Source organism: Leucobacter weissii, from assembly GCF_017565745.1.
GTDB classification, from domain to species: Bacteria; Actinomycetota; Actinomycetes; order Actinomycetales; family Microbacteriaceae; genus Leucobacter; species Leucobacter weissii.
The window spans coordinates 1-86723 of record NZ_JAGDYM010000002.1 but is presented as its reverse complement, the minus strand read 5'-3'; the positions used below and the strand labels follow the sequence as shown (position 1 = coordinate 86723).

Here is an 86723-nt window from a genome sequence, read left to right as displayed (position 1 = left end):
CCCCTGGCCTTTGCCCGGGCTGTATCCGCTCGCCGCCCCGGGGCTGCGTATCCGCCCGCCCGGGTGGGGCGCCGGATCGGCGCCCCACCTCCCCACCCCGATACGCATCGGATACAGAGGAATGACGTGACCACCCAGCTCTCGCTCACCAGCAAACCGAAGCGACTCTCCTCGAGCCTCTACCGGCACCCGAGGGGACGCCTGGCGTCCCTGCTGACGCTGCCGATGGTCTGGCTCGTCGGCGTCTACATCCTGTCGCTCGCGCTGATGCTCATCACCGCGTTCTGGCTGACGGACCCCTTCACCTCGAAGGTGAAGCCCGGGTTCACCCTCGACAACTTCATCGATCTCTTCACCGTGCCGGCCTACCTCGCCGCCTCCGGGCGGACCCTCGGCATCGCCGCCGCGGTCACGGTGATCTGCGCGGTCTTCTCGGTGCCGCTCGCGATCTTCATGGCGAAGATCGCCCCGATCTGGTTGCGCTCCGTGCTCGCAGTGGCCGTGACGCTCCCGCTCTGGGCCGGCTACCTCGTGAAGATCCTCTCCGTCAGGATCGTGTTCAGCGACGGCGGATTCTTCAACTGGCTGTTCGGGCCGCTGGGCGTGCAGAGCCCGGGCTACGGCGTGACCGTCACGATCATCACGCTCGTCTACCTCTGGTTCCCCTATATGGCGATCCCGGTCTACGTCGCCGTCGCGCAGATCCCGGCGAACCTCTTCGACGCGTCGTCGGATCTCGGCGCGCGCGGCCTGCGCACCATCCGCACCGTGGTGCTGCCGCTGCTCAAGCCGGCGCTCATCGCCGGCTCGATCTTCACGTTCTCCCTCAGCCTCGGCGACTACATCGCCGCGAAGTTCGTCGGCGGATCGACGCAGATGATCGGCACGATCATCGCGCAGAACATCAATCTCAACCCGCCGGTCGCGGCCGCCTTCTCGGTGGTGCCGATCGTCATCGTCCTCGTCTACCTGCTCGCCGTGCGCCGTACCGGCGCGCTCGAGAACCTCTGAACCGGAAGGCGGATCCTCATGCTCCGACTCGGTCGCGGAACCAAGATCACCCTCTCGGTGATCGCCGCCCTCGTCCTCATCAGCACCTACGTCCCGCTCATGGTGATCGTGCTGAACTCCTTCAACGCCAGTCGCGTCGCCGGCTGGCCGGTCTCGGAGTTCTCACTCGAGTGGTGGGGGAAGGCGCTGGGCAACCCGGCCGTGCACGCCGCCGTGTTCCACTCGGTCGTGGTCGCGCTCTGCGCCACCGCGATCGCGCTGCTGCTCGGCACGCTGGCCTCGTTCGCGCTGCAGCGCTTCAGGTTCTTCGGCCGCGATGTGGTGAACCTGCTCATCATCCTGCCCATCACGCTGCCCGGCATCGTCACCGGTGTGGCGCTGTCGAACACCTTCTACAGCGTGCTCGACCCGATCGGGATCCAGGTCGGCTATGCGGGCATGATCATCGCGCACGCGACCTTCTGCGTGGTGATGGTGTTCAACAACGTGATCGCCCGGCTGCGGCGCATGAACCCCAACCTCGAGGAGGCGTCGATGGATCTGGGCGCGGGCATCGGTCAGACCTTCCGCCTGGTCACCTTCCCGCAGTTCCGCAGCGCGTTCATCGCCGGCGGCCTGCTCGCCTTCGCGCTCAGCTTCGACGAGGTCGTGGTCACGATCTTCACCGCTCCCCCCGGCATCGAGACGCTGCCGCTGTGGATCATGAACCAGATGGCGCGGCCGAACGAGGCGAACCAGGTGAACGTCGTGGCGACCCTCATCATCCTGCTCTCGCTGATCCCAGTCTACTTCTCGCAGAAGGCGTCCGAGAAGGCCGTGCCGTAGGACGTCCGAGCGAGTCCGCTCACTTCCGCAGCGTGATCAGACCGTATCCGTACGATCTCGCCCTGCCCAGTCCGGTGACGAGGGTGGCCCGGAGAGCGTCTTCGTCGGTGACCCTCAGCTTGCCTTCGAATACGCTCTTCCTCAGCGTCACTCTCCGCCGCTGTTCGCGCTCCGCCTCTCCCTTGAAGAACACCTGTTCCCGATTCTCGATGAGCCTGAGTTCGGGAGCATCCTCCGCTTCGTCAGCACCCGCTCCCGGTGCAGCAGTCACTTCGAACCCGGATCGTGACGCTCGCGCGAGCAGCCACTCCACCTGCTGGGCCTCGGTGACGAGAGGAATCACCTTTCCTCGCGCGTTGGGCCCCTCCCCCTTCTTCTGTTCGCGCACCGCTTTGGTCGGGTTCGCCTGAACGCGGAAGAGCCACTCGGAGCCATTGGTCACCTGACGCAGGAATCTCGCGTATTCGAGGCTCTGCCCCGGGCTGGTCTCCCATCCGGCACTCTCGACCAGGTGCGCGAAGTCGGGCCGCTCCGGGCTGACGACGTAGAGGGTGTGATGGGGATGATCGCTGTCGAGTCGCCACAGCACGCGCTCCTCACGCGCAGCGGAAGGCGGAAACAGCGAGAGGACGCTCGCATGCATGGCCTGGGGATTGGCGAGAATCCTGCGTGAGTCCCTGCGCTGCGGATTGATCTCGAACCTTGAGAAGTACGTCATGCTCGTGCCACCGCCTCGAAGAAGGAGTCTCTGCGCTCGCGCCCCTCGGCATTCTCGATCGAGGCCGGTTCGTCGGGCACGACCTCCCGCCACTCATGGATGCGCTGTTCCTGGGAGAAGCTGACGGGCACGTCCCGGCGCCGGTCCCCGCTCTCGCCGGCCGCGGCGTCGCGGAGGATCGGCAGGGCGACGCGTTTCAGCCGCGATTTCCGGTGCGCTTTGCCCGCTTCCCAGGGTTCCTCACGCAGGGCATCGGCTGGGCTTCCGTCGCGCAGGCCGAGCACGAGGTCGACAGGTGCGGGGCAGGATCTCCGTCCGAGGAACAGCGGATATCGTGGACTCCGAAGAGCCTCCTCGAGCCCCAGCAGCAAGTCGCGATCGCCTCCGAGCGCTGCCAGGAACACCGCGTCCGAGAGGTAGAAGCGGGTGCTGAGCTTCGGGTTGCGATCGTTCTTCGAGGTGGCTTTCCAGTCGATCGCGGTCTGGTAGTCACGGATCAGGCGACCCGGCTGATCGACCCGCACGGCGAAATCGAGCTCTGCAAGCTCTCCTAGAGGCTCGCCGCGTTGCAGCCCGAGCGCCGACGCGACGAGACCGATCACGCCAGACTTCGTCGGCTCGGTCTCCGTGCCGCGCTGGGTGAACCTGCTCTGCGAGCCCCAGGCCTGCAGGGGCCCTGCTAGCTTGAGCAGCAGGGACGACATACGAATCACTCCCCCGCAGCAGTCAGCGCCGCCCCGAGGCGGTCCGCGATCTCAGTGAACGGAACGGCCTCGCCCAGCTCCGCCGCGACACTCGCGGTCTCTCCGACACCGATCACGAAGGTGTGCTTCGCGGTGAGGCCGTATCCGCGTTCGACGGCCCGCACTTCATCGACCAACTTCTCGGCTGCGGCCTTTCTCCGGCCACTGTCGGAAACGATCGGCTCCTCGAAGGCGTTGACGTATGAGATCGGTCGGTCCGTGCGAACGCTGATGAGCACGAGCTCGGGCAGGGTCTGGTTGGCAAAGGTGTTCTGCTTGCCGGTCGGCTGCGAGGTGATGAATGCCTGTGCAAAGGCGATCGCCGCCTGCTTCGCGGCCGTCGCATCCCCCAGGTTCTCCGCGAGCCCGTCGAGGTGCACCGTGGCGTAGCGGTAGAGGGTTGAGGAGGCGAACTCGATCGTGCCGATCATGCCGGCCCCGGTCTCCTCTTCCGAGCTCTCGATCACGTCATCGACCGCGGTGTAGTAGTCGTGCTCCGAGGTGCTCTCGTGAACGCTGATCGCATGGGCCACCTGCGCCGCGGCGTCGACGTTGAAGTCCGGTGCGTCCGCGATCATCCGGCCGAAGAGCGCGATGTCGACGCTCTGCTCGGTGTCGAGGATCGCTTCCAGTTCTTTCTTCGGGATCTTGCCGCCGGGCTCCAGGGCGAGCAGTGCACGCGCGAGCTTCTCGATCTGCCGTGTGCTGAAGAATGCGAGATAGCTGCTTCGCACGTAGGGGTAAGCGTTCTCCTCGGTCTCTTCCTTGGTCTTGGGCGCCTCGAGTTTCCACTTGAACTGCGCGAAGGAGGCGACCAGCGACTTCTCGAGTTCCGCGATATCGACATTCGGTTCGATCGCTTGCGCCCGCTTGAGCACGAGTTCCCCGACCCGCCTGGTTCGCTCTCCGAGCGCATCCGCGTCGAGATAGTCCGGGAATACTTTGCGGATCGCGCGCTTCCAGGCCTGACTGGAGACGCGGTGGCGCTGCACGCCGCCGTAGAAGGCGGTCTTGGGCGCGCCGGTGTCGTCCCGATTGATGTTGCTCGGCGGCACGGTGTGGAGCGCGTGAAGGTCGATGAAAATTGACATGGATCTGCTGCTTTCCTGATGAGGCGGGTTGAGTGGTTCTGGTCGCTTGGTGTGGTCCGGGCGGCGGTTCAGGCGGCCGAATCGGATGCCTCGGGTTTGCGCGGCTGGTATCCGTTGACGAAGTCTCGGCTCCATCGGATCAGCACTCGCTGCCTGGTTCGTGCGTGTGAAAGCCGCTTGAGGTCCACCGCGAGCAACCCGTAGTCGAAGCCGATCTCGGCCGAGCGCAGCAGGGTGACGAGCGAGCGGAGGTGGTATGCGGTCGCGTCGGCCTCCTTTGCGTTCGCCAGGGAATCGAATCGCGTCTTCACCGAAGGGGTGGTGTCGCGCACCAGTTCACCCACGGCGGTGGCGAAGCGCTTGCCGGGCTGATGCATCCGCTTCTGCTGCGACTGCTGATGAATCGCATACGTCACGATCGCCGTGTAGGCGGCGCGCTCGTGTTCGCTCGCAGAGTTGGAGCTCCCCTGCAACTCTGCGGGAAGCAACTCATCGTCTTCTTGCGCAATCAGGCCGGTGCCGCCGAGCACCAGTTGCCAGGCCTGGGGGTCGAACTCTCGCTGACGCGACGCCGCCTTTCTCAGCTTGGCAAGGATCGCTCTGGCTCTCGCCTGGGTCCTCGGGTTCTCACCGAGCAGCGCGCCCTGAATCCGGGAGATCTTCGACGAGACGGAGTTGCGAAGCAGTTCATCCCTCGTCGTCTTTCTCTCCACGACTTCGTCGGCACTGATGTCGTGCGCTCCAGTCATTGCGCGCTCTCCTTGTTGGGTGCGGGATTCGGTGCTTGAAGGGGCAGATGCTTGTTGAGCTGGGTGAGCAGCCAGATTCTGGCCGTTCCGGCCGAGTTGAGCCGCGGACGAGCATCGGCGCTGCGCTCGGCGTCGGGCACGACGATCCTGCCCTGGTAGGCCTGCGGACCGGCGTCGCGGATGAGCGCGTCGGCGTGGTCGAGGATCACCTCGCGCGCGGTCCGGCGCCACTCCAGCGCGGGCTCTGGCCCTGGTTCGGCCGCGGGCAGTTCGAACAGCCAGTTGCGAAACTCTGTTTCGAGGGCCGCCAGCACTTCGCGGCTGGCATCCGCGTTGTGCGCGTACTCGCCCCCGGCGGCTTGCACGAGCATGCCGGCGAACGATCCGACGGCGGATGCGGCCTCGAGCGTCTTCCGGACACTTTGCACGATCACTTCTGACCACCTGCTGCCCTCTGCGGTGAGCAGAGTGAGCGTCACTGGTATTTCCGTGTGGACGATGTCGGTGATCACGGAATCCTGAGTGCCGTAGTCGATGCCGACCAGTTCGACATTCACTCGTCTCTGGAGCGCGCCGGAGTCGTGTCGGCTGAGTCGGGAGAGCGCCTCGACATTGTCCGGTAGTTCCGCGGGTACCTTTTCTTGCAGGTCACGGGAAAGTACCCCGTGACGGTAGAGCAGGCTCTCGACCCCGCGCCAGAATGTTCGCTGACTGTAATGCCTTCGAGGTAGGAACACCGTGTCGGTCTTCGATGACAGGTTCTTGCTGTGCTGCAGCCCGAAGAACGGGTCGGCGCGGTTGTTCTTGAGTTCCAGCTTGTCGCCGTTGGTGATGAGCACACCTGCGATCAGTCCGTCCCGGGGGAACAGCCTGAGCCGACGACTCTGCCACGTCAGTGCGTCGAGAGCACCGAGTGGGATGGAGGCCTCCTCGTTTCGCGCCTGAGAGGTGTGCGGTGAGAGTTCCCATGCCGGGCGGTCTTCATCTCGGCCATCCGCCGCCGCTCGTGCGGTTTCGGCGATTCGTGGGCTCGGCAGGTTCAGGATGAGCGTCTCGATAAGGTTTGCGCCGTGGATGATCACGCCGCCGCCCCCGCCCGCAGCGCCGACACCGATGGGGTAACCTTTCCCGTTCTTCGCCCGTGCGTCGCCCACAGCGGCAGGTTTGATCCCCGAATAGTCGTAGCTTTGAGCATGCAGCAACCAGCGGGCGGCTTCCGCATAGCTCAAGTTATAGAGTCTTTTCCCCGCTCGCGAGGAGAAATAGTCGGACTCCGCGTCTGCGATCAGACGCTCGACCGCCGAATGTTCCCCGCTCGAAGTGCTCAGATCCGCCACCTGATAAAAAGGCTGGGTCGGGTGGATGAGCCAGAATCGATCGTGCTGCTCATCGAGGTAGCGCTCGATGTTCTCCAGCGCCAGCTCTCCCGTTTCGAAGGTTTCGGCCCACCACTCCTCGGCGGCGTCGATGCCTGCCCCGGGCAGCGTGCCGTCCCGCGTGTAGGAACGCCAGAGGATCGCGGTCAGGAGTCGGAGGACGGCGAAATCCTGGGTGGGAAGCTCGCCCGAGATTCGTCTGACGCTGCCGGCTTCGCGGAAGACATCCCGGATAGAGAGGTGTCTGGGCTCGTTGTCCGTCGTGATGACTCTGATCCAGGGCTCGTCGAGGAGGTTGAAATCCGGGGCCACGAACTCCGCCGGCGCGGAATCCGGCTCGGCGAGCGTGCTGGTCATGTGTCCTCCGGAGCGGCGTCTACGAGGTTGGCGAGGTGCTGAAGTCCGAGTTCGCTGCTGTAGCGCAGGCGCTGTCCGGCGAGCTCGACCTCAAGCTTCTCATCAAGGGGCAGGATGAGTTGACTCCGGAGGTAATGTGACTGCTGCCAGGAGTCGATGAAGTACGATCGCTCGAGTTCGTCGAGCGCCGCATCGAACGCTCGAGGTCTCGAGAAGTAGTAGGGAAGTCGGACGCTGTTCAGCGCTATCGCCTTGGCAATCTCTTCGTCGGGCGGCAGAGCGATACTGATGACTTCGTCACTGCGCGGGTGGCCGGGCAGGAGCCGATACTCGCCCGCAACACGCTGCACGAGCAGCACCTCGAGCGCCGGGTCGATGTCACGTACTTGCGCCGCTGCGCGAAGTTCATCGACGTGCTCCTTCACCCTCGCTTCGCGGTAAGGCATGATCTCGGCGATGGTTCGATGGCCGCGATGATCCTTGAGCAGGAATCCGCTCGCCTTGGCCTGTTTACGGTGGATCTCTTCGACGAGTTTCGTGCGTGCCTGGCGGTAGGCATCTGCCCAGGCCTCCGGGATTGCAGGGGCCGATCGATACGTATGCTGCACGAGGGCGCTGATCTCGTCGGGAATGCGGAGTTGCTCGCCCTGTTGGAATTTGGGTAGGAGCAGCGCGTATGAGGCGAGCAGAATCGCTTCGGCGTAGATGGCACGGTAATCACTACTGAACACCGGCGGCTCGTTCTCGTCTCCCGCCTGTTCGATGCCGCGGACATAGATGGTCGGCTGACGTGACCATCCGGGACGGTCTTCTGCGGGACGCCGGTGTCGGTGCAGGCGCCCGGCGCGCTGCAAAAGCAGATCCGCGGGACAGAAGTCGGTGATCATGAGATCGAAATCGAGATCGAGCGATTGCTCCACGATTTGGGTCGCGACCAGCACCCGACGCTCAGGACGCCCCGATCCGCGGTTCGAGCTGGAACCGAAGAATGACAGCAGCGTTTCTTCCTTCTCTTTCCGATCGATCGCCGTGAATCTTGCGTGCAGCAGTGAGACGTCGTCGCCGAAGATCGGTTTCAGTCGCTCGTACACAGCCTGCGCCCGTTTGACGGTGTTGCAGATGACGACCGCACAGCCACCGTCAATACGCACGGGTTCGAGTTTCTCCTCGAGCGTCCCCAGGGAGTCGTCGATCTGATGCAGCGTGACGTTTTTCGTCTCCGAGTCGATCGACACGGCGTGCTGATGAGTTCCTGCGACGTCGACCTGGGTGATCAGCGGGTAGCTCAGCTCGAGAACGATCTTTTCGGGTTCCTGGTTTTGAGCGCGGTGACCTTCGGGTTCACCCCTGGGCTCCGCTCCCAGTCCGGTTCGGTAGGCGTTGCTCAGCTCAACGCGCACCGACTGCGGCAGGGTTGCGGAGAGCAGAATCACCGTGACGCCGTACGATGCAAGCCACTGCAATGCACGCTGCAGGTAGATCTGCATATAGGAGTCGTAGGCATGCACCTCATCGATGACCACGACCTTGCCGGAGAATCCAAGATGTTTCAGCATGACGTGCCGAGTTTGGAGAGCCATCTGCAGCACCTGATCGACGGTTCCGATGACGATGTGGGAGAGGATCCCCTTCTTGCGCCCGTAGAGCCAGTCGTGCGAGATGGCCTGACCGCGGTTGGATTCCTCTTCGGTTTGCTCGGCTTGGGCTCGTTCGTAGCGCAGACGCATGAAGCTGTCGCTCAGCGTGTTGCGCGAGTGCGCCAGGAACATCGAGGTGAGGCTGCCGCCAGGCTGAGTGTTTCTCGCCCAGGTGAGGGTACGCCCGAAAAGCCCATCGGAGGTCGCGGTAGTGGGCGTGGCGAACATGAGGCCACCAACGCCGAGTTGCTGGGCGAGGAGGTCCGCCAGCGCCAAGCCGGCCTCGGTCTTGCCGGTGCCCATCGGTGCCTCGATGATGAATAGGCCGGGCGATATCGCCTCAGAACCGAGTTTCGCGGCCACACGCTGCAACTGGTTCGGGTGAAAGTCCTCGGGCCAGTCGAATCTCTGCCGGTAGAAGGCGGCCGTGTCGCCCTGCTGCTGGGCCGGACGCCAGGGATCCGGAAGTTGCAAACTGTCGATCCCAGCCCGTCCGCGGTCCTGAGCAGCAGCTGCGGTGATCGGCGCTTCAGGGCGCGAAAGCGGAAAGAACTCGGGGTTCGAGGCGATCCAGTCGCTCATGATCACGAGACCGGTCAGCACCATCTGCGCGTTGACGGGGATCTTCAGCTTCGGGTGCCCGCGCAGGATCTCCTCGGCACCAGTATGGGCGGTGATGTCGCTGAGGAGTTCCCGCCACGCCTGCTGCCAGTCTTCGCCGTGTGTGGCCAGGAGACTGGAGTGGAGCTTCGAGAGTTGATCCTCGGTCGGCGGCAGCCCGTGGTGGGCCCCACTGATCCCGGCGAGCCGCTCCGCGCTGTATGAGTTCCAACCGAAGGTTTCGCAGAGCCACCACGTCTGGATGCCCTGCGAGTAGACGGAGTGCGGCAGATCCTCGACCTCGATGCCAAGCTCGCTGAACCGGTTCGAGTCGAATCCCGTGTTGCGCACCCGCTCGGAGAGCCACCTGTGATCCGGGCTCTGATCGAGTTGGAAGGCGAATGGCTTACTCGCCTTGCCGATGTCGTGGGTGCCCGCCAGCCAGGTGACCAGAGGGCGCAGTTCCGCCTCCTTGAGGCTGGAGTGTTCGATGAGCGTGCGCTTCACATCAGCGGAAAGCCACTCATCCCAAAGGAACCCGGCCGCATCGGCCGAGTCGCGCATGTGCTGCTGCAAGCTCAGCCACCTCCGATCTTCGCCCGTCTTCGCCCACAGCTGCCGTGTGCGTTGAGAGATGGTGTCGAGCATGACTCCCCCTGGATTGAGCCGGTGGTGGGTGACGTTCTCAAGCTACAACCCACCACCGACGTCGCCGCCCTTTCACAGCTTTCAATCAGATCAAGTAACAGTAAAACACAAGGTTACCTGTTGTTTAACATAAATGTTCCCTGCGAAGGCAGGGCGTTCTCCCATGAACAATGAAAACCGCAAGGTTGCCTGGGTGCATCTCTGCTAATAGTGACTGCAGAGCACCCCATCGATTCTATCGAAGATCACTCAGGGCTGTTCGGTCACGAATCGGACGACTCTTCAATTCCGCTGGCAGCAGCACCAGCAGATCACCAGGCCGCGGCTTGAAGCCGTAGCGGCGGTAGAAGTCGGCTGCACCGTCATTCTTCGCCTGCACCAGAATACCCTTGGCTCCGACGATACGACCGGCCAGGTTCGCTCATTTCACCGCGTCCTGCAGCAACGAAACGCCCAGGCCGCACCCCGATAGCGTCGGTCCACAGCCAGTCTGCCGATGACCAGCACCGGGATCGGATCGGGCGAGTTTCTGCGGAACGCCGCGGAGACCGCGCGGGCCTCAGCACTTCCGGCATGAAGGAAGACTGTAGACGCGACAACACGGGCGAGATGACCCTCTATCGTGACCACATAGCTACGAGAAACAGAGTCTTCCTGGTTATTCAACGCTCGCCGGAGCAGCCAAGTTTCGATCGGGGCTCTCCGGAGTCGAACGAATCGAATTCGTGCTGATCCGATGCCCGATAGCCGGGCCTTGCCGTCAGGGGGCCTGTCTTCGGCAGCTCCGTCACCGGGCGAGCACCGCATCCACCTCAGCCCACTGGGACTCGCTCAGAGCAAAAAAAGACTGCTCGGCCAGCACGTCCTCGGCGCACTGCAGCAGCGCTGGTCCGAGAACTCCGTCAGGTTGGAGCTCTGGGTGCGCGAGGCACGTTCAATGGTCTGCTTCTGCGCAGTGGTCATCCGGAGGGCGATCCGCTCGTTCTTCACTCCGTCGACAGCCATACAGCTACTGCACGCCCATGAGGAGTATGTGATCGGGCTCGCCTCACCCTCTCCCCCGCCGGTACCGGGACGCATTACTCCACCCGGTCTTCCGCGCGTTCGTCACCTGCTTCGCGCTGCTGTTCGGACGCATCATCAACGAGATGCCCTCGAAGTCGGTCGGAATCCACTCGTGCCCGTGCACCTTGAAATCGAGTTTCTGCTCGGTATTGGTCTGGAACACCATGATCGCCCGGCCGGCACCGATATTCTCGAGGATCTGGTCCCAGAGCAGATCCCTCACCCTCGCCGTCACCGAGCCCACGAACACGCCAGCCGAAATCTCGAGCACCCATCTCGTCAGATGCCCGCGCAACTTGGCCGGGCATGACGAGAGCACGACGACGATCACTGTTGACCGCCCTGATAATTTCTGCCTGAAGCGACGTTCTCGTTGTTCATTCCACCCCAAAGCTGCACCACGTCGCGGCTCAGCTCATCTTCGAACTCGACCTCGATTCCCGCCTCGTCTGTGTCCTCGAGCATGAGTTGTCTGATATCGGATGCGCACCGCTGCATGAAGCCCCCGCGTTTCATCGCGTCGCGCACCGCTCTGCGGGCTGCAGACCCGACATCGTCGGGTTGCTGCGAAGCGATATCGAATGCCAGCGGGATCGTGAAATCGGCCTTGTAGAGATCGGCTATGTCGAAGACAAAGCTGCGCTCATTACCCGTGTGGATGAAGCCGAGCCCGGGCGAACAGCCCAGCGCCACGATCACTGAGTGCACGACGCCGTACAACGACACGTTGAGCGCTGAGAGCGCCTGATTGACGGGATCCGCGTCCTCGAAATCCTCGACCTTGTAGCTTCTTCCCCGCCAGTCGACACCGGTCCTCTTTGCGTTTTCCACATAGGCTTGCCGAACTCTTGTTCCCTCCTTGCCTCGCAGTTGCTGCATGGTGTTTCCCGAAGTGTCCTCGCCGGGGAATCTCAACGCGTACATCGCCTTCGCGATCCTGAGCCTCGATCGCGTCGTGGAGACCAGCCGGGCTTGAGCTTCGAGAAGACGACTCGATCGTGCGAGCGAGCGGCCATGGCAGTAGTATCTGACGCCTTGCTCACCGACCCAGACAACCGTGGAGCCGGATTCGGCGATGAGCACCATCGCCTGCTGAGTGACCGTGGTGCCCGGCCCCAGAAGCAGCGCGCCCAGCGAGGCCGCTGGGATGTGTACTGTGCCACGTTCGTCCGTGGCGGTTATCGCGTTGGAGTCTCGGCTGATAACGCTGCGCTCTAGGTATATGAAGGTCAAACGGTCTCGTGCGCGAACCAGTTCAGGAAGTTCTGGAGGACGCACCCCTGGAACGGCGGCGGATGACATGAAGATCCCTTCTCTCACCTCAACTCGGGTCTGGCCCAATAAGCCGCTCCAGTGCCATTGTTGAAAGTGAAGTTTTTGCTGGTTCCAGCCCCTCTTGTTCTTAGGATAATGGGAGTGTCCGCCCCGCACCCGCGGGGATGAGCCCGAATACTTCAAGCTCGCCCACGAAGCCGGCCAGTCCGCCCCGCACCCGCGGGGATGAGCCCATCTGGGGGACGACGACGGGGAAGCACCTGAAGTCCGCCCCGCACCCGCGGGGATGAGCCCCGCTACACGGCGATTGATGTTACAATCTATTGGTCCGCCCCGCACCCGCGGGGATGAGCCCGTGATCATGCGCCGCGGGGGGCGTATCGGGCAGTCCGCCCCGCACCCGCGGGGATGAGCCCTGACAGGCCGGACGGACCCTCAATCCCGCCATGTCCGCCCCGCACCCGCGGGGATGAGCCCGTCTCCATGGGAGAATTGCTAGCGTGGATCAGGTCCGCCCCGCACCCGCGGGGATGAGCCCCTATGGCCCGAGAAGCGCGAGCCGCTGATCTTGTCCGCCCCGCACCCGCGGGGATGAGCCCGGCTCGGAACGCGCCCGGCGGCGAGCGCCGGCGTCCGCCCCGCACCCGCGGGGATGAGCCCGCCTGGTCGCCGACCGTGACGCGCGCGGGATAGTCCGCCCCGCACCCGCGGGGATGAGCCCGACGCGACTCGGCGACACGGCCGCGCGGGTCTGTCCGCCCCGCACCCGCGGGGATGAGCCCAGCTACCCGGCGATTGATGTTACAATCTATTGGTCCGCCCCGCACCCGCGGGGATGAGCCCGCGACCACGATCGTGCAGATCGACGCGCCCGCGTCCGCCCCGCACCCGCGGGGATGAGCCCGAAGGAGCGTAGAAGAATGAAGGCGATCGAATGTCCGCCCCGCACCCGCGGGGATGAGCCCAGCTACCCGGCGATTGATGTTACAATCTATTGGTCCGCCCCGCACCCGCGGGGATGAGCCCGTCTCCATGGGAGAATTGCTAGCGTGGATCAGGTCCGCCCCGCACCCGCGGGGATGAGCCCGTCTGGTCGCCGACCGTGACGCGCGCCGGATAGTCCGCCCCGCACCCGCGGGGATGAGCCCGCCTCATTCCCGCCGACTCCGAGCCGGGGAACGTCCGCCCCGCACCCGCGGGGATGAGCCCCGCTACCCGGCGATTGATGTTACAATCTATTGGTCCGCCCCGCACCCGCGGGGATGAGCCCCGACAGGCCGGACGGACCCTCAATCCCGCCATGTCCGCCCCGCACCCGCGGGGATGAGCCCCCTGCCCCGACGCCCGCCGACGTGCGCCGCGAGTCCGCCCCGCACCCGCGGGGATGAGCCCCAGATGGAGCAATAGAACGTCTCCATGGGAGAGTCCGCCCCGCACCCGCGGGGATGAGCCCGATGATCTGCGCTCTAAGACCAATCCCTTGGGGTCCGCCCCGCACCCGCGGGGATGAGCCCGGCTGGCACGCGCACCTTCACGTGCTGTTCCTGTCCGCCCCGCACCCGCGGGGATGAGCCCGGCGGTCGCGTAGTCCTCTATGCGTGGGCCGGGTCCGCCCCGCACCCGCGGGGATGAGCCCCCCGGAGAAATAACGTGCTTACCGACTGCCCGGTCCGCCCCGCACCCGCGGGGATGAGCCCGCCCCCCGTGGGCGTCGCGCAGATTGGCATTCGTCCGCCCCGCACCCGCGGGGATGAGCCCCCCCGCTCGCGCGGGCGCTCGCCGTATCCGCAGTCCGCCCCGCACCCGCGGGGATGAGCCCGGCATCGTCTCCGATGTGCGCGCCGCCTATGGGTCCGCCCCGCACCCGCGGGGATGAGCCCAACCTAACAGCGAAAACGCTGCAAGAAACGTCGTCCGCCCCGCACCCGCGGGGATGAGCCCCAGAAATTCGGTTTGCAGGTTTCGGTTGATTAGTCCGCCCCGCACCCGCGGGGATGAGCCCCTGATGCAGATTCCCGCGAGTAAACTCATTCAGTCCGCCCCGCACCCGCGGGGATGAGCCCTGCGGCATCGGTCGTCTCCTTCGAGGGGGTGGGTCCGCCCCGCACCCGCGGGGATGAGCCCGTGGAACCCCTTCCCGAGATGACGCTCGCGAAGTCCGCCCCGCACCCGCGGGGATGAGCCCATGACCCAGGAAACCGGCACCAGCCTGGCCCTGTCCGCCCCGCACCCGCGGGGATGAGCCCTTCGGTCGACGGCGCAGGAACAGCAGCGCCGTGTCCGCCCCGCACCCGCGGGGATGAGCCCGACGAGCGACCGTTCCCTCCCAACCACTCGGAGTCCGCCCCGCACCCGCGGGGATGAGCCCCAGGCCCTTGCCGACGTGCGCAGCGGCAAGCGGTCCGCCCCGCACCCGCGGGGATGAGCCCTGGCCGGCCTGCCGGTAGGTCCAGCCGTAGCCGTCCGCCCCGCACCCGCGGGGATGAGCCCCGGGGCGGCCCGCACGGCTCAGCCCCGCCGCTGTCCGCCCCGCACCCGCGGGGATGAGCCCAGCCACGCCAGCCGCCCGAGCAGCTCGCCCTCGTCCGCCCCGCACCCGCGGGGATGAGCCCGCGCTGGAAACCGCCGGGCACCGCGTGTTCAAGTCCGCCCCGCACCCGCGGGGATGAGCCCCTCATGCTCCGATGATCGAGCTGCTACAGACCGTCCGCCCCGCACCCGCGGGGATGAGCCCCACGTACGGCTGAGCCGTCGCTGGTTCTGATCGTCCGCCCCGCACCCGCGGGGATGAGCCCTTGCCCGAGTCGCCGCGCTGTTTCGTGCGCACGTCCGCCCCGCACCCGCGGGGATGAGCCCGACAATGCCCGCACGCACCGCGATCTACCTCGGTCCGCCCCGCACCCGCGGGGATGAGCCCATCGAGTACGCCGAACTCGCCACCAACACTGTGTCCGCCCCGCACCCGCGGGGATGAGCCCCCTTGCAGGGCGCGCATGTCGAACAGGTGGCCGTCCGCCCCGCACCCGCGGGGATGAGCCCTGGCCGGCCTGCCGGTAGGTCCAGCCGTAGCCGGGCAGCGCGCGCATGAGCGCGCCACGGCCGATCCCGTCCGCCCCGCACCCGCGGGGATGAGCCCGCGGACAGGGTGCCCGCCGAGGCGTCGAAGATGTCCGCCCCGCACCCGCGGGGATGAGCCCGGCGTCGCCGAGTTCGCCGGCGGTGACCTCCAGTCCGCCCCGCACCCGCGGGGATGAGCCCGGGCTCGCGCTTTTTGTCGGCGACTTTCTTGAGTCCGCCCCGCACCCGCGGGGATGAGCCCGACATCATCGCTCGCGGCCTGCAGACCCAGGCGTCCGCCCCGCACCCGCGGGGATGAGCCCTCGACCTCCTCCGCCTCGGTCAGACGCGGACGGTCCGCCCCGCACCCGCGGGGATGAGCCCTCGAAACGGCAGAACCTCGCGATCAGCGGTGCGTCCGCCCCGCACCCGCGGGGATGAGCCCGTGCGCCCCGAGCTGTTCAGCGATCGCGGCTGGTCCGCCCCGCACCCGCGGGGATGAGCCCCCGGGCCGTGCGCGTCGGCATCCCACGAACCTGTCCGCCCCGCACCCGCGGGGATGAGCCCGTGCTCGCCATGTCGCCGCACCAGCGGATGCTGTCCGCCCCGCACCCGCGGGGATGAGCCCTTTGTCGCGGGTCAGTTGTCTAGCATTGCGCTGTCCGCCCCGCACCCGCGGGGATGAGCCCATCCCCGCGTCGAACGGATCGGACGCCGTGCTGTCCGCCCCGCACCCGCGGGGATGAGCCCGCGCGGCCAGGAGGGGTGAGGATGAGCGTCGAGTCCGCCCCGCACCCGCGGGGATGAGCCCCTGCGTCCGGCCTGCGCACGCTGCAACTCGAAGTCCGCCCCGCACCCGCGGGGATGAGCCCGCTGCGGCGTCGAGGTCGCCATAGGCGACGAGGTCCGCCCCGCACCCGCGGGGATGAGCCCGACATCGTCGGGTTCTTCACCTCGATCCCGGAGTCCGCCCCGCACCCGCGGGGATGAGCCCGAGCTGCTGGAGCGCGCCTACACCGGCGGCACGTCCGCCCCGCACCCGCGGGGATGAGCCCCGTTCTTTCTGCCAGACCTTGGCCATGTTGTAGTCCGCCCCGCACCCGCGGGGATGAGCCCATCACCGCCACAGCCCACCGCTGGGAGCACGGGTCCGCCCCGCACCCGCGGGGATGAGCCCCATGGCGAGAGACTTGCCGCCGCCGTTCTCACGTCCGCCCCGCACCCGCGGGGATGAGCCCGCCACTCCACCACGGCATCCTCAGTGAACAAAGTCCGCCCCGCACCCGCGGGGATGAGCCCTTCGAGCGACTGGCGTTCGATGCTCTCGACCGGTCCGCCCCGCACCCGCGGGGATGAGCCCCAGCCACCAACTCACGGCAGGCACGCAGGGCCGTCCGCCCCGCACCCGCGGGGATGAGCCCTCGCGAGCCTCCTCGAGCAGCCAATCACGTGAGTCCGCCCCGCACCCGCGGGGATGAGCCCACCGTTGAGAACACGTATTGCCTGCGGCACGGGTCCGCCCCGCACCCGCGGGGATGAGCCCGCTGCCTCGGCCTCGGCCAGACCCGTGAGGTGGTCCGCCCCGCACCCGCGGGGATGAGCCCACCCCCGTCACCAAGTAACGCATTGTAGGAACGTCCGCCCCGCACCCGCGGGGATGAGCCCTTCGGGCCGGTCTCCAGCGGCCAGAACTCGACGTCCGCCCCGCACCCGCGGGGATGAGCCCGGACGCCTTCGGGTGGCGGGCCGGTATCAAGGGTCCGCCCCGCACCCGCGGGGATGAGCCCGCGTGGATCTGGCGCCCGGGCTCCTGGGCTGAGTCCGCCCCGCACCCGCGGGGATGAGCCCGTGTCGGCGTGGGTGTACAGCACTCAGGCGACGTCCGCCCCGCACCCGCGGGGATGAGCCCGACGTCGACAAGGTGCAGGCCAAGGGCGACCTGTCCGCCCCGCACCCGCGGGGATGAGCCCGCGAGCGTCGCACCGGGCTCGGAGCAGGCCGAGTCCGCCCCGCACCCGCGGGGATGAGCCCCGAAGACGCGGCCGACGTAGCGGGTGACAGCGGTCCGCCCCGCACCCGCGGGGATGAGCCCTCCCACAGGTCGCCCTCGATGCGGGTGTCGATGTCCGCCCCGCACCCGCGGGGATGAGCCCTCATGTCCTACCCCTTTCAAAGAGAAAGACCCGTCCGCCCCGCACCCGCGGGGATGAGCCCCCGCGCCGGCGCATCCGACCAGGACCGGCAGGGTCCGCCCCGCACCCGCGGGGATGAGCCCGATCAACCATGGACGCCTCCTAGAAGCACGAAGTCCGCCCCGCACCCGCGGGGATGAGCCCCATCCCTTGACGGAGTTCGGAAGCATGAGGTGGTCCGCCCCGCACCCGCGGGGATGAGCCCAAACTCTCCCTGCATAATCTTCGCTTCAGCTTGTCCGCCCCGCACCCGCGGGGATGAGCCCGGGCTCCTCGCCGCGCTCCCGAGCTTCATCGAGTCCGCCCCGCACCCGCGGGGATGAGCCCGCGCCGCGGGCCCCTCCTCCGGATATGCCAAGGTCCGCCCCGCACCCGCGGGGATGAGCCCGTCGCGTTCGGATGGTTAATGACGCGGATCGCGTCCGCCCCGCACCCGCGGGGATGAGCCCGCGGGCCGCTTCATCGGCGTGCACGTCTACAAGTCCGCCCCGCACCCGCGGGGATGAGCCCTGCGAGACAGTTGGCGCCTGGCGTCGTAGCGAGTCCGCCCCGCACCCGCGGGGATGAGCCCGACTTCATGCGTCCTCCAGAGTGAGATCGATCGTCCGCCCCGCACCCGCGGGGATGAGCCCTCCCGCCGCGTCGCCTCGGTCGTGACCAGCTCGTCCGCCCCGCACCCGCGGGGATGAGCCCGTTACGCGAGTGTTATGGAATGGGGATACCCCGTCCGCCCCGCACCCGCGGGGATGAGCCCTGTCAGATCGCGCGCCCAGCTTGTGATGAACAGTCCGCCCCGCACCCGCGGGGATGAGCCCCCCACCCGCGCCGAGAAGACCGTCTACCGGGAGTCCGCCCCGCACCCGCGGGGATGAGCCCCTTATCGAGTACGCCGAAACCGAGCAGGGAGCGTCCGCCCCGCACCCGCGGGGATGAGCCCAAGGGGTTGCCGGACAACTGGCTCGGGCAGCTGTCCGCCCCGCACCCGCGGGGATGAGCCCTCCGTCCGAAGCTCGGGCGTATCGTCCAGTTCGTCCGCCCCGCACCCGCGGGGATGAGCCCCCATCGTGACCGCCGCCGACCTCCGGCTGTATGTCCGCCCCGCACCCGCGGGGATGAGCCCCATGTCTGTTGAAATCACATTCGAGGAGGCGAGTCCGCCCCGCACCCGCGGGGATGAGCCCGGGCCGGCCTTCGCCTCGCCGGCGGTGCCCGAGTCCGCCCCGCACCCGCGGGGATGAGCCCAGGGGAGCGTAGTCGAGGGTGCAGAGGGTCCGGTCCGCCCCGCACCCGCGGGGATGAGCCCCGGCCGCTGCCGCGGTCCATGCTGCGCTCCTCGTCCGCCCCGCACCCGCGGGGATGAGCCCAAGCCGCCGGCAGTGATCGCGAGCACGGTCGAGTCCGCCCCGCACCCGCGGGGATGAGCCCCATGCCGCAGGTGGGGCAGCGCCGGCCGAGGCGTCCGCCCCGCACCCGCGGGGATGAGCCCGGCTGGCACGCGCACCTTCACGTGCTGTTCCTGTCCGCCCCGCACCCGCGGGGATGAGCCCAACGAACTCAATAAGATGCATGACTCGGGTGCGTCCGCCCCGCACCCGCGGGGATGAGCCCAATTCGTTTATCTCCGTCGATACAAGGAAGAGGTCCGCCCCGCACCCGCGGGGATGAGCCCTACATTAGAGTCTCCAATGCGGCACAGCCTACGTCCGCCCCGCACCCGCGGGGATGAGCCCGCGTTCTCCCGTTTACACTCCCGTGGGAGTGTGTCCGCCCCGCACCCGCGGGGATGAGCCCAGGTTCGGTCCCATCGAAACCTTTACCATTCCGTCCGCCCCGCACCCGCGGGGATGAGCCCCGGCCCTCCTCGGAGAAGCCGACCATGCCGAGGTCCGCCCCGCACCCGCGGGGATGAGCCCTACCGATCCGGCAGATTGTCGTGTTTGGTCATGTCCGCCCCGCACCCGCGGGGATGAGCCCTCTCTATTGTGCGAACGCGAATATGGAATGAGGTCCGCCCCGCACCCGCGGGGATGAGCCCCACGTACGGCTGAGCCGTCGCTGGTTCTGATCGTCCGCCCCGCACCCGCGGGGATGAGCCACAGTCATATGACACGTTCGATGCGGTGGAGAACGTCCGCCCCGCACCCGCGGGGATGAGCCCCGTATCCGAAGAAGGTCACCGTGAAGTCCAAGGTCCGCCCCGCACCCGCGGGGATGAGCCCTCGCGCACGGTGCCCGTGTAGATGGGCATCAGGTCCGCCCCGCACCCGCGGGGATGAGCCCGCGGCGGTCGGGGTGAGCCCCTTGAAGGTCGCGTCCGCCCCGCACCCGCGGGGATGAGCCCCGTTTCCGGCCCGCCTTCCCGGAGGTGAGGGTGTCCGCCCCGCACCCGCGGGGATGAGCCCCCGGCCCGCCCGGCCGTGTATCCCGCGCTCGTGTCCGCCCCGCACCCGCGGGGATGAGCCCCCCCTCGACTGAAAGGACCACCACCATGTCCCGTCCGCCCCGCACCCGCGGGGATGAGCCCGCCGCGTGGCTGTCGTCCCCGATCACCTGGATCGTCCGCCCCGCACCCGCGGGGATGAGCCCTCGAACAAGCCGTCACTATGGGTGCGGGACATGTCCGCCCCGCACCCGCGGGGATGAGCCCAGGCAGAACAGCGTCGTGGACTTCGACGCGCGGTCCGCCCCGCACCCGCGGGGATGAGCCCACGATCCGCGTCCGGGTGCGCGCGGTCAACGAGTCCGCCCCGCACCCGCGGGGATGAGCCCGACGTCCCAGCCGGAGGGGTTCCCGGCGTCGTGTCCGCCCCGCACCCGCGGGGATGAGCCCGTCCCCGATGCGATCCAGTCGCTTCTCGTGCCGTCCGCCCCGCACCCGCGGGGATGAGCCCTGCGAACTACCTTTGATTTGAATGCAGGGAAGGTCCGCCCCGCACCCGCGGGGATGAGCCCAATCCAATCAGATACAACAATGCGAGGCATAGGTCCGCCCCGCACCCGCGGGGATGAGCCCGGCTACGGAGCAAATCTGTGCGTTGCAATCACGTCCGCCCCGCACCCGCGGGGATGAGCCCCCGCCCGCGGAGCCTTCCTCCAGGCCGAAGCTGTCCGCCCCGCACCCGCGGGGATGAGCCCAGGGTCCGACGTCGGCCGTCCGGGTGAACGAAGTCCGCCCCGCACCCGCGGGGATGAGCCCTCGTCATATTGAGACGTGTTTCCGCGTTGCTTGTCCGCCCCGCACCCGCGGGGATGAGCCCATGATTCCCGAGCGGTATCGGCATCTTCGAAAGTCCGCCCCGCACCCGCGGGGATGAGCCCACTACTCGCGACGCACGGAACTAAGATCCCGAGTCCGCCCCGCACCCGCGGGGATGAGCCCGGCAACCTCGTCCGCGAGAAGACCACCACCAAGTCCGCCCCGCACCCGCGGGGATGAGCCCTCGGCAAGCTACTCGAAGCCGAGCAGGAGCGCGTCCGCCCCGCACCCGCGGGGATGAGCCCTCCGTCACGGAGACCGGCTTCAGTATTCAGGTGTCCGCCCCGCACCCGCGGGGATGAGCCCAGGCTGATCCTGCCGTTCTGCACGGTCTGGTAGTCCGCCCCGCACCCGCGGGGATGAGCCCATCGACATCATCGAACTGCAGCGGCAGTCCGGGTCCGCCCCGCACCCGCGGGGATGAGCCCTCAGCAACTACCTCGTTGCCGCCGTCCGCGATGTCCGCCCCGCACCCGCGGGGATGAGCCCACCGCGCCGGGGCGAACGTCGTTAAACGTGAGGTCCGCCCCGCACCCGCGGGGATGAGCCCTGTAACCCGTGGCGGGCACTGCCACGATGGTGGTCCGCCCCGCACCCGCGGGGATGAGCCCGAACCTCTGCCTGAGTGTAATTCACTCCCGAAGTCCGCCCCGCACCCGCGGGGATGAGCCCCCGATGAGGAAGCGGCGGCGCTCGGCGAGCTGGTCCGCCCCGCACCCGCGGGGATGAGCCCAGCACCCTTGCCGCCCGGAAAGTTGCGTCGCTGTCCGCCCCGCACCCGCGGGGATGAGCCCCGGCACTTGGATAATCCGGTAGAGCCTGAGCGGTCCGCCCCGCACCCGCGGGGATGAGCCCTCGTTGGCGTTCGCGTCGTATGACACGCTGGAGTCCGCCCCGCACCCGCGGGGATGAGCCCGAGCTGAGCGTGTCTGCGCCCCACAGGCCGAAGTCCGCCCCGCACCCGCGGGGATGAGCCCCGGGTGATCGAGAAGCTCGCCGGTCGCCCCCTGTCCGCCCCGCACCCGCGGGGATGAGCCCTCGGCCCGAAGCTCGGGCGTATCGTCCAGCTCGTCCGCCCCGCACCCGCGGGGATGAGCCCGCGACCCGGCTGGGCCGGTCGGGCCACTTCTCGTCCGCCCCGCACCCGCGGGGATGAGCCCGCACGCCAGGTGCCGTCACAGTCGGCGCAGACGTCCGCCCCGCACCCGCGGGGATGAGCCCGCCGGTCGAGACTGTCGGGGTCGGTGACGAGGGTCCGCCCCGCACCCGCGGGGATGAGCCCTTGCTTGTCACGTTCGGATTGCTCGCGAACTTGTCCGCCCCGCACCCGCGGGGATGAGCCATCGTCGATTTGGCAGACAACACGCCCGTTTCGGTCCGCCCCGCACCCGCGGGGATGAGCCCTGCTGCGATTCGAGGAATTGCACGTCGGCCGGGTCCGCCCCGCACCCGCGGGGATGAGCCCGACCTCAGCACGGTCGACGAGCACTCGGGGGCGTCCGCCCCGCACCCGCGGGGATGAGCCCGCTGCGGGCATGACCTCGAGCAGGCCCAGAGGGTCCGCCCCGCACCCGCGGGGATGAGCCCCCTGAGAGGACACACCCATCATGACCACCGAGGTCCGCCCCGCACCCGCGGGGATGAGCCCCCTGAGAGGACACACCCATCATGACCACCGAGGTCCGCCCCGCACCCGCGGGGATGAGCCCCGCGTCCCGGATGCGGTCGGCCGGATCGTGAAGTCCGCCCCGCACCCGCGGGGATGAGCCCGTCTCCCGCCTCAGTCGTGAAAAGCACAGCCGGTCCGCCCCGCACCCGCGGGGATGAGCCCTCACGATTCACCGTGAACTGTCGGGCGATCGAGTCCGCCCCGCACCCGCGGGGATGAGCCCCCGGCGATGTTGTCCCAGGCATCGCCGAGGAAGTCCGCCCCGCACCCGCGGGGATGAGCCCCGCGGGTCGTCACCTCCACCGCGATCTCACCGGTCCGCCCCGCACCCGCGGGGATGAGCCCTCGGCGAGTGCCTCGGCCTTCCTGCGGCCCAGGTCCGCCCCGCACCCGCGGGGATGAGCCCGTCGGCCTGGATGGGAACGAGTGGGAGCGGCAGTCCGCCCCGCACCCGCGGGGATGAGCCCGCCGCGAATAAAATGTGCGCTTGCTGCGAGCGGTCCGCCCCGCACCCGCGGGGATGAGCCCCAGTCCGGGCATCCCGCCTGGAGGTCGAAACAGTCCGCCCCGCACCCGCGGGGATGAGCCCGGCGACGTGCTGCTCGATGAGATCACGGGCATGTCCGCCCAGCACCCGCGGGGATGAGCCCACGGGCCAGCCCGATTCGTGGACGGAGGCGTGGTCCGCCCCGCACCCGCGGGGATGAGCCCACGAGGCGGATGAATCGGCTCCGCGATGAGTTGTCCGCCCCGCACCCGCGGGGATGAGCCCGTGCTGTTGCGAGCCATGAAGCGCCTGATGCTGTCCGCCCCGCACCCGCGGGGATGAGCCCAAGTCGGACGACGATCCCACCATTGACGATCTGTCCGCCCCGCACCCGCGGGGATGAGCCCAAGTCGGACGACGATCCCACCATTGACGATCTGTCCGCCCCGCACCCGCGGGGATGAGCCCAGGGCTTGAAGGTAGTAGTTTCGTTCTACAAGGTCCGCCCCGCACCCGCGGGGATGAGCCCGGCATCGATGACGCCCGGAACACGATCGAGAAGTCCGCCCCGCACCCGCGGGGATGAGCCCGTCTTTGTAGGGTTCTCACGAAAGAACCTGCCGTCCGCCCCGCACCCGCGGGGATGAGCCATAAGCAATTGCAATGCTTGTTTTGACAAGCAAGTCCGCCCCGCACCCGCGGGGATGAGCCCTCGACCACTCACCCTGCGGCCGTCATCGAGCAGTCCGCCCCGCACCCGCGGGGATGAGCCCGCCGCGTGGCTGTCGTCCCCGATCACCTGGATGTCCGCCCCGCACCCGCGGAGATGAGCCCGCGGAGGAGATGACCTCGCAGATCGCCGCCGGGTCCGCCCCGCACCCGCGGGGATGAGCCCTGATCGAGGAGGAAACCCGTGGGTAAGAGCCTGTCCGCCCCGCACCCGCGGGGATGAGCCCGTCCAGCTTGCAGTAGCCCCGTTCGGGAAGCTGTCCGCCCCGCACCCGCGGGGATGAGCCCGATGAGCAAGTCGATTCCTTCAAGTTCATAAAGTCCGCCCCGCACCCGCGGGGATGAGCCCCGTCTCCGGGCGTCGGGTGGAGACTCTGAATGGTCCGCCCCGCACCCGCGGGGATGAGCCCTCCAAGCCTCCCGCACGGAACCCCTCGACTATGTCCGCCCCGCACCCGCGGGGATGAGCCCACCAGCAAACCCACCACCGAAAGCGAGTAACCGTCCGCCCCGCACCCGCGGGGATGAGCCCCGTCCGGGCCACGCTCACGGTCACTGCACCAGGTCCGCCCCGCACCCGCGGGGATGAGCCCCCCGCCGATCTGCTGAATCCGGGCGCGCAGTGGTCCGCCCCGCACCCGCGGGGATGAGCCCTCGAACGCAGCTTCAAAGACCTCGCGGACGGCGTCCGCCCCGCACCCGCGGGGATGAGCCCCGGGTCGTGCCGATCAGCGCGAAGGCGGCAGCGTCCGCCCCGCACCCGCGGGGATGAGCCCTCGATGCACGCGCAGGGTTTCGGGGAGGGTGCGTCCGCCCCGCACCCGCGGGGATGAGCCCGACTCAGGGGCCGTGATCGGCCGAGAGACCCGGTCCGCCCCGCACCCGCGGGGATGAGCCCGCGTGGCTCTGGCGACCGGGCTCCTGGGCTGAGTCCGCCCCGCACCCGCGGGGATGAGCCCGTCGGCGGAAGGCGGATCAGTCGCTGTACGCTGTCCGCCCCGCACCCGCGGGGATGAGCCCCCGAGGTTGTGCGGCGCTGAGGTTCCGCATCCGTCCGCCCCGCACCCGCGGGGATGAGCCCGTCACCGGTCGCAGAGCGAGCACTCGCGCCGGGTCCGCCCCGCACCCGGGGGGATGAGCCCGGCAGTTCCACGCCGGCGTTGTTCGCGGCCCAGTCCGCCCCGCACCCGCGGGGATGAGCCGCTCCGCGTTCTCGTCTGCCTCTGCCTGGAGCAGTCCGCCCCGCACCCGCGGGGACACACCACTCTGCATGAGGCTGAACCGTCACACCATCGAAGACGAAGCGGTCTACCCGCCACGTTCCGCCCGCCTACAACTGGCCGAAACAAACGGAACACTCCCTACCGGACCCAGCACTCACTCAGAGAAGGAATGTCTATGAGCGCAGGCATTATTCACCCACCGAGGTTCGTGTCACCGTTCTCAGCAGGGGCCGTTACTCAAGATACGAGCGCCAAGTGACTTCGAGTCGTTCAACCTGGGCACGCGGGTCAACTCGCGCGTCTCCGATCATGTCGAGATCCCCGTCACGCTTGGCCTACCGCAGCTCCGATTCAAGGCCGCGCAACTCATCACGGTCCTGTTCTTCTGCCACTCCCAAGTCAAGTACTTCTCGGGTCAAGCCTTTGGGCTAACGTCCTGCTGGCCAAATCTGAGTAGGCCGGCCAGACATCACGGGTGGCCAGCATTTCCTTGAGGTTATCGGCCGGGCCGGCACCCTGACAACGCCGAGGCATGGGCTTCTTGAACACCGCGGGTGCCACGCCGGTCGATACACCACCACAATAGTGATCGCACCGCCCGGATAGACATGGAGATCTCTAGCGCTTCATCAAAGCTGAGAGCATGCTCCCCTCGACACCTACAGCCGCTCCCTATGCTGCTCGCGGAGCTGCGCCACGGCCCGCTCCAGCGCCGGGTCATCGCCGCGGGCCAGCGCCGCGTACTGCAGCACCACGCCGCCGTCGTCGGTCTCCGCCTTGACCCACATGCGACGGCGCGGCACGAACAGCGACAGCAGCAGACCGCCGATCGACAGCAGCGCGAAGACCAGCACCCACTCCTGAGCCGGATTGCGCATCACGTCGAAGGACGCGTAGCGCGGTGCGGCCTCGAAGGTGAGATCGCCCATGCCGTCGGGCAGCTCCACGGTATCGCCGATCCCGAGTTCGAGGGACTCGACGTCGACGGCGCGGCCGGTGAGCTGCTCCATGTTCGCCGTGTCCAGCGCATATACCGATTGAGGCATGCCGCCGTCGATCCCCAGGTCCCCGACGAAGACGTCCAGAGTGAGCACCGGGTTCTCGAGGTCAGGATGGCTCGACGTGTAGGCGCGGGTGTCGAGTTCGGCCTTGGCCGGATAGAAGAACCCCCTCAGACCCAGCTGCGTCTCCGCTCCCCCGTGCTCGAGCCCGTAGGGCACCTTGAGCACTCCCAGCGAGGTGAGGTTCTGGTCCTGCGGGATGAACGGCACCGACTCGCTGAACACGATCTCGCCGTCCGCGTTCCGGATCGTGATGGTGGGCGCGTAGCCGTTGGCGATCAGGTAGATGGGCGAATCGTGCACGCGCAACGGGTGGTTCACCCGGATCAGACCGGGATGCTCGCCCTCCGCGTCGATCAGCGTGACGTTGGCGCGATAGTCGCGGACCTGCCCCCTCGCGTCGACGTTCCCGTCATCCGACGAGATGTAGTCGATCTCGAGGCTGTCGAGGCGCAGACCGAAGGGTTCCAGACGATCCTCGTCGAACCTGGTTCCCGAAGTCCGGGAGTCGTAGTCGATCAGCTGATTGACCATGGTCTCGCCCTCGACCAGCACCTTCTGGCCGTTGAAGCTGAAGAGCCCTCCGACGGCCACGCTCACCAGAACGCCGACGAGCGCCAGGTGGAACAGGAGGTTGCCGGTCTCGCGCAGGTAGCCGCGCTCGGCAGAGACGGAGACCGCGCTGCCCCCGCCCCGGACCCGGACGCGCTGGATCTCGGTGCGGTATCGCTGCCCCCGCAGCAGCCTCTGCGCCTCGCGGATCGCCTGCTCGGCGAACTCCTCGCGCTCCTCCGGCGACGCCGCGGGATTGGATATCCGCTGCTCCGCGTACCCCGCCATCCGCTTCAGCCGGGCCGGCGTCCGCGGCGGACGGCCGCGCAGCGCCCGCCAGTGGTGCGCGATACGAGGCAGCACGCAACCGACGAGCGAGATAAACAGCAGCAGATAGATCGCCGAGAACCAGACGGACGAATAGACGTCGAACGCCTGGATCGGGAACGAATCGAGGATCGCATAGAGTTCGGGATGGTTGTCCTCGTACTGCAGGACACCGTTCGGGTCGGCGCCGCGCTGCGGCACCAGCGAACCCGGGATCGTCGCGACGGCGAGCAGCAGCAGCAGGATGAGCGCCACCCGCATGCTGGTCAGCTGGCGCCAGAACCAGCGCAGCCAGCCCCGGATGCCGAGCTCCGGTCCGGCGGGTGCCGCCTCGCGGCCGGAGCCGCTGCCGTCGTCGTAGTCGTGGGGCCGATCGCGGACCTCAGAGGATCGTGACATAACCGCCGATCACCGCCTGCAATTCGAACATCATCCTGCTCCAGAGACCCGTCACCATCAGCACGCCGATCAGGATCATCAGCGCACCGCCGATCACGTTCACCGCACGTATATGCCGCTTGAAGAATGTCATGGTCTGGGTCATCCAGGCGAAGCCGAAGGCCGCCAGCACGAACGGGATCCCGAGCCCGAGGCAGTACACCACGGCGAGGATCACGGCGCGCGCCACCGAACCCTGCTGCAGGCCCAGCCCCATGATCACCGTCAGGGTCGGGCCGAGGCACGGCGTCCATCCGATCGCGAACACGACCCCCAGCACCGGAGCGCCGACCAGCCCGAGCCGCGGCCTGATCCGCAGCTTCCTGGTGCTCTGCATCATGCCGAAGAACCCCATGAACACGAGGCCCATCGCGATCACGAACACTCCGATGACCCGGGTGAGGACGCCCTCCCACTCGAGCAGCCAGACGCCGACGGTGCCCGCGGCCGCGAGAAAGGCGACCAGCACCGCAGTGAACCCCAGCACGAAGAGCAGCGCCCCGACCACCAGCCGGGTCCGCGCGGGCGTCTCGCCGGGACCGGATCCCGCGCTCGCGCCGACATAGGCGAGGTAGCCGGGGACGAGCGGGAGCACGCAGGGCGAGAGGAAGGAGACGAGCCCCGCAGCGAGCGCGATCAGCGCCGCGACGAGCAACTGCCCGTCGGCGACCACCTCGCCCACATCCACCGCTACTGCTCGGTGCTCTCGGAAGCGGCGCCCTCGGGCTCGGCACCCTCCGTCTCGGCCAGGGTCTCCTTGATGAGCGTGCGCAACTGAGACTCGCCTGCGAGCTGACCCAGCACCCGGTGCGCCACGCGCCCCTCGACATCGAGCACGAGCGTGGTCGGCACCGCGTTGAGCGGCACCTGTCCGGCGAAGGCACGCTGCACCGCGCGTCCGCCCTGATTGTCCATGATCGAGGGGTACTCGACGCCGAACTGCTCGGCGAACTGCACGGCCTGCGCCTCCTGGTCGCGCGTGTTCACGCCGAGGAACTGCACGCCATCCGATCCGAACTCGGCGTGCGCCGCGACCAGATCCGGCGCCTCGGCCCGGCAGGGCGCGCACCCGGCATACCAGAAGTTGACCACGGTGACCGAACCGGCAGTGTCGCCCGAGCCGATCGTCTCGCCGTACTCAGTGATCCCCTCGAAACGCACCGGATCGGTGCGCTCGGCGCGCGGAATGCTGATCGAGGAGCGATCGCCCGAGACGAACCCCTGATCGCTCGTCTCCTCCCACTGCTCCGCCAGACCGCCCTCGGATCCCGAGCACCCCACCAGCACCAGCGCAGCGGCCAGCGCCGGCGCGACCAGCGCGCGATGCGCCCTCAGCGCACGACTCCTCCCGGGCACGACCCGGGCCGCCCCGTTCACACCGCCCCCACGTCGATCGAGCCCTCGGCGAGCCCCGCGCCCGGCGTGCGGTAGTCGACCTCGTACCAACGGCCGCCCCGGCGCTCGAAGGTGGTGATGCTCGAAAGCTCGCAGCGGCGCTTCGCCGGGTTGTGGAACAGCGGCTCGCCGCCGATATCCCGATGAGCAGCCCAGATGACCGCCTGATGACTGACCATGACGATGTCGCCCTCCCGCGACGCCTCCCAGGCGTCGTCCATCGCCGCGCGCACCCGATTCGCGATACGGCGGTACGGCTCCCCCCAGCTCGGCAGGAAGGGATTCCAGAACCGGTGCCAGTAACGAGGATTACGGAAGGCGCTGCGCCCACCATCGCGCACCAGCCCCTCGAAGGCGTTGGTCGGCTCGATGAGCCGCTCGTCGATGCGCGTCTCGAGGCCGAGCAGCTGGGCGATCGGAGCGGCCGACTCCTGAGCGCGCTGCAGCGGCGAGGCGACGAGCTGCGCGACCGTCCGGTCGGACGCCCGCAGCTCGAGAGCGGCCGCCTCCGCCATCCGCCGTCCGCGCTCGCTCAGGCCGAACCCCGGCAGCCGACCGTAGAGGACGCCATCGGGGTTGTGCACCTCGCCGTGGCGCACCAAATGCAGCAGTCTGTCGCTCACACCACCATTCTACGATCGACCCGTCTGGGAGTTCCCGTGCGTTCGGTCCCCGTCCGCGAGCGGATACGCATAGGTCAAGAGGTCGAGGACCCGCCGGCCGCCGATCCACAGCCCGTCCCGCTCGGGAGCGCGCACGAAGCCGAGGCGGTCGTAGAGCCGGTGCGCACCGCCCATATCCGGATGCGTCTTCAGGATCACCGCGCGGAACCCCTGAGCCCTCGCCCGGTCGACGACGAAGCGCATCAGGGACGCCGCGATGCCCCGGCGCCGGGCATCGGGCGAGACCCCGAGCAGCCTCAGATCGAGCTCGTCGTCCCCGAAGTCCTCGTGCAGCGCCGGCCCGCCGGGCCGCCGCGTCGTCACGCTGCCGAGCAGGGCATCGCCCTCGACCGCCACCCAGAGATCGTAGTCCCGGGCGCGCACCTCGGCGCTGCGCACGGGATCGCCGTCAGAATCCCCTGGCCCGTAGTCGTGCGCGTAGGCGTCGGCGATCAGCCGGTCGATCTCCGCGTACTCGTCTGAGCGCGCCTTCCGGATGACCAGGCTCATGCGGCTTCCTCCGTGCCCCGCACGTCGGCCGAGCGCGTCACCGCGCTCGGCGGCAACCGGGGCAAAAGCCCCGGCACGCCTCCCACGAGAACGCGATGCGTTCTCGTCTGAACTCGACGTGCGCAAAGCGCTGCTTTGCTCATGCGGCTGGCCGCCATCCAAGCGCGGGGCCGATCCGCGTCGCCAACTGCTCGAGCATGTGCTTCCAGTCGGCGAGCTCGAACTCGAAGGGCAGCTCGAAGAGGTAGTCGTCTGCGGCCTGGAAGGAAACATCGCCGCGGATGAACTCCACGATCTCATCGAGCGAGCCGAGCACGTCCAGGGCGATGATCGTGTTCCTGCCGTGCACCTGCCTCGTCCGCGGGGTGCGCGCCTCGGCGTACTCCCGATACTTGCGCACCTGCTCGGGCGTCGCGCCGTCGGTCGGCACGATCACGCGCGCGACCGAGGCGCGGGCGCCCTCGCCCTCGGGGTGGGCGGCGCGGAAGGCGTCGATCTGCGCCCGCTGCGCCGACGAGAAGTCGCGGATCCCGTTCTCGGTCGTGCTGATGTTGCTCACGAGCCAGTTGAGGCCCGCGGATCCCGCCCACTCGGCCGAGCGGAGCGATCCGCCGCCGTACCAGAGACGCTCCGAGAGGCCCGCGCTGTACGGCTCGACCCGCTCGGAGTCGAAGTCGCCGCCGATCCCGTTGTAGGGCGGCACCTCGCGCACCGGGTCGCCGGCCAGCAGCCCGCGCAGCCGCTCGATCCGCCCGTAGCCGTAGTCCTCCTCGCGCCACCCGGTGTCGTGGACGATATCGTTCACCTCCGGCTCGTAGGCCGGCGGGTGCACGCTCAGGCCGGGCAGCAGGCGCCCGCCGGAGAGCACATCGGCGGTGGCGAGATCCTCCGCGAGCCGGAACGGGTTCTCGTGGCCGACCGGGATCACCGCCGTGCCCAGGCCGATCCGCTCGGTGTGCTGCGCCGCCGCGGAGAGCAGCGCGGCCGGCGAGGGCAGGCCGTACTGCAGATGGCGGGTGCGCACCCACCCGCTGTCGAGGCCGAGCTCCTCGGCGAAGCGGAACAGCTCGATGCCGTCGGCCAGGCCCTGCGCGGGGGCCTCCCGGTCGAACGGCACCAGATGGATGAAGCCGAGGTGCCGCAGCGGGCGCGGGGAGGCCGGGGAACTGACCATGACTGGGGACTCCTGTGAGAGTGGCGGTGACGAGTGAGGGCGTGCCCGGAAAATTGTAGACCCGGGGCGGGGAGGCCGGAGAACCGTGACCCCCTATTACGGGATCGGCCCGCCGGGCGGCAGCGGAGGAGCCGCCCGGCGCGGGAAGGGTCGCCGGCCCGCCTCCGACTGTTACCTTCTGTGACCCTCGACGCCCGCTCCGAGGGCCCCAGCCGTTATGTTGCATAGTGCTCTACCGAGCAGAAAGACCGAGGTTCCATGCGCCCGCTTCGCACCGGCGTCGGTTCACCGACGCTCCGCCGCGGCTGGGGCGCACCCGGATTCCGCGGCGCTGGCGCGCTGCGACTCGCCGGGCGACTGCTGTTCGTCGCATGGGCGGCCTTCACGCTCACCTTCTTCCTCATGCGCCTGCTGCCCGGCGACGCCGCCACGGCGCGACTGACCGCGAGCAACCTGCTCACCGACGAGCAGGTCGCCGAGCTGCGCCACCAGTACGGCCTCGACGAACCCCTCGTCGTCCAGTACCTCACTCAGCTGCTGCGGCTGATCACCCTCCAGTGGGGACGCTCCTGGTCGACCGGGGCCGACGTCGCCGAGACGGTCTTCGCCGCGCTCGGCAGCACCGCGACGCTCGCCGCCGCGGCCCTCCTGCTCATCTCCGCGGCCTGCCTGCTCCTCGGCTACTACGTGACCACCACGCGCCACCGGTTCGGGCGCCGCCTGGCGAGCGCGATCAGCATTCTGGGGGTCTCGATGCCGACCTTCTGGGTGGGCATCATCCTCATCCAGATCTTCTCGTTCCAGCTCGGCTGGTTCCCGGCCCTGGGCGACGACGGCGCACACTCCCTCGTGCTCCCCGCCATCGCGATCGCGATGTTCGGCACGGGGGCGATGTCCCGCGTGCTGATCCGCAGCCTGAGCGCCGAGTGGCAGAGGGACTACGCCTCGGGCGCGCGACTCCGCGGCCTCTCGAACCGGCAGGTCTTCTTCGGCTTCGTGCTCCGGGGAGCCGCGGCCCCCTTCGTGACCCAGCTCGGCATCGCGGCGGCGACGCTGATCAGCGGCGCGATCGAGACGGAGGTGGTGTTCTCGCGCCCCGGTATCGGGCGCCTGCTGCAGACCTCGATCATGACGAACGACCTGCCCTACATCCAGGTGATCACCGTGCTGGTGGCGGTCGCGTTCGTCCTCGTGATCTCGGCGACCGATCTCGTGGTGGCGCGCCTGCAGCCGCGAGGCGAGCGAACGGGAGCCGCGCGATGAGCGTCACCGCCGGAACGACCGCGACCCGGGCGATCCGGGCGCCGCAGCAGACCGCTCTGCTCGCCCTCGTGGTCGCGCTCGCCTATCTGGTGTGGGTCTCCTTCTCCGGCATGCTGCTCCCCGGCGTGCCGCTCGCGGATCCGCTCACCGTCGACCTCACGCAGAAGTTCCTCCCGCCCGGCGGCGGGCACTGGTTCGGCACCGACTACCTCGGCCGAGACGTGCTGAGTCGAACGCTCCTCGGCGTGCGCGAGACGTTCCTGGGCTCGACCGCCGCCCTGCTGCTCGGATACGCTCTCGGCGTCGCCCTGGGCACCGTCTCCGGGCTCGGCGGAGCCGCCGTTCGCGCGGTCGTGTTCCGCTGCCTCGACGTGCTGCAGTCGATCCCGGGCATCGTGCTGCCCATGGTGATCGTCGCCGCGCTCGGATTCGGCACGCTCAACGCGTCGATCGCCGTCGGGATCGCGCTCGCCCCGAGGATCGCCTACGTCCTCTACCGCACGGTGCCCGAGGTGCTCGGATCCGCCTACGTCGACGTCGATCGTCAGATGGGCGCGTCGCGTCTCAGCACCATGGTCAGGCATGTGCTGCCGAACGCGCTCTGGCCCGCGCTCTCGCTCGCCCCGGCCCTGCTGGGCGAGGCGGTGCTCGGCCTCGCCGCACTCGGCTTCCTCGGCCTCGGGGCGCCGCTGCCGACGCCGGAGATCGGTTCGATCATCGCCGAGGGCCGTCAGTACATCACCCAGGCCTGGTGGATCTCGGCGCTGCCGGGAGCCGTGCTCTGCGCGATCCTCGTCGCCCTCGCGGTCGTGGGGCAGTCGCTCGAGGAGCGGGGGCAGCATGTCTGAACCGGGCTCGCGGATCGTGATCGAGGACTACGCGCTCACGCGGCACCGTCGGGCGGGCGAGGCGGAGGCGGAGCAGACCCTCTTCGCGGGCCTCGACTTGCGCGTGGACTCGGGAGCGTGCGTGGCGATCACGGGCCCGTCCGGCCTGGGCAAGAGCACGCTGCTCCGCGCCGCCCTGGGCGCGCTGCCGGCGGCCTTCGCCTCCACCGGCAGGATCGAGCTGCTGGGCACGGATCTCTCGCGTGCGAAGGCTCGGGAACTCCGCGCCCTGCGCCGACGCACCATGCTGATCCCGCAGAACCCCTTCACGGCGTTCAGCCCGAACCTCAGCGTCTGGCGGCAGAGCGCCCGGCTGCTCCGCGACAGCGGTTCGGCGCCGGCGGCGCAGCTGCGGGACGGACTCGCGGAGGCGCTCCGCTCGCTGCGCTTCGACGACCCCGAGCGCGTCCTCGACGCGCTGCCCCAGCAGCTGTCGGGCGGACAGCTGCAGCGCGTGCTCATCGCGCAGGCGCTCGTGCACGCCCCCGAGGTGATCCTGGCCGACGAGCCGACCAGCGCGCTCGACGGAGCCGCGAGGGAACTGGTGCTCTCGGCTTTTCAACGGCTGCAGCAGCAGCTCTCGCCCGCGCTGCTGGTGGTCACGCACGACCGGGAGGACTTCGCCGCCATCACGACGCGCGTGCTCGAGCTCGACGCCTACGCGCCGCGCCGGGACGCCGACGACGCGGAGACGCGCCCTCCGGCGGCCGCACCCGAACCGCCGAGCCGACGGACGGACCAGTCCGGCACGGTCGTCCCGGCCGTCGCGACGACCGGCGTCGCGAAATCCTACCCCTCCGGCGGCAGCGTGCTCGACGGCGTCGACCTGCGTATCGAGCCCGGCACGGTCGTCGGACTCACGGGCCCCTCCGGATCGGGGAAGTCGACGCTGGCCCGGATCCTGTGCGGTCTCGAATCGTTCGACTCGGGGAGCGTCTCGTATCCCGGGGCCTCGTTCTCCGAGCGCGTGCCGCCCCGCGGCCCGGAGCGCCGCCGGGTCGGCTTCTACGTGCACCAGGACGCCCGCTCGTGCGTCGACCCGCGCTCCCGCGTGTCGCACATCCTGCGCGAGGCCGAGCGCCGCGGGCGGCGCCTCCGCGGCGAGGACGCCGACGCTGCGCGGTCCCGTCCCGAGGAGATCATGGCGCGACTCGATCTGGGGCCGGCGCTCGCCGGCCTTCGGGCCGCGCAGCTCTCGGGGGGGCAACTGCAACGCGTGTCCATCGCGCGGGCCCTGCTCTTCGGCGCACCGCTGACCGTCCTCGACGAGTCGCTCTCGGGCCTCGACGACCGCAACCGTCGGCGTGTTCTCGAGATGCTCCGCGAACACGCTCGGACGCGCGGCTCAGCCTTCCTCCTGATCACCCACCGCGAGCAGGAGATCGCCGCCTATCTCGACCACTGCCTCCGCCTCTCATCCGCAGAGGCGGGCGACTCCCACCCGATCGAAAGGAACTTCCGTGTCTAGAACCATCCGTCGCTCCGCGCTCACCGCCGGAGCGCTCTCCGTGTTGCTCGCGCTCACCGCCTGCACCGGAGGGGATCCCGGTGCCGAGGGGACCGGTGAGACCGCCGAGTCGGTCACCGTGCAGGTCGAGCTGGTCGAGGGCGCTCCCCTGGACCCCTACCAGACGGATCAGCCCGCCTCGATCGCCTACCTGGCCAACGTGGTCGACTCCCTCACCTACCTCAACCCGGAGTCCCGAGAGCTCGAGCCCTCCCTCGCCACGGCGTGGGAGGTCAGCGACGACAGCCGGGTGTTCACCTTCCAGCTCCGCGAGGGCGTCACCTTCAGCGACGGCGAGGCGCTCGACGCCGAAGCCGTGAAGCGCAACTTCGAGGGCGCCCTCGAGCTCGGGGCCGCCGCGGTTCGGGCGAACTACCTGGCCGGCCTCGAGAGCGTCGAGGCCACCGGGCCGCAGGAGGTGCAGCTGACCTTCTCCGAGCCGAACGCCCCCTTCCTGACCTACACGGCCAGCACCTATCTCGGGATCCTCTCGCCGCAGACCTGGGAGCTGGCGCCCGAGGAGCGCAGCAGCGAGGGCGTCGTGGGCACCGGCCCCTTCGTGATCGACGACTACGCGGCGAACCAGTTCGTCGAGCTGGCGGCGCGCGACGACTACGACTGGGCGCCGGAGTGGGCCGGTCGCACCGGGGCCGCCGCGATCAAGGAGCTGCGCTTCGAGTTCGTGAGCGACTCGTCGACCCGGGCGCAGTCCCTGAGCGCCGGACAGGCGGACATCGCCCAAGGTCTCACCGTGGACGACGCCACGACGGTGGAGAGCGCCGGCGGCAGCATCGAGATCGCGACCGTGCCGGGCATCCCCACCTCGATCGCGCTCAACACCGACGACCCCGTGCTGCAGGATCCCGCGGTCCGCGAGGCGCTGAACCTCGCCATCGACCGCACGACGATCTCCGAGGGCATCTTCAACGGCGCCGTCGCCCCGGCCTACGGGCTGCTCACCGAGAGCCTGGTGCAGTACGTCCCGTTCGAGGAGGAGTTCACGGCGGACGTCGCGCGGGCCAAGTCGGTGCTCGATGAGGCGGGCTGGACCGAGACCGCGGACGGCGTGCGGGAGAAGGACGGGACCCCGCTCCAGCTCACGCTCGACACGGTCAGCCCCTACAGCTACACGAACGCCCTGGTCCAGCTGGTCCAGAGCCAGTTCGCCGAGATCGGCGTCGGCCTCGAGGTGGTCGACCTCATCGCGACCGGCGAGGTGGGCGACGTCCTCCAGAACGGCGGCTTCCAGGCGCTCATGTCGAACACGACCGATCTCGACGGCAACGTGCTCTACGGCAAGGTCTCGGGTTCGGAGGCGGGCGAGCCCGGCGCATCGAACTCGTTCGGCCTGCAGCCGGGCAACGAGCTCTACGCCCTGCTCAACGAACAGCGCGGGCAGAGCGTCGAGGCGGAGCGCACGGCGACCCTGGAGGAGGCCCAGCGCCTCATCGTCGACGAGAACCTGCTGCTCCCGCTCACCGCGGTCCCGCAGGTGTACGGACTGCGCGAAGGCGTCAGCGGGATCATCTACAACGCCGAGTCCCGGCCGCTGTTCTACGCCGCCACGGCCTGACCCCGGCGAACGGAGGAACTCGATGAGGATCAGCTTCTTCTCGCAGGTGCAGGATCAGTTCCTGCCGCCCGCGGAGCGCTACGGGCACACGCTGCGCGAGATCGTGCGCGCCGATGAACTGGGCTTCGACACGGCCTGGGTGTCGTCGATCCATTTCAGCGGCGACAGCGGGGGCGGCCTGCCCTCGCCGCTGATCCTGCTCTCCGCGGCCACGCAGCTGACCGGCCGGATCCGGCTCGGCACGAGCGTGATCACGCTCTCGCACGAGAATCCGATCCGGGCGGCGGAGGACGCCTCGGTGGTCAACCACCTCTCGGGCGACCGGCTGCGCATCGGATACTCGATGGGCGGGACCGTCGTCAGCCTGGAGCCGTTCGGGCTCTCGTTCGATGATCGCAAGGCCATCGGGGCCCGTTCGCTGCAGCGCTTCCGCGAGGCGCTGCGCGGGGAGGCGCTGGGCAGCCGGGGACAGCGGATGTTCCCGCCCGGGCGCGAGCTGACGCGGCGGATGTCCCGCGCCTGCCTCGACCCCGCGAGCAGCTTCCGGGCCGGCTCCGATGGCGACGGGCTCTTCCTCTCCTGCTGGCAGCCGCGCAGCTCCGCCGATGATCTGCGCACGCTCGCCGACTACCAGAACCCGATCATCGACGCCTACGAAGAGGGACTCGCCGAGTACCGCTCGCGCACCGGGCACGACGCCGAACCGGACATCGCGGTCTCTCGCACGGTGCTGGTCTTCGAGGAGGAGCATCGGGAACGGCTCGTGGAGTCCTCGCACCGGGCGCTCGCGCGCTGGGCCGGCGGCAAGGAGTTCGTGCCCGAGGGCACCGAGCTGACGCGCGAACGGATCTGGAAGGAGGGGCACGCCGTCATCGGCACGCCGGACGAGGTCGCCGAGCAGTTGCTGGCCGACACCGCTCTGGCGCGCTCCACCGAACTCGCGGCGCAGGTGCAGCTGATCGATCCGCCGCACCAGGACACCCTGCGTTCGCTCGAACTGCTCATCGGTCCCGTCGCTCGTGCGGCCTGGGATCAGGAGGGCTCCCGGGCGGGCTGACGCGTCGCGGTGCCGGGGGCGCCCCGGCACCGCGACCCCGTCTCACGGTCGCTCATGAGGCGCGCCGCACTACTAGACTGGCGGGGTGACTGAACGTGTGTTGATCAAGGATCTCGCCGCCCGCGAAGACGGCCCGGTGCGCGTCGCCGGATGGGTCGAGAAGGTTCGCGACCAGAAGTTCGTGCAGTTCGTCGTGCTGCGCGACGAGAGCGGGGCCGTGCAACTGGTGAACGGCGGCGTGCTGCGCGAGCCCGACGCCGACAACCCGCGCAGCGAGATCCTGCTCGAGCGCACCTCCGCGATCGCCGAGCTCACGCTCGGCACCTTCGTCACGGTGACCGGAGAGCTGCAGCACAACGAGCGGGTCAAGCTCGGCGGGGTCGAGATCCAGATCGACCGGCTCGAGGTCGTCACGAGCGCGCTGCCCGACAACCCCGTCGCCAACGACTCCGGCATCGACGTGCGCCTCGACTGGCGCTTCCTCGACCTGCGCCGCCCCGAGCAGAACCTCGTGTTCCGCGTGCAGACCACCTTCGAGCACGCGCTGCGGCAGGTGTGGATCGACCGCGACTTCATCGAGATCCACACCCCCAAGCTCATGGCCTCGGCGTCGGAGTCGCGCGCCGAACTGTTCGAGGTCGACTACTTCGAGGGCACCGCCTACCTCGCGCAGAGCCCCCAGTTCTACAAGCAGATGGCGCAGTCGGCCGGCTTCGGCGGCGTCTTCGAGATCGCCCCGGCGTTCCGCGCCGACCCGTCCTTCACCTCGCGGCACGCCACCGAGTTCACCTCGGTCGACACCGAGTTCAGCTGGATCGACTCGCACGAAGACGTGATGGCGCTGCACGAGGAACTGATCGTCGCCGGCCTCACCGCAGTCAAGGAGCAGCACGGCGAGGCGATCCAGAAGCTCTTCGGCCTCGAGGTCGAGGTGCCGACCCGTCCGTTCCCGCGCATCCCCCTGGCCGAGGCGAAGCAGATCGTCAAGGATCGCGGCTACGAGGTGCCTCGCGCCGACGCCGACATGGATCCCGAGGGCGAGCGTCGAATCGCGGCGTACGTCGACGAGGAGCTGAGCCACGACTTCGTGTTCCTCACCGACTACGACGCCTCGATCCGCCCGTTCTACCACATGCGGCACGAGGGCGACCCGGCGCTGACCAAGAGCTACGACCTCATCTACCGGGGCGTCGAGATCTCGACGGGAGCGCAGCGCGAGCACCGGGTGGATGTGCTCGAGGCGCAGGCTCGCGAGAAGGGCCTGGAGCCGGCGGAACTCGGCTTCTACCTCGACTTCTTCCGCTACGGCGTTCCGCCGCACGGCGGGTTCGGGATGGGGCTGGGCCGCGTGCTCATGCTGTTGCTGAAGCAGTCGTCGATCCGGGAGGTCACGTACCTGTTCAGGGGACCAACGCGGTTGCTCCCCTGAAAGAGTCCGCGGATAGGTGGCCGGTTGCTGAGCCCTTCGACAAGGGTTCCTGAGCTTGTCGAAGGGCTCAGAGACCGAAGCATCCGGCTCATGGTGTCGGGCTCTTCGACAAGCTCAGGGACCGAAACCTCTTACGCTTTGCGCAGGATCTGGGCCGTGACGCGCGCCGAGAAGCGCAGCGCGTCGACCGGGACCCGCTCGTCGGCCGCGTGGAACTGCCCGAGCACGTCGAAGTCGTGCGGCACGCGCAGCGGCACGAAGCCGTAGCCCGCGATCCCGAGACGCGCGAAGTGCTTGTTGTCGGTGCTCGCCGGCAGCAGGTACGGCACGACGAGGCCGTCGGGATCCTCCGCCGCGACCGCGCGGCCCAGCACATCGAGGAGCGGGGCGTCGACCGGGGCCTCGGTCGCCGACCACCACCGCCCCTCGCGCACCTCGACGCCGGGACCGGCGAGCGCGGCGAGCGTCTCGCGCAACGGCGCGTCCTGGCCGGGCAGCACCCGGATGTCGAGCCGCGCCGTCGCCTCGCCGGGAATGATGTTGGTCTTGCCTCCCGCGGAGAGCACGGTGGGGGTGGCGGTGTTCCGCAGGCTCGCGCCGATGATCTCGCCCACGAAGCCGAGCGACGCCAGATCCGCCTCGATCGTCTCATCGGAGAACCGCAGGCCGCGGGCCCGCGCGAACGCCTCCACGAAGCGCGTCACCGCCGGCGAGCGCACGATCGGGAAGCGGTGCTCGCCGATCCGCCGCACCGCACCGGCCAGGCGCACCACCGCGTTGTCCTCGGTGGGCCGCGAGCCGTGCCCCGCACGCCCCCGCGCGGTCAGCGTCGCCCAGGCCACGCCCTTCTCGCTCGTCGCCACCAGGTAGGCGCGGCGAGGATCGGCACCGGGCGCCTCGTCGCCGTCCTCGTCGCGACGCCCATCGCCGTCCAGCGGCACCGAGAAGCCGCCGACCTCGCTGATCGCCTCGGTGACGCCGGCGAACAGCTCCGGTCGGCGGTCGACCAGCCAGCCCGCGCCCCAGAGGCCGCCCGCCTCCTCGTCGGCGAGGAAGGCCAGCACCAGGTCGCGGCGCGGCGCGATGCGCTCGCGCGCGAGATGGCGCGCGACCGCCAGCACGGTGCCGGCGTAGTTCTTCATGTCGACGGCGCCGCGGCCGTAGAGGTAGCCGTCATGGATCTCGGCGGCGAACGGCGGGCGGGTCCAGTCGCGCTCCTCGACCGGCACGACGTCCACATGGGCGTGCACGAGCAGCGCGCCGGCGCCCGGATCCGATCCCGGGATGCGCGCGACGAGCGAGCCCCGGCCCGGACGCGGCTCGATCAGCTCCGACGCGATGCCGACCTCCCGGAGACGCTCCTGGATGAAGCGGACCGCCCGGGTCTCGCCATCGCCGATGGTCGCCGGGTCGCCCGTGTTGACGCTCTCGATCCGGATGAGTTCGCGCACGAACTCGAGCGCCTCCTCCTCGAGCAGCGATGTCATCCGCGGTCCTCCTCGCCCCCACCCTACGCAGATAGACCGGAGCGGCGCACGGGGTCCGGTCACACCGCGTCACGAAGGCGGGCGGTTGGCCCGGATCGGGGCACCGCGGTGCGCGACCGGGCTCGGATACGGTGCCGACGCGACCCCGGTTCCGGGGCCGGCGCGGATCTAGAGAGTGAAGTCGGTGGCGACCCGGTCGGTCGCGTGGCGTTTGACCACGGCCCCGGCCGCGACGTGCTCCGGGTGCGAGGCGTAGGCGGCGAGGCCGTCGGCGTCGTCGAAGTCGGCGATCAGCGTGACGTCCCAGTTGTCGCCGTCGAAGAGCTCGTTGCGGTGCACGGCGAGCGCGCGCACGCTCGCCACGGTCTCGGCGAGCGGCGTCAGCGCGGCGGCGATCTCCGCGGCCTGGGCGTCGCGCTGCGCGCGGTCGGCACCGCTCAACCGCCAGGTCACGATGTGTCGCAGGGTCATGGGGATCCTCCATTGCCGGGTCGTCTTGAGAGGGGTCGTCGTCGAGCGGCCCGGTCGAGGGCGGCGCGGAGCCGCTCCGGATCCACCCGCCAGACGGCGTGCCGCTTCTCGCCGATGAACAGGACCGGGATGTCCTCGGAGTGGCGCCGGGCCAGCGCGGGATCGCTCAGGATGTCCCGCTCGTCGAGCACGGTCTCGATGCCGTCCGCGAGCGCCTCCGCGCACACGCGCTCGACCACGCCGCGCGCCTCGTCGCAGAGATGGCAGCCCGGCTTCGTCAGGAGCCGCAGGGAGACGGGTTTCGGCACCCGCCCAGCCTATCCTCCTCTCACGCCCCGCTCCCGTCTCCGCCCCCGCGTTCCTCCCGCCTCCGCTCCCGTGCTCCTCCGGTCTCCGTCCCCGCGTTCCTCTCGTGCTCCTCCGGTCTCCGCTCCCTCGCTGCTCCGGTCTCTGGTCCCCCGCTCCTCCCGTACTCCTCCTACGATCCTCGTCTGCACCGCTCCGAGGCCGCATCCCGTCTCCGCCCCTGCCCTCCTCCGGCCTCCGCTCCCGCGCTCCTCGCTGCTCCTCCCTTCTCCGCTCCTCCGCTGCTCTCGCATCTGCTCCCATCTCCGCTCCCGCGCTCCTCCCGCCTCCGCTCTCGCGCTCCTCGCGTGCTCCTCCCTTCTCCGCTCCCGCGCCGCTCCTTCCCGGAGATTCCTCTCCTTCCTGACCCGCCCTCACCGCGACTCTCATCCTCATTCCCCTGCCTTTCCGCGTCCCGTTGGCCCCGAAGTGCCCTTTCACCACTCGCGAAGGGGCACTTCGGGACCAATCGCAGCGGAAAGGGCGCGGGGAGAGGGGCGGGCGGGTCAGGAGGAAGAAGGGCGGATAGGAGGGGCAGGAGTAGAGGCGGGCGGACAGGGAGCGGCCGGGATGGGGAGAGAGGGAAGGGAAGGGAAGGGAAGGGAAGGGAAGGGAAGGGAAGGGAAGGAGGGAAGGAGGGAGGAACGGGTCAGGCCACCGCGAGGCCCGCGATCGGGGAGAGCCGCGCCGCCCGCCGCGCCGGCAGCACCGAGGCGAGCAGCCCCGCGAGCGCCGCGAGCACCAGCACGACCCCGAGCGCCGCCCACGGGATCGCGAACGACACCTCGCCCACCGAGTTCAGCACCGACCGCGCCCCGAGATAGCCGTAGGCGACGCCCAGCACGACCCCGGCGACCGCGGCGACCACGGAGAGCAGGATCGCCTCGTTCGCGAGCGTCCACCTGAGTTGCGCGCGGGTGAGCCCGAGCGCTCGCAGCAGCGCGTTCTCGCGGGTCCGCTCGATCACCGAGAGCGACAGGGTGTTGCCGACCCCGATCACGGCGATCACGATGGCGACCGCGAGCAGACCGGTGACGATGAGCAGCAGCGTCGTGATGATCTGCTCGAAGACCGCCCGCTCGAGCGCCGCGCCGCCCACGAAGGACGTCGGCAGCAGCTCGGTGATCTGCGTGCGGATCTCGTTGATCTGCAGGAAGTCGAGCCCGTCGCTCAGCCGCAGCAGCGCACCGTCCCCGGCCTGCGACTCGGGCAGCTGCCCGAGGGTCTCGGGCGACACGAGCAGCACGGAATCGGGCGCCCCGCCCCGCAGGGCCCTCAGCGTCGTCTCCTCAGCGGAGGCGTCGTCCATCATCGTCTCGCCGCCCAGCGTGATCTCCCCGTTCTTCGGCGGATCCGCCATCGTGACCGCCCCGCCTTCGAGGCGGACGGGTGCGACCCGCGACACGGCGTCGTACTCCCGCGCGTCCACGGCCCAGGCCTCCCAGACGCGACCATCCCCCTCCTGGAAATAGGCGGACCGCATCGGCGTGAGCCCCTCGACCCCGTCGATCGCGGCGATCCGGTCGAATGCGGCCGCGTCGAGCGCGACCGCCTCACCGCTCTCGTCCAGGGCCGGCAGCGTCACGACCACGTCGACGGGATACTCCTCGTCGAGGCCCTGGTTGAAGGTGGCCCTCGCCACCTCGGCGCCCGTGTACACCGTCGCGACGAGCGTGACGCCGATCAGCAGCGCGGTCGCGGTCGCGGCGGTGCGCCGCGGGTTCCGCACCGAGTTGAGCGCGGCGAGGCGCCCGGGCACTCGCGCCGAGATCAGGCGGCCCAGCCACCCGATGAGCCGGGGCACGACGAAGATCGCGAGCATGATCGCGCCGACGGCGCTGAGGGCGGATCCCCCGAGCGCGACCAGGAGCGCGAGTTCCGCCTGGCCCACGAGGAACGCGGCGACGCCGAGCAGCGCGAAGCCGCCGAAGAAGAGCACCAGCCCGGCCACGAGGCGCAGCGCCCCCGCACGGGTCGAGGCGCGCGCCGCGTCCAGCGGGCGCATGGCGGCGAGCGGAGAGACCCGCGTCGCCTCCCGCGCCGGGGCGAGCGCCGCCACGAGCGTCAGCACGATCCCGACGAGGATCGGGATCACCACCGCCGTCCAGTCCATGCCGAAGACGCCGAGCGTGCCGCCCAGCCCCCCTGCGTTGCCGATGGCCACCAGCCCGAGCATGAGGCCGATGGCGACGAGCACCCCGACCACCGAGGCCACCGCGGCCATGACCAGCGCTTCGAGCAGCACCGAGCCGCGCACCTGGCCCGACGAGGCGCCGAGGCAGCGCAGCAGCGCCAGCTCGCGCGCCCGCTGGGCGACGATCACCGCGAAGGTGTTGGCGATCACGAGCGCCGCGACGAGCATCGCGATGGCGACGAAGGCGAGCATCACCAGGGTGAGCACGTCGGCGGCGCCGGTGTAGCCCTCCAACCGCTCGGAGAGGAGGTCGTCCGGGGTCTGCAGCGTCGGGTGGAATCCGGGCAGCTTCGGCAGCGCCTCCGCGATGGCCGCGCGCGCCGCGTCAGGGTCGGCGGACGGGTCGAGCAGGATCTGCGCCGGCGTCCCGTAGTCCATGCGCACGTTCTCCGGGGCGGCGGCGAAGTGCTCGATCCCGCTCGGCGCGCCGATGATCACGGGCTGACCCGCCGCGAACGGGTTGCGGCTCGTCTCGAGCACCCCGACGACGGTCGCGGGCTTCGCCTCCGCCTGCGCGGAATCGTCGGCGGTGCCCGCATAGGAGGTGATCTCGAGCTGGGCGCCCGGCTCCAGGCCGAACTGCTCGGCGACGGTATCCCACATCACCACCTCGTCGGACGCCTCGGGCAGCCTCCCCTCCGTGACCGTCACGTCCCGGAACGACTCCGGCGCGAGCTGCCTGAGCTCGAAGATCTGCTGCACGTCCCCCGACCCGATCGCGATGTCGAGGGCGCGCGGCACGAACACCTCTGCGACGCCGGGCACCTCGCTCACCGCCCGCTCGAGCTTCTCGAGATCCTCGGCCCCCGGGGCGGCCCCGGAGTCGATCTCCTCCTCGGTGTACTGGGCCTCGGGATCCTCGACCACCACCAGGTCGGCCTGGGCGTAGTCCTGCCCGAGCGAGTGCTGCAGCGTCGCCCGCATCGAGCTGCCGAGGATCAGCGTCGCGCTCATGAAGGCGACGGCCAGCAGCACCGCTAGCGAGACGGCGACGAGACGCGCGCGGTGCGCGCGGATGTTCGCGAGAACGACCCTGAGCATGCTCACGCCCCCAGACGGCCGAGCGCGGCCAGGATCTCGTCGGGCTCGGCGTCCGAGAGCTCGCCCGCGATCCGCCCGTCGGCGAGCAGCAGCACCCGATCGGCGTACGACGCCGCGAGCGGATCGTGGGTCACCATGATGATCGTCTGCCCCATCTCGCGCGCGGAGCGGCGCAGCAGGGCGAGCACCTCGGCCCCGGAGCGCGAGTCGAGGTTGCCGGTCGGCTCGTCGGCGAACACCACCTCGGGGCGCGAGAGCAGCGCCCGGGCGATCGCGACGCGCTGCTGCTGGCCGCCGGAGAGCTCGGAAGGCTTGTGCCGCAGCCGCTCGGAGATGCCCAGCACGTCGACGATGCTGCTCATCCAGGCCCGGTCCACGCGGGCGCCGGCCAGCTCGACGGGCAGCAGGATGTTCTGCTCGGCGGTGAGGGTCGGCACGAGGTTGAACGCCTGGAACACGAAGCCGATGCGTTCGCGGCGCAGGACGGTGAGCTCCCGGTCGCGCAGGCCCGAGAGCTCCTGCTCGCCGATCGCCGCGGAGCCGCTGTCGAAGGTGTCGAGACCCGCCAGGCAGTGCATGAGGGTGGACTTCCCCGAGCCGGACGGCCCCATGATCGCGGTGAACTCTCCGCGGCGGAACGTGACGCCGACGCGGTCGAGCGCCGTCACCTGCGTCTCTCCGCTGCCGTAGGTCTTGGTCAGGTCCAAGGCCCGCACCGCGTACCGCCCCTGTTCGACGTCGCTCATCCGTTCCGCCCTCTCCGAGTCCGCAGCGCCGCGCGCGCCGCATCGTGTGCCGGGGCCGATCCGACCCCTGCGTCCATCCTGTCCGCGCTGCGGGGCGCGCGGCATCGACCCGGGGGAGGATCTTCGCCCGCCCGAAGCGGCCGCGCGATGCCCGGCATCCTCCTCACGGATGACCTCCGCACCGCCCCCGGATGAGGGGCCGAATCGGCATTCTCGTCCCTCCGGAGCGTTTTCGCGCCGTGGCCGGCAAGGATGCCACGTCGCTCTCCCGCTCATGTGACAAGAATGCCGATTCGGCCCCTCATCCTCATCCCCACCCGGCAGACGCCGCTATCGGCTCAGGGAGCGACGATCCCCGCCTCGTAGGCGAAGACGACCGCCTGCACGCGATCCCGCGAGGCCGTCTTGGCGAGGATCCGGCGCACGTGCGTCTTCACCGTGGTCTCCGAGAGCACCAGCGCCGCGGCGATCTCCGCATTGGACATGCCCTGCGCGACGAGTTCGAGCACCTCCCGCTCGCGAGCCGTCAGCGAAGCGGCCATCTCCACGAGGCCGGACGCCGCCGCGGCCTCCGCGCCATCGGCCGTCCGCGCCGGGTCCGACGCGCCCTCCGAGCCGAGCATCGGGCCGACGTGGCTGAGCAGGCGGCGCGTCATCGACGGGGAGATCACGGCGTCGCCGCGGTGCACGGAGCGGATGGCCCGGAGCAGTTCCTCCGGCTCGGCGTCCTTCAGCAGGAACCCGCTCGCGCCGGCCCGGATCGCCTCGAGCACGTAGTCGTCGAGGTCGAAGGTCGTGAGCACGATCACCCGCGGGGGATCCGGTCGCTCCAGGATCGCCCGGGTCGCGTCGATCCCGTTCATGCCGGGCATGCGCACGTCCATCAGGACGACGTCGGCGGGGGTGCCCTCGAGCAGTTCGATCGCGGCCAGCCCATCGCCCGCCTCGCCGACCACCACGAGATCCGGCTGCGAGCCGATGAGCATGCCGAAGCCGCCCCGCACCAGCTGCTGGTCGTCGACCAGCGCCACTCGGATCTCCGCTCCGGTCATCGCTCCGCCTCTCCGTCTCCTCAGCCGACACTACCCCTGCGGGAAGTGCGCCCGCACCTCGAAGCCGCCGCCGATCCTCGGCTGCGCCACGAGCGTGCCCCCGTAGAGCCCCACGCGCTCGGCCATCCCGCGCACGCCCTGGCCGCTGCCGCGACTCGCGGGATCGGCGGCCGCGCCGCGACCGTCGTCCAGCACGGCCACGAGCAGCCCCGCGTCGTCCCGTTCCAGGCGCACCACCGCGCGCACGCCCGGCCCGGCGTGCTTCATGACGTTCGTCAGGGCCTCCTGCACCACGCGGTAGACCGCGAGTTCCGCGCCCTGCGGCAGCGCGAGGTCGGCGAGCGCGCCGACGCGCAGCACCTCGATCTCGACGCCGCTGCGCCGCACGTCTCCGATCAGCGCGTCGATGTCCGCGAGCGAGGGGGTCGGGCCGGCCGTCGCCGGCCCGCCGTCGCGCAGCACCCCGAGCAGCCGCCGCATCTCGGCGAGCGAGTCGCGCCCGGTGCGGGCGATGGTCCGCAGCGCCTCCCGCGCCTGCTCGGGCGACCGCGATGCGGCGTACGAGCCGCCGTCTGCCTGGGCCACGATCACCGAGAGCGAGTGCGCCACGATGTCGTGCATCTCGCGCGCGATCCTCGTGCGCTCGTCCGCCGCGGCGAGCGATCGCTCCTGCTCCCGCTCCCGCTCCAGCCGCTCGGCCCGTTCGCTCATCTGCCGCCAGATCTCCCGGCGCGAGCGCACCAGCTTGCCCAGCAGCCAGCTGGCGAGCACGCTCACCGCCAGCAGGAGCATGAACACGGCGAAGTCGATCGGGGAGGCGAAGCCGTAGCGGATCGGGGCGAGCGCGGATCCCGCGAGCCCGATCACCAGCGCCGCACGTCCGGCCCACCTCGGTCCGTAGGCGGCGAGCGCATAGGCCGTGAACAGCGCCGAGATGTTCGCGGGCGCGATCGACACGCCGAGCGCGAGCTGCAGCACGTGGAGGCCGACCACGATCCCGCCCGAGACGGTGGGGTGCGATCGGCGCCACGCGAGGGGGAGGACGAGCGCCGACGAGAGCGCGAACATCGCCCACGCGCTCGGCGCGGAGTCCACCACGGCCAGCGGGCCGAACTCGAGGCTGAGCGGGGGCAGGCAGGTGACGGCCCACAGCGCCGCAGCGAGTGCGATGTCGAAGACGGTGCTGCGCAGCCTCATCCCGCTCCCCCTGCGACAGGGACGGCAAAAGGCGCCGGGCGATGACGCCCGACGCCGACTTCACCGGCCGATGCGGTTACTTCTTGTTGCGGCGCTGGTGACGCGTCTTGCGAAGCAGCTTGCGGTGCTTCTTCTTCGACATGCGCTTGCGCCGCTTCTTGATGACTGAACCCACGTATATACCTCACAAAGTCCTCGGACCGAGAACCCGATCCTTCAAACACCTTATGCTACACCCACCAGCCGGTGCTCGGGGAATCCCGTCCCGGACGCGGGGGCGCGGAGACCCGCCAATATGTCGTTTCATGACGGGAATCCGTCGCGACGGTCCCGAAGAGTGTTTACCATAAATAGTCAAGTAGCAAGAACTGGCAAACAATCTCATCGGGATGCCCGGCGGCGCCCGGGAGGCCCGCCATCCGTTCGCCGCACAGAAACCGAGGGATCCCCGACATGCCCAGACCCACACGAATCCAACGGCGAGGCCCGGCCTCGATCGCCACCGCCGCCGCCCTCGCGGCAGCCCTGCTGGCGAGCGGCTGCGCCCCGCAGACGGGGGGCGGCGCTCCGAGCGACGGCGACACCGAGCAGCTGACGGTCGCCCTCCCGGGATCGCTCGAGAACCTCTATCCCGGCCAGGAGGCCGGCATCCTCAACTACTACGTCGCGGCGATCGCCGCGGAGGGCCTGGTCTCCGTCGACGCCACCGGCAATCTGCAGCCGGGACTCGCGGAATCGTGGGAGCAACCGGATCCGCAGACCTACGTCTATCGGATCCGCGATGACGCGAAGTTCCAGGACGGCACCCCCGTGACCGTCGACGACATCCTGGTGAGCATCGAGAAGTCGCAGGACGCCGAGGTCTCGCCGCAGTTCGCCACCTGGTACGGCAACCTCGAGAGCGCCGAGGAGACCGGCGAGAACGAGATCACCATCCGACTCGCGGAGCCCGACGTCGGGTTCACCTGGATCCCCAGCGCCTCAGCCGGGCTCTTCGTGGCTCCGGCCGCCTACTGGGAGGAGCACGGCGACGACATCGGCACCGGCGAGGGCCTCCTCCTCGGCACCGGCCCCTACCAGGCCAGCGAGTTCGTGCCGGACTCGCACATCACCTTCACCGGCGTCGACACCTGGTGGGGAGGGGAGGCCGAGTACGAGAGCATCCGCTTCGAGATCATCCCGGACGAGAACACCCGGCTGCTCGCGCAGCAGAGCGGCGACCTCGACCTGTCGTTCAACGTGCCCCTGCAGCAGTCCGCGCAGTGGGAGGGCTCGGAGAACATCGAGGTGGCCTACACGCCGGATCGCTCCTACGTGGGCCTCACCTTCGACACCTCGCTCGCGCCGTTCGACGACGTGCACGTGCGGAACGCCGTCGCCCACAGCTTCGACGGCGCGAGCGTCGTGGAGAAGGTGCTGAACGGGCACGGCGAGGTGGCCACGGCGCTGCTCACGCCCTCGCAGCTCGAGACCGCGTTCTCGCCCGAGGAGGCGCGGCAGCGCCTCGGCGAGCTGCCCGGCTACGCCTTCGACCTCGACACGGCCGGGGCCGAACTCGCCGCCTCGGAGCACGCCGACGGCTTCGAGACCGAGCTGACCTACCCCAACACCCTGCCCGAGCTGGGCCTCGCCGCGCAGTCCCTCGCCCAGAACCTCGAGGAGATCGGGATCTCCGTGACCGTGACCGAGCTGCCCATCTCGCAGTGGTTCGAGACGCTCGGCGACGGCGAGCACGGGCTGAGCTTCATGTCCTACTCCTCGACCACCGGGGATCCCGCCGAGCTCACCTCGTGGTTCCTCGGGCCGGAGAACCTGGCCAAGTACGAGAACCCCGAGGTGACCGATGCGCTGACCGCCGCGCGGAGCGAGCTCGACGAGACGAAGCGGCTCGAGCTCCTGATCGAGGCGAACCGCCTGCAGGCCGCCGACAACGCCTACTTCCCGCTCTGGTGGGGCGAGCGCGCGACGGCGTTCTCGAACGGCGTCTCCCTGCCCGACTACGGCACGTTCAGCTTCGTCTCGCCGTGGCCGGCGAAGCTCCAGCGCAGCGCCGGATGACCCCGGGCGCCTCGGGTCGCGCGCAGCGCGGGCATCCGCTCCTCCGGATGCTCGCGCTGCGCGTGCTCGGCGCGCTCGCGCTGCTCTTCGTCATCTCGGTGCTCGTGTTCTCGCTCGTGCACCTCGCCCCCGGCGACATCGTCAGGAACATCCTGGGCCCCAAGGACGTGTCTCCGGAGGCGGTGGCCGTCATCCGCGAGCAGTACCGCCTGGACGACCCCGTCCATCTGCAGTACCTGCACTGGCTCGGCAATGCGCTGAGCGGCGACCTGGGTCAGTCCGTCCGCCATCAATCGGCCGTGGCCGACGTCATCTTCGCCCGGGCCGGCAACACCGTGCTGCTCGCGCTCGGCGCGTTCGTCCTCGCCGCGGCGGTCTCGATCCCGCTCGGCGTGCTGAGCGCCCTCAGGCCGGGATCCGCGCTCGACCGGTCCATCACGGTCGTCGCGATCCTCGGGATCAGCGCCCCGGCGTTCGCGACGAGCCTGCTGCTCCTCTACGTGTTCGCCTTCGCGCTGGGCTGGTTCCCCCTCTACGGCATCGGCGGCGGGGGCGCAGACACCCTGTGGCATCTGGTGCTGCCCTCCGCGGCCCTCGCCCTCGGCCTCGGAGCGATCCTCACGAAGATCACCCGCACGGCCGTGATCCGCGAGCTCGAGCAGGAGTACATCGTCTCCGCCCGGGCACGCGGCCTGCCGGCCCGGCGCGTGCGCGGCCTGGCCCTGCGGAACGCGGCCATCCCGATCGTCACCGGCGCCGGCCTCGTGCTCACCTATCTGGTCGGCGGCGCGATCTTCGTCGAGACCGTGTTCGCGCTGCCCGGCATCGGCACGCTGCTGGAGGACGCCGTGATCTTCAAGGACGTCCCCGTCGTGCAGGCGGTCACCCTCCTGGTGGCCGCGGTGATCGTCGGCGTGGCGATCGTCGTCGACCTGCTCTACGCCGCCCTCGACCCGAGGCTCCGACGGTGAGCGGGCAGCGGCGCACGTCGGAGCCCGGCTCGGCGCGCGAGACCGTCACCGCCGTCGAGGCCGGCGCCGGCCTCGAGACCGGCGCGGTCGCGGCGGGCGCCCGCCGTCTCGGCCCGACCCGGCGCCTCGCCCGCGTGCCCGGCCTCATCGCCGCCGCCGCCGTGATCGTCGCGCTCGCGCTGCTGGCCGCGATCCTCGGGCCGATCCTCTACCCCGATGCGACGCGGCAGGAGATCCTCGACGCCCTCCTGCCCGCCGGGGCGCCGGGGCACCCCCTCGGCACCGATCAGCTCGGGCGCGACATCTGGCAGCTCTCCGTCGCCGGGGCGCGCTCGGCCATCGCGGGCCCGCTCGTCATCGCGCTGGGCTCGGCGGTGCTCGGCGTGCTGCTCGGCACGCTCGCGGGCTACCGGCGCGGCGTCGTCGACTTCGCCGTCTCCCGGTGGTCCGACCTGCTGTTCGCGCTCCCCGTGGTGCTCGTCGCCATCGTGGTCGTGGGCGTCTTCGGCGCGGGCTACTGGCTGACCGTCGCGCTGCTCATCCTGCTCTTCAGCCCCTCCGACATCAGGATCGTGCGCGCCGCGGTGCTGGAGCAGTCGGCCAGGCCCTACATCGAGTCGGCGCGCGTCGCCGGGGTCGGCTCGGGCCGGATCATGTTCGTGCACATCCTGCCGAACGTGCTGCCGCTCGTGGTGACCAACCTCCTGCTCAACGTGGCCTTCGCGCTCGTCGCCCTCTCCTCGCTCTCCTTCCTGGGCCTCGGCGTGCCGCCGGGCAGCGCCGACTGGGGCCGGCAGCTCGCCGACGGGAGGCTCATCATGGCCGACAACCCCGCCGCGGTGTGGGTGCCGGCCCTGCTCATCATCGCCGTGGCGTGCGCCGTCAACCTGCTCGGCGACTGGCTCTCGGAGCGGTATGCCGCGCGCGGCACGGCGGAGGGGCCGGACGGGGGCGCGGAGCGATGAACCACGGCATCGGCGCGACGCCGGACGCGCGCGGCGCCCACCCCTCGCCGGGAGCGCGCACCGCGTCCGTGCTCGAGGTGCGGGATCTCGACGTCTCCGCGGGAGACCGGCCGATCGTGCGGGGGCTCTCGCTGAGCGTCGCCGCCGGCGAGACGGCGGCCATCGTCGGCGAGTCCGGATCCGGCAAGTCGCTCGCGGCCCGCGCGATGATCGGGCTGCTGCCGCCCGCGCTCTCCGCCCGCGGCACGGTGCGACTGGGCGGCGCGCGGGACGGGACCGACCGCGCCTCGCTCGATCTCGCGCGATCGCGGGAGGCGGACTGGGACGGCCTGCGCGGTCGTCGGATCGCGCTGCTGCTGCAGGACCCGTTCACCAGCCTGAGCCCCGTGCACACCGTGGGGCGCCAGATCGCCGACACCGTCTCCGCGGCGCGCCGCACCGGGCGGGGACGGCGCACGTTCGGCGATGCGGGACGACTGCGCCGGCTGGTGTCCGAGCGCCTCTCCGAGGTGAGCCTGCCCGAGCGGGTCGCCGCGCAGTATCCGCACCAGCTCTCGGGCGGGATGCGGCAGCGCGCCGCCATCGCCGCGGCGCTCGCCGCCGACCCCGACGTGCTGCTCGCCGACGAGCCCACCACGGCGCTCGACGCGTCAACGCAGGGCGGGATCCTCGAGCTGCTCGCGGAGCTGCAGCGCAGCCGGGGGCTCGCCGTCGTCCTCATCAGCCACGATCTCGATCTGGTGCGCGGGTACGCGGCGAGCACGACGGTGCTGCTCGCGGGATCCGTCGTCGAACGGGGCGCGACCGCCGACGTGCTCGAACGCCCGCTCCACCCCTACACGGCGGGCCTGCTCGCCGCCAGCACCTCGATCGATCACCGCGCGGACCGCCTGCCCACCGTGCCCTGGATCGAGACGGCGGAGCACCGCCCGCCGCCCGGCCTCACCTTCGGCGACGGCTACGCGGAGGCCGCCCGGGTGCGCGAGGTGCCGCCACCCCGACTGCTCCGGATCGAGGACGGCCGCGAGAAGGGCCGCGAGGTCGCCGCCTACGAGGCCGGCGCTCCCCTCCCCCGCGTCCGTCCCGTCGCCGCGGATCCCCGCCCCGAGCCGTCGGCTCCGGCGGGGACCGCGGAGACGGCGGAGGGGCCGGCGGGCGAGGTCGTCCTGCGGGTCGCGCGGCTCACCAAGAGCTTCGGCGCCGCCACGGCGCTCGACGACGTCTCCTTCGAGCTCGAGCGGGGGGAGGTGCTCGGCATCGTCGGCGAGTCCGGCTCGGGCAAGACCACCCTGGCCCGCTGCATCGTGGGGCTGGAGCAGGCGGAGCGGGGCACGATCGAGACGCCCGGCGGAGCCGGGGCGCGCGCCGCGGCACGGAGAACCGCGCCCCGGAGCGCTGCGGCTCGGCGGGCCGCCGGATCCGGCGCGGTGCAGATCGTGTTCCAGGACCCCGCGTCGGCCCTCAACCCCGCGCACACCGTCGGCTTCGCGCTGCGGGAGGTGCTGCGCATCGCGGGGCGGGATCCCGGCGGGACCGGGGCGCTCCTGGAGCGCGTGGGGCTGCCCGCCGCCTTCGCGACGCGCCGGCCCGGGGATCTCTCCGGCGGCCAGCGCCAGCGCGTGGCCATCGCGCGGGCACTGGCGCTCGAGCCGGAGATCCTGATCTGCGACGAGTCCGTCTCGGCGCTGGACGTCTCGGTGCAGGCGCAGATCCTCAACCTGCTGTCGGAGCTGCGACGCTCGGAGCGCCTCTCGCTGCTGTTCATCTCTCACGACCTGGGGGTGATCAACCAGCTCGCCGACCGCGTGCTCGTGCTGCTCGACGGCCGTGTGGTGGAGAGCGGCCCGAGGCGCGACGTCCTCTCGGCGCCGCAGCACGCGTATACCCGGCAGCTGATCGACGACGCCCGCCCGGCCCCGGCGTTCCACCCCGCGCGACCAGACGACCGCCCAGACCCCCAGGAGATCCCGTGACGCACCGACCGACCGCTTCCATCCGCCCCCGCGCGCTCGCGCTCGGGCAGGACTCCGGCGACGAACTCGCCGCCCTGCTGGGCGAGGAGGAGCGGGACGCCTGGCTCGCGATCCCCGAGGTCTACCACCCCGAGGTCGTCGAGCTGCGCGGCGAGCACGGCGTCGAGGCGGCGCTGCTGGTCACGCACCGGCCGCACACCGCCTACCGCAAGATCGCCCGGCTCCGCGCGCTGAACGACGCGGCTCTGGACGCGGCCGTCGCGGCGCTGCTCGACGAGGCGCGCGGCCGGGGCGGCGTGGCGAGCGTGAAGTGGGAGGATGCCGACGGCGGCGCCGGGGCGCACGCGCTCCGGAACGGCTTCTCGCCCCTGCCCGCGCCGATCCCGTCCGGCGCCGGAACCGCGGCGGCGGCCGGCTACGTGCGCTATCTCGACGACTGGCCCCACCGGTCGTTCCCCTACTACCGCCAGACCACGGAGTACAGTTGCGGGCCGGTCGCGCTGCTGATGGCGCAGGCCGGGGCCTCGGACGGCGGCATCACCCGCGCGCAGGAGCTGCGGATCTGGCGTCGCGCGGCGCACTTCCCGGGCTGCGGGCCGACCGGGCTGGCGGTGCACGCCGACCTCGACGTCTACCGCCCCGAGGTGGAGGTCAGCACCTCGGGCCCGCTCCTGAACGAGCACCTCGGCGACGAGGTCGGCCTGGAGGTGCGCGCCCTCGTGGACGCCGACGACGAGGACCGCGCGGCCGAGCTGGGGATCCCCGTGCGTCACCGGCTGACCACGGTGGACGAGATCGCGGCGCACGTCTCGGCGGACCGTCCCGTACTGCTGCTCATCGACGAGCTGCTGCTGCACGGAACGGCCTGCGCCCACTGGGTGCTCGCCCACGGCTACCGCGACGGATTCTTCCTGCTGCACGACCCCTGGATCGACGCCGAGAACGGCGAGTCCTGGGTCGACACCCACGATCTGCCGATCGCGGCGTCCGACGTCGACGCCATCACCTGGTGGGGCGACCCCGCCTACCGCGGCGTCATCGTGCTGCACCCGGCCTCGGCGTAGCCCGCGGGCGCGCGGCGCGCGGTGGCTGTGCGTCCGGAAGTACGTTGGGACTCGGGGGGTACCTCGGTGAACCGCAGTAACGTGCCCCCGGAAGCGAAAGATACCCCCGAGGGAAAGGAATCCACCCCCTGGAACGGAAAGCCCCCCCGGGGGCAGGCGGAATACGAACCGGACGGCAGCCCGGATCGACCCACGGACCAGGCATGAGCGCCCGATCGAGGAAACGAGTGTGCCTAGGCGTTCGGCTCCTCCGGCTCGGCGGAGCCGTTCCAGTCATCGGTCGAGGAGACGAGGGTGAGGATCTCGGCGCGCTCCGCGCCGGCGCGGTAGGCGTGCTCCAGCTCCCCGGAGAAGCGGACGGCATCTCCGCGATCGAGGAGGATGCTCCATTCCGGTGTCTCCACGGTGACTCCGCCCGAGATCACCACGGTGTACTCGACGGAGCCGATGCCGTGGGTGGATCGCTCGCTCAGGCGGCCGGCCTCGACCACGCCGATGGAGATCTCGAACCGGCGCCGGTCGGTCGATCCGAAGACCGTGCGCACGGCGCCCGAGGGGTGCTCGACGACATCCCCCTCGTGGGCGCGCACCACCTGCGGCTCGGCGAGGTACCGCCAGGTGAGATCCGCGAAGGAGAGATCCAGCGCCACCGCCAGCTTGGTGAGGGCGTCGATCGTGGTGTTCGCGTTGCCCCGCTCGATCTGCGAGAGCAGCGCGGCGCTGATGCCCGTGCGCTCGGCCAGCTCGCGGATGCTGAGTCCCCGCGACAGGCGGGTCTTGCGCATGTTGACGGCGATGGTCTTGCGCACCTCGTGGGAGGCGTCGACGGACTCGCCGGTCGAGGGCTCGTGTGCGCGCGTCATGATCGGGCGGGCCAGGGGTCGAACCGCGGGGGCGGTCAGTCCCCCAGTCGGAACCTCGCCACGAGCTCCTTGACCCGGTGCTCCGCATTCGCCGCCGCCCGGCCGATCCGCTCCGCGGCCGTGGCCAGCTCCTCGGGGAGCACCTCGGTGTCGCCCGCCTCGGGGTCGGGCAGGAGCTCCCCCGTCTCCGAACGGTACTCGACGGTCACCTCGGTCTCGAAGCCCACCGAGAGGAACGGGATCACGAAGTCCTCGACCAGCTCGAGCGGCTCGGGATCGAGCGAGTAGAAGCGGTGCTGCCCGTCCTCGCGCACGGTGACCAGGTCGGCCTCGCGCAGGACCTTCAGGTGCTTCGACACGGTGGGCTGGCTGATCTCCAGCTGCGTGACGATCTCGGAGACGCTGATCTCGGCGCCCTGCGCATAGCGCTCGAGCAGCACCTGCAGGATGTCGCGCCGGTTCGCGTCGGCGATCACTCCGAAAATGTCTGGCATGCCCATAAGCGTAGCCCGCTTCGCGGGTAGCATGATGAAGAACCTGCCGCGAATCTCTCCGACGCGGCGCCGAGCCGGAGGGGGAAGGCGACGTGAAGGCCCATTCTGCGGCTCTGCGGGCCCAGACCCCGCTGTCCCGGAAGACCTGGTTGCACGCGATCATCCAGTCGTCGCCGGCGCGCTTCGCGCTGCTGATCTTCAGCGCCCTGATCCTGGTCTGGACGGCGCTGCTCTCCCTGCCCCTGGCCACGCGCGCGGGCACCGTGACGCCGCTGGCCGACGCGGTGTTCACCGCGGTCTCCGCGATCTGCGTGACGGGCCTCACGACGCTCGACATGGCGAGCCACTGGTCGCTCTTCGGCGACATCGTCATCCTCGCGGGCCTGCAGATCGGCGGCATCGGCGTGCTCACGCTCGCCAGCATCCTCGGACTCACCGTGACCCGGAGGCTCGGTCTGCGGCAGCGCCTGCTCGCCGCCAGCGACACCAACCCGGCGCGCGCCGTGAAGGGCGCGAGCGAGAGCCAGGCCGTGGGGCTCGGCGAGATCGGCGGGCTGCTCGCCGCCGTCGCGCTCAGCCTGCTCATCATCGAGGCCGCGCTCACCCTGCTGATCACGCCGCGCCTGCTGGCGGCCGGCTACGACATCTGGCACGCCCTCTGGTACGGCTTCTACCTGGCCGCCTCCGCCTTCACCAACACGGGCTTCGTGCCGATGCCGAGCGGGCTCGAGCCGTTCGCCACCGACCCCTACATGCTCGGCGTGCTCGCGATCGGCGTGTTCCTCGGCAGCATCGGGTTCCCCGTCATCTTCGCGCTCTACCGCTTCGTCACGCGCAGCGGCGAGCGGTCCCGCCACCGGAGGCTCGGCCTGCACACGAAGCTCACGCTGACCACGACGATCGCGTTCGTGATCGTCGGCTGGCTGGCGATCGCGGGCCTCGAGTTCGACAACCCGGCGACGTTCGGCGAGGAGACCTTCTGGCAGACGATGATGAGCTCCGGCTACATGTCGGTCATGACCCGCTCGGGCGGCCTCGGCGTGGTCGATCCGCTCGACATGAACGGGTCGACCATGCTCGTCCTCGACATGCTCATGTTCGTCGGCGGCGGCTCCGCCTCGACCGCGGGCGGGATCAAGGTCACCACCATCGCGGTCCTGTTCCTCGCCGCCTACGCCGAGGCCCGCGGCTACCAGGACATCCAGGTGTTCGACCGACGCATCCCGGTCGAGGTGCTGCGCCTCGCCGTCTCCATCGTCATCTGGGGCTCCTCGATCGTCGCGGTCGCGACCATCGCGATCATGCACCTGACGAAGCTGCCGCTCGACGTCGTGCTGTTCGAGGTGATCTCGGCGTTCGGCACCTGCGGCCTCAGCGCCGGCGTCTCCGAGGAGCTCCCGGACGCCGGCAAGTACATCCTCTCCGCCACCATGTGGGCGGGACGCGTGGGGACGGTCACGCTCGCCGCGGCCGTCGCGGCGACCAGCCGCCGCCGCATGTTCCGCCTACCAGAAGAAAGGCCGATCGTTGGTTGACATCCGCAGCGACGCCCCCGTCCTCGTCATCGGTCTCGGCCGCTTCGGCGCCGCGACCGCCGGTCAGCTCGACCGGCAGGACCGAGAGGTCCTCGTCGTCGACACCGACCCCGCACTCGTCCAGAAATGGGCCGACCGCGTCACCCACGCCGTGCAGGCCGATGCGCGCTCGATGGACGCCCTGCGCCAGATCGGCGCGGAGGAGTTCAAGATCGCGGTCGTCGCGACCGGCGCCTCGATCGAGTCCAGCGTGCTCATCGCCTCGAACCTCGTCGACCTGGGCGTGCCCCAGATCTGGGCGAAGGCCATCTCGCACTCGCACGGGAAGATCCTCGAGCGGATCGGGGTGAACCACGTCATCTATCCGGAGCGCGAGGCCGGGGAGCGGGTGGCGCACCTGCTGAGCGGCGCCATGCTCGACTTCATCCAGTTCGACGACAGCTACGTGATCGCCAAGATGTACCCGCCGCGCTCGATCCGCGGGCTGGCGCTCAAGGAGAGCGGGGTGCGCACCCGCTACCGGGTCACGGTGGTCGGGGTGAAGACGCCGGGGCAGCCGTTCACCCACGCCACCCAGGACACGGTGGTGTCGCCGCACGACCTCATCATCGTCAGCGGATCCTCCGCCGACGTGGAGCGCTTCGCCACGATCGGGTAGCGTCCGGCCGCGCAGCGAGGCGGCGGGCCGCCGCCTCGCGGGCTGAAATCGCAATTCAGGCGGAGATCGTCGGCGAGAGGAATCAGCCCGAACCGCATTCTCAGCCCGAACCGCCGAGCAGTCGGCAGCCGGCCGGGCGCCTTCCCCGCGATCCTCACTCGCCGCGTTCGAGCTCCTCGGAGCGGGCGATGTTGGCGGCGAGCGCCCGATCGAACAGCTCCGGCCAGCCCGCCGCCTCGAGCACGGCGATCGCCCGCTCGGTCGTGCCCTTCGGGCTCGTCACGTTGCGGCGCAGCTGTGCGGGATCCTCGCCGCTGCGGCGCAGGAGCTCCGCGGCGCCGATCACCGTCTGCCGCGCGAGCGTCGCAGCCTGGTGCTCGTCGAAGCCGAGCCTGCGGGCCGCAGCGGTCATCTGCTCCGTGTAGAGGAAGAGGTAGGCGGGACCGGATCCCGAGACGGCCGCGATCGCATTGATCTGATCCTCCCGGACCACGAGCACCTCGCCGACGGTGGCGAACAGCCGGCGGACCGCTTCGAGCTGCTCGGGGCCGGCCGAGTCCCCGCCGGCCAGACCCGTCACGCCCAGCCCGACGTGGGACGGCGTGTTGGGCATGGCCCGCAGCACCGTCACCCCCTCGGGCAGCAGCTCGGCCATGCTCGCGATGGTCACCCCCGCCGCGACGCTCACGAGGACCGCGTCGGGCTCGAGGTCGTCCGCGATCTCCCGCAGCACGTCGCGCACCATCCACGGCTTGACCCCCAGCACGACGATCCTCGCGCCGCGCACCGCCCGGCGGTTCGCCTGCGGATCGGTCTCGCTCGCGTAGGCGACGACGTCGCCCGCGTCCGCGAATCGCGCGGCGCTCCCGGCCGACCGGGTCGTGACCGCGATGGGGCCCTCGATGCGCACCCCCGGCGCTCTCAGACCGGCCAGGATCGCGCCGCCCATCGAGCCGACCCCGACCATCGCCACCCGCGGCAGCGGTTGCGCTTCCCTGAATGCTTCACCCATGAAGACCAGCCTAAGATAGTGGCAGAGCAAACGTGCGGCTACGAAGGGATCGGGCATGAGCGATACCAGCGAGAACGTGGCGCAGATCGAGGCGGCGCTCCTCAGGGGCGCCAGCATCAGCCGGGTCATCGACCTGCAGGTGGCGAGCGCCGGCGCCGACCTCGTCGTCGGGGCGCGGGTGGACCTCGACGCCGACCTCACCATGCGAGAGGTCTCGGTCATCCTGCATCAGGCCAAGCGCCGGGTCAGGGAGTCGGTCCCGGACGCCAAGATCGTCTACATCGAGCCCGACGTGTGGGTCGACCCGAACGTCGCGCAGCCGACCACCAGCAGCGTGGTCATGCTCGGGCTCGATTAGTCGCGGAAGTCTCGACTGCTCGACACTCAGCGGGCCGAATCGCGAGCGATCTCGGGAACCCCGCGAGCAAAGCGATGCTTTGCACCGAACGCGGGGCTCGGGCTCGATTAGTCGCGGAAGTCTCGACCCCTCGACACCCGGCGGGCCGAATCGCGAGCGATCTCGGGAGCGCGGCGGTCGGCGCGATCAGCGCGCGGGATCGCCGCTGATCCGGGGCCCGGACCGCGGCCGGCGGCGCCCGCGGAAGAATCCGTCGAGCAGCGCCGCGCTCTCGTCCGCGAGCACCCCGCCGATCACCTCGGGAACGGCGTGCGGGAGCCGTCCGTCGCGCAGCAGGTCGTAGACGCTGCCCGCCGCGCCGGCCTTCTCGTCCCACGCGCCGAACACGAGGCGCGGGAGGCGGGCGGCCAGGACCGCGCCCGCGCACATGACGCAGGGCTCCAGCGTGACCACGAGCGTGCAGTCGTCGAGGATCCGATCGCCCAGGGCCGCGGCCGCCTCCCGCAGCGCCACGATCTCGGCGTGCGCGGAGGGATCGCGGGTGGCCCTCCTGGCGTTCCGGCCGGAGCCGAGCACGTCGCCGTCCGGGCCGAGCAGCACCGCCCCCACCGGGATCTCCCCCTCCGCCGCCGCGAGCCGCGCCTCCTGCAGCGCGAGCCGCATCGCGCCGAGGTGCCGGGCGCCGGGCGCGGGCTGACTCATGGCTGCTCCTCTCGCGGGCGGGTCGGGATCCGCGCCCCGCGCGGATAGGATGAGAGGCATGCGCGTCGTCATCGCCGATCACCCGTTGATCACCCATAAGCTCACGGTTCTGCGAGACAAGCATACGCCGCCGCCGACGTTCCGGCTGCTCGTCGAGGAGCTGATGATGCTGCTCGGCTACGAGGCCACGCGCGACGTCCGGGTCGAGGCGGTGCAGATCGAGACGCCCGTGGCGCCCACCGCGGGCGTGCGCCTGAGCCAGCCGGCCCCGCTGATCGTGCCGATCCTGCGCGCCGGCCTCGGCATGCTCGACGGCATGGTCAAGATGCTGCCCACGGCCGAGGTCGGGTTCCTCGGCATGAAGCGGGACGAGCAGACGCTGCAGCCGGAGACCTACGCCGAGCGCCTGCCCGACGACCTGAGCGGCCGCCAGTGCTTCGTGCTCGATCCGATGCTCGCCACGGGAGGGTCTCTGGCCGCCGCCGTCGAGTTCCTGTTCGCGCGGGGCGCCGAGGAGGTGACTGCGGTGTGCATCCTCGGCACGCCGGAGGGGATCTCGGCGCTGCGGGACCAGGTCGGCGACCGCAGCGCCACGCTCGTGCTGGGCGCGCTCGATCAGGGTCTCGACGAGCACGCCTACATCGTGCCGGGGCTCGGGGACGCGGGAGACCGCCTGTACGGGACCGTCGGTTGAGCGGCGCGGTCGACTGAGCGGCGCCGTCCGCCGGGCGGCGCGCCCTCGCCGGGAGAGCGCGCCGCCCGGCGGGATCACCGCACTCTGACGGCGATCCTCTGGTACGAGGTCGAGAAGCGCGCGTCGCCGCTGTAGCGCACGGTCAGGACGTGCTTGCCTTTCTTGAGCTTCGGAAGCGAGAGGGTCGCCCGTCCCTGCCTCGACGGGCTCAGCCTGGCGCTCTTCACGGTCTTGCCCTTGATGCGCACGGAGACGGTGCCGGCGGTCACGAGCTTCCTCGGCGAGACGGCGACGCTCACCCTGGGCCGCTTGCCCGAGGTGAGCCGCTTCGTCGTCTGCTTCGCCGAGACCTTCGTGGCCGCCTTGGTCACGCGGACGCTCACCGCGTCGTCGCCGGGAGCGGCGGTCTCCGAACCGAGGTAGGAGACGGTCAGCTTCGACGCGCCGATCTCGAGGCCGCTCGCCGGCACTCGGATCGTCACCGCGCCCCGCTGCAGCACGCCGCTCGCCAGGACGCGCGCGCCCGAGGAGATCCGGACGATACCGGTCTCGGGCGCTCCGCCCGCCCGCACCGCCGTGCGGATCACGAAGTCGGAGCCGTGCGGGCGCACCGCGGATGCGGCGACGGCGGCCACGCTCGGCAGCGCCCGTTCGGCGCCCGTCTCGCGCTCGCGCACCGTGATCGCGCGGACGCTCGAGACCGAGCCGGAGAGCGTCTCGCCCTCTCCGGCGAAGCTGGCGACGACGTTCGCCGTGCCCGGCTCGTCGACGGTCAGCGGGCAAGCGGCGGAGCCGGACTGCAGCGGCACCGACGCGCACTCCGCGACCACCGCCCCGTCGACCGCGAAGGCCACCGTGCCCTCGGGCGTCCTCCCGCCGTTCGCGGCGGAGACCGCAGCGCTCACGACGAAGGGCTCACCCGCGCTCGGCGCCGCCGGCCAGGGCTGGCCCACGGCCGTGACCGAGGTGTCGTGCACCGACAGCGACGCGGTCTCGCTCGCCGACTCGGCGAACTCTCCCGCGACACCGAGGTACCGGGCCGACAGCTCCGATGCGTCGGCCCGCGAGGCCGGCACGAAATCGCACTCGGCGGCGCCCTGCGCATCCAGCTCGACCGCCGCGCACTCCGGGATCGTCTCGCCGTCGCGGAGGAACCGCACCGCGCCCGCACCCACCTGACGCCCTCCGGATACCGCGGTGACCACCTCGGCGGTGGCGGTCGCGGTCGCTCCGGCGTCGGCCCGCTGCGGCGCGGAGAGCCGGGTCTCCGTCACGAGCTCGCCCAGCAGGTGCACGCTGAGCTCGCCGGCGTTCAGCACCGGGGCGTCCACCGGTCGAGCCGCGAAGTTGGCGGAGTAGGCGACGTCGTCGACGCCGTTGCCGTCGACGTCGCCGACCGCGCCGACCGAGGTGGCGATGGCGTCCCCCGCCGCCGCTCCGTCGATGCGGAAGCCCTGGTCATCCGCGAGTCCGGCGAGATTCTGCAGAGCCGTGTCCGGCTTGCCGTAGACCACCCACACGGCACCGGAGTTGTTGAGCGCCGTCTCGCCGACGATCGCATCGTAGCCCTTCGCGCTCACCGCGAAGTCGGGCAGCCCGTCGCCGTTCACGTCCCCGACGCCCGCCACGTCCGCGCCGGTGAGGTCGCCGTTGTTCGCACCGTTGATCCAGTACCCGCGGGGGACGGCTTCGGAGCCCTCCGGGCAGGCGTTCGCCACCGGCGCGGCGTCCTCGGTGCAGCTGAACACCGACAGCTCCGTCGAGAGGGGATTGGTGTGGATCTTGGCGGACTCGTCCTTCTTGCCGAAGACCACCGCCACCCCTCCGGGGCGGGAGGAGCTCGACTGGGCACCGATGAGCAGGTCTGCGAGACCGTCGCCGTTGACGTCTCCGGCGCTGCTCACCGCGATGCCGAAACGGTCCGCGCCGCGGGTCGGGCCCTCGATCGAGATGCCCCGGTCGCCGAGGGAGGCGAGGTCGACGTTCCCGCCCGTTCCGCCCCAGATCACGAAGGCGCGGCCGGCGTTGGCCGCGGTGCCGACCCGCTGCCACTGCGAGCTGATGAGCAGATCGGGCACGCCGTCGCCGTTGAAGTCGCCGATGTTCGAGACCTCGGTGAGCCGGTCGAGGTTGATCGCGCCGTCGATGGTGAAGAGCAGATTCGCCTCCGCCTGCTCGGGGTCGGCGAGATCGATGTCGGCGGTGTCCGCCTTGCCTGCGATGACCCACACGCGTCCGTTCCTGGTGCGGCCCAGCGTGCTCGCGTCGAGGGCCGAGACGACGATCTCCGCCTTGCCGTCGCCGTTGACGTCGCCGATGGCGGCGATCCGGTGCCCGAAATGGCCCGAGGCCTCATCGCCGCTGCTCACGACGTATCCGCGCTCGCCCAGATCCGCGAGGTCGGCCGGGCCGAAGTCCTCGGCCCCGAAGATCACGTAGGCCCGCTGCGTCACGTCGCTGCCGACACCGAAATCGTCGATGCCGTCGCCGTTCACATCGCCCAGGCAGTTGATGGAGAATCCGATCTCCGCATCGGCGGCGGGACCGTCCACCCGGACCGCCCGGCCGGTGCTGAGGTAGTCGCTGCCGAGATTTCCGCCCTGCAGCTCCGAGGCGCCGAAGACCACGTAGAGCGCGCCCGCGCTGGCCCGCTCGGCACCGCTCCAGAGCCAGGAGCTCACGACGATGTCGTCCACGCCGTCACCGTTCACATCGCAGACCTCGCTGCTGATCGAGGTACCGAGGGCGGCGTTCTGGCCGTCACCGCTCCAGTCGACACGACGGTGATCGGCGGCGGAGGCGCTGGCACCGCCGTCGTCCGCTGCGGCGAGCGGCGCCGCCTGAGCGGCCGGCGCGAGCGAGAGCGCCAGGATCGGTGCGGCGATGAGCGCGACGGCGCGCAGGACGAGGCGGGAAGACGCGGAGGGGCGCATGGTGCTCCAAGAGGAAGAGTGCATTCAGAACGCACCGAATTACATGTGATGTTGGTTAGGCAAACGTAAGCATCGTAGGGAGCCGGGTTCACCGGTGTCAACTCGCCGCTCCGTCGCGGCGACGTCACGCACGGTCAACACTTGACAACGGCGGTCACATTTGCCAAACTTCTCGTTATGAGTGACATTCATCGCACCCAGTCCACCGTCGAGGTGAACCTTGGGCAGACCGGCATGATGATGACCGGTCGCGATGTCATGTGTTGCCGAATGTGCATGGCGCACTGACGGAACGACGCAGCTTCAGCGCACGCGTTCCGGCGCCACCGGCCGAACCCGCGTTCGGCGCCCCGTCCGCACCGGGCGCTCCCCATCGGGGGCACGGTACCGACGGAGGGATCCCTCCGCTTCATCGCACATTCCGCGGGCCCCAGGCCCGCACCATCGCCTCCGGCGCTCAGAGCCGGACGCGAGGCAGCACGCAAAGGACTTCATCATCATGACCAACCAGACTCTCGCCCAGGCCCGCCCCGACTTCACCGCCGAGCTCTCCCCGCAGCCCCAGCGCAGCGTACCGGAGGGAACGGAGGTGCGCGGCTTCGCGCTCTACGTCGGCCTGGCCGACCACAAGCTCGACGAGACCGATCCGACCCTCGGCGCCATCGTCGCCCAGATCAAGCAGCTCGTCGCCCGGCTCGCCCCCGCCGCCGAGACCTACGCGGCGGTCGCGCTCGCCCCGGAGGGCGCCGGAGGGCGCGACGTCGACGTCGTGCGGCTGGCGCTCGGCGACCCCGCCGCCATCGCCCGCCAGAAGCAGAACGAGATCGCCGAGGACGATCGGGCCGCGAGCGGCGTGACGGTCGATCTGTCGCGCAAGCGGGTGCTGCTCGACAACGTCGCCGCTCCCCTCACCTACCGCGAGTTCGAGCTGCTGCAGTACTTCGTCCTGCGCGAGGGCCGCACGGTCAGCCGGGAGGAGCTGATCGAGGCTCTGTGGTCGGGCGCTCCCGCCGAGGAGGTGCCGAACGAGCGCACCATCGACGTGCACGTCAGGCGCCTCCGCGTCAAGCTGGCGCACTACCAGGACATCGTGCGCACGGTGCGCGGCATCGGCTACCGCTTCGACCGGCACGCCGACGTCGCCATTCTGCAGTCGTCGACGCCCAGCCCCGACCTGTTCTGAGCGGAGCTGGGCCCTCGCGCCGCCCGATCCGCGGGGAGCCGCGCTCCCGAACGGTTCGGAGACGGTCGGTTTCTCGCCCGGTAACGCCGCGTAAATCAGGGGTGTGGTTCGCCCATCGATTCACCTATGATGAGTCGATGGGCGATCCTTTCGCGCCTCCCAGGCAATTGTCAGCTCTGCGGTAAGTTCATAATCACACACATTCGCATCGCGAGGAGACCCACATGACCACCCTGCCCCCCGAAGAGAACAACGGCCAGGGCGCCGACCTGCCGGAGCCCCCGGCGGCCCCGCAGCAGCCCGCGGCCGCGCCGGAGTACCAGGCGCCCCAGCAGCCGGCCGCCCCCCAGCAGCCCGCCGCGCCCGAGCAGCCCCCGGCGGCCCCGCAGTACCAGCAGGCTCCCCCGGCGGCGCCCCCGGCCGGCGGCTACCAGCAGCCGCAGCAGACCGCGGGCCCCGACCCCGTGAGCAACATCCAGCTGAACTACTGGCTCTCGGTGTTCTTCACCTGGCTGCCCGCCCTCATCTTCTGGCTCATCGAGAAGGACAAGGGCAACCAGCGGGCGACGGCGCTCCACGTGTCGAACTTCAACTTCTCGCTGCTGCGCACCGCCGTGGTCATCGTGACGAGCATCGCCGGGTTCATCCCCTACCTGGGCCTGATCCTCGTTCCGCTGCTCTGGATCGGTTCGATCGTGCTGTTCGTCTTCCACATCATCGCCGCGACGAAGGCGGCCGACGCCTACCGCAACGGCGGATCCACCGATCCCTTCATCTTCAACATCCCGCTCATCAAGTAGCGGTCGGCGACCACGCCTGCGAATCGCCCGGGACCGACCCGCTCGTCGGTCCCGGGCGATTCGGCGTTCAGGGCAGCCGGCGGGCCTCCCTGCGCTCCTTGCGCGCACGCCACCAGGTCCAGAAACGGGCCAGCTGCATGCGCAGCCAGCTCGTGAGGCGGCGGGCCCAGTGGTACTCGGAGCCGAGCACCGTGAGGCCGATGAAGACGATCAGCCAGCCGGGACCCGGCAGCGGCACGAGGATGAGCCCGATGACCACGATGAGCGCCCCGACGGCCGTGAGGAGCACGCGGTACACCCGGTCGAGCCAGGGGCGCTTCTGGATCGCGACTCGCCAGCGCGACATCCAACGCGCGACCGGGCGCCCGATCCGGTTGGCAGCGGCGTAGTCGTCGTCACCGGGTTCGCTCGGGTCGCTCATTCCTCGATGGTACGGAATCCGGCTGAGCAGCCGCCATCCGGCCCCGCCGTCGCGAGCCGCGATTGGGTAGGGTGAGGGTGTGAGCACACGTTGGCGCGAGGTCGCGGAGGCCGCCGGGCTCGTCTCGGCGGACGGAGGCGTCCGGCCCACCGTCTTCGCCGAGATGAGCGCCCTCGCCGAGGCCGAGGGCGCGGCGAACCTCGGACAGGGCTTCCCCGACCAGGACGGTCCCGAGTGGATCCGGGCCGCCGCCGCGACGGCGATCGGCGAGGGGGCGAACCAGTATCCTCCCGGGCGCGGGATCGCCGCGCTCCGCTCCGCGGTGGCCGAGCACCAGCAACGGCGCTACGGGCTCGCATTCGATCCGGAGACCGAGGTGCTCGTGACCGCCGGCGCCACCGAGGGGCTGACCGCTGCGGTGCTCGCCGTAGCCGGGCCGGGCGACGACGTGATCACCCTCGAGCCCTTCTACGACTCCCATGCCGCGGCGATCGCGATGGCGGGCGCCCGGCACGTCACCGTTCCCCTGCGGGCCGAGGAGGACGGGTTCCGCCTGGATCTCGAGGCGCTGCGCGCCGCAGCAGGTCCGGCCACCCGGGCGATCCTGGTCAATTCGCCGCACAACCCCACGGGCACCGTGCTCGCCCCGGAGGAGCTGTCGGCCATCGCCCGGGTCGCCGTCGACGCCGATGCCGTGGTGATCACGGACGAGGTCTACGAGCACCTCACCTTCGATGGCGCCGAGCACACGCCCCTCGCCACCCTGCCGGGGATGCGGGATCGCACGCTGACCGTGTCGTCCGCCGGAAAGACCTTCTCGCTGACCGGCTGGAAGATCGGCTGGGCGACGGGGCCCGCACCCCTGGTCGACGCGGTGCTGGCGATCAAGCAGTTCCTCACCTACTCCGGCGGCGCGCCGTTCCAGCCCGCGATCGCGCAGGCCCTCGTCCACGGCGACGGCGACATCGCCGAGCTCAAGCGCTCGCTCGACCGCAGGCGGATGCTGCTGCTCGAGGGACTGCGCTCCGCCGGGTTCCGGACCGTGCGCCCGAGCGGCACCTACTTCGTCTGCGCCGATGCCGGGCCGTTCCTGCGCGAGGAGGCGCGAGACGGCGCCGCGTTCGCACGTTGGCTGCCCGGGGCCGCCGGGGTCGCCTGCGTGCCGCTGACCGCGTTCTGCCGGCCCGGGTCGGAGACCTCGCGCGCGCTCTCGGACTGGGTCCGCTTCACCTTCGTCAAGGACGAGTCCGTCCTGAGCACCGCGATCGAGCGGCTGAAGGGGTTGGGCCGTGGTGCCGGCCTCTCCGCGGCGCCTCGGCCGTGACCGCCGGCCGCACGGTCGCCGCCGATGCCCCGAGAAACAGAAAAACCCCTCCGGATCGGGGGGTTTTGCTGCGATCCGCTCGGTAGCTGAGGCGGGGCTCGATCCCGCGACCTCACGATTATGAGTCGTGCGCTCTAACCAGCTGAGCTACTCAGCCACGGCCTTCGCCTTGTGGGCGATGAGCAGATCAGAGCCCCGAGCCAGGATTGAACTGGCGACCCCTTCCTTACCATGGAAGTGCTCTACCACTGAGCTATCGGGGCGCGCTGCACCGCTCGGCCTCCCGTGCGACGGCAACCTGAAAAGGGTACCATCTCGGATGTGACAGCGCGAAATCTGGTTCTCGGCACCATCGGCATCTCCCTCGCGCTCTGGATGGGCGCCGGAAGGTGGCTCTTCGGCATCGGCGGCGGCCTGACCTGGTGGTATCTCCCGCTCATCGCGCTCCCCTTCGGCGTGCTGCAGCTCTGGACGCTGCACCGCATCGCGGTGGCGATCGGACGCGGACGCCGGGCGGGGCGGGCCCCCTACGTCGCGCTGACGCTGTCCTGGGCGTGCGCGCTGGCCTTCGGTCTCACGGTGCCGGACCGCGCGGATGCCGGCCTGGTCACGATCCTCAGCCATCTCGCGGGCCCCGAGTGGCTCGAGATGTCGATCGCGCTGTGCAACCCCCTCGGCATCATCGCCTTCGCCACCTCCATCGCCGCGCTCGCCTTCGCATTCGCAGCGGGTCGGGATCCCCGGCCCTCCGAGGACGACCTCCTCGACGGAACGGAGCCGACCATGATGGACCACCCCCTGCAGAGGTAGCACCGTTCCGCTACCCGACATTTACCCTGCGTTCAGTCGATCCGAAGACGGTGGGCATAATCTGGGCGTGAGCAACCGAACCGTGAAGAGGCCGCGCATGAAGACCATCAGCTACAACCTCCGCAAGAACCGTGCGCTCGGCGAGATCGACGGGCTGGCGAACGAGCACGCCATCGACATCCTCTGCCTCCAGGAGGCGGACTCCGTCAAGCTCCCCGCCGAGCTCGGGCACCTCCGGCTCGTGCACGCCACCGCGAACAACCGCCTGGGGCTCGCCATGTACGTGCGCGACGAGCGCTTCCACGTGCGCTCCGCCCAGACCTTCCAACTGAAGAAGTCGCTGCACGACCACCTGCTCTCCCCCGCGAACGAGCGACTTCTGGGCGCGCGACTCCACGACCGGGAGACCGGCCAGGATCTCGTGGCGGCGTCCTTCCACGCCGCACCGCTGACGGCGCTGAACTCTCTGCGCCGGCATCAGATCCACACGGCCCTGGCGGAGCTGCGGCAGCTCGGCCCCGGCCTCCCCGCGCTCATGGTCGGCGACTACAACTATCCGGTGTTCCAGTCGAAGCTCGACCGGCACATGCGCGAGGCGGGGTACGACCTCACCCTCAGCGACCGGCGCACGTACACCCGGTACAAGATGTTCCGCGGGCACTTCGACTTCGCGACCTCGACCGGCCTGCGCATCGACAGCGTGCGCACGCTCGCGCAGGGCACCAGCGACCACCTGCCGATCCTGGTATCCGCCGGAATCCAACCCCTGATCCCCGTCGCGGATCCCTCGCAGGCCCCCGTCCTGGCGCGGGTCTAGCGCACGAGGCGCGCGACGGCGTCGCTCGCCTCCTTCAGCTTCTCGGCCGACACCTGGCCGCCCTCGGCGGCGGCCTGCGCGACGCAGTGCCGCAGGTGGTCGTCGAGCAGCGCGAGCGCGACCCGCTCGAGCGCCTTCGTCACCGCGGAGACCTGCGTGATCACGTCGATGCAGTACTCATCGTCCTCGATCATGCGGTGCAGGCCGCGCACCTGCCCCTCCGCGCGACGGAGACGCGTGAGCAGGCGCTCCTTGTCGTCAACGTAACCCGGGGAGTGCTGATCCTCTCGCATGGCGCAATGATATACCCTGCCGAGGTATCCGCGCAGCGTCGCTCAGCCCGCCTCGCCCGGCCGACGCAGAGAGACGGCACCGCCGACCACCAGCACCAGCACCGCCGACCAGATGGCGCCGTAGATGACCCACTCCTCACCCGAGATGCGCTCGCCGATCGCCAGCGAGACCACCACCAGCAGCGCCGGCTCCACATAGCTGAGCAGGCCGAACACACTCATCGAGAGCAGTCGAGAAGCCCAGACGTAGAGGAGCAGGGCGACACCGGCGAGGACGGCGAAAGCGGGCGCCAGCCAGCGCAGCGAGGGGTTCTCGGCGAATGCCGTACCGTCGCCGACCTCGACGCCGAGCAGCAGCACGGCGACGGGCACCATAGCGATCAGCTCCCACCACATGCCGCCCAAGTGCCCGATCCCGAGACGGCGGCGCAGCACGAAGTAGGCCGGGTATCCGAGCGCCACCAGCAGCGTCTCCCACGAGATGGATCCGACGCGCAGCACCTCGTAGATCACTCCGAGGCCGGCACAGGAGACGGCGAGCCACTGCCACCAGTTCATCCGATCGCCGTACAGCACGCGACCGACGAACACCAGGACCAGCGGCATCAGGAAGTAGCCCAGGGCGACCTGCAGCGCCCGGCCGTTCAGCGGGGCCCAGCCGAAGAGCCACAGCTGGGCGGAGAGCAGCGCAGCAGCCAGCAGGATACCGAGCAGGATCACCGGGCGGCGCCTGACCCGCTCCCAGATCCCCGAGACGGACCGCCAGTCGCGCATCAGGCACAGGGCGACGGTGACGACCGGAAGCGTGAGCAGCCACCGGACGGCCCAGATGGACTCCGCCGGGAGCGGCGCGAGCACGGGAGTGACGAGGTAGACGGCGGCGAACCCCACCGAGGACGCGACCGAAACGAGACTGCCCCTGGGGGCGGCGGAAGGCGCACGCACTCGGGCTATGCTACCCCCTCGCTCCCGGTTGCATCCGCGCGGAGGGTCGGGCCGGGATCAGAGCTCGATGGCCCCGATGACCTCGCCGTAGGGCGTCTCTCCGACCGGCTCGAACCCGACGTGCAGGAAGAACTCCTCTGGGCCGTCCTCGCCCCGCTCCCACAGCACGGTGAGCCGGTCGACGCCGCGGCTCCTGGCCTCGTCGATCAGGGCGTTCACCGCGAAGGTGCCGACGCCGCGACCCTGCACGTCGGCGTCCACGTTGATGCGCCAGAGCGCGGCCCGGAACTCCTCCTGCGCGGCGTCCGGATCGAAGTTGCCGTGGATGAAGCCCACCACCCGGTCGCCGTCGAGGACGACGCGCTGCCACGCGCTCTTCGCGGGCACGACCGCGGCCGCGGCGGAGTAGGAGACCGGGCTGACGAACTGCTCCTGCCCGGGCTTGAGGCCGAGGCTGTTGACGGCCACGATGGTCGCGGCGGAGAGCTCTTCCAGGCGCAGTTCACTCATGTGCCAAGGGTAGCGGCTGACCGCGTGCTCGGCAATGCAGTCACCAAACGTTTATCTTGACGTCGAGATATCTCCGAAGGTTCGCTAGACTGTTCTGGGTTCACGAAGACCCGGCTTCGGCGAACGGTCCCGCACCGAGTCCACCGCGCACCGCGTCGCCGCCCGCTGAGAGACCTCCCCACACAGAGACGGAGCAGCCATGTCGAAAATCAAGGTCGAGGGTACGGTCGTCGAGCTCGACGGCGACGAGATGACCAGGATCATCTGGCAGTTCATCAAGGAACGCCTGATCCACCCCTATCTCGATCTGACCCTCGAGTACTACGATCTCGGGATCCAGCACCGCGACGAGACCGACGACCAGGTGACGGTCGACGCCGCCCACGCGATCCAGAAGCACGGCGTCGGCGTGAAGTGCGCGACCATCACCCCGGACGAGGCGCGCGTCGAGGAGTTCGGCCTCAAGCAGATGTGGCGCAGCCCGAACGGCACGATCCGCAACATCCTCGGCGGCGTGATCTTCCGCGAGCCCATCATCATCTCGAACATCCCGCGCCTCGTCCCGGGCTGGAACAAGCCGATCATCATCGGACGCCACGCCTTCGGCGACCAGTACCGCGCCACCGACTTCCGCTTCCAGGGCGAGGGCACGCTCACCGTGGAGTTCGCCCCGAAGGACGGCGGCGAGCCGCAGAAGTTCGAGGTGTACCAGTCCCCGGGCGACGGCGTGGCGCAGGTGCAGTACAACCTCGACGCCTCCATCCGCGATTTCGCCCGCGCCTCCCTGAACTACGGCCTCTCCCGCAACTACCCGGTGTACCTCTCGACGAAGAACACGATCCTCAAGGCCTACGACGGCCGGTTCAAGGATCTCTTCCAGGAGGTGTACGACGCCGAGTTCAAGGAGCGCTTCGAGGCCGCCGGGCTCAGCTACGAGCACCGACTGATCGACGACATGGTCGCCTCCGCGATGAAGTGGGAGGGCGGCTACGTCTGGGCCTGCAAGAACTACGACGGCGACGTGCAGAGCGATACCGTGGCGCAGGGCTTCGGGTCGCTCGGGCTGATGACCTCGGTGCTGTCGACGCCGGACGGCAGGATCGTCGAGGCCGAGGCCGCGCACGGGACGGTCACCCGCCACTACCGCCAGCATCAGCAGGGCAAGCCCACCTCGACCAACCCGATCGCGTCGATCTTCGCCTGGACCCGCGGCCTGCAGCACCGCGGCAAGCTCGACGGCAACGACGCGCTGATCGAGTTCGCGCTGACCCTCGAGGACGTCGTCGTGAAGACCGTCGAGTCGGGCAAGATGACGAAGGATCTCGCCCTGCTCGTGGGCCCCGATCAGGCGTTCCTCACGACCGAGGAGTTCCTGGCGGCCATCGACGAGAATCTGGGGCAGCGACTCGCTTAGGGGTGAAAGCACGGCTTTCGCCGCGAGTCGCTGGTCGCGCCACCGCGCGAACTCGCTCAGGGGCGAAAGCACGGCTTTCGCCGCGAGTCGCTGATCGCGCCACCGCGCGAACTCGCTCAGGGGGTCGCGGTTCGGGCTGGGGATCTACGCTCGACCGAGGGCGAAGCGCCTTCGGGCGCTAGTCCGAGCTGGGGCCTCTTCGCCGACTCGCGCTCCGCACGGGATCGCGCGACGTCGATTCGCGTACGCGAAGGATCCCGCCCGGCGCCGAGGTCGGCAGCTCGGCATCGCTGCCCTCGAACAGTTGCACGGCGAGTTCGACCGCGCGCCTGGCCGTCTCCTCCGGGCGCAGATCCATCGCGGTGACGGTGGGTCTGCCGGTGCGGTTCTGCAGCGCGTCGGAACCCGCCGCCACCAGCAGATCCTCGGGCACCCGGATTCCCCGTGAGCGGGCGGCGGCGACCAGGCCGGAGGCGTGCCGCCCGGTCAGGCAGTAGATGGCGTCCGGGCGCCGCTCGACCCGGTCGACGCGATCGAAGGCCTCCGCCGCTATCCGCTCGCCGGCGGCCTCGCCTCTCGTCTCGGGGTTCTCGTAGATGATCGGCTCACGGCCGCGAGCGCCGCACCACTCGACATAGGCCCGCTTCGCCGTGAGATTCCAAGCGTTGCGGTCGGTTCCCAGCGCGAGGCCGACCGTCGTCCCTCCCGCGCTCTCGAGGTGGTCGAGCACCTCGAAGGTCTCCGCGCGGGTGTTCGAGTCGATCGAGGGCACCACCCCGGGCCGGGCCGGGTCCACTCCGACCGTGAGGGCCGGGATGTGCTGGTTCTTGAGGAGGGTGAGGACGGGGTCGTTCTCGAACGGATCCGTCACGATGCAGACGTCGGCCGCGAGCGAGCTCACCGGCGCACCGGGCTTCGTCGGATCGGAGACGAGCATCAGGCTGTAGCCGTGCTCCATCGCGGAGAGCGCGGCCGAGCCGGCGAAGCGCATGAAGAAGTCGACCCCCTCGGGCAGGAAGCTCTCCAGGGTGTCGAGGGGCCGCAGCACGAGGGCGATCACGTTCATGCGCGACTCCCGCAGCCCTCGGGCGACCGCGTTCGGCCGGTAGCCGATCCGCTCCGCGACGTCGTGCACCCGCTCGAGGGTCTGCCTGCTCACCGTGCGCCTGCCGTTGAACGCCTGGGACACCGTCGTCGGGGAGACCCCTGCGGCCTTGGCCACATCTTTGATGGTCGGCCGTCGATTCCTGGGAAGCACCCGCCCAGCATAACCGGCCCCGAGGGGTCGCCCGCTGATTCTGGCCGCTGCCGGATCTCGTTCCCCGGACGAAGATCACGAATTAGCAAATCGAATTGTGCAAATCGAATTGCATGCCTACGATCGAGCGTGGATCCACTCTTCGGACGACCCGGGGAAAGAGATTCAACGACGAAACTCGAACGGAGTGCAACGTGAGAACCTCAAAGATGAAAGCGACGATCGCCCTGCTCGCCGTCGGCGGCCTCGCCCTGGCGGGCTGCGCCTCGGGAAGCCGGGACACCGACGGCGGCGGCGCCGAGACCGAACTCCTGACCACCACCGAGCCGGCGGTCGGCGACGCCGGGAAGATCGTGTGGAACTCCGCCTACGGAGAACTCGCGAGCCTAGATCCGATCAAGGCCTTCAACTACCCGGAGAACCAGGTCGTCGCGAACCTCTGCGAGACCCTCTACCAGGTGCAGCCCGACCTGTCGGTTCAGCCGCACCTGGCCACCTCCGCGGAGAGCGCCGACGGCAAGACCTGGGTGCTCGGCATCAGGGACGACGTCACCTTCTGGGACGGCTCCCCGATGACCGTCGACGACGTGATCTTCTCGCTGAACCGTCACCTGGATCCCGACGAGGGCAGCTACTGGGCCTCGGCGACGACCGCCAACATCGAGTCGATCGAGCAGACCGCGGACTGGGAGGTCACCGTCGAACTCGCCGAGCCCGACGCCGTGTTCACCGATTCGCTCTCCAACATGGTGGGCGTGGTCGTGCAGGAGGACTATCGCGAGGAGGCCGGGGAGAACTACGGCAACCCGGACGCCGGCGTGATGTGCACCGGCCCCTACCAGGTCGGCGACTGGAAGCAGGGGCAGTCCATCACGCTCGACCGCTACGACGGGTACTGGAACCAGGACCGAGCTGCGAAGACCGCGCAGATCGAGATCGGCTTCGTGGTCGACTCGACGGCGATCTCGAACGGACTTTCGACGGGCGAGATCCAGGGCTCCTACGACGTGCCGCTCGCAGCGCTCGGGCAGCTCTCGAGCAGCGACAGCGGCGCCCTCCACTACGGCGAGGGCCTGCAGATCATGGCGATCATCCCGACCGGCAACGGCGCCTTCGCCGATCCCGCCGTGCGCCGGGCCATCACCCGCGCGACCGACCGCGAGGCGATCGCCGAGACGGTCTACGAGGGCACCGCGTCCGCCTCGCGCTCCGTCGTGCCGGAGGCCGCCTGGAGCCAGAACCCCGAGGTCGCCCAGCTGCGCGACGACTCGCTGCCCGATCTGGGCTACGACGTCGAGGCCGCGAAGCACGAGCTGGACGCGGCCGAGGCCGACCTCTCGGCGCCGATCAAGATCGCCTACCCGAGCGAGCGCGGCTTCTACGCCGACATCCTGAACGAGATGGCCCGCGGAGCGCAGGAGCTCGGGGTGACGCTCGAGCCCGTCGGCGTGCCCAGCGCCCAGTTCGGCGCGTTCTTCTCGGACGCCGCGGCTCGCGAAGGCTACGACGGCTTCGTGACCACCAACTACCTCGGATCCTCCGAGCCGCTGCCGCACCTGCGCAGCCTCTCCGAGACGGACGGCGATCAGAACTACTCCGGGTTCTCCGACCCCGCGATCGATGCGAAGCTGGCCGAGGCCAGGGCCGAGGTCGACCCGACCCGTCGGGCCGAGCTCACGGTCGAGGCCGAGGCGCTGATCATGGAGCAGCAGCCGTGGGTGCCGGTCACCGACCTCTGGGTGCGTCTCTACATGGACGCCTCCATCACCGGCGCGCCCGCCTCGTTCGTGTACCTCTACTATCCCTGGGCCGCCGATCTCGGCACCGCGGAGTAGCGCTTGACGCAGAGAGGGAGGGATCGCACATGACCTACGTACTGAAACGGGTCGGCGCGCTTGCCGTGGTGCTGCTCGTCTCGAGCTTCATCGTCTTCGCCGGCATGTATCTCGCACCGGGGAGCCCCGAGCAGTTCCTGGTGCAGGGACGCACGGTCAGCCCCGAGGTGCTCGCATCGATCCGCGTGCAGTACGGTCTGGACGATCCCTTCCTCCTGCGCTACTGGAACTGGCTCGTCGGCGTCGTGCAGGGCGACTTCGGGCGCTCCCTCGTCACGCAGCAGGACGTGGCCGCCCTGGTCGGATCCCGCATCCCGACGACGTTCTGGCTCGTGGCCTACTCCGCGATCCTGATCGTCGTCCTCGGGATCGGCCTGGGCGTGCTCGCCGCGACCCGCACGGGCGTCTTCGAGAAGGTCGTGGTGCTGGGCTCGAACCTCGGCTTCGCGGTGCCCTCCTTCTTCGCCGCCCTGATCCTCATGTCGGTCTTCGGATCCGGCCTCGGATGGTTCCCGGTCTCGGGGGCGGGCGACGGGTTCGCCGACCGGATCTGGCATCTCACCCTCCCCGCGGTCGCCCTCTCCTTCCCGGCGATCGCGGTCGTCGCCCGCATCACGCGCACCGCCGTACGCGAGGAGCAGGGTTCAGAGCACGTCGAGATGGCCACCGCTCGCGGCGTGCCCGGCCGGCTGGTGCTCTGGCGGCATACGATCCGCAACTCGATGCTGCCCGTGACCACGGCGGTGGGCACCAACATCGCCGGCCTGCTGGCCGCCGCGTTCGTGATCGAGTACGCCTTCACCCTCGACGGCATCGGCTCGCTCCTCGTCGGCTCCGTGCAGCGCAAGGACTTCGCGGTCGTGCAGGCGATCGCGCTCATCATGGTGCTCGCCTTCGGGCTCATCAACCTCATCGTCGATCTCCTCTACGCGGTGATCGACCCCCGTGTCCGTCTGAGCAAGGGAGCGCAGGCCCGATGACCCAGCAGACCCCGGACCGCGGCCTTCCGGCCGAGGGAACCGCCGCCCAGGACACCGTGGCCGTGCAGCTGCGCCGGTCCCGCCGGAGCTTCGCGCCGATCGGGGGATGGGCGGGCCTCCGTCGCAGGCTCGGCGCGCTCGGCATCGCCAGCGCCGTCGTCATCGCCGTCGTGCTGCTCGCCGCGCTCCTCGCCCCCTGGATCGCGCCCTACGACCCCTACGAGGGAAGCGTGACCGCGCGCCACGAGGCCTGGAGCCTCGCCCACCTGATGGGCACCGACCAGTCCGGGCGCGACATCCTCTCGCGCATCATCTGGGGGGCCCGCACCAGTCTCATCGGACCCCTCATCGTCATCCTGTGCACCGCGGTCATGGGCACGGCGCTGGCCCTCACCGCGGTATGGTTCGGCGGCAGGGTCGATGCGTTCATCGGCCGCGTGCTCGACATCCTCTTCGCCTTCCCGAACATGCTGCTCGCCATCCTCGCCGTCGCCATCTTCGGGCCGTCGATCGTGACCGCCTCCATCGCCCTCGCGATCGGCTACACCCCCTACACGGCGCGGGTGATCCGCTCCGTCGCGCTGCGCGAGCGCAACCTGCCCTACGTCGCCTCGGCCCAGCTGCAGGGCATTCCCGGATTCCTGATCACGGTGCGGCACATCCTGCCGAACGTGCGGACCCAGATCCTGACGGGCATGACGATCAACTTCGGCTACGCGATGATCGAGCTCGCCGCGCTCTCGTTCCTGGGACTCGGCGTGCAGCCGCCGACGCCCGACTGGGGGCTGATGGTCTCGAACGGCCAGCCCTCGCTCCAGCAGGGGTACTGGGAGCAGAGCATCTTCGCCGGCCTCGCGATCGTGATCACCGTCGCGGCCTTCGGCTACCTCGGCGAGCAGCTCGGCGGCCGTCGCGCGGCAGGGAGGACCCGCTGATGCTGAACGTCCGAGACCTGGCGCTCGCCGTCACCGACCCGGTGACGGGCGACGAGACCGCGATCCTGCACGGGAACTCTTTCGAACTGGCCCAGGGGGAGGCGTTGGGGCTCGTCGGCGAGTCCGGCTCGGGCAAGTCGATGACGCTGCGCTGCATCCTGGGCATCGAACCGGAAGGCGCCCGCGTGTCGGGCGACATCGCCCTCGACGGCGTGGACCTGCGCGGCATCAGCGGCGAACGGCTGCGGAGGTTGCGCGCCGACGACCTCGCGCTGATCGCGCAGAACCCCCACGGCGCGCTCAACCCGGTGCTCCCAGTCGGCCGCTTCCTCATCGAGGGCATGAGCGACGCCCGCAGCCTCGGCAGGGAAGCGGCGGCAACGCGGGCCGCAGAGCTCTTGAGCGACGTCGGCATCGCGGACACCGAGCGCGTGCTCCGCTCCTACCCGCACCAGCTCTCCGGGGGCATGCTGCAGCGGGTCATCATCGCGGGCGCGATCTCGGGCCAGCCGAAACTGCTGCTGGCCGACGAGCCGACCACGGCACTCGACGTCACGACCCAGGCCGAGGTGGTGGCGATCCTCGACGAGAAGCGGCGGGAGTTCGGCCTCTCGATGCTCTTCGTCACCCACGATCTCGATCTCGCCGCTGCCGTCTGCGACCGTCTCGCCGTGATGAAGGACGGCAGGATCGTGGAGATCGGCACCCCTGAGCACCTCCGCGATCACCCGGAGAGCGACTACACGCGATCGCTGATGGACGCCCGTCCCCAGCTCTACCCGGCCGGTCATCACGCACCGGATCCCGGGCCGCCGCACATCGCCGACGCAGAGGGGACCGGCTCATGAACGCGCAGGACTCAGCAGGTCCATCCCCGATCATCCGGGTCGAGGGTCTGAGCCGCACCTTCCACCTCGGCCGCCACACGAGCGTGACGGCGCTCGACGACGTCTCGTGCGAGCTGCGCAGCGGAACGTGCCTGGCCGTCGTCGGCGAGTCGGGCTCGGGCAAGTCCACGCTCGCACGCGTCGTGGTGGGACTCGAGCACGCCGACTCCGGAACGGTGAGCATCGCGGGCACCCCGGTCCAGCCGACCACGTCGCGGCGACGCCTGCGCGAGCGCGCGCGACAGGTGCAGATGGTCTTCCAGGACCCTCAGGGCTCCCTCAACCGATCGCTCCCCGTCGGCGCGACCATCGACGAGATGCTCCGCGCCCACCGGCCCGATCTCGATCGCTCCGCCAGGCGCGCTCAGGTGCTGGACCTCTTCGACGAGGTCGGCCTCACCGAGCGGCACGCGGATGCGAAGCCCTCGGCGCTCTCGGGAGGGCAGAAGCAGCGGGTCGCCATCGCCCGAGCCCTCGCCGCCGAGCCGGAGATCATCGTGCTCGACGAGGCGGTCTCGGCTCTCGACGTCTCGGTCCAGGCCCAGGTGCTCGCGCTGCTCAAACGTCTCCGGGCGGAGCACGGCCTCAGCTACCTGTTCATCACGCACGACCTCTCGGTCGTGCGCGACATCGCGGACGACGTCGTGGTGATGCGGCAGGGGCGGGTCATCGAGCACGGCACGGTCGACGAGGTACTGGATCGCCCCCGGGACTCATACACCCGACTGCTGATCGCGTCGGCGCCCCGGCCCGGCTGGAAGCCTCGGCGAGGCCTGCGCGACCAGCTGCTCGGACGCGACGCCTGACCCGTGACCAATCAGCGAGTGCCCGCCCCGGGCGAAGAAGGAACCCCATGACCGCAGCCGACCAACGCCGCCACCTGCACCTCGCCGCACCCTCCAGGGCCGAACTCGGCCGGGTGCGCGGCGCGGCGCTCGCCTCGAGCCTGCCGCGCGCCGTCGAGCAGTACACGCGGCTCTTCCGAGCCGTGGGCGTGAACGAGGCTCAGCAGCGACAGGGCGCCGAGCTGACGCTCGAGGGGCTCGGGAGGTGGCGCCCCGAACTGATCGAGGAGCTCGAGGGGATCGCGGCGGGCTCGGGCGCCGAGCTGCTCGACGTCGCCGCGCTCAACGCGCGCACCGAGATCCTCGCGATGAGCGGCCTGGGCGTGCGCGAGTGCTCGACGGTCTCGGTGCCGATCGACGGTCGCCGCGTGGCGATCCAGACCTGGGACTGGCACGTCGAGCTGGCCGAGTTCTGGCACACCCAGGAGGTGGCGGGGCCCGGCCACCGCTATGCGGGGCTGACCGAGCAGGGGATCCTCAGCAAGATCGGCCTCAACGAGGAAGGGCTCGCGCTGCACTTCAACATCCTCGGTCATCGGCGCGACGGCGCCGGCGGCGTGCCGATGCACATGCTCTCCGCACTCGTGCTCTCGGAGTGCGCCTCCGTGGATGAGGCGCTGGCCCTGATCCGCGAGGCGCCGGTCACGTCGTCGTCGGCCTTCACCCTGATCGACGCGGATCGGGCCGTCTCGGTCGAGATCACTCCGGTCGGGGTGTTCGCGATCCCCGAATCGCGCGGCTCGGTGCAGCGGACGAATCACTTCCTGGATCCGACGCCTCTCGCCGAGCAGCGCACCGAGGTGTACGAGCCCGACTCGTCCGAGCGTCTCGACCTGATCCGGCAGCGCTTGGATGAGCGGCGCCCGCGCGACGAGGGGGAACTGGTGGAGCTGCTCCTCAGCGGCGACGGCGAGCCCCCGCTGTGCTGCAGACCCGACATGACGAAACCGCTCGGGGACCGGTGGGGCACGCTCGCCACGGTGATCACCGACCCCGAACGGCGCACGATCCGCCTGCTCGACGGCATGCCGAGCGACGCCGCCACCGGCGAGTGGCGAGAACTGCGGCTGTGAGCGGCCGCCGAGGAGTCAGCCGGCCAGCAGTTCCCGCACCCGCGGGATCACCGTCGTGCCGTAGAGCTCGATGCTCCTCATGAGCTGCGCGTGCGGCATCGTGCCGTTGGCGTACTTGAGATCGAATCGGTCAACGCCGAGCACGCGCACGGCGGCGGCGATCCGCCGGGCGACGGTCTCCGGCGACCCGACATAGAGCGAGCCCTCGTCCGCCTCGCGCTCGAACTCGGCGCGGCTCGCCTCAGGCCAGCCGCGCTCGCGGCCGATCCGGCGGCGGCCCTCGGCGAAGTGCGGCCAGAGCTCCTCGCGGGCCTGCTCGTCGCTCTCCGCGACGTGCCCCGGCGAGTGCATCCCCAGCGGCATCGGCACGACGCCCAGCTCTGCCTGCGTGCTGCGGTACAGCTCGACGAACGGCCGGAACCTCGCGGGATCCCCTCCGATGATCGCGAGCATCATGGGGATGCCGACCTGCACGGCGCGCAGCACCGAGTGCGGGCTGCCGCCCACGCCGATCCAGGCTCGCACGCCGTCCGGCTGCTCCGTCTTCGGGTAGATCTCCTGATCGACCAGCGCAGAGCGATGCCGCCCCGACCAGGTGACCGGTCCTTCGGAGCGGAGCTTCGCGAAGAGGTCGAGCTTCTCGCTGAAGAGCTCGTCGTAGTCGGAGAGGTCGTAGCCGAAGAGCGGGAAGGACTCGGTGAACGATCCGCGGCCCAGGATCACCTCGGCCCGGCCCGAGCTGATCGCGTCGAGGGTGGCGAAGCGCTCGTACACGCGCACGGGGTCGTCGCTCGAGAGCACCGTGACGCCGGTGCCGAGCAGGATGCGCTCGGTGCGCGAGGCGATGGCGGCGAGGACGATCTCCGGACTGCTGATCGCGAAGTCGTCGCGATGGTGCTCGCCGAGGGTGATCGCGTCGACGCCGAGGCGATCGGCGAGGGCCGCCTGCTCGACGACGTCTCGCAGCACCTGCGCCGGATGCACCCGGACCCCTCGTTCGTCGAGGGTCACGTCTCCGAAGGAGTCGAGCCCGAGGATCACATCAGTCATGTGGGTCTCAACCGGACGCGGGCGGGGAGTATTCCGGGGCCGCTCCCCCGGCGGGGCTCAGCGCTCCGATCCGGCGACGTACCCGAGCGCCGCGGCGACCGCGCCGAAGGCCGTCGCGATCGGCCAGGGCAGGCCGAGGCCGAGCATCGCGCCGACGGCGCCCGCGACGAGCAGCAGCTCGATGAGCGCCCGTCCGAAGCGGTCGGTGCGCAGCACCGGCCGCGGCGAGAGGAACAGCGCCCACAGCAACACGGTCGCGAGGAGGAATCCCAGTCCGGCGAGGATGCCGGGGAACGGCAGCGGCCACTCGAGGAAGGCCCACACCGCGATCACGCCCACCGCGATGAGGTGGCAGAGCGCCCGCAGCAGCTGCAGGACTGCGGCGGCGCGCGCGGGCGCGGCAGGGCTCGTCTCGGTCACCGCAGCAGTCTACCGCGCGCCCGTGCCGAGATCATGGTCTCCGCCCGTCACGCGCCCGGAGGCAGCGGACACCCCGATCCCGGCGCCGACCATCGGCGACGGGTAGACTGATGGGAGGACGAGCATGTGAGGAGGCTCCGCGGTGGACATCGGCTCCTGGCTCGAGCGACTCCTCGACGGCTCACTCTTCAGCGGCGGCATCTTCCTGGTCATCGGCATCGTCGGCGCGCTGCTGCTCCTGCTCTCGTTCGTGCTCGACGGCATCTTCGACGTGTTCGACTTCGGCGACGGTCCGCTCAGCCTCACCACGATCGCCGCCTTCACCGCGATCTTCGGCTTCGCGGCCTTCGCCGCGGTCGGAGCCGGCGCCTCGACCGGCACCGCGGCCGTCATCGGCGCGGGCGCGGGCCTCGCCGGCGGCGCAGCCGCCTGGTGGCTCAGCCGCCTGATCCGCAGCGCGGAATCCACGACCGCGGTCACCTCGGACCAACTCGTCGGCGCGGAGGCCAATGTCGTGCTCGGCATACCGGCAGGCGGGCTCGGCGAGGTCGCGCTGACCCGCCACGGCGAGCGCGTCTCGCTGGCGGCCACCGCCGACACGGCCCTCCCCCGAGGCGCGCGGGTGCGGATCACCCAGACCCTCACCGCGACCTCCGTGCAGGTCGCCCCGCTCGAGAACTCGACCCATCCGCACGCCCAGCCCGACCCCACGGAGACGACATGATCCTCTTCAGCCCGGCAATCATCGGCATCTTCGGCGCGGTCATCGCGCTGGTGCTGATCGCACTCATCATCATCAAGCGCTATCGGATCGCCAAACCCGACGAGGCCATCATCGTCACCGGCGGCAAGGGCAAGAAGGTCCGCGACGCGCAGGGTCACGAGACCCGCGATCTCTCCGGGCAGAAGGTGGTCACGGGCGGCGGCGTCTTCGTCCTGCCCTTCGTGCAGAAGTCGTTCAGCATCTCGCTGCGCTCCCGCCGCCTCTCGATCACCACGGAGGCGCAGACCACCGACGGCATCACGATGCAGGCGCAGGCCGTCGCCGTGGTCAAGGTCGGCGGCACGCAGGAGATGATCCGCGCCGCGGCCCAGCGCTTCCTCTCGAACTCGGACGAGATCGACGAGTCGACCCAGGAGGTGCTGTCGGGCTCCCTGCGCTCGATCATCGGCGGTCTGACCGTGATGCAGATCATCCGCGACCGCGCGGTCGTGGCGCAGAGCGTGCTCGAGGCCGCGGAGGAGGCGCTGACCAAGCAGGGTCTGGTCGTCGACACCCTGCAGATCCAGGAGATCCGCGACGGCGCCGACTACATCGCGAACATCGGCCGGCCCGAGGCCGCGAAGGTGCGCCAGGCCGCGGACATCGCCGAGACCAACGCCTACCAGGCGTCGCAGGAGGCGAAGATCTCCGCGGAGAAGGTGCTGCTCGACCGCAACCGCGAGTTGAAGCTGCGCCAGGCCGAGATCCAGGCCGAGACCGACAAGGCCAGCGCCCAGGCCGCGGCGGCGGATCCGCTGGAGCAGGCGATCCAGAAGCAGGCCATCGTGCAGCAGCAGGAGATCACCGCGCAGCGCGAGGTCGCGCTGAAGAAGGAGCAGCTGAACGCCGAGGTGCGCGCCGTCGCGGAGGCGGAGGCGTACCGCGTGCAGGAGATCGCGAAGGGTGAGGCGGCCGCCGCGGTCGCCGCGGCCGAGGCCGAGGCGCGGGCGCTCGAGGCCAAGGGCATCGCCGAGGCCCGCGCCACCGAGGCGAAGGGCCTCGCCGAGGCGCAGGCGATCGACGCGAGGGCGCGGGCGCTCGAGGCTCAGGCCGAGGCGGTGCTCGCCCAGGAGCTGATCCATCTGCTGCCGGACATCGCGCGCGAGTATGCGCAGGCCATCGGGGCCATCGAGACGATGACGGTGGTGTCGACCGACGGTACCTCCAAGGTGGCCGGCGAGGCCATGGGCAATCTGAAGGGCCTGCTCGACATGGCCCGGGACACGGTCGGCATCGACCTGGCGGGCATGCTCAACGGCGCCGTCACCGGAGGCGCCGCGGGTGCGGCAGCCGGACGGGCCTCGGTCCGCGCCGAGCATGATGAGGAGCGTCCGGGATCCCCCTCGCTCTACGACGAGGTCGCCGGCCGGCTGGGGCCGAACCGCTCGGATCGGGCGTCGGAGCAGGCCCCCTCCTCCGACACGGCTCCGGACGGGGACCCCGCGGCGCCCGGGCCGGCGGCCTGATCGTCGGCTCGCATAGCGACCCGGCGATGATGACACCGTGACGCTCCAGCCCGATCCCGCCATCCAGGTCGAGGCGCCGGTGATGCGCGTGCGCCGTCACGGGCGGGTGCTCGTGCTCCCCGTGCTGGTGCTGATCGCGCTGGCGGGCGCGAGCGGATACTTCGTCGGCGCGCTGCCGGAATCCTGGATGAACTGGACCGCGGGAGCCGGAGCCGCGGTCCTCGCCGTCCTTCTGGGGATCGCCCCGATGCTGGGCTGGCTCGCGACGCGCGCCTCGGTCACGACCAGACGGGTCATCCTGCGCCGGGGGTTCTTCGTGCATCGCCGCAGCGAGGTGCCGCTCGCCCGCATCCGCGAGGTGCGCAGCTCACGCGGCCCGGTGCAGCGCCTGTTCGGCTCCGGAGACGTCGAACTGGTGGTCGGCGCCGAATCGCCCCTGGTGCTGCGCGACGTCCCGCGGCCCGAACTCGTGGTCGATGCGCTGCACGAGCTCATCGAGCAGAACTACTCCAGTTCGCTGGCGGCGCAGCCCCCGCTCGCGCCGTTCGGCGTCGGTCCGCGACCGGGGGGCGGCTCCCCGACCACGCTGCTGCCCCGCTAGGGCACGTCGCTCGCGGCCGGGCTCGCCCGTGTCAGGCGCTCCGCGCGATGAGCGTGTCTATGAGCTTTCCGGCGAGCGCCACCAGCTTCGCGATCTCGTTCTCGTCACGATCCACCCAGCGGCACTCGGGGTCGCCGACGGGGACGAAATCCTCGTGCCGCTCCCAGACCACCAGGGTGCGCTCCGCGCCGAGCACGTACTGCTGCCACCAGACCTGGCGAAGGTAGTGGCGAGGGATCGTGCGCCACTCCTTGTTCGTGGTCTTGATCTCGGCCAGCTCGATCGATCCGTCCGCGCGCTCGGCGAGTCCGTCCGGAGTGGCGAGGTGGCGGATGTCGTGCTCGGCGTGGAACAGCGCCCGGCTGGGGTCGATGCGATGCTCGCGCAGCACCCACGCCGCGATCTCCGGCTCCCGCGCCTTGCCGTGCTCGGTGTAGGCGTTCCCTCCGAAGCCGGTGCCGTGCAGCTTCTGCCAGGCCGCGGTGTCGATCGAGCGGGGGCTCGTGAGCTTCGCCACGTCGGTGGCGGTGATCCCCCGGGACCTGGCGCGCAGCCAGGCGACACGGTCGGAGCCGTCGACCACCACCCGTGTCCGATATCCCCGCCCGGTCGCATCCATCCTGAGCATTCTCCCACGATCCCAGGCGTTCCATAGCTGCCAGGGACATAATCCTAACTATGGCCACCGATATCGAACAGAGACACGATACCGCCAAGGCACGGGCGCTGATCGTGGACGACGAGGACTCGATCCTGCAGCTCGTCGCCATGGCACTGCGCTACGACGGATGGGAGGTCGCGACCGCGGCCACGGGCGCCGAGGGCGTGGAGAAGGTGCGGAGCTTCGATCCCGACGTCGCGGTGCTCGACATCATGCTGCCCGACTTCGACGGGCTCCAGGTGCTCTCCCGCCTGCGCAGCGAGGGGTACCTGCTGCCCGTGCTCTTCCTCACCGCCCTCGACTCCGTCGACGACCGGGTCAACGGGCTGACCGCGGGCGGCGACGACTACGTCGCGAAGCCGTTCAGCCTCGAGGAGCTGATCGCGCGGATGCGGGCGCTGCTGCGCCGGTCGCAGCTGCTGCGCGACCAGCATCCCGACCCGGTGCTGCGCCTCGGCGACCTGGTGCTGAACGAGGACAGCTACGAGGTCGAGCGCGACGGGCAGCCGATCGAGCTGACGACCACCGAGTTCGAACTGCTCCGCTATCTCATGCGGAATCCCCGCCGCGTGCTGTCGAAGGCGCAGATCCTGGATCGCGTGTGGAGCTACGATTTCACCGGCAAGCCCAGCGTGGTCGAGCTCTACATCTCCTATCTGCGGAAGAAGATCGACAGCGGTCGCCCCGCGATGATCCACACGGTGCGCGGCGCCGGCTACATGATCAAGGTCGCGGAGTAGGCGGACGCGGGTTTGCCAGGCGCCGGGGCTTGGGGTAGGCTGACGGACGGCCCAAGACCGCCGGCAGGGTTCGCCAGAATCCCGTAACGTCCGCCCCTCCGACGAGGAGGAGCGGAGGCCAGCGCAGGTACGAATCGAAGGACAGAGGATCCGATCCTCTGATCGAGCTCCGTGCGTGCGCGCCGGAGCTTTCTTGTTTTCCAGGAGAGCCGGCGGCCGGGCCCCGGGCGACACCCGTCGCGCGGGAGCAACGATCCAAGAGGAGCGCCATGGCTACGAAGGAAGCTACGGTCGCCGACCTTCAGAAGCATTTCGAAGAGTCGACCGCCGTCCTGCTGACCGAGTACCGCGGTCTGACGGTCGCCGAGCTGCGCGAGTTGCGCAACGGCATCCGTGAGCACGCGAGCTACACCGTGGCGAAGAACACCCTGACCAAGATCGCCGCCAACAATGCCGGTATCACCGCATTCGATGACGAGCTCGCCGGCCCCTCGGCGCTCGCCTTCGTGCACGGTGATCCGGTGGCGGTCGCCAAGAGTCTGCGTGACTTCGCAAAGGCAAACCCTCTGCTGGTGGTGAAGGCCGGCTTCTTCGACGGGAAGCCGCTCACCGCCGCCGAGGTTGGCAAACTCGCCGATCTTGAGAGCCGCGAGGTGCTGCTGGCCAAGGCCGCCGGCGCCATGAAGGCCTCTCTGTTCGGCGCCGCACAGCTGTTCAACGCACTGCCCGCCAAGGCCGCCCGCGGCTTCGGCGCGCTGCAGGAGAAGCAGAGCGCATAACCAGAACCACCCGGTTCATCAGCTAGACCCGCCGTCGGCTCCGCACCCCGCGGCACCGGCACACACCAAGGAGAAACATCATGGCAAAGCTTTCGACCGAAGAGCTGCTGGAGCAGTTCAAGGAGCTCACCCTCATCGAGCTCTCGGAGTTCGTGAAGGCGTTCGAGGAGACCTTCGAGGTCTCGGCCGCCGCGCCCGTCGCGGTCGCCGCAGCCCCGGCCGCCGGTGGCGGCGACGCCGCCCCCGCCGAGGAGAAGGACGAGTTCGACGTCGTCCTCGACTCGGTCGGCGACAAGAAGATCCAGGTCATCAAGGTCGTGCGCGAGCTGACCGGCCTGGGCCTGGGCGACGCGAAGGCGCTCGTCGAGGAGGCCCCCAAGACGGTCCTCGAGGCCGCCAAGAAGGAGGCCGCCGAAGAGGCGAAGGCCAAGCTCGAGGAGGCGGGCGCGGGCGTCAAGCTCGCCTGATCCGCTGCGACGCGATTCGGGGCGGGGGGGCCCGAGGGGCCCCCCCCCCCCCCGGGGCCCCGGGGGCACCAACCGGGGGGGCCCCCCCCC

70 protein-coding genes, 2 tRNA genes and 1 CRISPR repeat array are annotated in these 86723 nt (G+C 70.1%); of the genes, 35 read left to right on the top strand and 37 right to left on the bottom strand.

The features are described from left to right. Positions 1-126 precede the first annotated feature (126 nt). Together J4H92_RS01095 and J4H92_RS01090 are read left to right on the top strand one after the other, a co-directional pair. The gene (locus J4H92_RS01095; protein WP_208095177.1) at positions 127-1011 is read left to right on the top strand and encodes an ABC transporter permease subunit; all 885 of its coding nucleotides are present in this window, start codon (positions 127-129) and stop codon (positions 1009-1011) included. Between the two features lie 18 nt (positions 1012-1029). Then, positions 1030-1836 (top strand): ABC transporter permease, encoded by an 807-nt coding sequence (locus tag J4H92_RS01090; RefSeq protein WP_208095176.1) that lies wholly within the window; start codon positions 1030-1032, stop codon positions 1834-1836. A gap of 19 nt (positions 1837-1855) precedes the next feature. Here the strand turns inward: J4H92_RS01090 and cas6e are convergent, their stop codons facing one another. The 14 genes from cas6e to J4H92_RS01020 all read right to left on the bottom strand — a co-directional run bounded on the left by cas6e (position 1856) and on the right by J4H92_RS01020 (position 30827). Further along, complete coding sequence (cas6e, locus tag J4H92_RS01085; RefSeq protein WP_208095175.1) at positions 1856-2554, bottom strand: type I-E CRISPR-associated protein Cas6/Cse3/CasE; 699 nt, start codon at positions 2552-2554, stop codon at positions 1856-1858. Further along, positions 2551-3258 (bottom strand): type I-E CRISPR-associated protein Cas5/CasD, encoded by a 708-nt coding sequence (gene cas5e, locus J4H92_RS01080; protein ID WP_208095174.1) that lies wholly within the window; start codon positions 3256-3258, stop codon positions 2551-2553. Before cas5e ends, cas6e begins: the two co-directional genes overlap by 4 nt. A gap of 5 nt (positions 3259-3263) precedes the next feature. Further along, complete coding sequence (gene cas7e, locus J4H92_RS01075) at positions 3264-4388, bottom strand: type I-E CRISPR-associated protein Cas7/Cse4/CasC (protein WP_208095173.1); 1125 nt, start codon at positions 4386-4388, stop codon at positions 3264-3266. 68 nt (positions 4389-4456) lie between these two features. After that, on the bottom strand, positions 4457-5137 hold the full coding sequence (gene casB, locus J4H92_RS01070; protein WP_208095172.1) for a type I-E CRISPR-associated protein Cse2/CasB: 681 nt from the start codon (positions 5135-5137) through the stop codon (positions 4457-4459). After that, complete coding sequence (gene casA / locus J4H92_RS01065; RefSeq protein ID WP_208095171.1) at positions 5134-6870, bottom strand: type I-E CRISPR-associated protein Cse1/CasA; 1737 nt, start codon at positions 6868-6870, stop codon at positions 5134-5136. The genes casB and casA overlap by 4 nt, the downstream gene beginning before the upstream one ends. Continuing rightward, on the bottom strand, positions 6867-9755 hold the full coding sequence (cas3, locus tag J4H92_RS01060; RefSeq protein WP_208095170.1) for a CRISPR-associated helicase Cas3': 2889 nt from the start codon (positions 9753-9755) through the stop codon (positions 6867-6869). Before cas3 ends, casA begins: the two co-directional genes overlap by 4 nt. 1048 nt (positions 9756-10803) lie before the next feature. Then, a complete protein-coding gene (gene cas2e, locus J4H92_RS01055; protein ID WP_208095169.1) occupies positions 10804-11151 on the bottom strand; it encodes a type I-E CRISPR-associated endoribonuclease Cas2e in 348 nt (115 codons plus the stop codon). Beyond that, complete coding sequence (gene cas1e, locus J4H92_RS01050) at positions 11148-12122, bottom strand: type I-E CRISPR-associated endonuclease Cas1e (protein WP_208095168.1); 975 nt, start codon at positions 12120-12122, stop codon at positions 11148-11150. Before cas1e ends, cas2e begins: the two co-directional genes overlap by 4 nt. A 116-nt stretch (positions 12123-12238) precedes the next feature. Further along, positions 12239-24749: direct repeats of the CRISPR family, unit length 29 nt; unit sequence GTCCGCCCCGCACCCGCGGGGATGAGCCC. Positions 24750-25367: 618 nt separating this feature from the next. After that, positions 25368-27047 (bottom strand): cytochrome c biogenesis protein ResB, encoded by a 1680-nt coding sequence (gene resB / locus J4H92_RS01045; RefSeq protein ID WP_208095167.1) that lies wholly within the window; start codon positions 27045-27047, stop codon positions 25368-25370. Continuing rightward, positions 27031-27774, bottom strand: a complete 744-nt coding sequence (locus J4H92_RS01040; protein WP_208095166.1) for a cytochrome c biogenesis protein CcdA — start codon at positions 27772-27774, stop codon at positions 27031-27033. The genes resB and J4H92_RS01040 overlap by 17 nt, the downstream gene beginning before the upstream one ends. 2 nt (positions 27775-27776) lie before the next feature. After that, a complete protein-coding gene (locus J4H92_RS01035; protein WP_341782955.1) occupies positions 27777-28463 on the bottom strand; it encodes a TlpA family protein disulfide reductase in 687 nt (228 codons plus the stop codon). After that, on the bottom strand, positions 28460-29104 hold the full coding sequence (locus J4H92_RS01030) for a histidine phosphatase family protein (RefSeq protein ID WP_208095165.1): 645 nt from the start codon (positions 29102-29104) through the stop codon (positions 28460-28462). Before J4H92_RS01030 ends, J4H92_RS01035 begins: the two co-directional genes overlap by 4 nt. Positions 29105-29113: 9 nt before the next feature. After that, a complete protein-coding gene (locus J4H92_RS01025) occupies positions 29114-29653 on the bottom strand; it encodes a GNAT family N-acetyltransferase (protein WP_208095164.1) in 540 nt (179 codons plus the stop codon). Positions 29654-29792: 139 nt separating this feature from the next. Next, the gene (locus tag J4H92_RS01020; protein ID WP_208095163.1) at positions 29793-30827 is read right to left on the bottom strand and encodes an LLM class flavin-dependent oxidoreductase; all 1035 of its coding nucleotides are present in this window, start codon (positions 30825-30827) and stop codon (positions 29793-29795) included. A 258-nt stretch (positions 30828-31085) separates the two neighbouring features. Between J4H92_RS01020 and J4H92_RS01015 the strand changes: the two genes are divergently transcribed. The 6 genes from J4H92_RS01015 to aspS all read left to right on the top strand — a co-directional run bounded on the left by J4H92_RS01015 (position 31086) and on the right by aspS (position 38543). Further along, complete coding sequence (locus J4H92_RS01015) at positions 31086-32090, top strand: ABC transporter permease (RefSeq protein WP_208095162.1); 1005 nt, start codon at positions 31086-31088, stop codon at positions 32088-32090. Further along, positions 32087-32938, top strand: coding sequence for an ABC transporter permease (locus tag J4H92_RS01010; RefSeq protein ID WP_208095161.1), 852 nt, complete (start codon positions 32087-32089; stop codon positions 32936-32938). The genes J4H92_RS01015 and J4H92_RS01010 overlap by 4 nt, the downstream gene beginning before the upstream one ends. Next, positions 32931-34445 carry an ABC transporter ATP-binding protein gene (locus J4H92_RS01005; protein ID WP_208095160.1) on the top strand — a complete coding sequence of 505 codons (1515 nt, stop codon included), beginning with the start codon at positions 32931-32933 and terminating at the stop codon, positions 34443-34445. The genes J4H92_RS01010 and J4H92_RS01005 overlap by 8 nt, the downstream gene beginning before the upstream one ends. Next, on the top strand, positions 34438-36057 hold the full coding sequence (locus J4H92_RS01000) for an ABC transporter substrate-binding protein (protein WP_208095159.1): 1620 nt from the start codon (positions 34438-34440) through the stop codon (positions 36055-36057). The genes J4H92_RS01005 and J4H92_RS01000 overlap by 8 nt, the downstream gene beginning before the upstream one ends. Positions 36058-36079: 22 nt before the next feature. Beyond that, positions 36080-37114 (top strand): LLM class flavin-dependent oxidoreductase, encoded by a 1035-nt coding sequence (locus J4H92_RS00995; RefSeq protein WP_208095158.1) that lies wholly within the window; start codon positions 36080-36082, stop codon positions 37112-37114. Positions 37115-37199: 85 nt separating this feature from the next. Beyond that, positions 37200-38543, top strand: a complete 1344-nt coding sequence (gene aspS / locus J4H92_RS00990; RefSeq protein ID WP_341782954.1) for an aspartate--tRNA(Asn) ligase — start codon at positions 37200-37202, stop codon at positions 38541-38543. Positions 38544-38674: 131 nt separating this feature from the next. Here the strand turns inward: aspS and J4H92_RS00985 are convergent, their stop codons facing one another. The 8 genes from J4H92_RS00985 to J4H92_RS00950 form a co-directional block, all read right to left on the bottom strand. Continuing rightward, positions 38675-40030, bottom strand: a complete 1356-nt coding sequence (locus J4H92_RS00985) for a M20/M25/M40 family metallo-hydrolase (protein ID WP_208095157.1) — start codon at positions 40028-40030, stop codon at positions 38675-38677. A 168-nt stretch (positions 40031-40198) separates the two neighbouring features. Then, the gene (locus tag J4H92_RS00980) at positions 40199-40501 is read right to left on the bottom strand and encodes a Dabb family protein (RefSeq protein ID WP_208095156.1); all 303 of its coding nucleotides are present in this window, start codon (positions 40499-40501) and stop codon (positions 40199-40201) included. Further along, positions 40498-40809 (bottom strand): glutaredoxin family protein, encoded by a 312-nt coding sequence (locus J4H92_RS00975; RefSeq protein WP_341782953.1) that lies wholly within the window; start codon positions 40807-40809, stop codon positions 40498-40500. The genes J4H92_RS00980 and J4H92_RS00975 overlap by 4 nt, the downstream gene beginning before the upstream one ends. A gap of 686 nt (positions 40810-41495) precedes the next feature. Next, complete coding sequence (locus J4H92_RS00970) at positions 41496-44081, bottom strand: ABC transporter permease (RefSeq protein WP_208095155.1); 2586 nt, start codon at positions 44079-44081, stop codon at positions 41496-41498. A gap of 2 nt (positions 44082-44083) precedes the next feature. Continuing rightward, a complete protein-coding gene (locus J4H92_RS00965) occupies positions 44084-44827 on the bottom strand; it encodes an ABC transporter ATP-binding protein (protein ID WP_208095154.1) in 744 nt (247 codons plus the stop codon). A 338-nt stretch (positions 44828-45165) separates the two neighbouring features. Beyond that, on the bottom strand, positions 45166-45879 hold the full coding sequence (locus tag J4H92_RS00960) for a response regulator (RefSeq protein WP_208095153.1): 714 nt from the start codon (positions 45877-45879) through the stop codon (positions 45166-45168). 30 nt (positions 45880-45909) lie between these two features. Continuing rightward, positions 45910-47076, bottom strand: a complete 1167-nt coding sequence (locus tag J4H92_RS00955; protein WP_208095152.1) for a sensor histidine kinase — start codon at positions 47074-47076, stop codon at positions 45910-45912. A 76-nt stretch (positions 47077-47152) separates the two neighbouring features. Next, positions 47153-47251, bottom strand: a complete 99-nt coding sequence (locus J4H92_RS00950) for a 30S ribosomal protein bS22 (RefSeq protein ID WP_005504750.1) — start codon at positions 47249-47251, stop codon at positions 47153-47155. Positions 47252-47529: 278 nt separating this feature from the next. On the opposite strand from J4H92_RS00950, the gene J4H92_RS00945 reads away from it, so the two are divergent. The 5 genes from J4H92_RS00945 to J4H92_RS15570 are packed head-to-tail and all read left to right on the top strand — an operon-like array spanning position 47530 to position 54107. Next, a complete protein-coding gene (locus tag J4H92_RS00945) occupies positions 47530-49134 on the top strand; it encodes an ABC transporter substrate-binding protein (protein ID WP_208095151.1) in 1605 nt (534 codons plus the stop codon). After that, on the top strand, positions 49131-50105 hold the full coding sequence (locus tag J4H92_RS00940; RefSeq protein WP_208095150.1) for an ABC transporter permease: 975 nt from the start codon (positions 49131-49133) through the stop codon (positions 50103-50105). Before J4H92_RS00945 ends, J4H92_RS00940 begins: the two co-directional genes overlap by 4 nt. Further along, positions 50102-51070 carry an ABC transporter permease gene (locus J4H92_RS15655; protein WP_341782952.1) on the top strand — a complete coding sequence of 323 codons (969 nt, stop codon included), beginning with the start codon at positions 50102-50104 and terminating at the stop codon, positions 51068-51070. Before J4H92_RS00940 ends, J4H92_RS15655 begins: the two co-directional genes overlap by 4 nt. Beyond that, positions 51067-53043: an ATP-binding cassette domain-containing protein gene (locus J4H92_RS00930; protein ID WP_208095149.1), complete on the top strand. Its 1977-nt coding sequence runs from the start codon at positions 51067-51069 to the stop codon at positions 53041-53043. Before J4H92_RS15655 ends, J4H92_RS00930 begins: the two co-directional genes overlap by 4 nt. Next, on the top strand, positions 53040-54107 hold the full coding sequence (locus J4H92_RS15570; RefSeq protein WP_208095148.1) for a peptidase C39 family protein: 1068 nt from the start codon (positions 53040-53042) through the stop codon (positions 54105-54107). Before J4H92_RS00930 ends, J4H92_RS15570 begins: the two co-directional genes overlap by 4 nt. A gap of 233 nt (positions 54108-54340) precedes the next feature. On the opposite strand, the gene J4H92_RS00920 is transcribed toward J4H92_RS15570, so the two are convergent. Together J4H92_RS00920 and J4H92_RS00915 are read right to left on the bottom strand one after the other, a co-directional pair. Beyond that, on the bottom strand, positions 54341-54970 hold the full coding sequence (locus tag J4H92_RS00920) for an XRE family transcriptional regulator (protein ID WP_208095147.1): 630 nt from the start codon (positions 54968-54970) through the stop codon (positions 54341-54343). A gap of 35 nt (positions 54971-55005) precedes the next feature. Beyond that, the gene (locus J4H92_RS00915) at positions 55006-55464 is read right to left on the bottom strand and encodes an ArsR/SmtB family transcription factor (protein WP_208095146.1); all 459 of its coding nucleotides are present in this window, start codon (positions 55462-55464) and stop codon (positions 55006-55008) included. A 158-nt stretch (positions 55465-55622) separates the two neighbouring features. Here J4H92_RS00915 and J4H92_RS00910 point away from each other — a divergent pair, with 158 nt between their 5' ends. Together J4H92_RS00910 and J4H92_RS00905 are read left to right on the top strand one after the other, a co-directional pair. After that, positions 55623-56999, top strand: coding sequence for a TrkH family potassium uptake protein (locus J4H92_RS00910; RefSeq protein WP_208095185.1), 1377 nt, complete (start codon positions 55623-55625; stop codon positions 56997-56999). Continuing rightward, positions 56992-57657, top strand: a complete 666-nt coding sequence (locus J4H92_RS00905) for a potassium channel family protein (protein ID WP_208095145.1) — start codon at positions 56992-56994, stop codon at positions 57655-57657. The genes J4H92_RS00910 and J4H92_RS00905 overlap by 8 nt, the downstream gene beginning before the upstream one ends. 154 nt (positions 57658-57811) lie before the next feature. Here the strand turns inward: J4H92_RS00905 and proC are convergent, their stop codons facing one another. Further along, positions 57812-58669 carry a pyrroline-5-carboxylate reductase gene (gene proC / locus J4H92_RS00900; RefSeq protein WP_243751860.1) on the bottom strand — a complete coding sequence of 286 codons (858 nt, stop codon included), beginning with the start codon at positions 58667-58669 and terminating at the stop codon, positions 57812-57814. A gap of 55 nt (positions 58670-58724) precedes the next feature. Here proC and J4H92_RS00895 point away from each other — a divergent pair, with 55 nt between their 5' ends. After that, complete coding sequence (locus tag J4H92_RS00895) at positions 58725-59027, top strand: cation transporter dimerization domain-containing protein (RefSeq protein WP_208095144.1); 303 nt, start codon at positions 58725-58727, stop codon at positions 59025-59027. 186 nt (positions 59028-59213) lie between these two features. Here the strand turns inward: J4H92_RS00895 and tadA are convergent, their stop codons facing one another. After that, positions 59214-59729 carry a tRNA adenosine(34) deaminase TadA gene (tadA, locus tag J4H92_RS00890; protein WP_243751859.1) on the bottom strand — a complete coding sequence of 172 codons (516 nt, stop codon included), beginning with the start codon at positions 59727-59729 and terminating at the stop codon, positions 59214-59216. A gap of 58 nt (positions 59730-59787) precedes the next feature. On the opposite strand from tadA, the gene upp reads away from it, so the two are divergent. Continuing rightward, positions 59788-60423, top strand: coding sequence for a uracil phosphoribosyltransferase (upp, locus tag J4H92_RS00885; RefSeq protein WP_208095143.1), 636 nt, complete (start codon positions 59788-59790; stop codon positions 60421-60423). Positions 60424-60497: 74 nt separating this feature from the next. Here upp and J4H92_RS00880 read toward each other — a convergent pair whose 3' ends face one another. Beyond that, positions 60498-63356, bottom strand: a complete 2859-nt coding sequence (locus J4H92_RS00880) for an Ig-like domain repeat protein (protein ID WP_208095142.1) — start codon at positions 63354-63356, stop codon at positions 60498-60500. 499 nt (positions 63357-63855) lie between these two features. Here J4H92_RS00880 and J4H92_RS00875 point away from each other — a divergent pair, with 499 nt between their 5' ends. Then, positions 63856-64539: a winged helix-turn-helix domain-containing protein gene (locus tag J4H92_RS00875; protein WP_208095141.1), complete on the top strand. Its 684-nt coding sequence runs from the start codon at positions 63856-63858 to the stop codon at positions 64537-64539. 224 nt (positions 64540-64763) lie between these two features. Beyond that, positions 64764-65339, top strand: a complete 576-nt coding sequence (locus J4H92_RS00870; protein WP_208095140.1) for a DUF4870 domain-containing protein — start codon at positions 64764-64766, stop codon at positions 65337-65339. A 67-nt stretch (positions 65340-65406) separates the two neighbouring features. Here J4H92_RS00870 and J4H92_RS00865 read toward each other — a convergent pair whose 3' ends face one another. Further along, positions 65407-65760 (bottom strand): TIGR02611 family protein, encoded by a 354-nt coding sequence (locus tag J4H92_RS00865; protein WP_243751858.1) that lies wholly within the window; start codon positions 65758-65760, stop codon positions 65407-65409. A 79-nt stretch (positions 65761-65839) separates the two neighbouring features. On the opposite strand from J4H92_RS00865, the gene J4H92_RS00860 reads away from it, so the two are divergent. Then, positions 65840-67084, top strand: a complete 1245-nt coding sequence (locus J4H92_RS00860) for an aminotransferase class I/II-fold pyridoxal phosphate-dependent enzyme (RefSeq protein WP_341782950.1) — start codon at positions 65840-65842, stop codon at positions 67082-67084. A gap of 83 nt (positions 67085-67167) precedes the next feature. Here J4H92_RS00860 and J4H92_RS00855 read toward each other — a convergent pair. Both J4H92_RS00855 and J4H92_RS00850 read right to left on the bottom strand, forming a co-directional pair. After that, positions 67168-67241, bottom strand: a tRNA-Met gene (locus J4H92_RS00855). Between the two features lie 34 nt (positions 67242-67275). Beyond that, positions 67276-67347, bottom strand: a tRNA-Thr gene (locus J4H92_RS00850). Between the two features lie 58 nt (positions 67348-67405). Here J4H92_RS00850 and J4H92_RS00845 point away from each other — a divergent pair. Continuing rightward, on the top strand, positions 67406-67894 hold the full coding sequence (locus tag J4H92_RS00845; protein ID WP_341782949.1) for a hypothetical protein: 489 nt from the start codon (positions 67406-67408) through the stop codon (positions 67892-67894). Between the two features lie 97 nt (positions 67895-67991). Continuing rightward, the gene (locus tag J4H92_RS00840) at positions 67992-68711 is read left to right on the top strand and encodes an endonuclease/exonuclease/phosphatase family protein (protein WP_208095179.1); all 720 of its coding nucleotides are present in this window, start codon (positions 67992-67994) and stop codon (positions 68709-68711) included. Here J4H92_RS00840 and J4H92_RS00835 read toward each other — a convergent pair. From J4H92_RS00835 to J4H92_RS00825, 3 genes are read right to left on the bottom strand one after another with little or no spacing between them, the layout of a single operon-like run. Further along, positions 68708-69004, bottom strand: coding sequence for a metal-sensitive transcriptional regulator (locus J4H92_RS00835; RefSeq protein WP_208095139.1), 297 nt, complete (start codon positions 69002-69004; stop codon positions 68708-68710). The two genes, J4H92_RS00840 and J4H92_RS00835, sit on opposite strands and share 4 nt — an antisense overlap. 42 nt (positions 69005-69046) lie before the next feature. Further along, a complete protein-coding gene (rarD, locus tag J4H92_RS00830) occupies positions 69047-69949 on the bottom strand; it encodes an EamA family transporter RarD (RefSeq protein ID WP_208095138.1) in 903 nt (300 codons plus the stop codon). 57 nt (positions 69950-70006) lie between these two features. Then, positions 70007-70459, bottom strand: a complete 453-nt coding sequence (locus J4H92_RS00825) for a GNAT family N-acetyltransferase (protein WP_208095137.1) — start codon at positions 70457-70459, stop codon at positions 70007-70009. A 199-nt stretch (positions 70460-70658) separates the two neighbouring features. On the opposite strand from J4H92_RS00825, the gene J4H92_RS00820 reads away from it, so the two are divergent. Then, positions 70659-71873: an NADP-dependent isocitrate dehydrogenase gene (locus J4H92_RS00820; RefSeq protein ID WP_208095136.1), complete on the top strand. Its 1215-nt coding sequence runs from the start codon at positions 70659-70661 to the stop codon at positions 71871-71873. Between the two features lie 178 nt (positions 71874-72051). On the opposite strand, the gene J4H92_RS00815 is transcribed toward J4H92_RS00820, so the two are convergent. Beyond that, entirely contained in the window at positions 72052-73095 is a 1044-nt protein-coding gene (locus J4H92_RS00815; protein ID WP_208095135.1) for a substrate-binding domain-containing protein, read from the bottom strand. 230 nt (positions 73096-73325) lie between these two features. On the opposite strand from J4H92_RS00815, the gene J4H92_RS00810 reads away from it, so the two are divergent. From J4H92_RS00810 to J4H92_RS00785, 6 genes are read left to right on the top strand one after another with little or no spacing between them, the layout of a single operon-like run. After that, positions 73326-74966 (top strand): ABC transporter substrate-binding protein, encoded by a 1641-nt coding sequence (locus tag J4H92_RS00810; RefSeq protein ID WP_341782948.1) that lies wholly within the window; start codon positions 73326-73328, stop codon positions 74964-74966. 29 nt (positions 74967-74995) lie between these two features. Then, positions 74996-75946, top strand: a complete 951-nt coding sequence (locus J4H92_RS00805) for an ABC transporter permease (RefSeq protein ID WP_208095133.1) — start codon at positions 74996-74998, stop codon at positions 75944-75946. Continuing rightward, positions 75943-76881 (top strand): ABC transporter permease, encoded by a 939-nt coding sequence (locus tag J4H92_RS00800; protein WP_208095132.1) that lies wholly within the window; start codon positions 75943-75945, stop codon positions 76879-76881. Before J4H92_RS00805 ends, J4H92_RS00800 begins: the two co-directional genes overlap by 4 nt. Next, entirely contained in the window at positions 76881-77729 is an 849-nt protein-coding gene (locus tag J4H92_RS00795; protein ID WP_208095131.1) for an ABC transporter ATP-binding protein, read from the top strand. The genes J4H92_RS00800 and J4H92_RS00795 overlap by 1 nt, the downstream gene beginning before the upstream one ends. Next, a complete protein-coding gene (locus tag J4H92_RS00790; protein WP_208095130.1) occupies positions 77726-78574 on the top strand; it encodes an ABC transporter ATP-binding protein in 849 nt (282 codons plus the stop codon). Before J4H92_RS00795 ends, J4H92_RS00790 begins: the two co-directional genes overlap by 4 nt. 47 nt (positions 78575-78621) lie before the next feature. Continuing rightward, complete coding sequence (locus tag J4H92_RS00785) at positions 78622-79686, top strand: C45 family autoproteolytic acyltransferase/hydrolase (RefSeq protein ID WP_208095129.1); 1065 nt, start codon at positions 78622-78624, stop codon at positions 79684-79686. 15 nt (positions 79687-79701) lie between these two features. Here J4H92_RS00785 and J4H92_RS00780 read toward each other — a convergent pair whose 3' ends face one another. Together J4H92_RS00780 and J4H92_RS00775 are read right to left on the bottom strand one after the other, a co-directional pair. Then, on the bottom strand, positions 79702-80736 hold the full coding sequence (locus J4H92_RS00780) for an LLM class flavin-dependent oxidoreductase (RefSeq protein WP_208095128.1): 1035 nt from the start codon (positions 80734-80736) through the stop codon (positions 79702-79704). 57 nt (positions 80737-80793) lie between these two features. Beyond that, positions 80794-81156 (bottom strand): DUF2568 domain-containing protein, encoded by a 363-nt coding sequence (locus J4H92_RS00775; RefSeq protein WP_208095127.1) that lies wholly within the window; start codon positions 81154-81156, stop codon positions 80794-80796. 142 nt (positions 81157-81298) lie between these two features. Between J4H92_RS00775 and J4H92_RS00770 the strand changes: the two genes are divergently transcribed. Genes J4H92_RS00770 through J4H92_RS00760 form a run of 3 tightly spaced genes read left to right on the top strand, consistent with a single transcriptional unit; the run spans position 81299 to position 83986 of the window. Beyond that, complete coding sequence (locus tag J4H92_RS00770) at positions 81299-81880, top strand: hypothetical protein (protein ID WP_208095126.1); 582 nt, start codon at positions 81299-81301, stop codon at positions 81878-81880. Continuing rightward, positions 81877-83385, top strand: coding sequence for a flotillin family protein (locus tag J4H92_RS00765; RefSeq protein ID WP_208095125.1), 1509 nt, complete (start codon positions 81877-81879; stop codon positions 83383-83385). Before J4H92_RS00770 ends, J4H92_RS00765 begins: the two co-directional genes overlap by 4 nt. Positions 83386-83422: 37 nt before the next feature. Continuing rightward, positions 83423-83986, top strand: a complete 564-nt coding sequence (locus J4H92_RS00760) for a PH domain-containing protein (protein WP_341782947.1) — start codon at positions 83423-83425, stop codon at positions 83984-83986. Positions 83987-84017: 31 nt separating this feature from the next. Here the strand turns inward: J4H92_RS00760 and J4H92_RS00755 are convergent, their stop codons facing one another. Then, positions 84018-84605 (bottom strand): YqaJ viral recombinase family protein, encoded by a 588-nt coding sequence (locus J4H92_RS00755; protein WP_208095124.1) that lies wholly within the window; start codon positions 84603-84605, stop codon positions 84018-84020. A 59-nt stretch (positions 84606-84664) separates the two neighbouring features. Between J4H92_RS00755 and J4H92_RS00750 the strand changes: the two genes are divergently transcribed. The 3 genes from J4H92_RS00750 (at position 84665) to rplL (ending at position 86633) form a co-directional block, all read left to right on the top strand. Continuing rightward, positions 84665-85387 (top strand): response regulator transcription factor, encoded by a 723-nt coding sequence (locus J4H92_RS00750; protein ID WP_208095123.1) that lies wholly within the window; start codon positions 84665-84667, stop codon positions 85385-85387. Positions 85388-85656: 269 nt separating this feature from the next. Beyond that, complete coding sequence (gene rplJ / locus J4H92_RS00745; protein ID WP_208095122.1) at positions 85657-86166, top strand: 50S ribosomal protein L10; 510 nt, start codon at positions 85657-85659, stop codon at positions 86164-86166. Positions 86167-86246: 80 nt separating this feature from the next. Then, the gene (rplL, locus tag J4H92_RS00740; RefSeq protein WP_208095121.1) at positions 86247-86633 is read left to right on the top strand and encodes a 50S ribosomal protein L7/L12; all 387 of its coding nucleotides are present in this window, start codon (positions 86247-86249) and stop codon (positions 86631-86633) included. Positions 86634-86723: the final 90 nt, after the last annotated feature.

What these genes read in the sequence shown, in the direction of transcription:
- J4H92_RS01025 (WP_208095164.1), bottom strand. Translation starts at nt 29,653, where the DNA reads ATGAGCCTGGTCATCCGGAAGGCGCGCTCAGACGAGTACGCGGAGATC.
- casA (WP_208095171.1), bottom strand. Translation starts at nt 6,870, where the DNA reads ATGACCAGCACGCTCGCCGAGCCGGATTCCGCGCCGGCGGAGTTCGTG.
- J4H92_RS00965 (WP_208095154.1), bottom strand. Translation starts at nt 44,827, where the DNA reads ATGAGCGACGTCGAACAGGGGCGGTACGCGGTGCGGGCCTTGGACCTG.
- J4H92_RS00930 (WP_208095149.1), top strand. Translation starts at nt 51,067, where the DNA reads ATGAACCACGGCATCGGCGCGACGCCGGACGCGCGCGGCGCCCACCCC.
- J4H92_RS00820 (WP_208095136.1), top strand. Translation starts at nt 70,659, where the DNA reads ATGTCGAAAATCAAGGTCGAGGGTACGGTCGTCGAGCTCGACGGCGAC.
- cas5e (WP_208095174.1), bottom strand. Translation starts at nt 3,258, where the DNA reads ATGTCGTCCCTGCTGCTCAAGCTAGCAGGGCCCCTGCAGGCCTGGGGC.
- J4H92_RS00800 (WP_208095132.1), top strand. Translation starts at nt 75,943, where the DNA reads ATGACCCAGCAGACCCCGGACCGCGGCCTTCCGGCCGAGGGAACCGCC.
- J4H92_RS00955 (WP_208095152.1), bottom strand. Translation starts at nt 47,076, where the DNA reads ATGAGGCTGCGCAGCACCGTCTTCGACATCGCACTCGCTGCGGCGCTG.
- resB (WP_208095167.1), bottom strand. Translation starts at nt 27,047, where the DNA reads ATGTCACGATCCTCTGAGGTCCGCGATCGGCCCCACGACTACGACGAC.
- J4H92_RS00780 (WP_208095128.1), bottom strand. Translation starts at nt 80,736, where the DNA reads ATGACTGATGTGATCCTCGGGCTCGACTCCTTCGGAGACGTGACCCTC.
- tadA (WP_243751859.1), bottom strand. Translation starts at nt 59,729, where the DNA reads ATGAGTCAGCCCGCGCCCGGCGCCCGGCACCTCGGCGCGATGCGGCTC.
- J4H92_RS00785 (WP_208095129.1), top strand. Translation starts at nt 78,622, where the DNA reads ATGACCGCAGCCGACCAACGCCGCCACCTGCACCTCGCCGCACCCTCC.
- J4H92_RS00755 (WP_208095124.1), bottom strand. Translation starts at nt 84,605, where the DNA reads ATGGATGCGACCGGGCGGGGATATCGGACACGGGTGGTGGTCGACGGC.
- J4H92_RS00995 (WP_208095158.1), top strand. Translation starts at nt 36,080, where the DNA reads ATGAGGATCAGCTTCTTCTCGCAGGTGCAGGATCAGTTCCTGCCGCCC.
- J4H92_RS01090 (WP_208095176.1), top strand. Translation starts at nt 1,030, where the DNA reads ATGCTCCGACTCGGTCGCGGAACCAAGATCACCCTCTCGGTGATCGCC.
- J4H92_RS00985 (WP_208095157.1), bottom strand. Translation starts at nt 40,030, where the DNA reads ATGACATCGCTGCTCGAGGAGGAGGCGCTCGAGTTCGTGCGCGAACTC.
- J4H92_RS00825 (WP_208095137.1), bottom strand. Translation starts at nt 70,459, where the DNA reads ATGAGTGAACTGCGCCTGGAAGAGCTCTCCGCCGCGACCATCGTGGCC.
- J4H92_RS00840 (WP_208095179.1), top strand. Translation starts at nt 67,992, where the DNA reads ATGAAGACCATCAGCTACAACCTCCGCAAGAACCGTGCGCTCGGCGAG.
- upp (WP_208095143.1), top strand. Translation starts at nt 59,788, where the DNA reads ATGCGCGTCGTCATCGCCGATCACCCGTTGATCACCCATAAGCTCACG.
- J4H92_RS00865 (WP_243751858.1), bottom strand. Translation starts at nt 65,760, where the DNA reads ATGAGCGACCCGAGCGAACCCGGTGACGACGACTACGCCGCTGCCAAC.
- J4H92_RS00940 (WP_208095150.1), top strand. Translation starts at nt 49,131, where the DNA reads ATGACCCCGGGCGCCTCGGGTCGCGCGCAGCGCGGGCATCCGCTCCTC.
- rplL (WP_208095121.1), top strand. Translation starts at nt 86,247, where the DNA reads ATGGCAAAGCTTTCGACCGAAGAGCTGCTGGAGCAGTTCAAGGAGCTC.
- J4H92_RS00875 (WP_208095141.1), top strand. Translation starts at nt 63,856, where the DNA reads ATGACCAACCAGACTCTCGCCCAGGCCCGCCCCGACTTCACCGCCGAG.
- J4H92_RS01010 (WP_208095161.1), top strand. Translation starts at nt 32,087, where the DNA reads ATGAGCGTCACCGCCGGAACGACCGCGACCCGGGCGATCCGGGCGCCG.
- J4H92_RS00945 (WP_208095151.1), top strand. Translation starts at nt 47,530, where the DNA reads ATGCCCAGACCCACACGAATCCAACGGCGAGGCCCGGCCTCGATCGCC.
- J4H92_RS00880 (WP_208095142.1), bottom strand. Translation starts at nt 63,356, where the DNA reads ATGCGCCCCTCCGCGTCTTCCCGCCTCGTCCTGCGCGCCGTCGCGCTC.
- J4H92_RS00835 (WP_208095139.1), bottom strand. Translation starts at nt 69,004, where the DNA reads ATGCGAGAGGATCAGCACTCCCCGGGTTACGTTGACGACAAGGAGCGC.
- J4H92_RS00915 (WP_208095146.1), bottom strand. Translation starts at nt 55,464, where the DNA reads ATGCCAGACATTTTCGGAGTGATCGCCGACGCGAACCGGCGCGACATC.
- cas3 (WP_208095170.1), bottom strand. Translation starts at nt 9,755, where the DNA reads ATGCTCGACACCATCTCTCAACGCACACGGCAGCTGTGGGCGAAGACG.
- J4H92_RS00750 (WP_208095123.1), top strand. Translation starts at nt 84,665, where the DNA reads ATGGCCACCGATATCGAACAGAGACACGATACCGCCAAGGCACGGGCG.
- J4H92_RS00795 (WP_208095131.1), top strand. Translation starts at nt 76,881, where the DNA reads ATGCTGAACGTCCGAGACCTGGCGCTCGCCGTCACCGACCCGGTGACG.
- casB (WP_208095172.1), bottom strand. Translation starts at nt 5,137, where the DNA reads ATGACTGGAGCGCACGACATCAGTGCCGACGAAGTCGTGGAGAGAAAG.
- J4H92_RS00920 (WP_208095147.1), bottom strand. Translation starts at nt 54,970, where the DNA reads ATGACGCGCGCACACGAGCCCTCGACCGGCGAGTCCGTCGACGCCTCC.
- cas7e (WP_208095173.1), bottom strand. Translation starts at nt 4,388, where the DNA reads ATGTCAATTTTCATCGACCTTCACGCGCTCCACACCGTGCCGCCGAGC.
- J4H92_RS00870 (WP_208095140.1), top strand. Translation starts at nt 64,764, where the DNA reads ATGACCACCCTGCCCCCCGAAGAGAACAACGGCCAGGGCGCCGACCTG.
- cas1e (WP_208095168.1), bottom strand. Translation starts at nt 12,122, where the DNA reads ATGTCATCCGCCGCCGTTCCAGGGGTGCGTCCTCCAGAACTTCCTGAA.
- J4H92_RS00960 (WP_208095153.1), bottom strand. Translation starts at nt 45,879, where the DNA reads ATGACCGGAGCGGAGATCCGAGTGGCGCTGGTCGACGACCAGCAGCTG.
- cas6e (WP_208095175.1), bottom strand. Translation starts at nt 2,554, where the DNA reads ATGACGTACTTCTCAAGGTTCGAGATCAATCCGCAGCGCAGGGACTCA.
- proC (WP_243751860.1), bottom strand. Translation starts at nt 58,669, where the DNA reads ATGGGTGAAGCATTCAGGGAAGCGCAACCGCTGCCGCGGGTGGCGATG.
- J4H92_RS01005 (WP_208095160.1), top strand. Translation starts at nt 32,931, where the DNA reads ATGTCTGAACCGGGCTCGCGGATCGTGATCGAGGACTACGCGCTCACG.
- J4H92_RS00765 (WP_208095125.1), top strand. Translation starts at nt 81,877, where the DNA reads ATGATCCTCTTCAGCCCGGCAATCATCGGCATCTTCGGCGCGGTCATC.
- J4H92_RS01015 (WP_208095162.1), top strand. Translation starts at nt 31,086, where the DNA reads ATGCGCCCGCTTCGCACCGGCGTCGGTTCACCGACGCTCCGCCGCGGC.
- J4H92_RS00895 (WP_208095144.1), top strand. Translation starts at nt 58,725, where the DNA reads ATGAGCGATACCAGCGAGAACGTGGCGCAGATCGAGGCGGCGCTCCTC.
- J4H92_RS00970 (WP_208095155.1), bottom strand. Translation starts at nt 44,081, where the DNA reads ATGCTCAGGGTCGTTCTCGCGAACATCCGCGCGCACCGCGCGCGTCTC.
- J4H92_RS00790 (WP_208095130.1), top strand. Translation starts at nt 77,726, where the DNA reads ATGAACGCGCAGGACTCAGCAGGTCCATCCCCGATCATCCGGGTCGAG.
- J4H92_RS00805 (WP_208095133.1), top strand. Translation starts at nt 74,996, where the DNA reads ATGACCTACGTACTGAAACGGGTCGGCGCGCTTGCCGTGGTGCTGCTC.
- rplJ (WP_208095122.1), top strand. Translation starts at nt 85,657, where the DNA reads ATGGCTACGAAGGAAGCTACGGTCGCCGACCTTCAGAAGCATTTCGAA.
- J4H92_RS01020 (WP_208095163.1), bottom strand. Translation starts at nt 30,827, where the DNA reads ATGGTCAGTTCCCCGGCCTCCCCGCGCCCGCTGCGGCACCTCGGCTTC.
- J4H92_RS00980 (WP_208095156.1), bottom strand. Translation starts at nt 40,501, where the DNA reads ATGACCCTGCGACACATCGTGACCTGGCGGTTGAGCGGTGCCGACCGC.